The sequence below is a fragment of the Nonomuraea ferruginea genome (genome assembly GCF_039540635.1).
GTDB classification, from domain to species: Bacteria; Actinomycetota; Actinomycetes; order Streptosporangiales; family Streptosporangiaceae; genus Nonomuraea; species Nonomuraea ferruginea.
The window spans coordinates 1-113695 of the sequence record NZ_BAABFD010000005.1 but is presented as its reverse complement, the minus strand read 5'-3'; the positions used below and the strand labels follow the sequence as shown (position 1 = coordinate 113695).

Below are 113695 nucleotides of genomic sequence, written 5' to 3'. Positions count from 1 at the left end.
GGACCACCTGGACCCCGCGCTGGTCTCGGCGGTGGTCGCGTACCTGTGCCACGACTCCTGCGAGCCGTCCGGCGAGATCCTCAGCGCGGGAGGCGGGCGCGTGGCGCGCGTGTTCGTCGGCGTCACCCGCGGATACCTGAACGGCGACCTGACCGCCGAGGACGTCCGCGACAACCTGACCGAGATCTTCGACGACGCCGGCTACGTGGTGCCGGAGAACAGCATGGCCGAGATGACCCTGCTCGCCAAGATGCTGGGGAAGTGAGATGACCGCGCAGCGCCTCCGCCCGGCCTCCCTGACCGGGCGGCGCCTGTCGAGGACGCAGATCGGCGAGTGGATCGACATGGCGGCCAAGCGCTCGCCGCACCGGGACTGCTTCGTCACCCCGTCAGGCACGCGCACGTTCGCCGAGGTGCGCGACCGGGTGCACCGGCTCGCCTCCGGTCTGCAGGCGATGGGCCTGGCGCAGGGGGACCGGGTCGCCGTGCTCGACACCGACTCGCCGGAGTACGTGGAGACCTTCCTCGCCCTGTTCAAGCTCGGGGCGGTCGCGGTCCCGCTCAACTTCCGGCTGTCACCCGCGGAGATCACGACGCTGCTGCGCAGCTCCGAGGCGTCCTGGATCTTCGTCGGGGACCGGTACGCGCCGGACGTGCTGGCGGCCAGGGACGACCTGGAGCATCTCGACCACGTCGTGGGCTTCGGCGGGAGCGAGGGCACGACGCCCTTCGAGGAGGTGCTCCGGCGCGGGGCCGGAGGCGCGCCGCGGGAGGCGGTCGTCGACGACGAGGACATCGTCGCGCTCGCCTACACCAGCGGCACGACCGGCCTGCCCAAGGGCGTCATGCAGTCGCACCGCATGTGGAAGACGATGGTCTCCAACGCGGTCCTGGAGTACCGCTTCCTGCGGGACGAGTTCCGCTACTCGGCGTCCCCGCTCTACCACGTCGCCGGGCTCAGCCTCGTGCTCAACGCGATCTGCCGCAGCTCGGCGTCCCTGATCGTCCCCCAGTGGGATCCGGCGGAACTGCTGCGGTGGTGCCGCGAAGGGCTCACCGACGTGTTCCTCGTCCCCACCATGATCAGCGCCCTGCTCCGGCAGCCGGATGTGAGACCGGACGACTTCGCCACGCTGCGTTCCGTCTTCTACGGCGCCGCGCCGATGTCGCCCGGCCTGCTCACCCAGGCCATGTCGATCATGCGGTGCGACTTCTACAACGGCTTCGGCGCCGGCACCGAGGCGGGCATGCAGACCGTGCTCACCCCCGAGGACCACGTGCGCGCCCTCGACGGCCACCCGCACCTGCTCGGGTCGGTCGGCCGCCCCGGCTTCAACATCGACCTGCAGATCTGGGACGCCGCCGGCAACGAGGTGCCGGTGGGCGAGGTCGGCGAGATCGTCACCCGCAGCGACATGGTGATGAGCGGCTATCACGGGCAGCCGGAGAAGACCGCCCAGGTCGTCTCCGGCGGCTGGTTCAAGGGCGGCGACCTCGGCTACCTCGATGAGGACGGCTATCTCTACCTCGCCGGCCGCAAGGACGACATGATCATCCGGGGTGGCGAGAACGTCTACCCGCTGGAGATCGAGACCACCCTGTTCGCCTACCCCGGTGTGGTGGAGTGCGCCGTGGTCGGCGTCCCCGACCCGCACTGGGGCGAGACCGTGCGGGCCCACGTCGTGCTCGCCGAGGGGACCGAGGCCACGCCGGAGGAGCTCCAGCGGTTCTGCCGCGAGCGCCTGGCCAAGTACAAGGTGCCCGACCACATCCGCGTCCACACCGAGACCCTGCCCAAGAACGCCAGCGGCAAGGTGCTCCACCGCCTGCTTCGGGAGCAATCGTGAACGACCAGCGCCGGAACCCGGACGAGACCGCGTTCCAGGACGCCGTCCGGGCCTTCCTCGACACCCACGCCAAGCCCCTGCCGGAATGGGAGGAGGGCTGGGGCAACGGTCCCGACGAGCTCAGCGCGGGCGCGGAACCGACCCGCGAGGAGGAGCTGAGCATGGTCGCGGCCGCGGTGGCCTTCCGCCGCGAGCTGTTCGACGCCGGCTTCGGCTGGCTCACCGGCCCCGTGGCGTACGGCGGGGCCGGCCGGGACCAGCGCTACCAGGAGCTGTTCGACGAGGTCGCGGCCGACTACGAACTGCCGTCCGAGGCCTGCTTCATCGTCGGCCACCACATCGTCGCCCCGACGCTGCTCGCCTGGGGCACGCCGGAGGTGAAGGAGAGGTACCTGCGGGCGCTGTACCGGGCGGACCTCCTCGCCTGCCAGCTCTTCTCCGAGCCCGAGGCCGGCTCCGACCTCGCCGGCGTGAAGAGCAGGGGAGTCCGCGACGGCGACGGCTGGCGGGTCTCCGGGCAGAAGGTGTGGACCTCCGGCGGTCACTACAGCGACATCGGCGAGATGCTCGTCCGCACCGACCCGGACGCGCCCAAGCACGCCGGGCTCACCATGCTGATGGTCGACATGCACGATCCGGGGGTCGAGGTCCGCCCGCTGCGCCAGCTCACCGGCGGCGAGGCGTTCAACGAGGTGTTCGTCGACGACGTCTTCGTGCCCGACAGCCACGTGCTCGGCAAGCCGGGCGACGGCTGGAAGGTGGCGATGACCACGCTCGGCAACGAGCGGGCGTCGATGGGCTACCGCACCGCCTCGCCCGCCACCGACCCGGTCGAGCGGCTGCTCGGTCTCATCCAGCACTTCGGCCTCGACGGCGACCCGCACATCCGCCAGGAGTTCGCGCGGATCGCGATCCGGCGGGACGTGATCCGGTGGACCGCCGCCCGCGCCGCCGGCCGCGGCGAGCCGGGGGCCGAGGCCTCGATCATCAAGCTGATGGACTCGGAGAACGTCCGCGCCATCGGCGAGCTCGCCGGCCGCGTGCTCGGCCCGCGCATGACGGCCGACACCGGCGAGTGGGGCACCTACGTCTGGGCCGAGCTCGCGCTCAGCGCGCCGTCCCGGCGCATCGCCGGCGGCACCGACGAGATCATGCGCAACATCATGGCCGAGCGCATCCTGGGCCTGCCCCGCGAACCCCGCCCTTCGACCTGACACCGCGGGCGCGCCGCCCGCAGGCGGCGCGTCATCCCTTCGCGCATCCGAGGAGACAACACATCCATGGCTGACCGTACGCCAGTGATCGCCGGCATCGGCCTGAGCGATTACCCCAAGGCACCGCACCTCGACGCGGTCGGGCACCACGTGCTCGCCACCCAGCGGGCGCTCGCCGACAGCGGCCTGCGCAAGAGCGACATCGACGGGTTCATGTGCGCCCAGGGCGACTTCGCCCAGCCGGACAACGCCGGCACCATGGCGGAGATCCTGGGCATCAACCCCCGGTACTTCGACGGCACCGCCGTCGGCGGCTCCAGTTTCGAGTTGCACGTCCAGCACGCCAAGGCGGCGATCGAAGCCGGCCTGTGCGAGACCGTGCTCATCGTCTACGGCTCCGACCTGTACACCAAGTCGGGCACCAACCCCGGCTTCGGCGCGAAGAAGCCGGGCGAGCAGGTCGCGGGCGTGCTGCAGTACGAGGCGCCCTGGGGCAACACCCTGATCGGCGCGTACGCGATGGCCGCCCAGCGGCACATGCACGAGTACGGGACCACTTCCGAGCAGCTGGCCGCGATCGCCGTGGCCTGCCGCACGCACGCCGGGCTCAACCCCAACGCCCAGTACCGCAAGCCGTTGACGGTCGAGGACGTCGTCAACTCCCGCATGATCGCCGACCCGCTGCACCTGTTCGACTGCTGCGTCGTCTCCGACGGCGGCGGCGCGGTGATCGTCACCACCGCCGAGCGCGCCCGCGACCTGCGCCAGCCCCCGGTCCACATCCTCGGCGCGGCGTCGGCCCAGACCCACTGGAACATCAGCCAGATGCCCGACTACACCCGCACCGCGGCCGAGCGCAGCGGCAAGGAAGCGTTCGCGCAGGCCGGTCTCACCCCCGACGACGTCGACACCGTACAGCTCTACGACAGCTTCACCATCACCGCGCTGCTCATGCTGGAGGACCTGGGCTTCTGCAAGAAGGGCGAGGGCGGCCCGTTCGCCGCCTCCGGGGCGCTCCAGCTCGGCGGCAGCCTCCCGATGAACACCGACGGCGGCGCGCTCAGCTCCTGCCACCCCGGCATGCGCGGCATCTTCCTGCTCATCGAGGCCACCAGGCAGCTGCGCGGCCAGGCCGGCGACGCCCAGGTGGCGGGCGCCGAGGTGGCCCTCGCGTGCGGCTCGGGCGGCTGGCTGTCGGCGATGGGCACCGTGATACTCGGAAAGGACAAGGCATGACGAACGTGACCACCCCGCCGACGGAGGGCCGGCCGGTCCCGCTGCTCGACGCGGCCGGCCGCCCGTACTGGGAGGCCACCCTCCGCGGCGAGCTGCTCGTCCAGGAATGCCCGGGCTGCGGCCACCGCCAGTTCTACCCTCGCCAGATCTGCGTCGAGTGCGGTGACACGCCCGGCTGGCTCACCACGGAGGGCCGGGGCACCGTGCACACCTTCTCGGTGGTGCGCCAGCAGGGGGCCTACCCGTTCAACCAGTGGACCCCGTACGCGGTCGCCGTCGTCGAGCTCGACGAGGGCCCCCGCATCATGGGCAACGTGATCGGCTGCGAGGTCGACGAGGTGCGCATCGGGATGAGGGTCGAGGTCGAGTTCGTCCCGCTGAACGAGGAGGCGTCGCTGCCGTTCTGGCGGCCGGCGGCCACCTGAGCCGCTCCCCGGCAACGCGGAAGCCGGGAGGGGATTCCCCTCCCGGCTTCCTCGTGTCCGGGGCTCAGGCGAGCGCGGGCACCGGCGGCTCCGGCAGCACCGGCATGCGCAGGGAGAGCCACTCGGCGATCAGGTCGAGGGCGGGGGCGGGGTCGTCCGACTGGATGTGCTCGGCGCCCCCGTCGGCGGCGGCGAAGACGTGCAGCCGCTTGTCGGCGGAGCCCGCGGCCTCGAAGGCGCGGCGCGCGTCCGCGACCGGGATCTCCCTGTCGTTCTCGCCGTGCACGATCAGCAGCGGCTGGGTCACCCGAGGCCAGACGTCGGCCAGCGTCCACAGTTCCAGCCGCTCCAGCGCCTCCTCGATCGTGCCGGTGCCCGTCACCCAGGGCAGGAACCACGACGTCGGCTCGGCCTCGGCCTCGTCCCAGCGCCGCCGCCAGAGCGCGCCGCAGTCCCAGCTGCCCGCCCACGAGACGCAGGCCGAGACCCGCGGCTCGAACGCCGCCGAGCGGGCCGCGTAGTAGCCGCCGAAGCTGACGCCGAGCACGGCGACATGCCGCGCGTCCACGTCGTGGCGGGCCTGGAGGTGGTCGATGATGGCCGCGGTCGGCACCTCGTAGTCGGGGCGGGACGGCACGCCGCGCAGCCGGATCAGCTCCCCGGTGCCCGGGGTGTCGATGACCAGGCAGGTGATGCCGCGGCGGGCGAACGCGGCGCCCACGGTGGCGTAGAGCATCTCCTTGGTCAGGTCGAGCCCGCCGTACACGATGACCACCGGCCGCGGGTCGGCGGCGTCCGGCGCGATCAGGTAGCCGGGCAGCGTGCCGTCGGGGGAGTCGACGTGGACGCGCACCAGCGGCAGGGCCCCGCAGTCCATGGCGTTCCCGAAGGCCTGCAGGGACGCGGCGTAGCTCTCCGACTTCGTCGGCCCCGGCGGGATCTGCCGCTGGGCGGTCGCGTGGTACACCGACGCGCGCAGATACCGCCGGCCGGCCGCCGCCAGGTATCCGGCGCGGACGTCGCCCGCGGCGAGCGCCTCCTGCTGGTGGGCCATGCCCGCCCAGGCGGCCGCCCAGGCGTCCAGGCCCGCCTCCGGCGTGTCCCGGAGCGGGCCGAGCCAGCGCCCGATGTCGGCGAGCGAGCCGCCGGCCATCAGGGCCAGGTTCACGCTCGACGACCGGACGTGGTCGCCCGGGAAGAACTCGAACACGGCGACTCCTCATGGAACGGTATGACAACGCGCGGCCGGGGCCGTGCGGTTCTCTCTGGTCAGTACAGTACAAGCGGTTGCATTACGGATGGCGTTACCCGGCGCGCCCGCCGCCGCGCGGCAGGCGCGGGCCGGCGCGCCGGGCGGGTCAGGTGGTGGCCCACTGCGCCCGCGGACGCTCCTGCGGGCCGGACAGGCCGCCGATCTCCGGGTAGACCTTGGTGGCCATCAGCTCCATCTCGCGGATCAGGTCGTCGGTCGGCTGCTGCGCCCAGTGCCAGATCAGCACGGAGTACTCGTACGGGACCTGCTCCCACTCGGCGGCGAACTGCGCCTTCGCCTGGTCGACGGTGCCGCCGAGGAACAGGCCGGAGTCCTTGATGGCCTGCACGACGTCCCCGTTCACCGGCATCTTCTTCTTGAAGAACTTCGCGTAGAAGTTCTCGAACATGTCCGCGTCGTAGTCGCGCAGGGCCTGGTCGTACGCCGCCGCGGACTCGGTGACGTGCGGCCAGCGCACGGGCGCCTGGTTCGCGCCGAGCGGCACCGGGTGGCCCACCTTGGCGGCCTCGTCGGCGTAGATCTTCGCGAACTCCTCGGTCTTCGCCGCGGGGGAGAAGCTGGTGACGACGAAGCCGTTGCGCGCGCAGTACCGGATCGACTCCTCCGAGCTCGACGACGCCACGAACACCGGCGGGTGCGGCCGCTGGTACGGCGGCGGCGTGACCGAGATCTTCCGGATGACGCCGTTCTCGTCGACCTCGTCCACCGCGCCCATCAGCGACGCGGTGTCGGTGGCCGGATAGGTGGTGATGCCTGCGTCGTACGGGAACGGGACCTGGTACTTGGCGCCGTTGAAGTCGAAGGAGTCCTCGGTCCAAGCCTTGAGCATCAGCTCGACCTGCTCCTCGAAGATGACGCGGTTCTCCTTGTCGGCGGAGCCGCCGTCGGAGAGCGTCGCCGGGGTGCCCAGGTGCTGGCCCAGCACGTCGGTCCAGCGGGACTGGTAGCCGCGGCTGACCCCGGCCCAGAACCGGCCTTCGAGCATGTGGTCGAGCATCGCGCACTCCTCGGCGACGCGGATCGCGTCATGGGTGCCGAGCACGTAGCCGTTGGTGCCGACGTTGATCCGGCTCGTGTGCGCCGCGAGCCACGCGTTCACCACGCCGGGCGACGGGGCCACCTCGTAGCCCTCGGAGTGGAAATGATGCTCGATCCCGGCGATGCCCCAGTAACCCAGGTCCTCGGCGGCCTTGGCGATCCTCGCCCAGTCCCGCATCACCTTCTGGAACTCGTCCCGATCCCGCCCGAGCGGGCGCCGGGCGGCACGCCCCGCGGCACCGCCTTCGGCCGGAATGACCGGATAGAGCTGCACGATCGCCTTGACACTCAAAATCTCGCTCCTCAGCAGCTGGCTGACAGAATCCTTCGCCGTCATCCAACGGGCGCGCAGTTACCGGGCCGTTCCGCGCCGCCGTTAATGAGGGAGTAACGGCCTCGGAAATAGAACCTGCCGCACGACAAACCCGGCAGCCGGCCATGATCTACGGAGGGTTCCAGATGAGGATTTGCCGCTTCACGCCGCACGGCTGGCCGGACGCGGAGGTGCGCGCGGGGGCCGCGGTGGGGGCGCTCGACGCGCCGGTCATCGTCGACCTGGCCGCGCTGCTGGCCTCCGAGATCGTCGCCGACGGCGGCGAGCCCGGCCGCGCCGCGGAGCTCGCCCGCGCCACCTTCCCGGGGAGCACGGTCGCCCTGCTCGGCTCCGGCGGACGCGCCCAGCGTGAGGCGGAGCGGCTCCTCGGCGCGCTCGGCGACCCTGAGGCCGCGCGGCGGGAGACCGGCCCGCTCGGCCCGCACGCCCACGCGCGCGAGGCGGTCCGCCTGCTCGCCCCCGTCGACCGCCCGCCGGCGCTGCGCGACTTCTTCGCCTTCGAGGACCACATGGTCAACGCCCTGCGAAACCTGGGCAGGGAGGTCCCGCCGGCGTGGTACGAGGCGCCCTCCCACTACGTGACCCGCAGCGCGTCGGTGTTCGGCCCTGACGAGGTCGGACAGTGGCCGGCGTACACCGAGAAGCTCGACTACGAGCTGGAGTTCGCGATCGTCATCGGGAGGAGCGGCCGGGACATCCCGCCCGAGCGGGCCTGGGACCACATCGCCGGGCTCACCATCTTCAACGACCTGTCCTGCCGCGACGTCCAGCGCCGCGAGATGGGTACCGCGGTCGGCCCGGCCAAGACCAAGGGCTTCGACCGCGGCTGCGCCACCGGGCCTTACCTCGTCACCGCCGACGAGATCCCCCGCCCCTTCGAGGCCGGCATGCGGGCCTTCGTCAACGGCGAGCTGTGGTCGCGGGGCTCCGCCGGGTCGATCCACTGGTCCATCGAGCAGATCGTGGCGCACGCCTCGGCGGGGGAGACGCTGCTGCCCGGCGACATGCTCGGCTCCGGGACGGTCGGCACCGGCGCCGGGATCGAGATCGACCGCTGGATCAAGCCGGGCGACGTGATCCGGCTGGAGATCGACGGGCTCGGCGCGCTGGAGACCCGCGTGGAGCGCGCGGGGGAATCCTGATGCGCCCGGCGATCCTGCGCGAGCGGGACGTGCCGATCCCGCTCCCCGACGGCGTCGTGCTCCGGGCCGACGTGTACCGCGACCCGGCGGCGGGACCGCGGCCGGTGCTGCTCCAGTACACCGCCTACGACAAGGCGAACTGGGCCTCCGTCTACGGCGTGATCAACCCCGAGCGGGCGGTCGACCACGGCTTCGTGGTCGTCGTGGCGGACGCCCGCGGCCGGTTCCGCTCCGGCGGCGACGAGCCGTTCCGCCCGTTCGCCGGCTCAGGCGAGGACGCCGCCGCGTGCGTCGGCTGGGCCGCCGCGCAACCGTGGTCGAGCGGCCAGGTCGGCATGTACGGGGCGTCGAACAACGGCGTCCCGCAGTGGCAGGCGCTGCGCTGCCGGCCGCCGGCGCTGCGCACGATCGTGCCGCACTTCACCGCGTCCGAGTACGACAGCGGCTGGGTCTGGCGCGGCGGCGCGTTCCAGCTCGGCTTCAACCTGTGGTGGAGCCTGGCGAACCTCGCCCCCGACCAGCTCCGCCGCGCGACAGCCCGCGACGGCGCGGCCGCGCACCAGGACGCGGCGCGGGCGCTCGCCGGCGCCCTGCGCGACCCGGACGCGGCCTTCGGGAGGCTGCCGCTGACGGACGCGCCCGCCCTGGACGGCATCGCCCCGCACTACCGCGAATGGCTCGCCCACCCGCCCGGCGACCCGTACTGGCACGCGCTCAGCGCCCGTGACGCGCTCGCCGCGACCGACCTGCCCGTGCTGCACGTCGCCGGCTGGTACAACGTCCACCTCGACGGCAACCTGGCCGCGTACGAGACGATCAAGGCCGCGGGCGGCCCGGCGGCCGAACGGCAGCGCCTGATCATCGGCCCGTGGACGCAGTGGTCGCCCGCCCTGTTCGGCGACGCCTGCGGCCCCGAGCGGCGATTCCCCGCCGCGATCGACATGGAAGGACTGCAGCTCGCCTGGTTCGCCCAGCATCTGTCCGGCGCCGGCGGTCCCGAGCTGCCGCCGGTGCGCGTGTTCGTCATGGGCGTGGACGAGTGGCGCGACGAGCGGGAGTGGCCGCTCGCCCGCGCCCGCGCCACCCCTTGGTACCTGCACAGCGGGGGAGCCGCCAACTCCCGCCACGGCGACGGCCGCCTGTCCCGCACACCTCCCGAGGGGCCGCAGCCGCCCGACACGTTCCGGTACGACCCGCGCGACCCCGTGCCCACCCGCGGCGGCGCGACCTACCTGCCCAACCCGGCGGCGAACTCCGGCCCGATGGACCAGAGCGCGATCGAGGACCGCGACGACGTCCTCGTCTACAGCAGCGACCCGCTGACCGGCCCGGTCGAGGTGATCGGCCCCGTCCACGCCGTCCTGCACCTGGTCACCGACGCTCCCGCCACGGACGTGACGGCGAAGCTCGTCGACGTCCACCCCGACGGCCGGGCGTTCCTGCTCTGCGACGGCATCCGGCGGGTGACCGCGGCGGAGGTCGCCGCCGCCGGGTCCGGGCCGGTCCGCGTCGAAGTCGACCTGATCGCCACCGGCAACGTCTTCCTGCCGGGTCACCGGATCCGGCTGGAGGTCTCCAGCAGCTCGTTCCCCAAGTACGACCGCCACGCCGGCACCGAGGACGGCACCGCCACCGCGCCCGAGGACCTGCGCCCCGCGCGGCAGACCGTCGTCCACGACGACCGCCACCCGTCGGCGCTCGTCCTCCCTCTCGTCCCCGCCGAGGACCCGGCCGAGGAACGCCGAGGAACCCGCCCCGTGACCTGTCGCGGCGGCCCGGTAACGGAGTCGCCGCAGGCCACTCCGCCGTGGCCGCCCCGATCGTCCGCCCCCGCCCGCGCGCCGGTAACGATGCCGATAACGGCGTTCGGGTGAGGTCGAGCAACGCACGCGAATCCCGCCTAGGAGTTTCGATGCCCCCCACCTGTGCCGCCCGTGCCCTTCGGATCCTCGCCGCGACAGTCCTGTTGGTGACAGCCGGAGCGTGCGGCGCCGGCGAACCCCCCGCCGCCACTCCCGAGACGAGCACGGCGGGCGCCGCCGGGCCCGAGGTGGACAAGGTGACCTTCAGCGGCGTCACCGCCAACGCCGGCAACTGGGCCATCCAGGTCGGCGTCGAGTTCGGCATCTTCAGGGAGCACGGCCTGGACGTGTCGATGATCTACTCGCAGTCCAGCCCGAACGCGCTCGCCGCCATGATCGGCGGCTCGGTGCAGTTCACCTCCACCGTGTACGACGCCGTCGTCCTCGCCCACCAGAAGGACCCGCGCGTCATCGCCGTCGCCGAGGGCTACCGGTCGTACCCCGAGTATCTGGTCGTGCCCAAGGAGGTCCGGTCCTTCGAGGACCTCAGGGGCGCGACGTGCGGCGCGCAGAACCCGGAGGGGATCGGCGACGCCCTCTACCTGTCGAAGATGATGGAGCACGGCGGCAAGCTGAAGGTGGGCGCCGACTTCAAGCTCACGAACGTCAACCTCAACGCCGGCCCCGCCCTCGCCGCCCTGCAGTCCGGCCAGATCAAGTGCATCGCGGTGCTGCCGCCCACGTCCACGCTGCTGGAACGGCAGGGCTACAAGATCCTGTACGACCTGCAGCAGGTGCCCGAATACCAGGACCTGTCCTTCTTCGGCATCATAGCCCTGAAGAACTGGGTCGCCGAGCACCCCAACGCCACGCGCGCCTTCCTCAAGGGCTATCTCGCCTCCATCGCCTTCCTCTACGACCCGGCGAACAAGGACCGGGTGATCGACCTGCTGGCCAGGAACGCGCAGGTCGAGCCGGACGTCGCCGAAGCCTCCTACACCTGGGTGACCTCCGGGGCGTACCCGCGCGACGGCGTCATCGCCGACGAGGTGATCCCCCGGACGATCTCCTTGATGAAGTCCGGCGGCTCCCTGGACGCCTCCGTGCCGTCCGACATCGCGGGACTGATCGAGAACTCCCACGTCAAGGCCGCCTTCGACGAACTGCCCGACTCGGTCAAGAACGGCCCGGGCCCCAAGGGCCTGCTTCCCGAGGGCCAGACGGCGGCATGAGCGGCGTGACCTCCCGCGAGCGGCGGGCGCGGCACACCACCACGCCCCCCGCGCCGGGGCCGCGCCGGCGGAAGGGCTCCGGCCGCCGATGGCGCGGCTACCGGGCCGTCGTCAGCTTCGCCGGCTTCCTCGTGGTCTGGCATGTCGCGGCCGAGTATCTCGTCGCCAACCCGCTCTTCCTGGCCGGACCGATCAGCACCGTCCAGGCGGTCGGCACGATGTGGGCGGACGGGACGCTCCAGCAGGACCTGCTCGTCAGCGCGGACGAGTTCCTCAAGGGGTTCGGCGCCGGGCTCGTGGCCGGGGTGCTGCTCGGGCTGCTCCTCGGCACCAGCCGCCGCGCCAAGGACTACATCGACCCGCTCATCAACGGGCTGTACGCGACCCCGCTCGTCGCGCTCGCGCCGCTGTTCATCCTCTGGTTCGGCATCGGCGAGACCAAGACCGTGCTCCTGGTGTTCATGCTCGTCGTCCTGCCCATCGCGATCAACACCGACGCCGGGATCCGGGCGACGGACCCGCAGCACCTGGAGGCGGCCCGGTCGTTCGGCGCGAGCCGCCTGCAGCTGTTCACCATGGTCCGGTTCCCGACCTCCGTCTCGTTCCTGGTCGCCGGCATCCGCATGGGCATCGGGCGCGGGCTCATCGGCGTCGTCGTCGGCGAGCTCTTCGGCTCCCAGAGCGGCCTCGGCTACCGGATCCTCGTGTCCTCTCAGTACTTCCAGACCGACGTGCTGCTCGCCGGGGTGCTCATCTTCTCCGTCACCGGCGTGCTGCTCGTCAAGATCTTCGAATGGTTGGAACGGCGGGTCGCCCCCTGGCAGTCAGGCCAGGGATGACCCGCACCCACGACAGGGAGACCACGGCTATGCCGACCGACGAACCCCAGGGCCTGATCCCGATGCTCCCCGTCGAGGAGGCGGCGCGGATCGCCGTCGAGGCGGGCATGCGCGAGGAGATGTCGCGCATCTTCTTCTACCGGCTGCTGCTGAACTCGCCGCAGTCCGCCCGCGTCGAGAACGAGATCAACGACCGCATCCTCTGGGAAGGGAGACTGACCCGCAGGCCCGAGGCGACCCGGCTGCGCGAGCTCGCGATCATGCGCGTGGCCTGGGTGACCGGCTCCACGTACCTGTGGGCGCACCACTACGCGCCGACCGTCGACGTCGACCTGCCGGGCAAGCGGCCCGCCGACGTGCTCGGCGTGCGCGAGGGCGCGGCGTACGAAGGATTCGGGCCCGCAGAACGCGCCGTGATGCGCGCGGTCGACGAGATGGCCCGCGACGACCGGGTCTCCGAGAAGACCCTGGGCGACCTGAAGGAGGTGCTCGCGAACGACGGCGAGGTGGTCGAGATCTGCTACGTCATCGCGATCTGGCGGGCGCTGACCATGCTGATGGACACCTTCCAGGTACCGCTGGAACCCGGCTACCAGCCGTGGGCGCCCGACGGCCGGCGGCCCGGGGAGGAGGGGCGGTGAGCAGGTTCGAGGAGTACCGGGACCGCTTCGGCGACGTGCGGATGGCGCGGGAGGACGGCATCCTCCAGGTGACCCTGCACACCGACGGCGGATCGCTGAAGTGGTCGGAGCGGGCGCACCGCGAACTGCCCGAGGCGTTCCGGCAGATCGCCACCGACCCGGACAACCGCGTCGTCATCCTCACCGGCAGCGGCCCCGACTTCCTCACCGAGATGGCGTTCGAGAAGCGCAACACCACCCCGCAGGGCTGGGACCGGGTGGCGCACGAGGGGCGGCACATGCTCTTCGACCTGCTCGACATCGAGGTGCCGATCATCGCCGCGGTGAACGGCCCGGCCACCGAGCACGCCGAGCTCGCCCTCCTCTCCGACATCGTCCTCGCCTCGGAGACCGCCGTCTTCGCCGACCACCAGCACGTCGTCGCCGGGGTGGTGCCCGGCGACGGCGTCCACGTCGTCTGGCCGTGGCTCCTGGGCATGAACAGGGCCCGGCATTTCCTGCTCACCGGGCGCACCATCGGCGCCCGCGAAGCCCTGGAACTCGGCCTGGTGGCGGAGGTGCTGCCGCCGGACCGGCTGCTCGACCGGGCCTGGGAGCTCGCCCGCGAGCTCGCCGCCAACACCACGCTCATGCTCCGCTACACCCGCGCGTGCCTCACCATGCTGATCCGCCGCGAGCTGCAGTTCGGTCTCGCCCACGGACTCGCCCTGGAATCCCTCGCCGCCGTCGACGCCCGCTCTTTCTCCCAGGATGCCCGCGACTGACATCGGCCGTGCCCGGCCGCTCCGGGAGCCGAGTTCGAGAGAGGAAGCCGTATGCTCCGGTCCTTCCGCCGTCGCCCCGCCGGCGGCCAGAACCCCATCGAAGCTCCCCTCCCGCCGGGGGCGTCGCCGCTGCTGGAGATCGACGGGCTGTCGGTCGGCTACGAGGTCGGCGGCGCCTTCACCACGGTCCTCGACGGTGTCAGCCTCACCGTCGAGGACGGGGAGTTCGTCTGCGTCGTCGGCGCGAGCGGCTGCGGCAAGACCACGCTGCTCAAGACCATCGACGGGCTGATCGCGCCGTCGGCCGGCGAGGTGCGCGTGTCCGGGCGTACGGCGCATCCCCGCCACGGCGACATGGCGGTGGTATTCCAGCAGGACTCCCTCTACCCGTGGCGGACCGTGCTCGCGAACGTCCGCTTCGGCCTGGACGTCCGCGGCCGTCGCTCGGCGGAGACGGACGCGCGGAGCAGGGAGTGCATCGAGCTCGTCGGGCTGCGCGGGTTCGAGAACCACTACCCGCACCAGCTCTCCGGCGGCATGCGCCAGCGGGTCAACCTGGCCCGCGCCCTCGCGGTGGACCCGACCCTGCTGCTGATGGACGAGCCCTTCGCCGCCCTCGACGCGCAGACCCGCGAGGTGATGCAGACCGAGCTGCTCGACATCTGGACGAAGCAGCGCAAGACCGTGGTGTTCATCACGCACCAGCTCGACGAGGCCGTACTGCTCGCCGACCGGGTGATCGTGATGGCCGCCCACCCCGGGCGCATCCGTGAGGAGATCCGCATCGACATCCCCCGCCCCCGCGATCTGCACACCAAGCGCGGGGAGAGGTTCACCGGCTATGTCGACCACATCTGGAACCTCATCGAGGAAGAGGTCCGGCGGTCCCTCATCCCCGGCACGGCCCAGGACACGCGGACCGGTGCCTGATCACGTACGTCCGTCCCGGCCCCTCGCGCCGGCGGGCCTGGTGCGGCGGGCTCCGTCCCTCGCATCGGCGGGCCTGGTGCGGCGGGACCGGTCCCGCCGCACCAGGCCCGCCAAACCATCGCCGATCTCGGCGGCCGGTCCGCCGGGGCGCTACCCGGTGGCTTCGCCGGTGAACAGGGCGCTGATCGGAGCGGGCTCGTGACGTGTGGCGTCGCCGTCGAAGAGCTCCGCCAGGAAGCGCTTGCTCGTCTCGGGCGACCACTCCTCCGGCTGCCGGGCCGCGCGCACCGGCGACCAGGTGCGCATCCGCCGCACGGTGTCCCCGGCGACGACGAAGACCTGCCCGGTGACGTCCTCGCCGGACGGGCCGGCGAGCCAGGCGACCAGGGCCGCGACGCGGTCGGGCGGCAGCGCGCCGCCCGGCAGTGTGCCGAACGCGGCCTCGCTCATCGGGGTGCGTGCCCTGGGGGCGATCGCGTTGACGCGGACCCCGTAGCGGGAGAGCTCGGCGGCGAGGGTCAAGGTCAGGGTGGCGAGACCGGCCTTGGCCGCCGCGTAGTTGCTCTGCCCGGCGTTGCCGTAGAGCCCCGACTCGCTGCTCGTGTTGATGATCCGCCGTCCCGCGCGCCGCGGCTGCCCGCGCCAGTGCCGGGCCAGGGCACGGCACAGCCGGAAGGGCGCGGTCAGGTTCACCGCGAGCACCGCGTCCCAGTCGGCGTCGTCCAGGTTGAAGACCATCCGGTCACGGACGATGCCGGCGTTGTTGACCAGAACCGAGACCGGCCGCCCGGAACCCTCCGCGGCGGCCAAAACGTCCTCGGCCGCTCCCCGCTCGGTGAGGTCCCCCTGCCAGGAGAGGGCGATGCCGCCCTCGTCGCGGATCTCCGCCACCAACGGCCCGGTGTCCGCCAGGTCCGCGCACAGCACCGCCGCACCGCGCCGCGCGAGCAGCCGCGCCTCGGCGGCGCCGATGCCCTGCGCGGCCCCGGTGACGACGCACGCGTGTCCCGTCAGATCGAACTCGTCGTACGGGCCGGGTGAAATCATCATGCCGTTCTCCATGCGCTGTTCATCGAATCCCGCCTTTGTCTCCGATTATAGGAGCATTTAAGGCGATAAATTCAATGACATAGGTCACGATTAGAATGGACGGAGATTCTCGTGAATGACGAGAATCCGGCCTTCGACCTGCTGTTTTCTTTCTTTGTTCTCCTGGTCGAATTCATCTCTTGACGGCCTGGCCGGTCAGCACCGACTCCACGGATTTCGTCACCACTTCCGCGGCGTCGTGAGGAGCGAGGCGTCCCGCCCGTATTTCGGTCGCCGCCCCGTGCAGAATGTACTGGACGACGCTGACCAGCCATGTGGTGGGCAGGTCGGCGCGGAAGACGCCCTGCTCCTGGCCGCGGCTGACGAGCTCGGTCATGCGCCGGACCGGTCTCTCGTGCAGTTCCCTGATCCGTCCCGCGGGGAGGACCTCCTCGGCCGCGGCGAGCAGGGCCGCGGACTCGGCCACGATCTGCCAGCTCGACGCCAGCAGGCGGGTCATGGCCTCGCGGGCGTTCCCTGTCAGGTCGACGGCCGACAGGGTTTCGTCGCCGGCCTTCAACGCGTCCACGAGCGCCGCTTCGACGAGTTCGGCGCGGGTGCCGAAGTGCCCGTACAGGGTCATCCGCCCCACGCCCGCCGCCTTCGCGATGTCGTCCGTCTTCGCGTTCGGGTCGGAGCTCAGCAGGGCGCGTGCCGCGGACACGATGCGGGCGATGCTGCGCTCGGCATCGGCGCGGCGCTTGGGGCGCATGGACGGCTCAGCCATGTCGGCACTCTAACGCGTACGCGCACATACGAGTTATAGTCAGGGCAAAGCTCGTACATGGACGTACGAGTTCTTGCCATGGAGACCTCATGAACCAACAGATCGCCCAGCCAGGCGCACACCCGGCGCGCTGGCACGTTCTCGGCCTTCTCGGCGTGGCGCAGCTCATGCTGATCCTCGACGTCACCGTCGTCGCCATCGCCCTGCCCCACATCGAGACCGAACTCGGGCTCACCCGCGAGGCGCTGACCTGGACCGTCAGCGCCTACACGCTCACCTTCGGCGGACTCATGCTGCTCGGCGGGCGGATCTCGGACCTGGTGGGCGCCAAGCGCGTCATGCTCACCGGGCTCCTTCTCTTCACCGCGGCGTCACTGGTCACCGGACTGGCGGAATCCGCGGCCATGCTCGTGGGCGGCCGCATCGCCCAGGGGGTCGGCGCGGCCCTGCTGTCACCCTCGGCGCTGTCCCTGGTGGTGGCCCTGTTCGACGGCGACGAGCGGAACAAGGCCCTGGGCGTCTGGTCCGCGCTCGGCGGAGGCGGAGCCGCCCTCGGCGTCCTGGTCGGCGGCCTCCTCACGGCGGGCCCAGGATGGTCGTGGGTCTTCTACGTCAACGTGCCCATCGGGCTGGTGATCGCCGCGGTGCTCGCCGCCCTCGTGCCGCGGCTGCCGACCTGGGGGGCCGAACGGTCACGGCTGGACGTCCTCGGCGCGATCCTGGTGACGGCCTCCACCGCGTCGCTGATCTACGCTCTCATCGCCGCCGGTGAGCGGGGCTGGCTCACGCAGTTCACCGGCTGGCTCGTCCTGGCCGCCGCGGTGGGTTACGTCCTGTTCGTCGTGTGGCAGAGGCGGGCGCGGTCGCCGCTGATGGACGTCCGGTTGCTCGCGCGGCGGCCCGTGGCGGCGGGCGCGTTCCTCATCCTGATGGCGACGGCCCTGATGATCGCCGTGTTCTTCCTGGGCACCTTCTACTTCCAGCAGGCTCAGGGATACGGCGCGCTGCACACGGGCCTGTTGTTCCTCCCCGTCGCGGTGGCCACGATGCTCGGGGCCAACCTGACCGGCCGCGTGATCGGCCGCTGGGGCGGACGCGCGCCGGCCGTCGCCGGACTGGCGGTCGCGGCTCTCGGCCTGGCCGCACCGGCCGTGTCGATGCATCCCGCCGTCGTCGTGGTCGGCGTCTCCGTCGCCGCCGCGGGCACCGGCGCGCTGTTCGTCGTCGCCTCGGCGACCGCGCTTGGCCAGGTGGCGCCCCATGAGGCCGGGATCGCCTCCGGCATCGTGAGCACCTTCCACGAGTTCGGCGCCTCACTCGGCGCCGCGGTCGTCTCCAGCGTCGCCGCCGCGAGCCTGGCGGGAACCACGCTGAGCGGCTTCGCCGGCGGGTTCACCGTGGCCGCCGTCGCGGCGGGCGCCGGCGTCGTCGTCGCCGCCCTGGTGACGCCCGGCCGGTCGAGACAAGGGGATCCCATTCCCTCCACGCCGAACTAGGCACGTGATGACGCGGATCAGGCCGGGAAGACCGCTCGGCGCGTACCCGGCCTGCGCCGCGAGGGCGTCGGCGCGTACCTGGCCTGCGCGGCGAGGGCGCCGGCGTGTTCGACGCCTGTCAGGGCGTGTCGAGGCCGAGAGCGGTGCCGAGGTCGCGGCGGGAGGTGATGCCGAGCTTGCGGAAGACGTTGTACAGGTGGTTGCCGACCGTGCGGGGGCTGAGGAAGAGCTGGGCGGCGATGTCGCGGTTGCGGACGCCGCGCGAGGCGAGCCTGGCGATCTGACGTTCCTGCGCCGTGAGCAGGTTCCGGGGGACGTGCCCGGCCGCGCGGCCGTGACGCGGGTCGCCGGTGGCGCGGAGCTCGGCGGCGGCGCGGCGGGCCCAAGGACGGGCCCCGAGCTGGTCGAAACGTTCGCGGGAGGCTTCCAGCAACTCGCGCGCCGCGCGCTTGCGGCGGGTGCGGCGCAGCCACTGGCCGTAGACGAGTTCGGTCCTGGCCTGTTCGTACGGTTGCGGGTCGCGGTGATGAGCGCGCAGGGCGGCTTCGAAGCAGGCCTGGCGGTCGTCGTCCGGGGAGCCGGGAGGCATGAGGAGCGCCCGGCAGCGGTGGGCGAGCGCTTCGGGGGTGGGCCGGCCGGTCTGGGCGGCCCAGGCGTAGAAGCGGTGGAACGTCGCGCGGGCCCTCTCCGGCTGGGCGCAGCGCACCGCGGCCTCGACCTGGTCGGGGGCCGAGAGGTAGGCGGCGATGAGCGAGCTGCCCGACCAGCCGCCGGTCAGCCGGTCCAGGGCCGAGGCGTAGCGCGACAGCGTCGTCCGGACGGCGATGCTGCTCATGCCGAAGCGTCAGATGTACACCCAGCTGATGGCGTTCGGCGCCGACGGGCGGGCCTGGTGGTACGACTCCACGTTCAGCCGGGGCTACTACGCGTCCTACGAGGCTGTGAAGAAATACGGCGACTGACCGCCGGGCGGTGATGGAATCTCCTTGACGTGCGGAATGTTGAAGTGCGTATGAAGAAGATCGGGTTTCTGAGCTTCGGGCACTGGTCGTCCTCGCCGTACTCCAAGGCGCGCAGCGCGTCCGACACCCTGCTGCAGTCGATCGAGCTCGCGGTCGCCGCCGAGGAGCTCGGGGCCGACGGCGCCTACTTCCGCGTCCACCACTTCGCCCGGCAGCTCGCGAGCCCGTTCCCGCTGCTGGCGGCCGTCGGCGCGCGGACCAGCCGGATCGAGATCGGCACGGGCGTCATCGACATGCGGTACGAGAACGCCCTCTACATGGCAGAGGACGCCGGCGCTGCCGACCTCATCGCGGGCGGGCGGCTCCAGCTCGGCATCAGCCGCGGATCACCCGAGCAGGTGATCGACGGCTGGCGCTACTTCGGCTACGAGCCGGCCGAGGGCGAGACCGAGGCGGACATGGCGCGCAGGCACGCGGAGGTCTTCCTCAAGGTGCTGGAGGGCGAGGGGTTCGCCCAGCCGAACCCGCGGCCGATGTTTCCCAACCCGCCCGGACTGCTCCGCCTCGAACCGCACTCGGAAGGGCTGCGCCAGCGCGTCTGGTGGGGTTCCGGCTCGAACACCACCGCGAAGTGGGCCGCCGGGCTCGGCATGCACCTGATGAGCTCCACGCTCAAGGACGACGAGAACGGCAAGCCGTTCCACGTGCAGCAGGCCGAGCAGATCGCGGCCTACCGGGAGGCGTGGAAGGAGGCCGGCCACGAGGGCGAGCCGCGGGTGTCGGTGAGCCGCTCGATCATGCCGATCGTCAACGAGACCGACCGCGCGTACTTCGGTCACGAGCGCACCAGCTCCGACCAGGTCGGCTTCATCGACGCCACCACCAGGGCCGTCTTCGGGCGCACGTACGCCGCCGAGCCCGACGTGCTCGTCAAGGAGCTGGCCGCCGACGAGGCGATAGCCGCGGCCGACACGCTCCTGCTGACGGTGCCCAGCCAGCTCGGCGTGGACTACAACGCCCACCTGCTCTCATCGGTCCTGACCCACGTCGCCCCCGCACTCGGCTGGCGCTGACCGCGACGCCCGGGCGGTCCGATCACCGCGCCGGATCGCTCCGGCGATCGCCATGAGGGCGAAGGCCAGGAGCGCCAGCTCGGCCAGGGCCAGCAGTACGGTGAAGACCCATTCGGCGGAGCCGCCCGGACCGTAGACGCGGTTGGTCAGCCCCACGTCGACCGCCTCGACCCGCTGGCCCGCTCGATGGGTGCCCCGGTCGCTGCCCGCGAGGGTGACCTCCGTGCGCTGGACGAGGCCGTCGCGGGAGCGGAACGCGCCGGTCCAGGCGCAGCTCTCGTGCCCGGGATGGCGCAGGCAGTCCAGGCGCTGCGCGGTGAAGGTGCCCCGCAGGCCGTGGCCGGTGGCGAGCCGTAGCGCCGGGCCGATCCCGGGCAGCGTCCAGGACAGCGCGAGCGCGGCGACCAGCAGCAGGACGACGGCCATCGGCGGGGAGGGGCGGAACCTCATGCGGGCTGGAGCGCGCAGTCGCACCGCATGACGGCGCGTTCTTCCAGGCGCGGACGCCGGTGCAGCACCATGGCCACCACCATCGGCGCGAAGACCACGGCGTTGTAGAACAGATGCAGCTCGACGCGGGGGATCACGAGCTGGATGACGCTGGTGGGCGCGGCCCGCCCGGCCAGGTACGTCCCCGACAGCGCCTGGATCAGCAGGAGCAGGTGCTCGATGTGATGCCAGAACTGGATGGCCAGCGCGACGGTCCACCAGGTCCTGGAACGGCCCGTGAAGCCCGGGCGCAGCAGGATCAGCCCCACGAGCATGACCAGGGCGTAGCCGTAGTGCATCCATTCCGAGGTGACGAGCCAGGGGAACGGCAGCCCGAGCAGTCCGCGCGCCTCGGGGACCGGCCAGCCCAGCGCGTAGATCTGGATCGCCTGGACGACGTGTTCCGCCCAGTGCGCGAGGACGATCACGAGGAAGACACCGAGAGCCGTCTTGTGGTGTCGCTCGTTGAGCGTCGAACGGCTGATGGCGGGAGCGGACATGACGACTCCTGGGATCGGTTTCGTGGGGGGACGGCGCGGCCGCGGTCAGGGGAGGGCCGGCACGAGCTTCACGCCGATCGAGTCGGCGTCGAGGCACAGCAGCAGCTCGGTCAGGCTTTCGATGCACCGGCTGTTGGCCAGGGGCCCGGCGTCGGCGATGTCGAATCCCAGCTGCTTGCAGAACCGGGTGACGAGCAGCTTGGCATCGGGGTCGTCGCCCGCGATGGGGATCGTGACCAGGCCGGGCGCGCGGATGTAGGCGCTGATCCATCGTGCCGACAGGCAGTTGAACGCCTTCACCACGGCGCAACCGGGCAGCGCCGCGGCGATCCGCTGCGCCGCCGAGGCGTAGGGCGGCGCGGCCGGCTCACCGAAGCACGGGTTGGACACGTCGACGATGACGGACCGCGTCCGCCGCAGCTGGGGCGCCACGTCACGGCAGGTGGCGTCGATGGGCGTGGCCAGGATGGTCAGATCGGACTCGGCGGCGGCCTCCTGCGGCGGCACGGCCCGCGCGCACGACAGCTCGGCGGCGAGCGCGGCGGCCCGTCCGGGCGTCCGGTTGGCCAGCAGCAGCGGTATCCGGTGCAGGTCGATGAGCCGGGCCAGGGCCGTGCCCATCCGCCCGCACCCGATGATGCCGATCCGCGGATCCACGGGGCGGTCCTCCTAGGCTGCCGGGACGGGACGGTAAGGGTCGAGCGCCCGCCTGAGCGGGCCGGGGATCTCCGTCGGGTGGAGGGCGCCGCCGGAGCCGCGGCGCATGCACGCGATCGTCTGCCGTCCCCGGGCGACGAGCAGAGCCGGACCGGCGCCCAGCCGGTAGTAGTGGAACTCCATGGTCACCCGGTTGGCCTCGATGCCGCCCAGCGACATGCGGATCGACACCTCGTCGAGCGCGTACAGCTCGGCGAAGAACTCGCACGCGCAGTCGGCCGTCACCAGGGCGAGGTCGCGGGTGAGCTCCTGGAGGACCTCCGGCGCCTGGTCGGCGAGGAACCGTTCCCGGCAGCGGCCCTGCCACTCGAAGTAATGGGTGAAGTACACGTTCCCGACCACGTTGGTGTCCGCGAAGGTCACCACCTGGCGGTGTTCGTAGAAAGGATTCATCGCCTCTCCTGGGTGAGCACGGCGACGACCATGGGTCGTGGCGGGCCGCCGGAATCGTTCAGGGTGAGCAGGCCGGACAGGACGGCCGACCCGGAGGGGCCGCTGAGTTTGATCCAGCCGTGCTCGTACGCGGCCTCGACCTGGAGCGACCTGGCCTGGCCGGCTTCGGGCAGACACTTGAGCACCGCACTCAGCCGCGAGTTCAGAGAGGTGCGGGACTCGCCGGTCAGGCGCGCCAGCTGCTCGGCCTGATCCGTCCACTCGGGACCCAGCGGGAGCGGCGGGCCGTCCAGCTCCACCCACTCCTGGGTCACGGCGGCCGCCCCCGGGCACAGGTCCCCCACCACGCGTTCGAGGTACGGGCCGGTCAGCAGCGGCGGGACGGCGTCCAGGCGCAGCGGCCCGGTGTCGCGCAGCCGCAACCCCGACCAGCTGAACAGGGGACGCCCGTCCACGGACCGGGCCAGGACGTCGTAGGTGTAGTCGACGCCCTGGTGCTCCCGTTCGACCGCCTCGACGACCACGTCGGCGGACCGGGCGCCGTCGTGCACCTGGAAGCGATCGCACGCGACCGGCAGGAGGCGCCGGTGGGGCACGCACGCCTGCAGGACGTGGATGGCCGCGTCGTGCAGGGCGGCGTCCCCCAGGACCGGCTCGCCCAGCCCCAGGTCCTCGCCGGCCCCGGACAGCAGCGCCCGGCAGCCGGTGGGGAAGAGGGACTCGAAACGGGTCAGGCGCCGGAACGCCGGCCCGTGGAAGAACAGCGATCCGTACAGCTCGGCCGGTTCGTGGCCGGGCGGGTCACCGGCGGGGACCTCGACGTCCGGGGGATCGGCCGGCCCGGGGACGACCCGCCCGGCGAAGTGGTCGGCGGAGAAGTCGGTCTCCGCGCTGCGGACGGTGACCGCCACGCTGCCGTCGGGGTGGCGCAGGGCGTGGATCCGGATGGTCCGCGTCCCGTCGGCGGGCACGATGACCGGTCGTTCGAACCGGGCGTCCGTGATCGTGCGAGCCGGAGTGCCGAGCATCTCCGCGGCCTGGGCCATGGCCTCCAGGGCGCAGACGGCGGGCAGCAGCCGCACCCCGTGGAGCTGGTGGTCCGCCAGGAACGCGCGCGACGCGTCCAGCTCGCATTCGGCCGCCAGCTCGACCCCCGGGACGAACCTGAGCAGGCGGTGCAGGAGCGGATGCCGCGGCGGGGTGACCTGCGCGCGGTCGAGCTGGGGAAGCCGGCCGCTGATGACGACGGTCTCCCCGGCCGGACCTGCCGCTATGGCGTCCAGCAGCAGCTCGGCGCCCCGTTCCGCGGGCAGGGTGCCGATCCCGGCGCCGGCGAGGTGGTCGACCACGCCGAGCCGTTCGGCCATCCCCGCCCCGGACCACACGGTCCAGGCCAGCGTCGCGCTGACGCAGCCGTCGGGCAGCCGGGGCGCGAGGGCGCGCACCATGGCCTGGAGCCGTCCGTTAGCCAGGGCGTAGTGCGTCTCGCCGGCCAGCCCGAACCGCCCGATCACGGACCCGTACGCGAGGAGGAGCCGCAGCCCGCCGAGATCGACGGCGGCGAGCACGTTCTCCAGACCGGCACATTTCGTACGGGCGTGCTCGGCGAAGTCCTCGTCCGTGAGCTCGCCGAAGAGGGCGGGCCGGTTGATCCCGCTGGCGTGCACCACCCCGGCGATCGGGCCGAGCTCGGACAGCTCCGCCATGGCCCGCGTGACAGCGGCGGCGTCGGTGACGTCCGCCCTGCGGTAGGCGGCCACCACCCCGGCGGCCCGCAGCCTCTCCAGGCCGCCGGCCAGTTCGGGGTCCGTGCCGGGATCCGACCGGCCGATCAGCGCCAGCCGGACCCCGTACGCCTTCGCGAGGGTGAGCCCGGCTTCCAGCCCGATCCCCTTGCCTCCGCCGGTGATGACGACCACGTCGTCCCGCCGCAGCGGTGGATCGCTGCGCGGGCGGGCCATGGGCGAGTGCCGGACCTCGTAGGTCCGGCCCGCGCGGTCCACGCCGAGCCAATGGACGTCGGCGTCCGGATGCTCCTGGCGCAGGGCGGCGACGAACCCGGAGGCGCAGTCGGCCTCGTCGGTGACGACGAGGGGCAGCCCACCGGCGATCGCCCGGCGCGCCGTGGCGACCAAGGCGGCCAGGTCGGCGTCCGTGGGCACGGCGGGGACATGCGCGCGCAGCGCGCCTTCCGGCTCGGGCGGCTGGACGGGCTCCTGGTGCTCGGTGAACAGGCGGAACCAGTCGGGCAGGTCCAGCGTGTGCTCCTCGGCCCGGGGGAACGCCTCGACGGCGGCGATCAGGTCACCGACCGTGGCCTCGGCGATCGAGGGCAGGACCGGCGGCAGCGCCTTCCCGCAAGCCGACGCCGACTCGGCGGCGAGCTGGACGACCTGCAGAGAGTTCATGTGCAGGTCGGCCAGGAGGTGGTCGTCGTCCGCGATCGCGTCAGGCTCCAGCTCCAGGGCGGCCCCGACCAGCTCGCGCACGATCTCGGCCACGCCGCCGCCTTCCGGCCGCGGCCGTTCCGGCGCGGCGGACGGGGCGGGCTCCGGCGCCGTCTCGCAGGGATTCGTCAGGAACACGGGCTCCCGGTCCAGCTCGAAGGGCCGGTGGAAGCGCTGGTCGAACAGGGTGCGCAACGAGTCGGTCGCGCCTGCCGCGAACAGGGCGGCGGCGGTCTCCAGCGGGCCCCGCGCGCCGGCCGCGCCGGCGTCAACGGAGACGGCCGGAGGCGAGCCGCCGAGGTGGGCGGTGGCCAGGGTCGCCAGCGAATGTCCAGGACCGGCTTCGACCAGCAGGTCGCACTCGGCGGCGAGCAGATCCAGCGCCTCACGGAACCGCACCGGATCGGTGATCTGGGCGGCCAGGTGCCGGCGCAGATCGGTGCCCGCGCTCAGCTCCGTGCCGGTGACCGTCGAGTAGACCGGTCCCACCGGCACGGTGAACGGCGCCTTGTCCAGGCAGATGGTGAACGGCGCGACGGCCTGCCGCACGGCGGGGGAGTGGAAGGCGTGGCTCACCTCCAGTCGCGTCGCCGTGACGCCGTCCGCGCCGGCCCGCCGCACCAGGGTCTCGACCTCGGTCCACGGCCCGGCGACGACCGTGGAGGCGCCGTTGTCGGCCGCGACGACCAGGTCCAGCCCTTCGATCAGGGCGGCGGCCCGGCTCGCGGGGGCGGAGACGGAGGCCATGCCGGTGCCTGGCGCGCCCACCTCGCCCATGATCCGGCCGCGCTCGGTCACCAGTTCCAGCGCGGCTTCCTCGTCGATGGCCCCGGACCAGGTCAGCGCCGCTATCTCGCCGACGCTGTGGCCGAGCGCGGCGACGGCGGCCACCCCGAGGCTGTCCAGCCACCGCAGCGCGGCCATGGAGGCCCGGAAGACGGCCGGTTGCACGATCGCCGTGTCGATGCCTTCTTCCCCGGTGAAGTACGCCCGCGCCCCGTCGTACAGCCTGCCCAGGGCGCCGGCGTCGCCGCGGGCCGGTCCGCCTTGGCCGGTGAACAGCAGGCCGACCTTCCCGGGCGGGCCCACCCCGCTGAAGACGCCGGACTCGGCGGCGGCGCGGCCCGCCAGGGCGGCGGCCCGCTCGGCCCGGCGGGCGAGCTGGCCAGGATGGTGGGCCGTGAAGGCGACCCGGTGGCTCCCCTGCGGCTCGCCGGCCAGCCGGGCGGCCAGGTCGGTGAGTTCGGAGAAGGACAGGGTCTCCGCCAGCCGGGCGACGTGCCGGAGCTTCCCGGTGAGCGCGGCGGTGCTGTCCGCCGTCACGGCGAAGACCTCCGTGTCCGTCGGTGTGCGCGCCATCCGCTCCTGTACGGCGGACAACCGGGTTCGACGGGCCGATCCCGCCCTTTCCACCACCAGATGGGTGTTGATGCCGCCGAACCCCATCGCGCTGACCGCTGCCCGTACGGGGGCCGAGGGCCAGGGGACGGGCCCCTCCGCGACGGTGAGCCCGTCCCCGAGGAGTTCGTGCGGCGTGTGCGAACCGGTGGTCGGCGGGACGATCTGATGGTGCACGGCCAGCGTCGCCTTGATCAGTCCGGCCACGCCGGCCGCCGCCTTGGTGTGCCCGATGTTGGCCTTGATCGACCCGACGAAAGCCGGGCGGCGGCCCTGTCCGCGCACGGCCCGCATGGCCTGGAGCTCGGCGTGGTCGCCGACCGCCGTCCCGGTGCCGTGCCCCTCGAAGTAGCCGACCGTGTCCGCGCCGAACCCGGCGCGTTCGTAGGCGCGCCGCAGGGCGAGCAGCTGCCCGCCGGGTTCGGGCCTGCTGATCCCGCCGCGCCCGTCGGAGGACACCCCCCATCCGCGGATCAGGGCGAGCGGCCGCCGCCCCAGCGCCAGCGCGTCCTCGGCGCGCATCAGCGCGACCATGCCGCACCCCTCGCCCGGCCAGAAGCCGGTGGGAGAGGCGTCGTAGACCCGCATGTCCGTACGGGCGAGGGCCCCGGTCCTGGCGAACCCGACCAGCTCGAACGGGTCGAGGCTCAGGTCCACGCCTCCGGCGAGGGCGAAGTCCAGATCCCCGGTGGTCAGGGCCACGCAGGCGTGGATCACCGCGAGCAGCGACGAGGCGCACGCGCCGTCCACGGTGAAACCCCCGCCGTGCAGGTCGAAGTGATTGCAGACGCGCCCGGCGATGGTGTTGGACAGCGCTCCGGCGAGGCTCTCGTCCGTGGGCTCGGGGAACGGCGCCTTGAACAGCTCCTCGGCCCGCTTGACGAGCTGGTCGCGGACGGACTCGCCGAGGTCCTCGCCGGCCATGGCCTCTTGCAGGACGCGGCGCACGTACGGCCATCGCAGCCGCATGGCGGTTGCCCTGGTGAACTCGCCGGTCAGCGTGTTGCCCAGGACCACGCCGACCCTGTCGCGGTCGAGTCCGGAGGCGTCGGCGAAGCCCGCCGCCGCGAGGGTGTCGGCGGCCACGTCCAGGGCCAGCCAGTGCGCCGGATCGGTGACACGGTAGGTGGTTCCCGGGATGCGGTGCCGGGCCCGGTCGAACGACCAGCCCTCCAGGAGCGCCGCGTACCGGACATAGGTCGAGTCGGGGTCGCCGGTGTCGTAGTCGGCGAGGTTCAGCCGGGTCGCGGGGATGGGCCGGAACGCCCGCCTGCGGGCCATGACCAGCTCCCACAGGCGGTCCGGGCCGGTCGCGTCGGGATAGCGGCAGCCCATGCCGACGATGGCGACGTCTGTCATGGCGGTCACCTGGAACTGGGGACGGCCACCGAGGTGGCGGGGACCGGCACGGCGCTCTGCTGGAGGCGCGCCTCGCGGGCGGACAGCGCCGCGAGCAGCACGCCCCGGGCGACGCACACGATGACCAGCGCGAAGAACAGGCCGTACACGATGTGGAAGTGCACGAGCAGGCCGTAGACGACCGCCGTGGACGCTCCGAAGACGACCTGGTTACGCGGCTTGACCGGTGTCGTCCCGGGATCGGTGATCATGTAGTTGGTGAACAGGATGAAGGCGACGCCCGTCATGACCACCAGCGCGCTCGTCGTCGCGGTGCCGTCGACCCACGTGCGGATCACGGCCTGGGCGAGGAACGCCCCGGCCCAGCCCAGGATGAGCGGCATCTTCCCCGTGAGCTTGGCGTTGAGCATGGTCCCGGCGACGAGGATGAAGGCGGGGATGATCCAGTCGATCGGACCGCTGACCCACTCGGTGAAGTGGTATGGCGGCGCGATGCCGACCCAGGGGAACACCAGCAGGGTGATCGCGATGCCGGCGTTCGACGGGTTGAGTATGTGCCGCTTCTTCCCGGCGACGCGCACCCGGACGATGTACTTGCCGCCGATGGCGACGGCCACGGCGAACAGCACCGGCCAGAGCCGGTCGTTGGCGTACAGCAGCATGGCGCAGGCCAGGCCGGAGATGTGGGCGGGCAGGAGGAAGTCCAGCAGGCCTTCTTTCCGGTACTTGGGCGTCCGCTTCTCGGCGCTCGCCTCCGCGGTCTCCAGCGCGAGGTCGAGGGCGTAGGCGAACGCCACGGCCACGATCGGGGTGATGTACGCCTGCTCGAAGCCGAGCCAGAGGTGCCCGAGGAGGTTGAACACGGTGATGGACAGGGCGAATCTGCGAAGCGCCGCCGTTCTCGGATCGCGCTGGGCAGAGGTCATGGTGTTCCCTCCGTGACAGGGGTGATCGAGCGGTCGTCGCCGAGGCGGAGGCGATGCCAGCCGGGCGCCAGGTCGACGGCGGCGGTGCGGGTCCGGCCGCAGGTGTCGCGCCAGGTCACCTCGACCGGCACGGACGTGGTGCCCGCGCGGAGCGCGAACATCAGCTCCGCGGCGGCGACGCCGGCGTGTCCGTTCGCGGGGTAGACCTGGCCGGTGCGTGTGCCCTGGGCGCCCGAAGCCAGCCGGACGGTCGCGCCGATGGCGGGGGAGAGGGCTTCGGCGTTGCTGGAGCAGCCGCCCGCCGGGCGCATCAGCTGAAGTCCCAGGAAGGGCGGGCGTCCCGGTCCGGTGTTGCGATAGAAGTGGCTCTGCCGCCATTGGTTGGCGACGGCGAAGTCCAGCCGGCCGTCATGGTCGACGTCCGCCGTGGCGATGCCGCGCGACGCGCCCGGATCCGCCACGCCGACGGCCTGGCTGACGTCGGCGTAGCGCCCGCCGGGGAGGCGGACGAAGAAGGGGTTGGCGTTGTCCCCGGAGATGTCGGCGTCCGGATGGAAGTCGGGCCACATGGCGGGGTTCGCCAGGAGGTCGTCGTTGGTCATGGCGAGTTCCTGCAGGTCCGCCCAGCGGTTGACCGTGCCGCGCAGGAATCCGGTGGCCTGGAGGATCTCGTTGACGCCGTCGCCGTCGAAGTCGCCGGCCTTGATGTCCCAGCCCCAGCCGCTGCGCGACAGCCCGAGCGCCTCGCTCTCGTCGGTGTAGAAGGCGGTGCCTGCGTCGTCGAAGACGCGTCCCCGGCCGCTGACCCACGCGAAGTTGCTCTCCAGCAGGCCGTACTCCTGGGTGATGTTGCTGACCAGGATGTCGGAGAACTCGTCGCCGTTCAGGTCCGCGAAGGCGACGCCCATGCCCTTGAAGGAGTCCTGGCCCAGGACCTTGGACTTCGGGGTGGTGACGTGGCGGGGTCCTCGCGTGACCTCGAAGGAGACCTCGCCGGGACGGGACCGGTTGCGCAGCAGGTGGTCGGGGGCGAAGTCGTTGGCGATGTAGAGCTCCGGCAGCCCGTCGCCGTCGAGGTCCTGGGCGCCGATCGCCAGGGTCCAGCCGTCCGCCACCTCCTGCTCGAAGGCGCCGGCGGCCTCGGCGTACGTCCCGCCGCCGCGCGACAGCAGGACACGGTTCGAGCCGCCGTTGGTGGCGTTCGACATGGACGCCTGCATCCGCAGCTCGGGCCCGGAGCGGGCGGCCGGGTCCAGGACGCGCGCGCCGTCGGGGAAGTAGTTGCCGACGATCAGGTCCGTGCGGCCGTCGCCGTCCACGTCGGCCAGCGACAGGGCGTTGGTGTTCCACACCTGGAAGGGCTGGACCAGTTCCCGCGGGGTGAACGCGGCCGGGCCGGTGAGCGGCCCGTCGCCGCGCAGGAACAGCACGGGGGAGCGGCCCCAGTAGTAGACCAGGACGTCGGTGGCCCCGTCGTCGTCGTAGTCCGCGGGCACGCAGCCCATCGGCGCCATCGTCGGGTCGTAGGGCAGGCCCGAAGGGACCAGGGAGATCGGCGGATACCGGTCCTGCGTCTGGGGAGCCGGCTGGAGCGTGACGGTGTCGGTTCTCGGATCGACCAGGCACACGTCGTCGGAGCGGGAGTTGCCGTCCAGGTCGGAGAGCGCGACCGCGGCCCCGACCGAGGAGATCCAGTGCCGGATGTCCTGGTAGGCGGGGGCGACCTCGCGCACGCCGCGACCGCCGTCGGCGGCGTTGAGCGGCTGCCGGGCGAAGGAGAACGCGGCGGCGGCCCGCTCCACCTCGGCGGGGAGGTCGCCGGGCAGCGCGGCAGCCCAGCCTGTGGCGAGCATCGTGAGGAAGGCGCCGATCTTGACCGCGTGGGCCGACCAATTGATCATCACAGGACACCCTCGGTGTGTTGGTGGAAGGTCTTCCGGATCCCGGCGCGCCAGAGTTCGTAGTCCGCGGGGGAGCCGGGCCGGGGTGTCCGGGCGAGAGCCTGATCCGTCCACCCGGCGGCCACGTCGGGTGTGACCCCGGTCAGCGTCTCGACGGCTTTCGCCGACCCGGGCGGGACGTGCCCGCTGAGCACGTGCGCCTTGGCCGCGAAGGCGGCGCCCTGGGCCAGATGCTCCCGGTGGCCCGCGCCGACGGCGAGCAGGTCGTCCGTCCCGCCGGACACGCCGGTGTAGGCGGCGGCCAGGCCGATGCCCGCCCACAGATCGCTCCTGCGGTGCGGCGGATACGTGCCGATGAGCCGGGCGATCAGCTCGGGGTCGGAGCCGGTGTAGAACCATAGGGCACGGCCCGTTCCCTGGTCTCTGATCGGGCGGGTGGCGCCGCGCGCCCCCACCTCGATCCAGTGGTTGTGGAAGACCTTGCGGGGCATGAAGTACGCCTGGTGAAACCCCCAGCCGTCCCAGGCCAGCCAGCGGAGCATCTCGTCGCCCAGGCCCGGCCACCGGGTGCGGCGCAGGCGTGCCAGAGCCCAACCGGCGCCGACATGGATCAGGTGGGTGTACCGGCCTCCGGTGTTCTCCATGAGGGCGCGCAGGCGGTTTCCCCTGAAAGTGATCGTGTCCAGCAGAGTGCAGCTCATGGCCGCGCCCTCGATCGCGAATCCGTGCAGATGACGCGGTAAATCGGTGACATCGGGAACTTTGTCGAGCGCCCGGTTATACCCTTCTCCAAAGGCGGCGACAATCTCCAGGAGTTGCCTTTTCGCCGGGCTGGAGTTTGGTACGAACCCCGTCAGTCTGCGTTCGGGCAGGCGAAATAGCCGGGTGAGCGCCATGGCTGTCCCCCGTCTGATCTGGATGACCTTCCGGGGGAGACACTAAGCAATTTTCAAGCGAAGGGTCAAGGGTCGGCAGATACGCCAAAATCCAGACAATTGAAGATTCATGAATTCACGTACGGTTGGCATGTGAATCTTGAACTATAAATGCTGATGTCGGTAGATGACCTGGCATGTCGGGCGCCAGGTCCGGCGGATAGGAGCGTAGTTGACTTTGATAATCGGCTGTCCGTAATGCGACCAGTCATAGTCAATTGCCCACGTTTCCGAGTAGGGCGAAGTGGCTCAACTGTCTCCAGGTTCAGAGCCGCACGACGAAAGGGCTCGGCGATTGTCACTGATGAGACAGAGGCACATCCTGTTCAAGCTGTGTCACTGATGGTGAGGGTGTCTTCGATGTCCTAGGATCTGGTGGGTCGCTCTCCGATGCACAAGGAGCACCGTGCCCGACACCCGCCACGCGTCCATCTCGGTCGACCAGTTCATCCCCGCGCCGCCTGCCAAGGTGTGGGACGCGCTGACCAAACCCGAACTGCTGGCCCGCTGGTGGGCGCCCGGCGACGTCAGCGCGGTCGTCGGCCACCGGTTCCACCTGCAGATGCCCGGCTGGGGCTCGGTGCCGTGCGAGGTGCTGGAGGCGGAGCCGTACGAGCGGCTCGTCTACACCTTCAACACCACCTGGACCCTCACCTGGCGTCTGGTCGTCGAGGGCAAGGGCACCCGCCTGCTTCTCGAACATTCGGGCTTCGACCTCGACGACAAGCGCGACCGCGCGGCGTTCGAGCGGATGGGCAAGGGCTGGCAGGGCACGGTTCTGCCCCGGCTCGCGGAGGTCGCCGCGGCGGAGGGGTGAGCGACCCCCTACGCCCCGCCCGGCCGCATGAGCCCGCGCAGCACGAAGGGCAGCGCCTCCATCTGGAAATCCACCTCCGGACACGCTTCGCGCAACGTCCCCTCCATGACGATCAGCGACAGGAGCGGGAACACGAAGTGCGGATCGGCGTAATAGCCGTGCCTGCGCTGGATGGCGAAGAGCCGTACGGCGAAACCCACCAGATCGAACTCCGCGATCCGCGCGCCGGTGCTGCTGCGCACCAGCTCCTCCATGTCGGCGCGGAACCCCGAGGCGTCGTGGCCGGCGGCGCCGCCGAGCACCGTGGACAGGACGATCGAGGCGCACTCCGCCCCTTCCCCCCGGCTCATGCGGTAGAAGAACGCCGCGAACGCGAGCCGGTCCGAGTCGGCCAGCTGCCGATGGAACCCCGCGTCGACGATCACCACCGAGCCGTCCGGCATCGGGTGCAGATTGCCCGGATGCAGGTCGCAGTGGACGAACCCGTCGATGAACAGCATGTGGTAGATCGCCCGCAGCGCGTTCACCACGGCCACCCGCCTGCCCGGTCCCCGGCCGGACCGGTCGAGGCCCGGCATGTACTCCATCACCAGCACGTCCCGGCGGCAGAACTCGGTCAGCACCTCCGGCACCCGGACGGCCCGATGGTGCCGGAGGTCGGCCCGGAGCCTGCGCAACGCCGCCGCCTCGGCGAGGAAGTCGAGCTGCCCCGTCAGCGCGTCGCCCAGCTGGTCGACCACGGCCGCGAACGGCGCGCCCCGCAGCCCCGGCAGCCGCTGGAGCAGCCGGGCGCCGAGCCCGAACAGGGCCAGATCGCGGGCGATCACCCGGTCGACGCCCGGCCTGCGCACCTTGACGGCGATCCGCCGGCCGTCCTCCAGCCTGGCGCGGTAGACGCACGCCACCGCGCCGGCCGCGACCGGTGTGAGCGGCTCCGCGAGGCGCCCGGCGAGACCGGCGGGCAGGGCCGGAGCCGCCTCCGCGACCGGGAGCGGGGTGAGGCGGTCCCGTAGCCGGGCCAGCGCCCGGCACGCCGCCGGAGGGATCACGTCGACCCTGGTGCTCAGCAGTTGGCCGATCTTGACGAACGCCGGCCCGAGACGCTCGCAGGCCCAGGCCAGCCGATCCCCGGCGATCGCCGCCGGCGGGACCCCGGACAAAAGCCCGCGCACGTCGGTGACCGCCCGCAGGAGGGCCAGCCCCAGGATCCCGCCGATCCGCGCCGCCCGGACGACCAGCGGCAGCAGGTCACGTGGCGGCGCCCTCATCCATCCGCGGAAGGCATGTCGATGTAGTGGGTGAGGTGGCTGCCGCAGACGCTCTGGGAGGCCAGCGCCAGGCTGGGGGTCGCGTTCCCCGGCTCCCGCTGGGCGATCCCGCCGGGCAGGTCCGCCACGTCGTAGAAGAGCGTGGCCCCCTGCGACAGGAACGTGGTGCCGATCGGCGGGAACACGGTGATCTCCTTGGCCTCCATCACCAGCGGGTCGATGTTGATGTGGAGTCGGCCGCGCAGCGCGAGGATCAGGTACTGGTCGAAGGTGACGTCGGCGGGCAGCAGCCGCTCCGGCCCACCTGGCGCGATCCCGGTCAGCCGGCCCAGGTTGAGCCGGCTGGGGTTCTGCTGGATCAGCAGCCCGGTCACGTTGGAGTGGAAGTGGGTCATGAGCCTGGTCACCTCGACGGTCGGCCGCCCGTCCGGGGTCGTGGTGACCGTGTCCGAGCTTCGGACCGCGCTCATGCCCTGCACGTCGTCGCAGTCGAGGGTCTCCCCGTCGGCGAAGAAGAGCTTCAGCTCGCCTCGTATGGCCAGCCCCACGTGATGCGTGCTGCCCGGGATGATCAGCGGGTCGGCACGATCGAACCGGGCCGGCCGGGCGTCGACGGACATTCTCGCCACCTCGCTTTCGGCTTCACTTCAATAAACCATAGCTATTCACCTCGAACAATGGTCAGATCTAGACCTATATCGGGACATTTGGTATAGCTGTTTAAAGCTACGGAGGGAGGGCGGTCCGGATGACGGTCCCCATCGGCGCCGGGTTCGATCCCGTGGACCCCGCGGTCCTGCGCGATCCGTACCCCTACTACGCCTGGCTGCTGCGCCACGATCCGGTCCATCGCGGCGCGAACGGCATCTGGTACGTCACCCGGTACGACGACGTCCGCACCGTCCTGGGCGAGGCCCGGTTCGGCCGGGCCGGCATCCGCGACTTCTGGGCCTCGCTGGTCGGCCCCGGTCCGCTCAGCGAGGTGCTGCGCCACACGATCTTCTTCCAGGACGACCCCGACCACGAGCGGCTCCGCTCCCTGATCGGCCCGGCGTTCACTCCCCGGCTGATCCGGAGGATGGGCGCGGAGATCGAGCAGACCGCACGCGACCTGCTCCGGCCGCTGCGGAGGCGGGGCGAGATGGACCTGGTCGACGACTTCGCCTACCCGCTCGCGCTCGCCACGATCTCCACGCTGCTCGGCATGCCGGCCCGCGACCGTGACGCGCTGCGCGCCTGGTCGGTCGACATCGCCCCCACACTGGACCTCCTGGCCAGTCCGGAGGAGATCGCCCGGGGCCAGGCCGCCATGGGACAGTTCGCCGAGTACCTCACCGAGCTGATCGCCGAACGGCGCAGGAGCCCGGGGGACGACCTCATCAGCGCCATGATCGAGGCCACCGGCGGGCAGCGGCCCATTACCACCAACGCCCTGATCGGCACGGCCGTGGCGCTGGTCTTCGCCGGCCACGACACCGTGACCAACCAGATAGGCAACGGCGTCCTCGCCTTCCTGCGCCATCCTCGGCAGCTGGAACTGCTGCGCGCCGAACCGGACCGGCTGGCGGGCGCCGTCGAGGAGTGCCTGCGCTACGACTCGTCGGTCCAGTCCAACAGCCGGCAGATCTCGGCGGACCTCGACCTCTCCGGCACGAAGCTGCCCGAGGGCGCCTTCGTCGTCGCCCTCGCGGGGGCGGCGAACCGCGACCCGGCGCAGTTCACGGATCCGGACAGGTTCGACATCCGCCGCTCGGAGCGACCGCCCATGTCCTTCGGCGCCGGCATGCGCTTCTGCCTCGGGGCCCTGCTCGCCCGCATGGAGCTGAAGGCGGCACTGGGGCAGCTCGCCGGTCTGGCCGAGCTGCGGCAGGCCGTTCCCACCGGTGAGCTCGTCTACCGGCGCAGCACGATGTTCCGCGGGGTGGTCAGCCTGCCGATCACGTTCGCCGCCACACCCTAGCCAGCCGAGGAGGAGTCACGTGTCCCTGTCAGACGCGGTCGCCTGGTTCGAGATCCACGTCAACGACATAGGACGAATGCGTACGTTCTACACGGAAGTGTTCGGCTGGACCTACGAGGAGATCCCCGAGTTCCCTCTGGGCGCGTACTCCATGATCGTCACCGGGGCGGGCGGGCCGCCCGTCGGAGGGCTCGCCCAGTCGGCGCGCCGGACCCCGCCCACCGGCGAGTCCACCGTCGTCTACCTGCTCGTGGACGACATCGACGGCACGCTCGACGCCGTCCTGAAGGCCGGCGGCAAGGTGGACCGGCCGAAGATGGACATCGGCGGGAACCACGGCCACTGCGCTGTCTTCCGCGACCCGGAAGGCAACCACGTGGGCCTCTGGGCCGGCCGCTGAGCCCTGCCGCACACCGCTCCACCTCCCGGGAACCGTGATCGGCCGCTGCCCATGCGGGTCCCGGGGTTTCGCCGCGCCGCGCGGCAGCAGGCAGCACCTGCGGCGCAGCCGTGTCCAGCACCTCGAACGTCCATGATCCGACCGGCGCGCCGGTCGCGCCGGTACGAAGAGGAGACCCACATGGCACTCACCGAACAGCGCCCCGCCGAGCGGGCCGGGATCCGCCATCCCTGGCGGGCCGTCCTGATCAGCTCGCTGATCGGATTCCTGCTCACCGTCGTCTGGTCAGCGGAGTTCGTCGACTCGGTCATCGGGGAGAACGTCGCCGGCACCGTGCTCGGCCAGGAGCCGGAGGCCACGGTCCTCGACGGCATCCTGCCCGGCATCGTCTTCGCCTTCGCCACCGGGCTGGGCGGCACCTTCACCGCCTGCAACATCGCCGTCCTCGGCGCGCTCTGCCCGATCGTCGGACAGCCGCGCTCGCTGTCCGACCGCGTGGGGGCCGTCTTCAAGCCCCTCGCGTGGCTGACCGTGGGCATGCTCACGGTCTCCGGCGTGTACGGAGCCGTGGTCGGGATCGTCGGGACCGCCATGCCGCAGTTCTCGACCGCCCCCACCCTCCCGGGGGAGCTGTCGGCCAGGAGCGTCCAGTCGATGGTGGCGTTCGGCGTGATCGGGCTGGCGTTCGTCTGGCTCGGGCTGGCCGCGCTCGGCATCGTGCGCGACCCGCTCGCCCGGCTCACCCGGCGCTTCCCCAACGCGCCCATGGTGGTCATGGGAGCGCTCATCGGCGGCTTCCTCATCGGACGGCCGTACGGACTGTTCCGGCAGCTGTTCCGGGACGCCGCCGAGAGCCACAACCCGCTCTACGGGGCGCTGGCGTTCATGCTGCAGTCCGTGGGGAACATCGTGATCCTCACGGTGCTCTTCGTCCTGCTCGCGGTGGTCATGGGCGGCCGGGTGCAGGGCTGGTTCGCCGCCCGGCCCGGCCGGCTCGCCCTCATCACGGGAGCGGCCTTCATCGTCGTCGGGGTCTTCACCTTCCTGTACTGGGACGTACGGCTGCTGGCCAGACGCGAGCTCATCCCCTGGTACCCGGTGATCCCCTGGTGACGGGCCGCCCGGACGACGGGCGGGCCGGTAACCGGAGCTGATGAGGAGAAGCATGGCCAGGCGAACGCAGGCCGAGCGCTCGGACGTGACGACGGCCCGGCTGGTCGGCGCCGCGCACGAGCTGTTCGGCGGCAACGGCTATGCCGCGACCTCGATCGACACGATCTCCGCGGCGGCGGGGGTCACCAAGGGCGCCGTCTACCACCATTTCGGTAGCAAGATCGAGCTGTTCCGCGCCGTCTTCATCCGCGAGCAGCAGAAGATCGCGGCAAGACTGGAGTACGCCGCCGCCGAGGAGGACGACCCGTGGGAAGCCCTGCACAACGGCGTCCGCACCTTCCTGGAGCACTGCCTGGATCCGGGTTTCCGGCAGATCGTGCTGCTCGACGCCCCGTCGTTGATGGGCTGGGAGGCCGTGCGGGAGCTGGAGCACGGCCACACCCTGCGGGTCCTGCTGGCCGGTCTGCGCCTGGCCGGCGGGGGAGCGCCGGAGACGGTGGCCGCTCGCGCGCAGCTCGTCTTCTCGCTGATCTGCGAAGGCGGCATGCTGCTCGCCCGGTCGCCGAATCCGGCGGTCGACCTTCCCCCGCTGGCCGCGGACATAGACGCGTACCTGGAGACGCTCAGATCGCGGTCGGGCGGGGGCCGGGAAGCAGCCCCAGCAGACGGGAACAGCGGGTGAGGGCTTCCTGGTCGCCCTCCAGGCTCAGCCGTCTGGTCACCACGGCCTCGAAGGGCGAGAGCCGGCCGGAACCGATGTCCACGAACGTCTTGGCGTCGGTCGAGACCCGCAGGACCGCGTCCTCGGCGCCCTGCTGGACGACCGAGATCTGCCGGCCCCGCACCGCGATGTGGAACACCTGGTCGTCGACGAGGAACTCGTAGGACTCGTCGACGTCGGGGATCTGGTCCTTCCTGATCAGCGCCTCGACGGCCAGGACCCCCCACTGCGGCCGCACCTCGTCTTCCGCGCTGAAGGAGTGGGGGACGTTCAGCCCCCACCGGGCCAGGCCGAGCACCGGCTCGCGGAGCTCCTCACCGAAGGCCGTCAGCTCGTAGGTGTGCCCCCTGCCGCTCAGCCGCGGATGCTGCCGGACGACGCCCTGGCGGGTCAGCCAGCGGAGCCGCTCGGCGAGGAGGTTGGTGCCGATGCCTGGAAGATTGTGAAGCAGCTCGTTGTATCGCTGAGGGCCGACGAGGAGCTCTCGGATGATCAGCAGGGTCCATCGCTCGCCGATCACGTCGAGGCAAGCGGCCAGACCGCAGTATTGCCCGTAACGTCTGCGTTCGCCGGCGCGGGCCACCGACTCGTTCACCATACTAAGAAAGTGTATAGCGATGCTCCGGCGATGCCTCGGGAAGCCGTCGCCGGCGAGGTGAGCGCGCGGCAGGGCTCAGCGGACGCGCTCGGCGCGGGCCCGCGCGACGATGGAGCGCAACACGACGGGGCCCGCCAGAGATTGGAAGTTGATTCCCGGATCCAGCTGCTTGACCTGCCCTTCTATGGCCAGGAGGGCCATGAGCGGAAAGATGAACTCGGCGCGTGAGAACGCCTGATGCCGCCGCTGGACGGCGAAGAAGCGGGCGGCGAACCCGGCCAGGGAGAAGGCCCCCGCCGTCAGCCCCGTGACGGAGCCGATGAGGCCCTCCATGTCGCGGCGGAACGCCTTCTCGGCCTCGGGCGGCACCGGCCGGGCCGCGGCGGCCAGCGCGTGCGTGGCGCAGATCTCGGCGTTCCCGCTGGACATCCCGAGAAAGAACTCGGTGAAATGCGTCCGCATCTCCTCGTCCAGCTCGTAGGTGAACCCGGCGTCGACGATCGCCAGCCGGCCGTCGGGCAGCTCCCACCAGTTGCCCGGATGCAGATCGCAGTGGACGACGCCGGTGATGAAGAGCATCTCGTACACCGTCAGGACGAGCCGCTTGGCGGTGCGCCGGGGATCGCGGAACCGCCGGCCGCCGGCCTGCCCCGGTATCCACGTCATCGTCAGCACGTCCGGCCCGCTCTGCCCGGGCAGCACCCGGGGGAAGACCACCGGCAGGACGAGTTCGAGGTCTTCGAGCCGGCGGAGGGTGGCCGCCTCCGCCACCAGGTCGGTCTGCCCGCGGACCGACTCGCACATCTCGTGCACGACCCGTTCCAGCGTGGGCCCCGAGCGCCGGAGCAGGACGCCCGCGACCCGGGCCATGGCCGTGATGAGGCCGAGATCGATCCGCAGCTGTTCGGCGGCCGTGGGGTGAACCGTCTTCACCGCCACGTCGGCGCCGTTCACCTGGCGCCGCTCCACGGTGGCCACGGATCCGATCTCCACGTCCGCCCCGCCGGCGCCGGCCCGCCCGCGCGCCAGGCCCTCCTCCAGCTCCTCGCAGAACGCGGCGGGGAGGATGTCCCTGCGGCTCGACAGCATCTGCCCGACCTTGATGAACGCCGGGCCCAGCCGCCACAGGGCCGCGCTCACCACGGCGCCCGCCCTCCTGAGCGTCCCTTCCCGCCGGCCGTGCCGCACCACGGCCCAGGCCAGCGACGCCGTCGTGGCGCACACCACGACGGCGACCTGCGCGATCCGTACGGCCGACCGGGCCGCGGAGCTCATCTCCCGCCCTCCGGACGCCGGATCGCGTCCTGGCGGGAGGCCGCCAGGTGCCGCTCCAGGGAGTCCAGGTAGTCGGCCCAGCCTTGGGCGTACCCGTCGGCCAGCTCCGCGGGAGGATCGAGGTGCCGCAGCGTCAGGACCGCGCCGCCCGGCGCCCCGCTGACGCTCACCTCCACCACGCTGTCGTGATGACCCGGGTCCTCCAGCAGGAACCGATACTCGCCCGCGTCCTCCCGGCGGCGGTAGCGGAGCACCGTCGCGTGTTTGACATAGGACTCGCCGGAGTCCTCCGTGAACCGCAGCCGGTAGCGTCCGTCAGAGCCCCGGACGCACGGCGTGAACCAGGCGGAGATCGACTCGGGCGCGGTCACCGACAGCCATAACTCGGGGAAAGCGCAGTCGAAATGCCGGTGGATGGAAACGGCGGACGAATCTCTGTCCACGGACATGGCGTCACGTTAGCACGCGTAAATCATCGGCGGAACGGGCCGGTCGCCGAATTCCGCCGGAAAGCACACCGCAATTTCGAAGAAGCCGCCCCGGAAACGCCTGACTATAATTCGTACATTTGCTGTCGTGACAAAAGGGTGTCTTTCCATGGGTGAGACAATTGCCGAGACGACCCGACACGAGATCGGCGACGGGCCGGAGCTGCCGCGGCCGATGGCCGTCGTGGCCACCGCGATGGTCGCCACGATGCTGGAATTCGGCTCGCGGACCGGGCTGAGCGCCGCGCTGGCCGCAGGCCCCGCTCAGGCGGCCGGGCTCGCCCAGGCCACCGGCGGCGACGCGCGCCTCGCCGAGGAGTGGCTGCGCGGCCTGGCCGCCGCCGGGCTGGTCTCCCACGACGAGGCGGGCTACGCGTGGTCGCCCGAGGTCCAGCCGTTCATCGGCGGGATGATGGACGTGCAGCCGGGGGTGGCGTTGTTCGGCGCGCTGACCCGGTGCGTCCCCGCGATCGCCGAGGCCTACCACACCGGGGGAGCCCTCGACGACGCGAGCTATCCGCAGGAGCTCGCCGAGGCGATGCAGCGGATGAGCGCCCAGTGGACCGGGGTCATCCTTCCGGACATCTGGTTGCCCGCCGTCCCCGGGCTCACCGACACCCTGCGGGCCGGCGGCAGGGTGGCGGAGATCGGCTGCGCGTCCGGTGAGACGCTGGAGACCCTGGCGACGGCCTTCCCCCGGATCACGGCGCAGGGCTTCGACCTCGACGAACGGCTGACCAGCGCGGGCAACGCCCGGCTGGCGGCGCGCGGCCTGACCGGACGCGTCTCGCTGTGCCACCTGGACGCCACGACGGCGCTGAGCGGCGGATACGACCTGATACTCGCCCTTAGCGTGCTCCACGACGTGAGCGACCTGTCCGGCATGCTGCGCGCCGCGGCCTCCGCCCTGCGCCCCGGCGGCACCCTGCTGGTCGTGGAGTCTCCGCCGCTGACCGGACCGGCGGCGGCGATGCTGCTGGCGACCAGCGTGCTGTACTGCGTCCCGGCCACCGCCGCGCGGGGCGGCCGGCCGCTGGGCACCCTGGGGCTGACGCCCCAGACCCTGGTCGCCGCCGCCGCCGAGGCCGGGCTGTCGCCGGTCACGACGCTGCCCGCCGTGCACCCGATGGTGGCGGCGCACGCGTTCGGCAGGACGGCCGACCGGGCGCCCGGCGATGCCGGACCGGGCGAGCCCGCGCGGGAGAGCGCGGCCGGCCCGGACCACCTGCCGCGCGTGCGCGGGCTCCGCCTGGCCGGCCGCGCGGCGCGGCTGACCGGCCAGGTGGGCGCCGCGGCGCCGCACGTGGTGTCGGCGTGGCTGATCGACCGGCTGCTCCGCGGCAGGACACGGGCGCAGACGCGCGGCACCAGGCGGCTCGTACGGCATGTCGAACGCATGGGCCCCACCTACGTCAAGTTCGGGCAGATGCTGGCCAGCCGCGCCGACCTGTTCCCCGCCCACGTCACCGAGCAGCTGGCCGCCCTGCACGACGACGTCACCCCGATGGGCGCCGCGGAGTTCGGCCGTCAACTGGCCCTCGCCACGCGTCAGGAGCCGCGCCTGAGCCGGCTCAACGTGACGGATCGCTGCGTCGGCAGCGGCAGCATCGCCTGCGTGTACGAGGCCATCGACCCGGACGGCCGCCTGCTGGCCGTCAAGCTGCAGCGGGAGGGCGTCGCGGAGTCGATGTCGACCGACCTCACCCTGCTGACCGCGCTCACCCGGGTGGCCGAGAAGCTGCCCGCGGCGGGCGGCGCGCCCATGGCCGACCTCGTCGGCTACATGTCCCGGGCGCTCTACGGCCAGATCGACTTCTTCCGCGAGGCCGACCACCTGCGCCGGCTCGCCGCGAACCTGGCCCGGTACGAGGAGATCATCGTGCCGCGGGTGCACGAAGACTACACCTGCCCCGTGGCCCTGGTGACCGACCTCGTCCCGGGACTCGCCGACGACGTTCCGGCCGCGGACCTGGCCGGGCGCGACCGCGTCGCGTCGCGGGTGCTCGAAGCCGTCGGCTCGATGATCTTCAAGGACGGCTTCGTCCACTGCGACCTCCATCCGGGCAACATCTACATCCGGCCGGACGGCACCGTCGTGATCCTGGACGCCGGCTACTGCGTGGAGATGCCCGGGAGGGTCCGGGACTCACTCCGGGACTTCTTCATCAACCTGGCGCTCCGCAACGGGCAGCGGTGCGGGGAGATCATGTACGACTCGGCCTTCCCCACGGGACCGCCCGCCGGGCACACCCCGGCGCGCAGGCGCGCGTTCGCCCGCGAGATCGCCGGGCTCGTACGGGCGACGACGGAGCCGGGAGGGCGGTTCGACATGACCGACTTCGGCCCCCGCGTCTTCGAGCACCAGAACAGCTACGGCGTCCACCCGCCGGCCGACTTCGCGTTCCCCCTGATGTCCCTGATGATCGTGGAGGGGACGCTCCGGCGCTGGTGGCCCGGCCTGCAGATCCCCGCGGCCACCGGAGTCAGGTGAGCCCGGGCGGGCTCAGGCGTGGACCGCCCGCTGGAGGGTGTGCCGCCAGGTGGCCAGGAACCGGTCCCGCAGCACCTCCCGCGTCTCGGCGTCCAGGTCCAGCGCCGCCCATCCCGTGTGCCGCACCCGCAGCTCCAGCGCGGTCGCGGTGGCCGCGACGGCCACCTCGGCCTCCGTGGGCGGGCACCCGGGCACGGCTTCGATCCCGAGCGCGACCAGGTCGTCGAAGTGCGTGCGCCAGCGGACGACGGGAAACGGCCGGGGCCCCTCGGAGTCGATCACGTAGAACCAGCGCGGCGGCCACGCGGGACCGGAGAGCGGCAGCCACTCGCTCAGGACGGCCCGGTGCAGCGGGCGCCAGCCCGGCCTGTCGAGCGTCCGGCGCACGGTGATGTCGGCGAGGCCGTCGTCCGTCTCCCCAGGGGCCGGGGGAGCGCCCGGCAGCGACGCCACCAGGCGATCGAGCCGGTGCTGCCACAGCCGCCTGGCCTGGTGGACGGTCGCCGGGTCCGCCGACTCCAGCGTCTCACTGACGCGCAGCAGCACCGGCCCGGACCCGAGGACGTCGAACCGGACGGCGGTGACGGGGCTGACCCCGAGATAGGCGCTGGTGAACGCGAGGACCCGCTCCGGGAGGATCGTCTCGACCCAGAGGCGGTACACCGAGGACGTGCCCGTCGCGACGGTCAGCTCCTGGGCGACATGGGTGATGTCCGCCTCCAGCCGCCCCCACCAGGCCTGGGCGCGCCGGGCGTCCACGATCATCCGCCACGCGGCCGCGGCGTCGCACGGCAGCCGGACGGAGTGCTCGACGACGGAACCGTTCACCTCTGCCTCCCCGGCGCGCGGGTGTTCCAGTCACGGTGGCCGGAACCCCAGGTGTAGACGGTGTCGTCCGCGACCTGGGCGCGGACGATCCGATCCCGCGGACCGACCTCCCGATGCCGCGCGGTCCCGCCCGGGAGGCAGAGCCTCACCAGGCGCCGCACCGACGCGTCGTCCACCACGAGGGAGCTGCCGCCGATCCCGGAGATCGCCGCCACCGGACGCTCGGGCGTGGGCTGGGGCCCGCCGAGCACGATCTCCTCCGGCATCGGCCGCCGCCGGTCCAGCAGTCTCTCGGTGACCTGGACGCCCCACTCCGGCGGCACGACCGCGAACCCCGCCCGGCCCGCCATCCCGGCGCTGGCCGCCCCCATCCCCACCGCCGACCAGAGCGACCACTCGGCCGTGACGACGCGCACCTCCGGACGTTCCTCCCGCAGCCGCGCCGCCTCCCGCCGCAGCAGCTCGTTGGCCAGCGCGTACCCGCCGAACAGCCGATGCGGGTGGCGGGACTCGGTCGACCCGAACGCCACCACCGACCGCAGCCCGGCGGGCACCAGGGCCTCCACCAGGGTGCGCAGGGCCGTGGCCTTGCCGCCCGCCAGCCGTTCCAGGTCGTCGGCGGCCAGGTCGGCCAGCGGCGCCAGATCCAGCTCGCCCGCGGCGTGCACCAGGTGCGTGATCGGGAAGGGGGCCGCGGGAACGGCCGCGGTGACGTCCGCCTGATCGACGACCACGCGGGTGCGCGCGATCGTGGCGGCGAGCCGCCTCCGCCCGGCCGCCGGCAGGCCGCCCGCCGGGCGTCTGTCGAGCAGCCACAGCGGGTGCCCCGCGGCGGCGAGCCGCGCCGCCAGGGCCAGGCCGATCCCGCCGAGCCCGCCGCTGATCGCCACCCCGGCGGGCTCGCCGCCGCGACCGGTGCGCGCGGGCAGGCGGTACCGCATCCACCGTGGCGGACGCGTACGGAAGGACCCCCGGCCGTCGCGCACGATCTCGCGGTGACGCAGGTGCGGCCACTCGCGCGACGCCGCCCGGAGCAGGCTGCCGCCGCCGGCGCCGCGGTGGGCGAGCGTGAGCGGCAGGCCGCGATCCGCGGCTCGCCTGATCCCGCCGAGGAGCAGAGCGGCGTCACCCGGGCGCCAGCGAGCGCCGAGTTCGACGAGGATCCCGTCGTCGTCCGCGAGTACACGTGATCCGGAATGCCGCGTTTCCGGGAGCGCGCACGGCCGCGGCGGGCAGGGGCCGGGGACGAACGTCAAATCCGTGTTCGGTGCGATCAGATTGCCCATCGCGACCCTTCCATGGATCACCTCGACCGGCTGATCGGCTTTCTGAGGTCACGCCGACAGTATCCGATCACTTTTTCTCCTGCCAGGCGCGAACACCGTGCCCGGCCTCGGTAGGCAACGTGGGAGAAGTTTTGTCATCCGCTCCCTCCTAGCGTGACTGCTGTAGCCACAACTTCGCCCTTCGGAGGCAACAGATGGCAATCGATCTATGCAATAAGTCCCCGGAATCAGTGGGTAACCCCGGTCCTGAGTCATCGCTTCCGGTCGAGGCGCCGCCGCTCGAGTCGCTCCGCGACGAGCAGCGGGACGCGCTCAACTTCGCCTACCGCACGACGCTCAGCATGGACCCGCGCTTCGTGGCCGGCGACCCGGCCGCCTGGTGCAGCGATTTCGGCTACGCCCTGAACAGGGCCGCCGTCCGGGTCGACAACCGGACCGACGAGGAGCTCCAGCACGACGCGCTGCACCACCCCGACCCGGTCATGCGCGAGCAGGCCGTCTTCGAGTACGCCGACCGGGACCTGCCCGACGCGTTCGAGCTGCTCGCCGAGGTCATCCGGCACGACAAGAACCGCGAGGTCCGCTGGGACACCCTCTGGGCCATGGAGAAGCTCGGCGGCCCGCACGCCATCGCCGCGCTGCGCCGCTTCGCGAAGGACTCCGACCCGGAGATCGCCGAGTGGTCGAAGCTGTTCGCCAGCGAGCTCACCACCGGCGACCCCGCGTTCGACGGCCGCGGCGGCGTCTTCACCGAGGGCAGGACCTTCGACGAAACGATCTACCTGCTCATCCACTGCGACCTCTACGTCCGCCTCGACGGCACCAACCAGCACTGGGGCAAGGTCTCGCTGGGCCCGCTCGGCCTGGCGCGCGTCTACGGCCAGGCGCACGCGTGCCCGAACGTCGCGACCCGCGAGAAGCAACTGCTGATGGCCAAGACCATCAGCGGCCTGCACGTCGACGGCTCACCGCACATGGACAACTACCTGTTCCGCGGCTTCACCGAGCGCAGCAGGCGCGACCGCGGCAACTTCTTCTTCGAGTCGCAGGTCCCGCGGACGTTCTTCAAGTCCGGCCGCGCGGACGACCCCTCGCAGGGCACCCACGACACCCGCATCGGCTTCGCCCGCTACGGCACCTGGCACCTCGACCCCACGCTGAAGGTCCGCGGCGAGGACGCCATCAGGTACGTCCGCGGCCGGTTCCAGGGCTGGGGCTACACGAACGTCGAGAGCGTCGCCGGCAAGTCACTCGAGGAGATCCTGCAGCCGGGCAACGGCATCCTGTCGACCATGCACGACCCCGAGGTCAGGGACCTGACCAACGTGTTCATCCTCGGCACCTTCAAGGGGAAGCTGAACGACTGGGACGGCGACGGCCGCATCGACCTCAACTCCAGGGACGTCTACAGCACCGTCGACGGCGAGATCGACAGCAACCAGGACGGCATCGCCGACGAGCCCGGGCGCACCTGCTGCGACTACCGCGCCGTGGGCCTCTGATCCCGGCCACAGGCCGATCACACACCCCCTGAAAGGAAAAGCCATGATCACCAATCCCGAGAAGACCACCGTCTACGGCCGGCCGGTCCAGACGGACGGCGTGCCCAACCTGTACGAGGGCACGCAGGTCGTCCGCTGGGCCACCCCCGAGGCCGGCATCGACAACCTCGGCATCCACTCCTGGGACACCTTCGCCATCCCCGGAGTCGGCGAGTTCGACGTCGAGTTCGACGGTTACGTACGGGTGGTCCGGTCCGAGCCCACGGAGAACGAGTGGGCCGACGCCGAGGTGTACACCAACCTCATCGAGATGAAGATGACCGGCACGTCGGAGGAACTGGGGACCATCACCGTCACCCTCAACCCGACCTGCCTGTCCGCCGGCCAGATCCGCAACCCCTTCGACCCCTACGCGGGAGAGGGCCCTTCGGCCAAGGCGTGCCGGATGGCCGTCGGATGCCTGTTCGACATCCCCAAGCTGGGCAAGACGCTGTTCAACAAGGAACCCGTCATCCTGACGATCGACGACGTCCGCTCGATCCCGCCGGCGGGCGCCCCGGGCAAGGGCCAGATCTACCGGATGCTGCCGCTGCACGACCTCAAGAACCCCGACGCCGAGCCGGTCGGCTACCTGACCAGCCTGCGCTTCAACATGGGCGGCTACCTGGCCCCGGAGAAGATCGCCTGAACGGTTCCCAGCACCTCTGAACGAGCCGAGGACGCCATGACCACTGTCTCACCACTGCCCGACGAGCTCACCGTCCCGCTGACCGAGCCGTCACCCTTCCCTCCCTTCCGCGCGACGGCCCAGCCGGTCGCCCACGACCGGTGGGAAAGGCTGATCACGACGGTGACCGTACCGGCAGAGCTGGACGCGGTGTGGACGGCGCTGGCCGATCCCGGGCGGATCGGGCTCTGGCTGGCGCGCACGGGTGAGTCCTGGGCGCGCGAGGGCGAGCGGAGCATGCTCGACTTCCGCGACGGCGAGTTCTTCTGGTGCCACACCGACGAGGTGCGGCCGCCCGGCCCGGACGGTCACACGGCCACGCTGAGCTATCGCTGGCGCTGGGTCGGCGTGGGCCCGGCCACCCGCGTGACGTGGCAGCTCACCGCCATGGGCGCGGCCACCACCGTGACCGTCACGGAGATCAGCTCGAACGGGCCGTCGGACTGGCGGAGCTGGAACGGCACCGGCTGGCCGGGCATCCTCGACCAGCTCGCCGACCACGTGCAGACCGGACGGGACGTGCGCTGGACCTGGCGGCGCATGGGGCCGTACGTCCAGACCGAGCTGCCCCTGCCGGCCTACGAGGCGTGGGCGGCGCTCACCGCCGTCCCCGCGCTGCAGTACTGGACGGGACGCACCTCCGGCTCGCTGAACGTCGACGACCCGATGGCGTTCGTGATCGGCGACGCCAGCGGAAGCTGCGTGCTGACGGTCACCGAGCACCTGGAGGCCGGCCAGCGGTTCCCGTCCTACCTGCCGAGCCTGAACTTCAGGCTCGACCGCGGCGGATGGCCGGATCACCTCTCCGGCCATCTGTGGATCGAGCCGGCGCACCTGGGCGGCAGCCTGCTGCAGGTCTTCCACTACGGCTGGGAGATGTTCGGCTCGACGGAGACCGCCCCGCACGACCGCACCCTGCTCACGCGGTTCTGGGCTTCGGCCTTCGACCGTCTCGGCACTCTCATCCGGCGCGCGTCCGCGCCACCGGACATGCCGGACGGCATCCCCGGATGACGTGAGCCCGCGCAAGTCATCGCACGAACACACAACGGAAGGACCGGCGACATGGGACACGCCGAGGACGAGGTTCACCCGCTGTACCAGCCGCATCTTCGCAACAACCCCTTCCCGATCTACGCGAGCATGCGGGAGGAGGGACCCGTCCAGCTCGTCAAGGAGCCGCGCGGCATCGAGCACTGGGTGATCACCCGGTACGAGGAGGCGCGGGCCGCGCTCGCGGACCGGCGGCTCTCCCGCGATCCCCGGAACATGTGGGAGGTCATGCGGCAGACGGAACTCTACGACGAGGGCGAAGAGGACTCCGAGCCGCACATGCTCAACGCCGACCCGCCCGAGCACACCCGGCTCCGCCAGCTGGCCAACAAGGCGTTCACCGCCGAGCGGGTGGAGCGGCTCCGCCCGGGCATCCAGCAGATCACCGATGAGCTGCTCGCCGGGATCGACACCTCCAAGCAGGTCGACTTCATGCGCGAGTTCGCGGCGCCGATGCCGATCAAGGTCATCTGCACGCTGCTGGGCGTCCCGTACCAGGACGCCGTGAGCTTCACCAACTGGGTGCTCGCGGCCCTCACCCCCACCTACGTCACGGGCGAGCGGATCCGCCCGTACGAGGCCAACCGGCTGCTGCGCGACTACTTCGTCGACCTCGTCGCCCGCAAGCGCGCCGAGCTCAAGCCCGGCTCCGGGCGCGAGGAGGAGCAGCCCGACCTGCTCAGCGCGCTGGTCGTGGCGTCGGACTCGGGCAACACGTTCAGCGAGAAGGAGGTCGTGTCCACGGCGGGCCTGCTCCTGATCGCGGGCTACAAGACCACCGTGAACCTGATCGGCAACGGCATGCTGGCGTTGCTGCAGCACCCGGGCGAGATCGAGCGACTGCGCCGGGACCCGTCCCTGATGACGTCGGCGGTCGAGGAGCTGGCCCGCTACGACGGCCCCGTGGAGCGCGCGATGCTGCGCGTGGCCACCGAGCCCGTCACGATCGGCGACGTCACGATCCCGGCCGGCGGGCTGGTGACGATCGCCAACGCCGCGGCCAACCGCGACGAGAGCAGGTTCGAGGACGGCGAGCGGCTCGACGTGAGCCGCGGCGACCGCAACCACCTGGGGTTCGGCTACGGCATCCACTACTGCATCGGGGCGCCGCTGTCCCGGCTGGAGACCGAGATCGCGTTCACGTCGTTGCTGAACGAGTTCTCCGACATCACCCTCGCCTGCCCGGTCGAGAAGCTGGAGTACCGCGAGACCGGTGTGCTCCGCGGCCTCGCCGAGCTGCCGGTCTGGTTCACCCGGCGCGAGACCGCCTAGCCTCCCGACGGTCCGGGCCCGAACCGGCACGCCGATCCCGGCGTGCCGGTTTCCCTTTCCGCCCGTTCATCGCCTCGGCACGCGGCCGCAATCTGGAAGAAGCCGCCCGGCTGAGCCGATGCCTACGCTGACGGAACTGGACAGGAAACGACGACAGGTGGCGCATATGGGCGATCCCGGCGTTTTCGACCGTACATCCGACATCGAAGAGACCATGGCGGCCGGCGCGCGGTTCATGACGGATCTGAGCCGCGCCATGGTGGTGCTGTCGTGCGCCGTCGGGGACCAGCTGGGCCTGTTCGCGGCGCTGGCCGACGGCCAAGGCCGCAGCGCGGACGACATCGCGAAGCAGGCCGGCGCCGACGCCCGTTACGTGCGCGAATGGGCGCGTACGCTGGCCGCGGCCGGCTATCTGGAGCTGGACCGCTCCGGCGAGGAGTTCCGCCTCCCGCCCGCGTACGCGGCGCTCCTGGCCGACCCCGGCTCTCCCTACTACGTCGGCGGGATCGCCCGCCTGGTCCCTCCTCTGGCCGCGATGGTCGAGCGGGTGGCGGGCTGCTTCCACAGCGGCGAGGGACTGACGCCGGGCGACTATCCGCCGGCGATGTACCAGGCCACCTGGCGGATGAGCGCCAAGTGGCTCGAAGCGATGCTGCTCGACCAGTGGCTGCCGCTCGTCCCCGGCCTGGAGGAGAAGCTGACGGCCGGCGCCGAGGTCGCCCACCTGGCCTGCGGGTCGGGCACCGCGCTCGCCCTGCTCGCCCGGCGCTTCCCGGCCTCGCGCTGCACGGGGGTCGACCGGCACGAACTCAACGTCGAGCGGGCCCGCGGCGAGATCGCCGAGTACGGCGTCGCGGACCGGGTGACGCTCACCCAGGTGACGGGGTTCGCGGACGGCCTGTCCGGACCGTACGAGCTGGTCATGGCCTTCGACTCGCTGCACCTCGCGGCCGACCCCGGCGACGTCCTGCGCGACGTGGCCCGCGCGCTGACGGAGACCGGCGTCTTCCTGCTGCTGGAGACGGACTGCTCGACCGACCCGCACGAGAACGTGGGGGACGTCGCCGCCTTCCTCTACGGCACCAGCACCCTGTACTCGGTGCCGCTCTCCCGGACGGGGCCGGTGGTGGCGGGCATGCTGGGGCTCCCGCAGCCGGTGCTCACCCGCCTGTGCGCCGACGCCGGCCTGACGGCCCCCCGGCGGATCGCCGCCCCCACCCCCTTCAACGTCCTCTACGAGATCAGGAAGGCATCTTGACATCCTCCCCCTCGTGAACGAGGGGGATTCCCACGGTCGCCCGTGAGGCTTCCTGCTTCACCGCCGGTTGCCCGCCCGAGAGGACTCTCGTTGAGGTCTTACACCAGCTCCACAGGCGTTTCAGCTCTCCGCCAGCCCGGCGGCGAGCACGTTCTTGGCCGCGTTCACATCCCGGTCGTGGACCGCGCCGCAAGCGCACTCCCATACCCGGACGTTCAACGGCATCTTCTCCTGCAGCGCGCCGCACACGGAACACAACTTGCTGGAGGGGAACCAGCGGTCCACCGCCACCACGGTCCGCCCGTACCACTGCGCTTTGTACTCCAGCATGGAGCGGAGTTCCCGCCAAGCGGCGTCGGAGATAGCGCGGGCCAGGCAGTGGTTCTTGACCATGGTGCGGACGGTCAGGTCTTCCACGGCGATCACTTGGTTCTCGCGAACAAGCCGTGTCGTGACCTTGTGCAGGTGATCTCTTCTGCGGTCGGCGATCCGGGCGTACACCTTGGCGGTCCGCAGTTTCGCCTTGGCGCGGTTGTTCGACCCCTTCTCCTTGCGGGCGAGTGCCCGCTGGGCCTTGGCCAGCTTGCGCCGGTCGCGGCGCTCGTAGCCAGGATTGACGATCTTCTCGCCGGTGGAGAGTGCCACCAGTGCGGTGATTCCGGCGTCGATCCCCACGTTCGATGCGACAGGCGGGAGGGGACCGATCTTCTCTTCGGCCAGCAGGGACACGAACCAGCGCCCGGCCGCGTCCCGGCTCACGGTCACTGTGGACGGCTCCGCGCCTTCCGGCAGCGGGCGCGACCACACGATGTCCAGCGGCGCGTCCATCTTCGCCAGCGTCAACCGGCCGTCCCGCCAGCGGAACGCCGATCGGGTGTACTCCGCCGACGCCCGCGACTTCCTCTTGCTCTTGAACGTCGGGTACTTGGCGCGCTTGGCGAAGAAGTTCGCGAACCCAGCCTGAAGATGCCGCAGCGCCTGCTGGAGCGGCACAGACGACACCTCGGACAGGAAGTCGAACTCGCCGCTGCGCTTCCACCGCGTCAGCATCGCAGACGACTCCACGTAGGAGACGCGCTTGCCTTCCAGGGTGTAGGCGCGGGTGCGTTCCTCCAGTGCCTTGTTGTACACGAAGCGGACACAGCCGAAGGTCCGGTCAAGCTCGGAAGCTTGCTCGGGGGTCGGGTGGAAGCGGTACTTGTAGGCCCGCTTCACGGTCTGCGCCACGCCTCGCATGCTACGCGCGATCAGCCAAGCCTCGTGCGCGTGTTCGAGAAGCCGGTTGGCCTGGCGGCGAATCGGCTGCCCCTGTCCTGCTCCGCAGGGGTCCGATTCCTCCCCCGCCTGAAGGCGGGGGTTTCCCCGGGAGGTATCCGATGAGCGGAGCCCGCAGCGCCCGTACGGCCGGCGACGTCCCCGCACCGCCCGCGCCGATCCGCTGGTCCGAGGCGGGCGACGGCTCACAGCGGGCCCGCGTGCCCGTACCCGTCGACCACCGCGACCCGGATGGGCCGGCGATCGACCTGGCCCTGGTCCGCTACCCCGCCGCCGGGCCCGGAGCCCGGCGGGGCGTCCTGGTCGTCACCCCCGACGACCCGGGCAGCTCCGGCATCGCGATGGCCACGCAGGTGAGGGCGGCGCTGGCGCCGTCCGTCGCCGCCGTCTTCGACGTGATCGGGTTCGACCACCGCTTCAGCGGCGAGAGCGCGCCGCTGCGGTGGGGGCTGGACCAGCGCGAGATCTTCTGGGTGTTCCACGAGTCGGAGTCGTTCGCCGAAGAGGTCCGGTTCCAGGCCGAGCTCGCCGCCAAGGCCGCCGGCCACTCCGTCGACGTGCTGCCGCACATCACCACCCGCGCCATCGCCCGGGATATCGACGCCGTCCGGCGTGCCCTCGGCGAGGAGCGCGTCTGCCTGCTCGGGCACAACTACGGCTCCTACGTCGCCGCCGTCTACTGCGAGCTGTTCGGCGACCGCGCCGACCGGGTGATCCTCGACAGCGTCCTCAGCCCCGACTGGGTGTGGCAGGGCCTGTTCACGAACTTCGCGCGCAACTGCGAGGCCACGCTGCGGCACTGGTGCGCGGCGACCGCGCGCCCGCAGGGTCCCCTCGGTGACACCCCCCAGCAGGTGCGCGACGCCTTCGACGAGGTCCTCCGCAAGGCGGGGGCGGCGGGGGTCACGCTGCCGGGGGTGCCGGTGCCGCTGGACGAGCAGTTCCTGCGGGTGCTGACCATGATGCTGCTCAGCTCGCGGCGCTCACATCCGGCCCTGGAGGACGTCATCCGGTCGGCGAGGTCCGGCGCGCCACTCCAGCCGGGCACCCAGCAGCTCATCGGCTCGATGTTCGCGGTGCCCCGCGACGCGAGCACCGCCGCCGCGCAACTGGCGATCCTGTGCGGGGACGCGGCCTGGCCGCGGGCGCTGGAGGAGTACGAGGCGGCCGTTCAGGACGCGTCCGGGTTCATGGACCGGGCGCTGCTCGGCGTCAAGGCCGGCGCCTTCTGGCCGGTCCAGCCGCTGGAGCCGCCGACCGTGTTCGGCCCCCGCGAGACGGGCGGCGTGCTCCTGATCCAGGCGGAGCGTGACATGTTCACCTCCGACGCCGGGGCGAGACGGCTGCGCGGCCTGCTGGGTGACCGGTCCCGGCTGGTCATGCTGCGGGACGTGATCGAACACCGGATCTTCCCCTTCGCCGGCGACCCCCGGGTGGACGCGGTGGCGCAGGAGTTCCTGATGACCGGGCGGCTGCCGGAGGCCGACGTCGTCGTGGGCGACGACTCCTACGAGGATGGGGAGGCCCGTCGATGAACCAGCCGGCGTCCTATTACCGGCAGCAGGTCGCATGGGGCGAGCCGGACCCCGCGCTGGGCGGCGCCCGCCGGGCGGTGCTGCGGGTGCCCCTCGACTACCGGCGGCCGGGGGAACGCGACATCGAGATCGGCATCGCCAGGCACAGTGCGACGGGCCGCCGCCAGGGGGTGCTTCTCGTCGGCCCGGGCGACGACCTGGGCAACAGCGGCCTGGCTCTCCTGGCGGCGCTGCTCGGCAGCCTCCCCGAACGGCTGACCGAGGCGTTCGACATCGTGGGGTTCGACCACCGGTTCATGGGCGCCAGCACCCCCGTCTTCTGCGACCTCGAACCCGAGGAACGCTTCTGGGTCTTCCACCAGCCCGAGTCCTTCGACGCCGAGATGCGCTACCAGGCCACGGTGGCCGCCAAGTGCTCGGCCGGGACGCTCGACCTGCTCGCCCACGCCAACTCCCGCAACATCTGCCGCGACATGGACGTCATCCGCGGCGTGCTGGGCGCGGACCGGATCGACTACCTGGGGTACTCGTACGGGACCTATCTCGGCGCCGTCTACGGCGAGATGTTCGGCGCGCACCTGAACCGCGCGGTGCTGGACGCGATCTGCAGCCCCGACTGGGTGTGGCGCGGGCTGTTCACCGACTTCCCGGCGAACGGCGAACGGGCGCTGAACCGGTGGTGCAGGTGGGCCGCCACCCAGCACGCCACCTACCGGCTCGGCACCGCCGGCCCCGAGGTCCGGGCCGCCTACGACTCCGTCCTCGCCGCGGTGGACCGGGGGGAGCCCGTCACGCTGATGGGGTTCCCCCTCGACCGCACCCTGGCCAGGCTGATCCCCGTCGGGATACTCAACAGCGAGAAGGCCTATCCCGTCCTCGCCGACATCCTCCGCCACCTGCTCACCCAGGCGGACCTGGACGCGAGCAGCATGGAGTTCCTCGCCCGGATGTTCGGCGAGCCGAAGGAGGAGAGCGGCACGGTCGCCCAGCTGGCGATCCTGGCCGGCGACGCGCTCTGGCCCCGCAGCCCGGCGCTCTACGAGCAGGACATGCTGAAGGCGGCCGGGGAGTTCCCCTGGACCGGCGCGGCGCTCAACGGGATCAAGGCGCCGGCGTTCTGGCCCGTCCCGCCGGCGGAGCCCGCCACCCGGCTCGGCACGGAGTCCGGCGGCGGCAGCTACCTGCTGGTGGCGGCCGACGAGGACATGTCCACTCCCTGGGCGGCCGCCCGGCGGATGCACGAGGTGCTGGGGGAGCGCTCGACTTTCGTGACCGTGGCGGACACGGCGCACCACCGGGTCTTCCCGTTCTACGGCAACACCGGACTGAACGAGCTGGTCTGCGACTTCCTGCTGACGGGGAGCACGCCGGGCCCCGACCACGTCTGCCCCAACCCGGACCGGCTCCTGGAACCGGCTGCGTCCGGCCGGGGCTGACCGGCGCCGGGAAGTAGCCTTCCTCTCATGCTGATCGAGAAGGAACGGCACGACGGCATCCGGCGCGGCGCCATCACCGTCCTGTTCCGCCGCTGGCGGCAGCGGCAGGCGACCGCGGGCAACGTGTACCGCACCGCGCTGGGACAGGTGGCGGTCGACGCGGTCGACGTCGTGACCCCCGAGCAGATCACGGACGCCGACGCGGCGGCGGCCGGTTACCCGTCCGCCGCCGCCGTGGTCGGCGACCTTCGCGGGCGCACCGGCGACCCCGTGTACCGGCTCCGCATCCGGTTCGTCGACGAGCCGGATCCCCGTGACGAGCTCGCCGCCTCCGGCGAGCTCACCGCGGCGGACCTGGAGGACGTCGAGGCCAGGCTGGCCCGGCTGGACCGGGCGAGCAAGACCGGGCCGTGGACGGCGGCGACCCTGGAGATCATCAGCCGCCGGCCCGCCGAACGGGCCGCCGACCTGGCCGAAGAGCTGGGCCGCGATGCCGCCCAGTTCAAGCTGGACGTGCGGAAACTCAAGAATCTCGGCCTCACCGTCAGCCTGGGCACCGGCTACCGGATCTCTCCGCGCGGCGCGGCCTACCTGGCGGACCGGCGGCGATAGGTCACGGGGGCGCCCACCCGAACAGGTCGGAGCTCTGCCCGCCGGTATCGCCTCCCCGGGTCATCGCCCTCAGCATCGCGTCGCGGATGACGGCCAGCAGCGGCGAGCGCACGTGCGCGACGCGGCCCAGCATCCGCGACTGGCGCACGACCTTGCGCACCCGCGGCCCTCGTTCCGCCGCGTAGCGACGCAGCGCCGCCTCGACCGCCGCGGTCGTCGAGACGCCGCCGGCCAGCACGCCGGCCAGCACGACGGCGTCCTCCAGGGCCATCCCGGCACCCTGACCGAGGGTGTAGACCATGGGATGCGCGGCGTCACCGGCGAGCACGACGCGGCCCCGGGCCCACGTGCGCGGTGGCGGGCGGTCGAAGACGTCGTGCGCCACACACCCGGCCGGGTCCGCCGAGGTCGTCACCTTCCGCAGGTCCGGGTGCCAGCCGCCGACGCGCTCGTGCACCCGGGACAGGGCCTCGGCGACCGGCAGGGACGGCATGACGCCGCGCGGGGCGGTCATGGACGCGACCCAGTAGAGTTCGCCGCCGCCGATGGCCGCGGTGAACAGGACCAGGCCCCGCCCGTAGGCGATGAAGCCGTCCGGGTACGCGGCGGGCGCCGGCCCGATGCCTCTCACCGCGGTGAACCCCCGGTAGCGCGGTGGGCCGTCGCCCAGCAACTGGGCGCGGACGGCCGAGTGGATGCCGTCCGCGCCGACGAGGACGTCCCCGCTCAGGACCTCCTCGGTGCCGGTGACCAGTCCGACGCCCGAGTCACCGTGGAGGTAACGGGTGGCGGCGCGGCCCTCGACGAGTTCCGCCCCGGCCGCCTGAGCCTCGTCGCGGAGCAGCCGGTGCAGGTCGGCGCGCAGGACGGTGACCGAGGGCATGCCCCAGCGGTCCTCGTACCCGTCGAACGACACCCACCCGAGCACCCGCCCGCGATGGTCGAGGAACGCGCTGCGGTGCGGGGCCGAACCGCGGGCGCCCGCGGGGTGGCCCGCCTCCCGGACGCGACGGGCGAGATCGGGCGCGATCGCGGCCAGCGCCTTGACGGCGTTGGGGGCCAGCACCAGCCCGCCGCCGGCCCGCTCGGGTTCGGCCGAACGCTCCAGGACGACCGCGTCCAGCCCGCGGTGGCGCAGCGCGATGCCCAGGGCCAGCCCGGCGATGCCGCCGCCCGCCACGAGGATCCGGCCTCGTCTCGTCGCGTCCATCCTCCGAGCATGCCCGACAGGAGGGCGCGACTTTTCTCCCACATTGCGGCCCCTCGTACCGGGCGCGCGACGCCGACGCGTAGGAAGCAGCCGACCCTTGACGGGTAGGATCTTCCCTACCTACGATTGCCGCATGGAAATCACGCATCTTCAGAAACTCACCGTTCCCGTCACCGACCAGGACGCCGCCAAGGCCTTCTACGTCGACAAACTCGGCTTCGAGGTCCGCACCGAGCAGCCCATGCCGATGGGCGACAACCTGCGCTGGATCGAGGTGGCGCCCAAGGGCGGGCAGACCACGCTGGTGCTGTGCAACTGGATCCCGAACACGCCGCAGGTCCAGAACGCCATGCTCGAGACCAAGAACACCGACGAGGCCGTGGCCGCCCTCCGCGGGGCCGGTCTCTCCATCGACGACCCCACCCCGACGCCCTGGGGCAAGCAGGCGACGATCACCGACCCTGACGGCAACACGTTCATCATCACCGACGGCGGCGGCGCCTGACCCGACCGTCACCACCGCGCGGCCCGGCCCGCGTGGTGGCCCGCCCATCGTCTAGCGCCCGGTACGCGCCTCGCCCGAAGGGCGTACTGAGGTGGGAGAAACCATGACGCAACCACCCCGCGACGAAACGTGGTCACCATCCGATGCGGACGACCACGCGCCCGCAGGCACCGTCTCGACCCGGATGTGGATCACCCTGGTGCTGGTCTCTCTCGGAGCCATGATGGAGGCGCTGGACTCCACCGTGATGGCGATCGGGAACCCGATGATCGCCGTCGAACTCGGCACCCGGCTCACCCAGCTCCAATGGGTCAGCAACGGCTACATGTTCGCGGTGGTCGTCTTCCTGATCACGGCCGGGAAGATCGGTGACCGGTTCGGCCACCGCAACACCTTCCTCGTCGGCATGGTCGGCTTCGCCGCCAGCTCCGTCGCGGCCGGACTCGCCGGCTCCGTGGAAGTGCTCATCGCCGCCCGCGTCGCGCAGGGCCTGTTCGGCGCGGTGCTCGCGCCCAACTCCCTGGCGATCATCCGGAACCTGTTCCCGTACGATCGCATGAAGACCGCCATCGGGATCTGGGCCGGGTTCGGCGCGCTGGCCATGGCGGCGGGCCCCTTCGTCGGGGGCCTGGTGGTCGGTCAGTTCGGCTGGCGGGGGATCTTCTTCCTCAATGTGCCGATCTGCGTGGTCGTGGTGATCGCCGGCCTGCTGCTGATCGACAAGGGGCGCGAGCGGCGGCTCGTCGCACCGATCGACATCCCGGGCGTGATCCTGCTGTCGGGTGCGCTGCTGGCGCTGGTGTGGGGGATCGTCCGCATCCCCGTGGACGGCCTCGACCTGTTCACCGGGCTGCTCTTCGTGGCCTTCGCGCTGTTCGGCGGGCTGTTCCTGTGGCGGCAGCAGACCTCGGCGAACGCGGTGCTGCCGTTGCGCCTGTTCCACTCCACGTCGCTCTCGGCCGCCGTCGTGGTCATCGCGATGGCCGCCTTCGTCGCCTTCGGCAGCTACTTCTACTTCGGCCTCTACCTGGAACAGGTGCAGGGCCACGCGCCGTTGACCGCCGGATTGCTGCTGCTCCCGCAGACGGTCCTGTTCGGCGTCGGCGCCGCGGTCGGCGGCAAGCTGAGCAGCGACCGGGGCCCGCGCGTGCCGATGATGCTCGGCGCCGTCCTGGTCGCCCTCGGCTCGGTGGGGATCGCGCTGCTGCAGGCCGATTCCTCGTACGCGCTGCTCGGCCCGTCGCTGGGGCTGATGGGCGTCGGGATCGGCGCGATCGTGCCGGTGGCCGTCGGGGTGATCCTCGGGCACAGCCCCGCCAACCTCGCGGGGACGGCGTCGGGCATGCAGCAGACCGCGCTCATGCTGGGCGCGGTTCTCGGCACGGCCATCATCGGCACCGTCATCAGCCTGCGCGTCGCCGCCGACCTTCCCGGGCGCCTCACGGCGGCCGGGGTCCCGCAGGACGCCGCCGGCAAGGCGGTGGAGCAGACCTCGGTGGCGGCCCAGGGCGTTCTGCCGCAGGTCGGCGGGGTGACACCCGAGGTCGGCGCCCGGATCGAGATGGCGGTGGGGCAGAGCTTCACCAGCGGCCTGAACACCGCGCTGATCGTGGGCGCCGTCCTGATGGTGGTGGCCGCCGTGGTCGCGAGCCGCGTGCGGGCGCCCGAGCAGGACCCGGGCGGAGCCTGGGGCTGACTTCCGCAATCCAGTGAAAGGAAACCTGGCCATGGCGCTCTCAGGAGCGGAGATGCTGGTCCGCGTGGCGGCCTCTCTACCCGACAAGACCGGCAAGTCGCTTGAGGAGTGGGTCGCCTCGGTAGGCGAGTCCGGACTCGACCCGCTCGACCAGCGCGCCGTGCGGCAGTGGCTGAAGTCCGAGCACGGGCTGACCAAACCGCAGCAGGAGGCGGTCGCCACAGCCGCGGCCAAGGAAGCCGGCTGGTCCGAGCCCACCGCCGACGATCATCTCGCCGCGCAGTACGACGGATCCAGGCAGGCGCTGAAGCCGATCTACGAAGCGCTGGTGGAGGCGGCCACCGGGCTCGGCGGTGACGTGACCCTGGAGGTGCGCGCCGGCTTCGTCGCGGTGAACCGCAAGCGGCAGTTCGCCGCCATCCAGCCGGCCACCGCCAGCCGGATGGATCTCGGCCTGCGCTTCACCGACCCGCCGGCGGACCAGCGGCTCAAGCAGGCCACGGCGCCGGGCCAGTCCACCCACAAGCTGGGCTTGACCGCCGTCGAACAGGTCGACGACGAGGTCAGGGCGCTGCTGCGGCAGGCGTACGAGCAGAACGCCTGATTCGCGGCCCCGGCACGCCGGGTCACCGCAGATAGTGCCGAGCCGGGTTGGCCCGCGGATACCTGCGCAGGTACGCGAAGAAGTCGGCGAGCGCGGCGTCGCCGCGGGTCAGCAACCCGGGCGTGTAGTGAATCGTCATCAGCACCGGCGCGTCCTCCGCCAGCAGGTTGAACATGAAGGCCTGTGCCTTGGTGAGGAACTCCTCGGCCTTCTCCGCGGGCTCGCCGGGCAGCACGTGGGTGCCCCAGCTGAAGAACGAGGCGGTCGTCCGCGCCCGGGGCGCCGCCATGCCGGTGATCCAGTAGAACCAGCGGCCGTCGAGCGTGCCCTGCTGCCAGAAGATGTTGCTGCCGTGGATCGACGCCCACACGCGGTACTCCTCGCCGCCCGGCATCAGCGCGTGGTAGCGGTAGCCGACGGAGAACTCGTCCCAGGTGACCGACTCGTTGGGGTCCTCGACGAACTTCCCCTCGTGCGGGAGCGCGAAGTGCTGCAGATCCATGGTCTGGGCCGCGACCACCCACGGATCCACCGCGAGCTGCTGGTCGAAGGCCATGGCCCGGGTCGCGACGCGCGCCCCGGGCACGGGCGGGTCCGCACGGGGCAGCTCGAACAGCGGCGCGGAGCCGTTGAACGCCCACACGATGCCGTGGGCCTCGACCGTGGGGAAGCGGAACAACCGCGCCCGCGGATCGACCGGGGTGCCTCCGGCGGAGACGCACCGCCCGTCCATCCCGTACCGCCAGCCGTGGAAGGCGCAGCGGATGGCGTCGCTCTCAAGGCTGCCCACCGCGAGGTCGGCGCCCAGGTGGACGCAGTAGGAGCTGAACACCGCCACCTCACCGGAGGGCCAGCGCACGGCCACCACCCTGCCGCCCAGCAGGTCGGCGCCCACGATGCCGCCGGTCTCGGGCAGGGCGTCGCTCAGGCACACCGGGTGCCAGGTCTGGGTGAACAACCCGTCCTCGCCCTCGGAGGGGATCGGCTCGGAGCGGGGCCGGTGTCGTACGTCGTCCGTGATCGTCATGACGGGTTCCGACCTTCCTGGCGGGGGGAGCTGAATCGCGTTCAGTCTCACCGCCGCCTGACGGCGGGGTCAATCGAGCCCGTCAGAACGACAATCTCGAAGAAACCCGGCATACGTCGATGTGTTTGCCTAAGGAGGTGTCATCCGACTGGGAGGAACCGTGCACGTCGATACGGACCAGCTCGCCGCGAACAAGGCCGTCGTGGGGAAGCTCGTCGACGCGTGGAACGTCCGCGACGTCTCGCAGATGATGCAGTACTGGTCGCCCGACATGGTGCACCACGGGCGGGACGGGGCCATGCCCGCCAGTGAGGTGGGCGGGGAGATGCAGCGTTTCATCGCCGCGTTCCCGGACATCCACATCCACGTCGAGGAGATGATCGCCGAGCGTGACCTCGTCAGCACCCGGCTCACGGTCTCGGCCACCCATTCCGGCCCTTATCTGAACATCGAACCCACCGGCCGGGCCGTCCGCTGCGCCCTGATGGGCCAGCTGCGCATCGTCGGCGGCAAGGTGGTCGAGCACTGGGGGGTCGCCGACACCGTCCATCTCCTGGAGCAGCTCGGGCTCATCGACGGCGAGCTGCTGGAGGCGACCGCATGACCTGGGAGGGCGTGTGAACGACGAACTGGCGACAGTCAAGGCTGAACGGGAAGAGGTCGTCCGGCGTTTCCGCGGGGCCGTCCTCTTCTCCAGGGATCTGTCGGCGATAGAGGAGGTGCTGGCCCCGGAGTTCGTGGACCACTTCGCGCCTCCGTGGGATCCGCCCGGCCGCGACGGCGTCGCGCACCGGTTCGGCCAGGCCGCCGACGCCCTGACCACGACCAAGGTGGAGGTCCTGGTCTCGGTGTGCGAGGGGGAGTTCCTGTCCCAGGCCATCGAGCTGCATTTCGCGCACACCGGCGAGTTCATGGGCATCCCGGCCACGGGCCGGTCCTTCGCGATCGGCGGATCGAACACGTTCCGCTTCGACGGCAGGCAGATCGTGGAGCACTGGGGGGTCTTCGACGTCGCCAAGATCCCGGATCTGCTGCGGGAGACGCACGGCGCCCAGGGCGGCTGGGCGTCGATGTGGCCGGAGCCCTCCAGGCCGGCCTGAACGACGGCCGGGCGGCGTGGACAACCCCGACCCCGTCAGCGGATGCTACTGGGAGCTGGAGGTAAGCGTGCGGATCCGCGGAAGCAGCGCAACGGACAAGCCCGGCATGTCAGACGATCATCGGCTCCGGGCCGTCGAACAGGTCCTCAGCAAGATCCGGCGTGACCTGTCACGCACCCACTCGCTCGACGACCTGGCGCAGACCGCGTGCTTCAGCCCGTTCCACTTCCTGCGCGTGTTCCGCGGCATCACCGCCACCACCCCCGCGCGGTTCCTGGCGGCGCTGCGGATCGCCGAGGCGAAACGGCTGCTCGCCGTCACGAACCTGGACATCACCACGATCTGCATGCAGGTGGGGTACACGAGTCTCGGCACGTTCTCCCACCAGTTCGCGCGGCACGTCGGGGTGTCCCCGCGCAAGTTCCGGCGGCTGATCAGCGAGATGGCCGACCAGTCCTGGGAAGCGGTGCTCGACGCCGCGGCGCCCCCGCCACCGGAGCCCGAGCCGGCCCGGACGCTCCGGGTGCGGCTCAACAACCTGCGGCCGGGCGACTTCGCGCTGATCGGGCTCTTCGAGTCCGGCATCCCCCAGGGCTGGCCGGCGGCCTGCGCCATGGCGCGGGGCACCAGCGAGGCCGATCTGGCGGTCGGACCCGACGGCTCCTACATGGCGCTGGCGATGAGCTTCCCGCCGGACGTCGACGTCGAGGACCTGATGACCAGCGACGTGCCCGGCCTCTGCCTGGTCGGCTCGTACGGGCACATAAAGGTCAGAGGCGGGCACGTCACCCAGAGCAGCATCGTCATCGACCTGCGCCCGCGCCGGCCGAGCGATCCCCCCATCGTCTTCGTCTCCCCGCTGCTGGCGGCGCAGGAAAGCCTGCTGGACTCGACGGTCAGCACCTGACGGCCTTTGCGCAGGCTCGAAGAAGTACCGGCGATCGGCCTGACCTAGCGTTTGGGCCACCGCGTTATTCCCCCAGCGGAGGTGACCGTGACCAGTCTCGACGCCCCGGTGCCCCGGCCGACGAGCCCGCACCTTCCCCACGAAGGCGACGACGGACTCTACACACAGAGCTGGTATCCCATCTGTATGGCCGAGGATCTGACGCCGGGCGTGGTCGTCGGCGCGGAGTTCCTGGGCGGGCGCGTGGTGGCGTTCCGGGACCGGTCAGGGCGGCCGTCGGTGCTGTCCGCGTACTGCATGCACCTCGGGGCCGACCTCAGCGTGGGGACGGCCGCCGACGGGCTGCTGAGATGCCGCTTCCACGGCTGGACCTACGACGAGCAGGGGGTGTGCCGCCGGACCGGCAGCGGCGACGCGGTGCCCGAGGGCGCGCGGCTGTTCAGGTTCCCCACCGAGGAGAGGTTCGGCGTCGTGTGGGCCTTCAACGGCACCGAACCGATCTTCCGGATCCCCGGGCTGCCCTGCCCGGAGGAGGAGATCCGGGCCCGGCGCGGACGCTTCGGGCACCTGGCCATGGAACCCTGGATGGTCTCGGCCCACACCCTCGACCTGCAGCACCTGTCCCTGCCGCACGGGTTCGACCTGAAGGTGCCGCCCGCCGACACCGTGCGGCGCACCGAGCACAGCCACGGCTACGACCTCGTGGGCTCGCTGCCGGACGGCACCGCGTACGACGTCCGGATCGACATCCACGGCCCCAACCTGTTCCTGCAGACAGGGCTGCTCAACGGGCGCTGGTACTTCTGGATGACCTCGCCCAGCCTGCCCGCTCCCGGCCGGACGGACTCGTTCTTCGTGTACGGGATCCGCAAGGACGGGTCGGAGACCGAGGAGGCGGCGGAAGAAGCGCTGCAGCGGGTGTTCAAGGCGCAGATGCAGTTCTACTCCGATGACTCCGACATCTTCGACACCATCCACTTCCAGCCGGGCCTGCTCACCGCGCGTGACAAGACCCTGGCGATGTTCCTGGACTACATGCGCACCTATCCCCGTGCCAATCCGGCACGGGAGTTCCTCAACTGACCGCCGCGCGCTCCCGAACGGAGTAAAGGTGTCCGATGCCATGCCCGACATCCAGGCCGACGACGCGTTCGGCACCATGCTGGCCCTGACCGACACGGTCGCGCCCTGGGCCATCCGCGTGGCGGCGACGCTGCGCCTGGCCGACCTGGTCGCGCCCGGCGGCGCCCCTGCTGACGCGATACTCAAAGGACTCGAGGCCGCGGGCGAGAGGGTGGATCAGGAAGCGGTGCGCCGCCTGCTGCGCTACCTCGCGTCCCTGGGTGTCTTCGAGTACGACGCGGCTTCCGAGCTGTACCGCCCGACGCGGCTGTCGGAGCTGATGACGGAGGACAGCCCCGTCAGCATGCGCGACTGGTGGCGCATGGACAGCGCGATGTGCCGGCTCGACCAGACGCCCACCCTCATGATGGAGGCGATCCGGACCGGCGAGCCGGTGTACGAGCGGATCTTCGGCCGGGACGTCTGGGCGGACCTCGCCCAGCACCCGCCGCTGGCGGCGTCGTTCGAGCAGGCGATGGCCCACAAGACCCGCATATCCCTGGACAGCGTCATCGCGGCCGTCGACTGGCGGGCCCGCGGAGACGTGGTGGACGTGGGCGGCGGCCACGGGCTGCTGCTGCAGGCCATCCTGAAGATCTCCCCGCAAGCCCGCGGAACGGTGTTCGACACACCGGCGGGCGTCGCCACGGCACGGGCCCACCTGGCCGGCTCGCCGGTCGCCGGCCGCATCGCCTTCGCCGAGGGGGACTTCTTCGGCCGGTGGCCCGCCGGCGCCGACACCTATGTCCTGATGAACGTGCTGCACAACTGGCCCGACGACCAGGTGGTGCGGTTGCTGCGGCGCGGCGCCGAAGCCCTCGGGCCCACCGGCCGCCTCCTGGTCGTCGAGACGGTCGTCGGCGGCGCGGGCGACCAGCGGAGCCTGGCCCGGCTGGACATGATGATGCTGCTGTTCTGCGGAGGAAAGGAACGCAGCCGCCCCCAGTACGACGAGCTCGCCGCGCGGGCCGGGCTGACCATCACCGGTTCGCACCCGACCTCCTTCGGCCTGGCGATCCTGGAACTGGCCCCGGCCGGGACGACGCCCGCCGGGAGCGCGTGATGGACGAGCGCACCGTGCACCGATTCCCGTTCGGCCCCACCACCGGGCTGGAACTCGACGGGAAGTACCGCAAGCTGCAGGAATCCGAGCGCGTCGCCCGCGTCCGCATGCCGTTCGGCGGGGACGCGTGGCTGGTCACCGGGTACGAGGACACCAAGTTCGTGCTCTCCGACCCGAGGTTCAGCCGTGCGGTCACCCTGACGATGGATCTGCCCCGGCTGCAGCCGCACATCGTCCAGAACCCCGGCATGATCATGAGCATGGACCCGCCCGACCACACGCGGGTCCGCCAGGTGGCCGCCCGCGCGTTCACCCCCCGCAGGGTGGAGAAGCTGCGGCCGTGGATCGACGAGCAGGTCGACGGCCTGCTCGACCGGATGACCGGGCAGGGGCCGCCCGCGGACCTCATGCGGGATCTCGCGCTGCCGCTGCCCGTTTCGGTGATCTGCGAGATCCTGGGCGTTCCGTTCGCCGACCGGGAGAAGTTCCGCGACTGGTCGGACATCGTCATGTCGGTCACGGCGTTCACCCCGGACGAGATCCAGGCGGCGTTCCTGAGCCTCACCGAATACCTTCGGTGGCTGGTCGGGCAGCGCCGCGTCGCGCCGGCGGCCGACCTGTTCAGCGCCATGGTACGGGCGCGGGACGTCGAGGCGGTGATGAGCGAGGAGGAGCTGATCACGTTCGGCGTCACCCTGCTCGTGGTCGGTCACGAGACGACCGTCAACGAGATCGCCGACATGATGTTCGTCATGCTCCGCGACGGACTCTACGCCGAGCTGGCGCGGGGCGGCGGCCCGCCGCTGCCCCGCCTCGTCGAGGAGCTGCTGCGCTTCGTCCCGCTGGAGAGCCCGGGCGGATTCGCCCGCGTCGCCACCGAGGACGTCGTCGTCGGCGGAACCCTCATCGCCAAGGGCGAGGCCGTGTACACCCAGCTGTCGGCGGCCAACCGCGACCCGGAGGTCTTCACCGAGCCGGACGAGATCGACGCGGAGGCCGAGCGGGAGCCGCACCTGACGTTCGGGTTCGGCCCGCACCGGTGCATGGGCGCGGCGCTGGCGAAGATGGAGATCGAGGCGGCCGTCGGCGGTCTGCTGCGCAGGGTCCCGGGCCTGCGGCTCGCCGTCGAGCCCGAGGAGATCGTCTGGAAAGCCGACCGGCTGGTGCGAGGGCCCGAGGCGCTCCCGGTGACGTGGTGAGCGGTCCGGCGGGAGGATTCTCCTGGCACAGAGCGCCCGTCGTGTCCTCGCTCTCGCCGGCCGCATTGACAGGTAGGATAGCGCCTACTGATAATGTAGGCGGGTCGGCGCATACCGGGCCGCCGGCGACAGTGCGATCAAGGGTTGCTCATCATGCCGCGGAGCGGGAAGACGACGACGCCAGACGGCGTCCCCACCCTGCTCGACGACGTGTTCCCGGCGCTGGCCAACCCGGTCAGGCGCCGCATACTCCAGCTCCTGCTCGCCGGGCCGCATTCGGTCAACAACCTGGCGGCGCACTTCGACATGGCCCGCCCGAGTGTGTCGGAGCATCTGAAGGTGCTGCGCGACGCCGGCCTGGTGACCGAGCGGAGAGTGGGCAGGGAACGCCACTACTCGCTGTGCCGGGCGCCTCTGGAGGAGATCTCCAACTGGCTCCACCCGTACGAGGTCTACTGGCAGGACCGGCTGAGGCTCCTGCGCGACACGGTGGTGGAGGAGGAGGCCGATCAGGCGGGGCGGTAGGGGAGCCCTTCGCCGGTCGCGTCCCGCCCGGCGGTGTCGTCGGCGAGGACCGTTTCCAACCGGCTGAACAACCACGAGCGCCAGCCGCCGCCCATGATCCGGCGCGCTCGCTGCTGCAGTTCGTCGTCCGGATCGAAGCCCTCGTGGTCGAAGAACAGGCGGGTGCCGTGGCCCTCGGCGACCAGCCGCCAGGTCGCCGTGCACCGCGCTCCGCTCGGGCCGTGGTCGTCCCAGCTGATGCGCAGCATCCGCTCGGGCTCGATGGCCAGCACCTGGCAGTGGATCACGCCGTCGAACTTCGTCGTCGGCACGGCCTGCGTCACGATGGTGAACCGGTGGCCGACGACCGGCTGGAAATCCTCCGGCCCCAGCCATTTCGTCACCAGCCGGGGCTCCACGAACGCCCGCCACACGCGGTCGGGAGGGTAGGGCACGAACTCGTCCAGCCTGATCGCGCGGGGGTCGTCCGTCATGTGTGTCAGCTCTCGATCAGCGACTGAAGAACCAGAGCGAGTCTATCGCCGCAGATAAGAAGGCGCACTTGCGAAGGAGACACCGATGAAGATCGGAATAGGGTTGCCGGGTGACGAACCGGACCTCCTGCTCGACTGGGCCCGGCAGGCGGACGCGGGACCGTTCAGCACGCTGGGACTGCTCGACCGCTTCATCTGGCGCAACCCCGAGCCGCTGGTGATGCTGGCGGCCATCGCCGCCGTCACCCGCCGGATCCGCATCCAGACCGAAGTGCTGATCGGCCCGCTGCGTGACACCGCCCTGCTGGCCAAGCAGGTGGCCACCCTCGATCGGCTCGCTCAGGGCAGGTTCACGCTGGGAATGGGGGTCGGCAGCCGGACCGATGACTTCGCCGCGGCCGGAATGCCGCTCAAGGGGCGAGGACGACGACTCGACGACCAGCTGTCCGAGATGCGCCAGTTGTGGGCCGGCGAGCGCACGGCGGGCGGGCTCGGGCCGGTGGGGCCCGCGCCGCTGACCCCCGGAGGCCCGGAGATCCTGTTCGGCGCGTTCGCGCCGGCCGCGCTGGCCAGGGTGGCCCGGTTCGGCCACGGGCTGCTGTGCGCCGCTCCTCCGCCGTGGGCCGGCGACCTCTTCCGCGCCGTGGACAAGGAGTGGTCGCAGGCCGGCCGGGCCGGGCGCCCGCGCAACGTCGGCCAGCTCAACGTGGCCTTCGGCTCGGCGGAGACCGTGGCCACGGCCAAGGCGGCGATCAGCGAGTGCTACGCGATCGTGGGGGCCTCCCACTGGATGGTCGAGGGCATGCTCACCACCGAGGACCAGATCCGCACGGCGCTGCGCGGCTTCGAGGAACTCGGGGCGGACGAGGTCATCCTCTACTGCTGGTCGCCCGAGGCCGGACAGGTCGCCCGGCTGGCCGGTCTCGTCGACCGCTACGGCGCGGCTCTCACCTGACGGCCGGGCGGCGGCGGGCGGCGGTGGACATCGCCGGATATCCGTGTTTCGTACGTGCCAAGGGGTAGCGCGGCAGACCCGGCGTTCGGGCGCCGTCTCCAAGATCGGACGCTGACCGGGCCGGGACTCGCTATCGCCGTAGCTGATGAGGCTAGCTGGGATTGCGCGTTTCCATCGGTTCGCCGACCGCGTTGACTGGTCACAGACCAGACGGCGCAGCTTGCGTCGCTGTCATCGTGAGGGGGTCGTCATGACCCTGGACGCACGAGAAACGAGCACGCCCGGCCGCATGGGCCTGAACGGCCAGATCCCGCGCTGCGAGCACATCGATCGGTGTCCGGTCGTGGAGCACGGTCCACCCGAGTGCCGGGCGTGCCTGGCACTCGGACAGTCCTGGACATGGTTGCTGGTGTGCCTGAGCTGCGGATGGGTCGCCTGTTCCGACGACTCGCGGGGCGGCCACGCCAAGGCCCACTACCAGGAGACCGACCACCCGGTCGTCGCCGCCCTGGAACCGAGCTCGACCTGGCGTTGGTGCTACGTGCACCGCCGAAACGTATGAACGAGACGAGAGATCATGACGATTTCCGAGCAGGCGGCGGGATGCCGTCAGGACTACGACGGCACCTCGCCGTTCCCCGAGGCGAAAGAGCATGTTCCGGCCGGGTGGGTACATATCGGCCTCACGGCGGCGATCGTGGTCCTGCCGTTCGTCGCGCTGGCCGTCGCGATCTTCCTGGCATGGGGGCAGGGGGTCACGCTCACCGATCTGCTGCTGGCCGCGGTCCTGTACGTGCTGACCGGCCTAGGCGTAACGGTCGGGTTCCATCGGTTGCTCACCCATGCCTCCTTCATCGCCTCGCCGCGGCTGCGGGTGGTGCTGGCGGTCGCCGGGTCGATGGGCTTTCAGGGGAACGTGATCGACTGGGTGGCGGTGCATCGCCGCCATCACGCCTTCACCGACCGGCCGGGGGACCCGCACTCCCCTTACCGGTACGGCTCGGGCCTGCGCGGGCAGCTTCGGGGGCTTGCCCACGCCCACCTGGGCTGGCTGTTCGCCGAGGACCGGACCCCGGCCGAGCGGTACGCCCCGGACCTGCTGGCCGATCTGGCCATGCGACGGGTGGCCCGCGCCTTTCCCGCGCTGTGCGCGCTGTCGCTGGCGCTGCCGTTCCTGGCGGGATGGGCGATCACCGGCACCCTGTACGGTGCCCTGACCGCTTTCCTGTGGGCCGGCCTCATCCGCGTCGCGCTGCTCCAGCACGTCACCTGGAGCGTCAACTCCCTGTGCCACGTCATCGGCGCCAGGCCCTTCAAGACCCGCCGCCACGACCGCTCCTCCAACCTGTGGCCGCTGGCGCTGCTGTCCTTCGGCGAAAGCTGGCACAACGGCCACCACAGCGAGCCAAGCTGCGCCCGCCACGGCCTCGATCGTGGCCAGATCGACCCCTCCGCCACCGTGATCGGCCTGTTCGAGCGGCTCGGCTGGGCGAGCAACGTGCACTGGCCCGATCACGAGCGCACTGAACGCCGTCGCGTCGGCCGGCCGTCACACGGCCGATGATCGATGAATGTCCTAAGGGCGCGCCGGCTTCGCCACCGGTCACGGGCATCCCTCGATCGCTCCGGCACTCCTCACAGGGTTCCGCACCATCACGTGGAGCCTAGAGTGGGAGAGACGGCCCCGCATGGGCGCCGTCCGGACGGAAGGGGTGGCCGGCGTGGAGATGCGTCAGCTGCGCTATTTCGTGACACTGGCCGAAGAGCTGCATTTCGGCCGGGCCGCCGCGCGCGAGCACATCGTGCAGTCCGCGCTGAGCCAGCAGATCCAGCGGCTGGAACGCGAGCTCGGCGTGCGCCTCCTGGACCGCAGCACCCACCACGTCGACCTGACCCCGGCGGGCGCGGCCTTCCTCGTCGAGGCGCGCCAGATCCTCGATCACGTGGGCCGGGCCGGGCACGCCGCGCGCAACGCCGTCACGCCGGCGCCCACGCTGCGCGCCGGCATCATCGACGCCGGCTACGACACCATGCCGCAGGTCCTGCGCGAGCTCCAGCACACCCATCCCGACCTCACGATCCACCAGGTCGAGGCCGGCACCCCCGAGCAGTACCGACAACTGTCCGACGGCCGTCTCGACATCGGCATCGGACACGCCTCGCAGGTCCCGGCCGAGGTGACCTCCAAGCTGATCAGGCTCGACCCGCTCGGCGTGCTGGTGCCCGACGGCCATCGCTTCGCCGAGCTCGACGGTGTCCCCGTCGCCGCCCTCGCCGACGAACCCCTGCTGGTCGGCGAGGAATCACAGACCCCTGAGCTCAACCGGTTCGTCATCACGCTGTGCCGCTCGGCCGGGTTCGCGCCCACCATCTACGAGGGCACCGTGCAGAGCAGCCGCGCCGCCGCCGACCTCGTCCTGCAGCACCGCTGCCTGCACTGCGTCCCCTCCTCGTTCCGCACCTCCAACCGGCCGGGCACCACCTGGCGGCCCCTGACGGAACCCACCACGCACTACCCCTGGTCACTGCTGTGGCATCAGGACAACCCGTCCCCGCACATCGCCACCGTCATCGACAGCGCCCAGCACCTGGCCGAGCGGCTCGGCTGGCTCGAACCGGTCAGCCCCGCCATGTGACCTGAGCCCGGCGGAGAGAGCCCGCGCGCCTACGGAAGTGACTGCTGATGCCGGCAGGGTTCTTGCGCGACCTTGATGGCCTTCGTCAGTGCGGCGATCAGCGGGATGATCGCGGCGGGGCTTCAGGCGCGAGTCTCACACGGGCGCCGCCGCGTCCTGACGCAGGTCGCTGGGGGCGTCCTCGCTGGTGAAGACCAGCCCGAGGCCGTCGACGGAGACCTTGACGATCGGCCGGACGGAGCTCGCCGTAGAGGAGCCGAGTCTTCCAGCTCGCGCTGGATCGTACGGCGCAGCGGCCGGGCGCCCATGACCGGGTCGTAGCCGCGGCCGGCCATCAGCGCGCCGTCGGTGATCGAGACGGCGTGGTGGGCGTCTGCGGCTCGCCGCGGGCCGGCATCGGCTTGAGGATGCCGGCGCGTCGATCGCCCCCTATTCAGCCACCGGCCGAACGTGTCAGCGCGGTGGACGCATCGCCCCGATGAGAGAGGCGACCGGCACGCGAGCGAATCCGATGCGCGTGTCGCTCGCTCCGTAGGCCAGCCACACGGCGTCGTCATGCAGCAGGCCGCCGCAGGAATATACGACGTTGGGCACGTAGCCGTCACGTTCGCCGTCGGCGGAGGCGAGAAGCGCGCCGGGGAGCTCGGCGATGACCCGATGCGGCTCGTCGGAGTCGAGCAGGAAGGCGCCCATGGCGTAGTCGCGCATGGGGCCGACGCCATGCATCAGAACGAGCCAGCCGAACCCGGTCTCGATGGGGGATCCGCAGTTGCCCACCTGGATCAGTTCCCAGCCGCGGCGGGGTACGTACAGAGGTACCGGCCGTTGCCATCTGTTGTGCCCGTCGAGGGTCGTGAGACCGATGGTCTCGCCGTCCGAACGGCACAGCGCCAGGCTGCGCCCCCCGACCGATCGCGGGAACAACGCCATGCCCTTGTTGACGGCGGCGGGGCCGCGCATGGGGGTGAATGTGAAATGCCGCAGATCATCGCTTTCGATCAGGTGGGAACGGATGTGCCGCCCGTCGTACGCGGTGTAGGTCGCGCGATACGACGGCCGGCCGTCATCGCCGACGACCTGGACGAACCTGGCGTCCTCCATGCCGTTGCTCTCGGCCGCGGTCCCCGGCCAGAGCACCCGCCGGTGGAGGGGGAGATCGGCGGGGAAAGCCACGGCGGAGTCGGGGCGCGTCGCGCGGCGCATCTCCTCCACGGTCCGCTGGGTGGTGGTACGAGTGAGCAGGTCGACCGGCAACTGGCCGAGCACCTGCTCGAAATCGTCGTCGTCGAAGCGTTCCGGCAGGGACGCCAGCATGGTGGCGGTCACCTCGTTGTCCCAGGCTTCGTCGGAGAGCCCCGCGGCGAGCAGGTCCCGCCGATGGTGGGTCCGGTGCCGGCGCCCGATGGACAGGGTCCCGGAGCGATCGGAGACGATCAGGTCCGAGCCGGGGCCGAGCAGCGCCGTGGTGAAGCCGATGGAGGACAGGTGGCCTTCGCCGATCTGCCGCAGACTGATCACCACGCGGAGCTGTCCAGGGCGCAGACCGGACTGGTCGGGATGGGGGACCATCGAGGGATTGCACACCGCCGCGGCCTCGACGGCGTACTCGTGGCTGAAGTAGGCGCCCACGAGGAGGCGGGCCCGCGGGGACAGGTCGACGTCGCGCGGGACGCGATGGCGGACCAGGTCGTGGTGATGGGCGAACGTCGCTTCGAGGTCGTGGTGCCGACCGCCGAATCGCCGCAGTGTCATCTGAAGCATCTCGGTCGTCTCGTCGTCGTCAAGAAGCATGACGCGGTCGATCAGGGCTGCGGCCCGGGTACGGGTGAGCGCGGCGTCCTCGCCGGGCACGAAGAATTTGATGATCACTCTTCGCGGGTCGGGAGTGAGCGTCGGGCCGAGCCGTGTGGCGAGGTCTCCGCTGGTCATGGGAGCCGCCTGGCATGCTGCATGGTGGAGATCAGCGCGATGGTCGACTCCGCGCCCTGGTTGAGGTTCGGGCCGTGCTCGGTCAGGCCGTCGTAGCCTCCGCCGGTCGCCGGATCCCACATGAGAGCATCGGCGTCGTTGGCGCCCTGGAACCACGCCACCGACCGCCGTACCCTCTCCTGCCACGCCTGGTCGCCGCTCACGCGGGCAGCGGTGGCACAGGCGTCGGCGAGTGCCGCCACCTCGATCGGCTGCTGGTCGAAGCGGGGTCGCGGCGCGTCCAGGCGCCAGCCGGCGGCGGGCACGACCGCGAGCCGGCCGTGCCTCGTCTGGACATCCCACAGCCAGGTGAGCATGCGCAGGCCGGTGGCGAGCCGTAGCCGGTCGTCGCTCAGCTCGCCGACGGCGATGAGCACCTCGGCGAGAGCGGCGTTGGCGTAGGTCAGGCGCGGCTGCGGCCACGGCCAGGAGGGGTTCTCCGAGGGAGCGCCGATCGCCTCCGCGGCGTCCATCAGCAGGCCGGCGGCCACGCTGCTGTCCGAGTCGGCCCGCAGGACCTCGGCAGCGCCGAGCCCGGCGAAGGCCATCGCGCGCGGATGCGGGGAGCGCTGTTCGGCGCCGGCAGTGAAGGCGAGCAGCGCTTCGTCCCGGATCCACGGGACAGGGCTGCGGGCCGCCGCGGTGCCCAGACCCCACATCGCCCGTCCCCACCAGTCGCCGACGCCCGGCTGGTCGTCCCAGCGCCGGTCGAAGGAGAGCCGGTTGTGGAACGCCCCGGAACGGTCCTGAGCGTGCGTGAGGAAGGCCAGGTAGCTCTCCGCCAGCCGGGTCAGCCGGTGGGCGGGGCGCGGTTCGCGGGTGGCGACGACCAGCCCGCGGGCGACGTCGTCGGTGCAGTAGCCATGTTGGCGGCGGACGAGGGCGTGCCGGGCATGCTCGAACAGACCGGTGTCGTCGCTGAGCCGGATCAGGTGCCTGAAGCCGGGGGTGGCGGTGCTCACGGCAGCACCGCGACCGCTGTGGGCGGCCGCTCGGCGACGAGCGAGCGGACGAGGTCGTCGTACCGGGCCGCGACCGCGGGCCACAGCAGGGTCGGGATCAGGGCGCGGGTACGCCTGGTGAGACTGTCGGCCAGCCCCGGCTGGATGAGGACCCTGCGTATGGCGGAGGCGAGCCCGGTGGGGTCACCGTGTGGGACGAGGAGTCCTGGGCCGCCGGTGAGCAGTTCCACGGCATGCGGGAAAGAGGTGGCGACGACCGGCACGCCCGCGGCCACGGCCTCGATGAGGACACCGGAGGTGACCTGCTCCGCGGAGTCGTAGGGCAGGACGACCACGTCCGCTGAGCGGACCAGCCGGCTCAGCGAGTCCTGATCTCGATAGAGAGCATCATGTCGGACGTCCGAAGACACCCCGAGCCGGGCGGCGAGCTCATGGAGCTCGTCACGATAGGCCTCGCCCTGCTGCTCCAGCACTTTGGGGTGGGTCTTCCCGGCGATAGTGTAGATCGGCGACGGGTCGAGGCCCCTCAGAAGCGCGAGCGCGCGCAACGCCCACTCGATGCCTTTGCCCGGCCCGAGCAGTCCCCAGGTGAGCAGGTGCGGACGGGGTCGGAACTGGGCCGGGACCCGCATGTGGTCGGCGGCTCCGTGCGGGATGACGAACACCTTGCCGGTGTCGACCCGGTAGCCGGCGGCCAACCGGTCACGCGCGGTGCCGGTCATGGTCACGATCGCGCCGGCGGCGGCTCCGATCTCCTCGAGCAGGGCCTTCTGCCGCGGAGTGGGTCTGGTCAGGACGGTGTGCAGGACCACGATGCTCGGCACGGTGAGGCGACGGAGCAGCGGCAGGACGTCCTGGCCGTCCGGACCGGGGTAGATGCCGTACTCGTGTTGGACGATGGCCACGTCGAATCTCTCCAGAGCGGTGGCCGCCGCCTTCCAGCCGCCGGGTCCGCCCGGGGTCCAGGTGTGCACGACCCCGGGCTGCGGTCGTTCGTCGTCGCCTGCCGCGGTGACACGGACGATGCCGCCGAGCAGCTCACCGCCGCTGGTGAGATGGGCGGCCAGGGCGGAGTTGAAGGTCGCCAGCCCGCACTGGGTGGGCGGATGGGTGCTGAGAAAGCCGTATGTGAAGGCCAACTGCCATGCCTTTCGGTCACTCGGCCCGCACCAGAGCGGACGCCGATGCGGCTCGATCGGTGAAGACGGCTACCCCCGTCTGCCTGTGTGGTGGAACCTTGGAGCCTTCACCGGGGGCCCGCCCACATACGGGGGCCCGGCTGCCGAGACCCTCAGCCGATGGCCTGGTCTTCGTACACCTGACAATGTTCTTCGCTCAACCTTCCCCCAGCATCTCGCGGTAGACACCCAAGTAGCCCGCCACCATCCGATCGGCGCTGAACCTGAGTTCGGCCCGCGCGCGGCAGCCCGCGCGATCGACCGTGGTGACGCGGGTCAGGGCGGTGACCGCCTCGTCGAGGGAGTCCACCAGGAAACCCGTCACCCCCTGGTCCACGACTTCGGTCATCGATCCGCGCCGGTAGGCGACGACGGGCGTGCCGCAGGCCATCGACTCGACCACCGACAGGCCGAAGGGCTCGTCGAACGCGATGGGATGCAGCAGGGCGGCGGCGCCGCCGAGGATCTCGCCACGCTGCGCGGGTCCCACCGATCCGAGGAACCTGACCTGCCTTCCGTCGACCTCCGGAGCGACCCGCTTCTCGAAGTACTGCTCGTCCTGGACGATCCCGCAGATGGTCAGCGGCATGCCGGCCCGCCGGGCGATTTCGATGGCGGTGTGCGTCCCCTTGTCGGGATGGATGCGGCCGAACGCGATCAGCCGCCGGCCGCCCACCGGATCGAAGGGAAACGCGTCGAAATCGATGCCGTGGTGCACCGTGGCGACGTAGTCCAGTTCGGGGGCACGGTCCGCGTCCGAGATGGACACGTAGGTGGACCGGGCATGGGCGTAGGCCGGGAGTATCCCCTTTCCGGAGAATCCGTGAACCGTGGTGAGCAACGGAGCCCGGCAATGATCGGCGAAGGCCAGCGGCAGCCAGTCGAGATGGTTGTGGACGAGATCGAACTCATGCGAACGGCTCAACGCGTGCGCGACATGCATCGCCTCCCACACCCGCCCGTCGAGCGATCGATCGTCGGCGTACCCGCGCGGGCAGACCCCGTCCAGGGATCCAGAAGTGACGGAGTCCAGCGTGGCGAAGAGCGTCACGTCGACACCGGCGGCGGCGAGGCCCTCGGCGAGCAGGCTCGTGACCTGCTCCCACGGGCCGTAAAGACGCGGAGGCGTACGCCAGGCGACCGGTCCCAGCAGCGCCACTCTCACGAGACGGTGGCTGGGGTCCGCCGCACCGGAACACGATCGTCTGACATGGACGCCATCACTCCTTCGGGTTCACATTCAAGTCCGGTCCTCCCTTCCGGACAATCGTGAAAGAGAGAAGAGCTCATCTCGTACCGTGATCACCAGAAGGTGGTCACCGGCACATCGGCGAGGCGTCTATCGGGCCCGTGCCCGGCGCGGGCGGGCCGGGCAGCGGCGCGACGGCACCTGCAGGCGAAAGCCGGTCGTCCGGGGCCGGCCGGTGAGCTCGAGCAGGCGTCGTACCTGCGGGGAGGGCGACCGCAAGGTCAGGGTGTGGCCGCTCCGGAGACCGGCCGCGGCGGTGACCAGGGCGCGTAACCCGCCGACGTCGCAGAACACCAGGCCACTGAGATCGACCGAGAAGCTGCCGCGGCTCGCCATCGAGTCCAGCGCGGAGGACAGGGCGGGCAGCGTGGCGCGGTCGAGTTCGCCCTCGATCCGCAGGCCCACGTGATCGGCGAGCGGCGTGATCCGTAAAAGTCGGCCGACAGCCGTGCTGGGTGAGAGCTCGCCGGCCGGGTCTGCGGTGTTCATGCTGGCTCCTGCCGGCGGGGGTACGGGAAACCTGGCTGAGAGAACGGTCAGGTGTGGTGATGTGATCGTCCAACAGCCCCGGCCAGGCGGAAAGCAGCAATCCGCGCCCTGCTCATCTCCAGGTGAGAACACCGGCCGAGCGGACGATCGCCCTCAGTCCTTCCCGGGAGGCACGGGTTGGGTCGGTGGTTTCGGAGACGGCGGGAGGGGGATCGGATCTTCCTTGAAGAGCTCGGGCACGGCCCTGTAGAGGATGGCCGTGATCGGCACGGCCACGACCGCGCCCGCGATCCCGGCCAGGATGCCGCCGACGGCCAGCACGATGATGATCGCCAGCGGGTGGAAGTGCAGCACCCGGCCGACGATCAGCGGCTGGAGCACGTGGTTCTCCAGTTGCTGCTCGACGATCAGGATGCCGATGAAGATCAGCGCGTAGATCGGGCCTTTGGCGCCGAGCGTGACCAGCGTCGCGACCGCGCCGGCGAAGAGGATGCCGACGATCGGGATGAAGCTGGCCAGGAAGATCAGCACGGCGAGCGCCGCCCAGAGCGGGACGCCCATGATGGCCAGCACCAGGCCCATGAGCACGCCGTGCACCGCGGCCACGGCCACCGTGCCCTGCACGTAGTGGGACAGCGTGGCCCAGGCGGTCCGCCCGGCGCGGTCGACCCGCGGCGCCATCCGGCCGAACCCCTTGAGGAACCAGGACCAGATCTGGTCACCGTCCTTGAGCAGGAAGAACGTCACGAACAGCAGGAGCACGATCGAGGCCAGCACTTCCACCACCACCACGGTGCCGGCGAGAACCGTCGTGGTGATCTGCTGCTGCCGCTCGCTGATCAGCTTGGCGATCTCGTCCACCAAGCCGCTGAGCTGGATGGGCTCCAGTCCCAGAGGGCCGGTGTAGAGCCACTCCTCCACCGACTTCGCCGTCTGCCTGACCTGTGTCACCAGCCCGGGGAACTCCTGGTTGGCCCGGACGCCGATGATCCAGCCCGTCCCGCTCAGCACCGCGAACGCGACGATCATGGTGATCCAGGTGGCGTAGATCGACCGCAGGCCCGACATCCGCAGTTGCCGGGTGAGCGGGAAGAGCAGCGCGGTCAGGAGCAGCGCGATCGCCACGGGCAGGGCGATGAGGCGCATCGTCGCCACGAAGCCGAACACATAGTTGGCCACGATGCCGATGACGATCAGACACGCGCACCACGCGGCCATCCTGGCCAAGGTCGGAGGGACTAACCGCAGCAGGCGTTCCTGGCGTGAATCCATGCATGGAGACTTCCCCACCGGGGGGAGACAGGCGCGCTTCCCAGCTTCGATCCGGGAATTTTGCAGAGTGAATAGCTCCACCCGGCCGCCTGAAGATCGCAATGCTTGTCGTCCTGGCTGGGTCTCTACGCCGAAGGCGTGTCACGATGTCGACTGATCCGGCTGCGATCGAGTGGCCGCATCTGTGGGCTCGGCTGCCGTGGATGGGGGCACGCCGTGTGAGGGGCCGCTGCGCCTGCCCCGCCCCGCTGAAGAGGTCATGAGGTAGTGTGGAGACACCGAGGACATTTCGAGCGTCGGCATTCAGGTCTGCGTCGCCCCCGGCGAACCAATACCGGCCCCTTCACCAGGGCCTGGACAGGTCAGCCGACCATGATGCCGACACTGACTCCTCAATCCGCACCCCTCAGCACCGCCTCCTCCGCGATCCCTCGCTTCGATTCCGCGCTACGACTCAGCCTTCACCCCGTGCTGGATCGCCGAGCCGTCGTGGACGGAGCCTGGTGGCCCCACTCCCGCGACGCCGCCGCCGAACTGCCCGAACTCATCGCCGCCGCCGACCAGCGACTGGGCCGGACCACGCTGAGGATAGGCCTGCACCATGACGCCTGGCAGGGCATTCCACGCCGCATCCTCGCCCGTGGGCGGCAGGTCCGCGTCGGCTGGTTCCGCCACACCGACCCGCGGGTGATCACTCTTGTCCTCGCCGCCGGCGAGCCGATCGTCCTGCTGATCATCCCGCCCGACACCGCCCCCGACGCCGCCGAGACCACGCTCAAGCTCACCGCCCGGGACATCGCCGGCCTGACCACCGACGACATTCTCACCCGGGCGGGCCCGCCACCCGATCCCGCGTTCCGCGCGGGGACCGGCGACAGCCCCGCTCGCTGGGAGAACGAGGGCGGATCGGTCATCGCACAGTAGGCGACAGCCGCAGACGATCGAGCCTCAGCCCTGGCGTGAGGTCACCCACGTGCCGCCTGCCGGCCGGATTGAGCGGCTCAGGCACCGCCCCTCGTGGCGGCGGGCCGATCTCCGGCCGGCAGGCATCTCATCGCATCGCGGCTTCTCCGGCAAGGAGACTCTCCATGACCACCCCCCGCACCGGCTCTCCTGCACGTCCGCCCACGCTCCTCTCGTCCGGCAGGAGAAGATCCGTCCGCCCTGGAGCAAGGGACAGAGTGGTGGCGACCCCGCCGATCCGGGAGGTCCACCCGAACAATCGCACGGCGTCCCATGTCTCACCGCAGTCCGACTGAGAGGGGGGATCGACCGGTTCGACGTGTTCGCGGGGGCGAGGGGTGTCCGTGAGAGACCTGACGGCGCGGGCCGTTGCCCTTCCGATCGTCCACCGATCCTCGGCCGTGATCCGCCCGCGGCAAGATCACCGATCGTGAAGAAGACCACGATCACCGCACTGGTGGCCTGCGGCTGCCTGCTGGCGGCGGGCGCGCCCGCTCAGGCCGCCCCCAAGGACCCCGTACGCGCGCTCAAGAGCAAGCTCACCGCCGGCCACGGCGTGCGGTTCACCGAGACGACCACGCTCTCCGGCGGCGGCAAGAAGAAGATCCAGAGCCGCAAGGGGACCTTCCAGTTCAACGCCAAGGGCGTGGCGGCCTCCGACATCACCGCGACCTCCCCGACCCGGCCCCGCGAGCGTACGATCAGCGTCGGCAAGGTCAGCTACACCTCGGGCGGCATGTGGGAAGGCCGCTTCCCGGAGGGCAAGACCTGGCTCAAGGGCAACGCCATCCTCGGCGGCGGCAGCGGCTTCTACGGGCAGGTCATCAACCCGGCCGAGCCGAAGACCCTCGCGGCGCTGGTCAAGAAGGGCAGACTGCGCGGGAGCAGCCTCACCGGGAAGATCACCTTCAAGGAGCTGGAGAAGGTGTCACGCTGGTTCGACGCGTCGATCCCGCTGCGCATGCACAACGACACGAAGGTCTCCTACACGCTCACGCTGACCTCGGCCGGGCTCGTGAGCAGGGTGAAGTCGTCGTACGCGGCCACGGGCGTGTTCGACACCAACCAGCACGAAGGCAAGACGATCGTGATCGACAGCCGCTTCACCGGGTGGGGCGCCAAGGTGTCCATCAAGGCGCCCGATCCCGGGAAGGTGACCACCGACATCGGAGACTGACCGTCCGCGTGCGCCGGGCCTCAGCTCGCCGCCTGCTTCACCAGTGCGCTGATCCGCGCCTCGACCTCGGGCGTCACCTCGGTCAGGGCGAACGCGACCGGCCACATGGGGCCGTCGTCCAGGTTCGCCCGGTCGCTGAACCCGAGCGTCGCGTAGCGGGTCTTGAACTTCCCCGAGGGCTGGAAGTGGCAGACGATCTTGCCGTCCAGCGCGTAGGCGGGCATGCCGTACCAGAGCCTCGGCGCCAGGGCCGGAGCGCCGGCCATGACGGCGGCGTGCACGCGCTCGGCCATGATCCGGTCCTGGTCCGGCATCTCGGCGATCTTGGCGAGCACGTCTCGCGCCGCTTCCGCCGCCTTGTCCGCGTGCGTGCCGCGCCGTGCCGCCTTCTTCCGTTCGGTGGCGTGCTCCTTCATCGCGGCCCGCTCCTCGGCCGTGAATCCCTCGTACGTGCTGCTCATGACAGGACATCTCTTTCGAATCTTTCGAAGATGTGCGGAACGGCTCAGACGGACGCGGGCTCCCAGACGAACCCGTCCGGGTCGGTGAAGGGCCCGGCGTCGCCGCCGATCACGAGCCGGTGCGACCCGGCGCCCTCCTGGGCGACTCCGGTGTCCTTGGCCAGCGCGCGGCGCGGGTAGAGCGCCAGCGTGACGGCCGACGACGGGGTGTCGAACTCGACGTACTTGCCGCCGAAGCTCTTGGCCACGGCCAGGCCGCGCTCGACGTAGAACCGCTTGCTCGCCTTGACGTCCGCCACTCCCAGCAGGAGGGCGACCTGCTCGATGCGCCGGGCGGCGGGGCCGGTGTCCTTCTTCTTCGAGGTAGCGATCTTGCAGATCGTCCCGTCCGGGGCGCGTACGACGCCGCCGTAGCCCCAGAACCCCTTCGCGGCCGGCTTGAGCGTCGTGGCGCCGGCGTCGAGCGCGGCGCCGATGAGGGCGTCGACGTCACCCGGCTGGGCCGCCACGAGTGACAGCGCGAAGCCGCGGAAGCCGGTCGCCGGCGCGTCGGAGGCACGGACGTGCACGTACGGGTCCAGGCCGAAGGCCCGGTAGAAGGCGTCCGCGGCGGCGGGGTCGGGGACTTCCAGGGTGACGGATGCGAAGGAGGTCATGGCGGTTCCTTTGGGAGAGTCGGGGTCGTGGTCGATCAGGGGGCTCATCGGTCCTGGATCAGTCCGAGGACGTTGCCGTCGGGGTCGGTGACGGTGGCCACCAGGCGGCCGGCGCCGACCTCGTGCGCGGCCTCCCGCACGGTGGCCCCCGCGGCCGTCATCTCGGCCACCTTCGCCTCGATGTCGGGCACGTGCCAGTACGCCACCGGCGAGGTCATGCCCTGCGGCCCGCCGCCGGGCACCAGCCCGATGTGCTGGCCCCCGGCCTCGAAGCCGACGTAGTAGGACGAGTCGGTCTGCGGCTCGACACCGAGCAGGGCCGCGTACACGGCCTTGGCCTTGGCCAGGTCGGTCACCGGGTGCAGCACGGTCTTGATGGAGATGGTCATGGTCGCTCCTCGTGGTTCGTCGCTGGGTAAAGCCTGCCGCCCGGCCCGTCCGGTCCACATCCGTGCTCACCACGGAATCCGGCCACGGATCGACGGCACGGACCACGTACGGAGCGGATGCGCCAAACTGGGACAGTGGCGACAGAAGTGGATATCTCGGCTCGGGAAGCCGAGGTGCTGAACCTGGTCGGGGCCCATCTCAGCAACGCCGAGATCGCGGCACGGCTGTGCATCTCGGTGCGCACGGTGGAGAGTCACGTCTCCTCGCTGCTGCGCAAGCTGGAGGTGCCGGACCGCCGGGCGCTGGCTCGGCGCGCGCCCGAGCCGGCCGGCGCCGCCCCGTCGCCGGCGCCGGTCCTGCCGGCCCCGCTGACCTCGTTCGTCGGACGGGCGAGCGAGCGGGCCGAGCTGGCCGAGCTGATCAAGGCGAACCGCCAGGTGACCGCGGTCGGTCCAGGCGGAGTCGGCAAGACCCGGCTGTCGCTGGCCGTGGCCGCGCGGGCGGCCGGCGAGTACGCCGACGGCGTGTGGTTCGCCGACCTGGTCCCGGTCACCGATCCCGGCCTGGTCGCCACCGCCGTCGCCGGGGCCGTCGGCCTCGGTGAGGAGCCCGGCCGCGACCTGACCGAGTCGGTGGCCGCCGCGCTGGCCGACCGCCACGCGCTGCTGGTGCTGGACAACTGCGAGCACGTGCTGGACGGGGTGGCGCTGTTCACCGAGCGGCTGCTGGCGGCGTGCCCGCGCGTGACGGTGCTGGCGACCAGCCGGGCACGGCTCATGGTGCCGTTCGAACGCGTGTACACGGTTCCGCCGCTGTCGCTGTCCGCCGACAGCGGGTCCGACGCGGTCGCGCTGTTCATGGAGCGGGCCGCGGCGGCGGGCCGGCCGCTGGATCCCGCGCTGCGCGACCAGGTCGCCTCCGTCTGCGAGCGGCTGGACGGGATGGCGCTGGCGATCGAGCTGGCCGCCGCCCGGTGTTCCACGCTCGGGCTGGACGGCATCGCCGCCGCCCTGTCCCACCCGCTGCGGATGCTGACGGGCGGCTCCCGCGCCGACGAGCGGCATCGTTCGGTGCGGGGGGCGCTGGACTGGAGCCACGCGCTGCTGGAGCCGGCCGACCGGGCGCTGCTGCGCCGGGTGTCGGTGTTCGTCGCGCCGTTCACCGCCGCCGCGGCGGCGGAGGTGGCCGGGGACGAAGAGGGCATCGTCGCCGAAGGGCTGGCCCGGCTGGCCGAACAGAGCCTGCTCGTGGTGACGGCCGCCCCGGGCGGGACCGGGTACCGGGCGCTGGAGACCATCCGCCAGTACGGGATGGAACGGCTGTCCGAGGCCGATGAGCTGGCCGTCACCCGATCCCGCCACGTCCGCTGGTGCCTGGAGCGGGCCGACGGGCTGGCGGTGGCGCGGGAGGGCTGGCGGGCCGGGTTCGACGCGGTGGCGGACGACCTGCGCGCGGCCCTGACGTGGGCGGCCGACCGGCCGGAACGGCGCGCGGAGGCGTACCGCCTCGCCCGGTGCCTGGCGGAGCTGACCTTCACCCGCAACCTGATCGGCGAGTCCCAGGAGCGCTACGAGCAGGCCGCGGCGCTCGCCGGCGACGACGCCGCCGCGCCGATGCTCCGGCAGGCCGCCGCCGTGGCCGGGTGCAGGATGCGCGGCGACGACATGTACCGCCTGCAGCGCGCCGCCGCGGACGCCGCCCGCCGGTCGGGCGACCTCACCGGCGCCGCCTGTGACCTGGCGACCGCCGCCGCCAACGCCTGCCGGTTCTCCGGCAAGTTCGTACGGGAACTGCCACCGGAGGAGACGGACGCGCTCATCACCCGGGCACGGGAGCTGGCCGGCGGCGACGCGGCCGCCGAGGCCGCCGTGGCGCTGGCCGAGGCCGGGCGGGCGCTCACCGAGGTCGGTGCGGAGGAGGGCCTGGACGACGCGGTCCAGGCGACGATCGCCCGCGCGGAACGAGCGGTCGAGCTCGCCCGCCGCACGGGCGACCCGCTCGCCGAGTCCGCCGCGCTCGACACGCTCACCTGCGCCCGGAGCTGGGCCGGTGACACGTTCGCCGCCGCGGGCACGGCCCGGCGGCGGATCACGCTGCTCTCGTCCGCGCCGGAGACCCCGGCCGGCACCCACGAGCTGATCGAGGCGCTGGGGGAGGCGGCCGAGGCCGGCATCGGCACCGGCGACCTGCCGGGTGCCCGCCGGTGGGCGCGGCGGCTCGCGGAGCATCCGTTGCTGGCGGAGGTCGGCCACCGCGCCACGGGCTGGCTCCTGGTGGCCGACGCGCTGGCGGGCGACGTCGAGGACGTGCTCAGCGGCGGCGTGCGGTTCCTCGACGCGTGGCAGCGGGCCGGCCGGCCCGCCAGGTCGGTCCTCGGCCCGCCGGCGGCCGCGGTGGCGATGACGCACGCCCTGCGCGGCGACCTGGACGCCTCGCGCGAGTGGAGCGCGGTGCTGGGCCGGCTCGACGACTCCCCGGGGAACACCCGCGGCTACGGGGCGGTCTTCGACGCGCTGCCGCTCCTCCACCGCGGGCAGGCGGCGGAGGCGCTGGAGCGGCTGGCGCCCGAGCCGGGCGAGGTGTGGCAGTGGGTCACCTGGATCTGGCTCCACTGGTACGTGGCGCTGCGCGCCGAAGCCGCCGTGCTGGCCGGGAGCCCCGACGCCCGCGACCGCGTGGCCGGGGCGCGGGCCGTCGTGGCCGGCAACCCGGTCGCCGGCGCCATCGTGGAGCGAGCCGGAGCCCTGCTCGACGGCGACCGGGAGGCGCTGCCCGCCCTGGCGGCCGCCTTCGACGCCGCCGGCTGCCGCTACCAGTCCGCGCGAACCCTGGTGCTCGCCGGCGGCGCCCACGCCTCACGCGGCGCCGCCACGCTACGCGACCTCGGACTCGCCCCGATGGCCCCAGCTCCGGCGCCGCCCGAGGGCTAGAACCGGACGGGGGCCTCCGCGTCGATCGTGGATGGTCTGTATTCGCGCAGAAACAGCAGGGCGGCACGGGCCGCGTCCTGGTCCGGTGCCGTGTCCTGGCGTCGCATTTCCGCGGCCGCGTACGACCTGACCAGGCGGTGCAGCTCATAGCGGTGGGGGCCGGTCTGCTCGGCGAGGTGGTTCGCCACCAGGTGGTCGAGGTGGGCCCGTACCCGGTCGACCGGCATGCCGACGAGTGCGGCGACCGGGCGCGGGTCGAGCACCGGGCCCGGATGGAGACCGCCGGTGAGGCGCAGGACGCGCTTCGTCGTCGTGTCGAGCCGCTCGTAGGAGGAGGACAGCATGGCGTGCACCGCGTCGTCACCGGAGGCGACGGCGTCCGGATCGGCGTCGATGTCCCGTACGAGGTCCGTGAGCGGCAGCTCGGGCTGACGCGCGAGTCTCTCGCCGATGACGCGCAGGGCCAGGGGCAATCCCTCGGCCAGGGCCGCGAGGCGGCGTGCCTGGTCCGTCTCCCGCCAGGCCGGGTCCTTGGCGAGCAGGGCCGCGAGCAGGGCGGCCGACTCGTCGTCTGACAGGGGGCGCAGGACGACCCGTGTGGCGGCGCCGCTCGCGACGAGCCCTCGTAGCTGGTTGCGGCTGGTGACGACGACCACCGGCCCGCGGCCCGGCAGGAGAGGCCGCACCTGCCGGGTGTCGAGAGCGTTGTCGAGCAGGACGAGCAGGCGGCGGCCGGTGGTGCGCGTCCGGAAGAGGGCGGACGCCGCCGTCTCGTCGGCCGGTATGTCGCCGGGGGCGACGCCGAGGCCGCGGAGCAGGGCGCGCAGCGCGTCGGCGGGTTCGAGCGCCGGCCGCGCGTCGAAGCCTTGCAGATCGAGATACAGCTGCCCGTCCGGGAAGTCCCCGGCCACGGAGGCGCACCACCGTATCGCCATGGCCGTCTTGCCGACGCCGCCACGACCGACGACGACGGCGGTCCTGGCCGCGGAACCCTCCTCGGCCAGGGCTTCGTCCAGGAGCCGGAGTTCCCTGGCACGGCCCACGAAGTGCCTGACGTCAGGAGGGAGCTCCCGTGGCGGCGTCACACCCGGGAAGGCGACGTCGTCGCCGGACAGGATCGCCTCGTGCAGCTCGCGCAGTTCGCGGCCCGGCTCGATCCCCAGCTCGTCACGTAACGTACGGAACACCGAGCTGTAGACGTCCAGCGCTTCCGCCCTGCGCCCGCACCCGCGCAGCGCCGTCATCAGCTGGGCCCAGTGGCGCTCACGCAGCGGATGCTCCCGGGTGAGAGCCCGCAGCTCCGCGATCAGCTCACCTGGCGGACCTGCCCGGAGTTCCAGGTCGACGCGCCGCTCGACGGCGTGCTGATACTGCTCGGTGAGGATGGGCACATCCAGGTGGTGCAGCACGTCCGACTCCACGTTCTCGCACGCCGGGCCGCGCCAGAGGCCCACCGCCCGGCGCAGGAGCGCCACCTCGTCCTCCGGGCGGCCGGCCCTAGCCGCGAGACGCAGCAGCCGCCGGAACTCGAGCAGGTCCAGCCGCTCGTGGTCGAGCTCCATGGTGTAGCCGCCGTCCCGCGTCCGGATCAGGCCGCCGTCGCCGAGCCATCGACGCAGGCGGACGACGTACGTCTGCACCACGCGGCGCGGGTCACGCGGGAGGCCGTCACCCCAGAGGCGCCTGGCCAGCTGGTCCACGGAGACGCACTGGTCGGCGTGCAGGAGCAGCGTGGCGAGCAGGACCCGGTTCTTCTGGCCCGGCACGGACGTCCGGATGCCCTCCTCGGTCGTGACGGACAGTGACCCCAAGATCGAGAAACGCGACGCCACCATGACGATCACCTTCGTGCGAGTGCCGGAGAACAGCCGCGGCACACGCTAGAGCGGACGGCGAGCCCGCTCGAACCTTTCGAACAGGGACTAACAGTCGCCCATGAGGCGTCACCCCCGGAAAAGCGGACCGCCGCGCGGACGAGGCCGGCGGCGGTGGCGAAGCGACGCGCGTCAGGACGGGCAGGTGCCCCCGTCGATGACCGTCATCCCCCCAGGCGCTATATAGCCGTTGCGCGACGGGACGGACAACCGGGAGTATTTCGTGTAATAAAAAATGATCACCGTGCCGCTGGGAATCGACCCCTTGGGGGTCCATCCCGTCGCCGTGCGATACAACGTCTTGCTGACGTTGAGCTTCGCCTGGGTCCAGTTGCACTTCGCGACCGTGGCTGTCGCGGCGGCGCTGCCGGTGAAGAGCGCGAGACCGACCGCGAGCGCGGTGCCGATAATGGCGATACGCACCTATATCCTCCGTTTCAAATCTGCTGGGGAACAGCGGGCAGGCTATTCCCGCGCACATTCATGCGGCCTTCGCGCCGCCTTCACGGGGTGTAGTGGGTCTCCTTGACGTACGTGCTGCCCCACACCTCGGCCAGCAGGTAGCGCTGGGGGATGAGCTTGCCGGGGTCGCGCAGCAGGATCTCCAGGATGTGCCACTCGGTGGGCGTCAGCCGCAGGCCGCCTGACACGGTCTTGCGCACCAGGTCCACGGTGTGGTCGCCGAGGTGGACGGCGGCGAGCTCGGTGTCCCGCGTGGCGGCGCGGCGGGAGACGGTGCGGATCTCGTCTCAGGCGCCGGCCGTGTCGAGGCGGGCGAACTGCTCGTCGGTGAGCTTGACGTCGAGCGCCGGCAGGGCCGCCTCGTACTGCTGGAGCGTGCGCGGCCCGATCAGCGGCACGACCGTGGGCGAGGTCTGGCGCAGCAGCCACGCGAGGACCAGCGCGTTCGGCGTCACGCCCGCCTCGGCGGCCACCTCGGCGACGGCGGCGAGCCGGGCCTCGGCGTCCGGGCCGCCGTACGGCTCCATCGCCCCGTGGCCCTCGCGCTTGGCCGGGTCGTCGTAGATGCCCTTGAGGATGGGGGAGTACGCCACCAGGGTCAGGTCGTCATGCGCCTCCAGGTAGTCCAGCTGCTCGTCGTCCACGATCGACGCGTGCCGGAGCCCGGCGCGGCGGCGCAGGTACGAGTGCTGCTGCTGGAGCGCGACCGGCGCCGGCCAGCCATGCCGGGCGCACAGCTGCCGGATGCGCTCCAGCCGCCAGGTCCGCGCGTTGGACCAGCCGATGTGGCGGGCCTTGCCGGCCCTGACGATCCCGGCGAGCGCCTCCAGCGTCTCCTCCAGAGGCGTGGCCCGGTCGTCGACGTGGACGTAGTACAGGTCGACGTGGTCGGTGCCGAGCCGGCGCAGGCTGCCGTCGATCGCCTCCCGCAGGGTCTTCGCCCCGGCCCCGGAGAACGTCCTGTAGGCCACCTCCCAGTCCGGCCGGCCGCCGGCCCAGACCGCGTCCAGGTCACGGGGGACGGCGCTGCCCTTGGTGGCCAGGAACACGTCCTCGCGCCGTCCGGTCCTGGCCAGCCAGCGGCCGATCAGCTCCTCGCTCTCGCCGCCGCGGCTGCCCCGGCGCTCCCACCAGGCGTAGCAGTCGGCGGTGTCCAGGAAGCCGCCGCCCGCCTCGGCGTACCGGTCCAGGATCGCGACGGCCTCGTCCTCCGGCGTGACGGTGCCCATGATCATGCAACCCAGGGCGAGTTGGCTGACCTGTTCACCGGTACGGCCGAGCTGCACGGTCTTCATGTGATTCGCGTCCTTCCTCGATCTCGTGGCGATGACGCCCGCGATCCCGGCGGCCCCCGTGGCGCGCCCGTGTCATGACGCTAGAAGCTCGAGTGCGCTCCAGGTCAAGTGCCCGGCCGGTGGGCCACCGGGTTCGACGCCGAGTCCGGTGCAGCCGGTAAATAGACGTGGATCGATGCCGGGCCGGAGGCGATCATCAGGGAGTCAGTTGCCATGTCCCCCTGAAGATCGGGAATGTACGCGCGATCCCACCGGTCGGAAGGGGCTCTATGGGGGTCCCGATGGCCATGAAGCACGCTCCGGCGGACTCGACGGGCACGATACCGGCCGGGCCGCCGGTGGAGTTCCGGCTGCTCGGCGAGGTCGAGGCGGCGGCCGGCGGCCGGCTCGTGGATCTCGGCCACGCACGGCAACGCCGCGTCCTGGCGGTGCTCCTGATCGAGGCCAATCGTGTCGTGTCGGCCGACCAGATACTGGATCGGGTATGGGGTGAGGCCCCTCCGCAACGCGCCCGCGCGGCCGTCCACGGCTATCTGTGCAGGCTGCGGCGGGTGCTGACCGAGATGGACGGTGTCGGCCTCGTGCGCCGGCCCGGCGGGTACGCCCTCACCGCCGACCCCATGACCGTGGACCTGCTCAAGTTCCGGAAGCTGGTCGCCGAAGCCCGCGAGGCGGAGGAGGGCGGAACCGCCCTGGCCCTGTTCGACAGGGCGCTGCGTCTATGGCGCGGCGACCTGGTGGCGGGGCATGACTCCGCGTGGCTGAACGACGTCCGTCATGGCGTGGCCCTGGAGCGTCTGGCCGCCGAACTGGACCGCAACGATCTCGTCCTCGACCGCGGCGGGCACGCCGGGCTGCTGGCGGAGCTGACCGCCTCCGCCTCCGCGCATCCGCTGGACGAACGGATCGCGGGTCAGCTGATGCTCGCCCTCTACCGCTGCGGCCGCCAGGCCGGCGCGCTCGACGTCTACGAACGGCTTCGGCGACTGCTCGCCGAGGAACTCGGCGCCGGCCCCACCCGGGCACTGCGAGATCTGCACGTGCGGATCCTGACCACGGATCCGGCCCTGGTCGTACGCGAGCCCGTGAAGGCGGCCGAACGGCCCGTCCAGCCGCTGATCCCGCGTCAGCTGCCCGCGCCACCGCGGTCGTTCACCGGGCGGGCCCGCCAGCTCGCCGCGCTCGGCGAGGCCATGCGCGCGCCGTCCGGCCTGGGGGGCACCGTGACGATCAGCGGTGCCGGCGGCCTCGGCAAGACGTGGCTGGCTCTGCGGTGGGCCCATGAGAACGCGGACCGGTTCCCCGACGGCCAGTTGCACGTCAATCTCCGGGGTTTCGACCCGGCGGCGGATCCTCTGCACCCGGCGGTCGCGGTGCGCTCCTTCCTCGACGCTCTCGGCGTGCCGCCCGCCGTGATCCCGCCGGATCCGGAAGCGCAGGCGGCGATGTACCGGCACCTGACCGCCGGCAGACGCATGCTGATCGTGCTGGACAACGCCCGCGACTCCGCCCACGTGGCGCCGCTGCTGCCCGCCACTCCCACCTGCGCCGTGCTCGTCACCAGCCGCCGCAGGCTGACCGGGCTGATCACCGCGCACGGCGCCCGGCCGCTGGTCCTGGACGTGCTGACCGAGGCCGAGTCAGGCCGGCTGCTCACCCGCGAGTTCGGCGCGAGCCGGACGGCGGCCGAGCCCGAGGCCGTCGCCGCCGTGATCCGCCACTGCGGGGGCCTGCCGCTGGCGCTCGGCGTCATCGCCGCCCGCGCCGCTGTCCGCCCCGGGCTCTCCCTCGGCGTGCTCGCCGGTGAGCTGCGGCAGGCCACCACCCGGCTGGACGCCCTGGACGGCGGTGAACTGGCGGTCAACCTGCGGGCGGTCCTGTCCTGCTCGTACGATGCCCTGTCCTCCGGTGCGGCCCGCGTCTTCGCCCTCCTGGGCCGCGCCCCGGGACCGGAGATCAGCCTGCCGGCGGTGGCCAGCCTCACGGCGCTGACCGTCACCCGTACCCGGGCCCTCCTCCGCGAGCTGGTCAACGCGCATCTGCTGGACGAGCCGGTTCCTGACCGCTACCGGGCGCATGACCTGGTGCTGCTCTACGCGGCCGAGCTGTCCGGCCGTCTCGACGCCGGGGGAGCCGGGCTGAGGCGGCTGCTCGACCACTACCTGCACACCGCCCATCGCGCGGATCGGGCGCTCAGCCCGCACCGCGAGCCGCTGACGCTGCCCCCGCCCCGGCCCGGCGTCGTCGTGGCGGACATCGCCGACCATCGCGCGGCTCGGGCCTGGTTCGGCGCCGAGTACCCGGCGCTGCTGGCCACCGTCGACGACGCCGGGTCCGACGCGTACGTCTGCCGGCTGGGGTGGGCGCTCATGACCTTCTGCGACAGGCGAGGGCTGTGGCATGATCAGGCCGCGACGCAGCGCGCCGCCCTGGAGGCCGCCCGGCGTCTGGCGGACCGCCCCGCCGAGGCCCACGCCCACTGCGGCCTCGCGCTCGCGTACATCTCCGTGCGGCGGTACGGTGATGCCGGCGAGCACCTCCGGCAGGCCCTGCGACTGTTTCGTGCGCTCGGTGACCGCGCCGGGCAGGCCCACGCCCACCGCTGCATGGCCCGGCTGTTCGCACAGCAGGGCCACCACCGGGAGGCGCTGCCCCACGACGAGCAGGCATTCGACCTGTTCCGGACTCTGAAGAACCGGCGCGGCCAGGCCGCCGGGCTCAACGCCATCGGCTGGCACCACGCCCACCTGGGCCACCATCACCGAGCCCTCGCCCACTGCCGGCAGGCCCTGTCGCTCTACCAGGAGATCGCCGATCGTCAGGGCGAGGCGGCGACCTGGGACAGCCTCGGCTTCATCCGGCGCCGCCTCGGCCATCTCCGCCAGGCCGTCACCTGCTACGCGCGGGCGCTGGCGCTGTTCCGCGAGCTCGGCGCCAGGTACTCCGAAGGCCTGGCGCTGAGCTCGCTCGGTGACATCCTTCACGACGCCGGCGATCCCGCCGCCGCCCACCGTCACTGGCAGGACGCGTTCGACATCCTCGACCAGCTCGGCCACCACCGCGCCGAGGAGGTCCGGGTCAAGCTCGGCGGGGCGCGAAGCTCCGGTCCCTCGCGGCCGGTCGCGCCGCGAGGGACCGGATCGTGAGCCGCCGAGGTCACGGGGCCAGCCACACCTGGACGCCGAGCGCCTCGTCGTAGTAGTCGGCCGCGCTGAACACCTCGCCGTTGTCGCAGTTCCCCACGTGCGATCCGTACGCCGTGTCGTTGAAGGACCAGCCGCCCCCGCTGTCGCCGCTGATGCCGACGTCGTTGTCGGTTCCGACCAGCCGCTCCGTCGGGAAGGGGAAGGGGGCGAACGTGCAGGTCACCGAGACGCTGTCGACGTCGGGAGTGCAGTGCCTGACGTTGGAGGACCGGCCGTACTGGCAGACGGACTCGCCCAGGCTGATAGCGGCCACCGGCTCCACCGACCTCGCCTCCCGCACGTCGGCGCTGCTGGCGTAGAAGATCCCCGCCAGTACGGGAACGCCGAAGTGGTACTCCACGTCGCCCCAGGCCCGGCGATGCTGGAACTGGGGCGTGATCGGGAACGACAGGCCCGCGTCGGTCCAGTCGATCTCGTTCATGCCGTCGCAGTGGCCCGCGGTGGTGATGCCGGGAAGCACGCCGTTGGCGAGGATCGGCCAGCCGCTGGTGCACTGGGAGCCGCCGCCGCGCACCCGTTCCCCGCCGAAGCCGAACTCCAGGCTCGTGACCGGCTCGTCCCGCACGGCGAGATCGATGTGCGGGCGCAGGCCCTGCGGCATCGCGGACAGCACGGTCTCCGGCCGCGAGTCGACCCCCGGCGTTTCGGTGACCTGGGCCGGGATCCGCCCCGCGCCCACGATGTCGACGGACGTGGCCACGGAGGTGAAACCGTAGGCCACGAGCGCCTTGTGCACGGTGAGCTGGCGCTCCTCCAGCTCACCGAACGAGTACGGTTGCCCGTCCACGACGTCGATGTCCACGTCCGCGCCGGCCACCAGCCGGTCGACGAACGCATCGGCCGGCCCTTTGACGTAGAGCGTCGGCGCACCGCCGGGAAGGGGGTTGACGGCCGAGCCGACGAAGATCTCCGGCCTCTCGCGCGCGACCTTCGCGGCGACGTCACCGACGGCCTCCGCCGCCTTGCGGTCCGCCGCGGCCTGCGCCAGGGTCCAGCCCTTGCCCTCCGCGACCAGCTTCAGATCTTGACGCAGGGCTTCCGCCGGCGACTGAACGGGCGGCGGGTCCGGTAAGCCGGTACGAGCCGCGGCCGAGGCCGGCGTCCCGGCTGACAGCAGCAGCGCCGCGACGACGAGGGCGACCGGCCCATGAATGCGTTGTCTCACTGACATACCTCCACCGTCGATGTGTAGGCGCCAGCCTGCGGGCCGCTCCTTCCGCAAATCTTCGGCAACCCTTGAATCCGCAGGTCAAAGGCCCGTGGGTCGCCCCCTTCGGATCCCCGAAGAGGGCACGCGGGTCCGCGGCCGGCCGCACGGGGGTCAAGGGGTGTAGCGGTAGCCCATGCCCGGTTCGGTGATGAGGTGCCGGGGGTGGGCGGGGTCGCGTTCGAGCTTCTTGCGGAGCTGGGCCATGTACTGCCGCAGGTAGTGGGTCTCCTTGACGTACGTGCTGCCCCACACCTCGGCCAGCAGGTAGCGCTGGGGGATGAGCTTGCCGGGGTTGCGCAGCAGGATCTCCAGGATGTGCCACTCGGTGGGCGTCAGCCGCAGGCCGCCTGACACGGTCTTGCGCACCAGGTCCACGGTGTGGTCGCCGAGGTGGACGGCGGCGAGCTCGGTGTCCCGGGTGGCGGCGCGGCGGGAGACGGCGCGGATGCGGGCCAGGAACTCCTCGATGCTGAACGGCTTGGTCACGTAGTCGTCGGCGCCGGCGTCCAGAGCCTCGATCTTGTCCTGGTTGCCGGCCCGCCCGGACAGCACGACGATGGGGACCCGCGTCCAGCCGCGCAGTCCGTGGATGACCTCCACGCCGTCGACGTCGGGCAGGCCGAGGTCGAGCACGACCAGATCGGGATGCCATTCGGCGGCCTGGCGCAGCGCGGAGGCGCCGTCGGTGGCGACGGCGACCTCGTAGTCGCGTGCCGTCAGGTTGATGCGCAGCGCGCGCAGGATCTGCGGCTCGTCGTCGACGACCAGGATCCTGGTCATGAGGTCGACGTCTCGAAGTGGACCGGCATGCTGACGATCATCGTGAGACCTCCTCCTGGAGTCTCCTCGGGGGTGAGGGTGCCGCCCATGGCCTCGGTCAGCCCGCGCGCGAGGGCCAGGCCGAGCCCCACGCCGGTGCCGTTGTCGCGGTCGCCGAGCCGCTGGAACGGCAGGAGGACCCGCTCGCGGTCCTCCGGCGGGATGCCGGGGCCGTGGTCGACCACCCGGATCTCGACCATGTCGTCCTGCCGGCTGCCGGTCACCAGCACCTGGTGAGCGGGCGGGCTGTAGCGGACGGCGTTGCTGATCAGGTTGACCAGCACGCGTTCCAGCAGGGCCGCGTCGGCGACGATCTCCGGCAGCTCGATGGAGACGTCGCTCCTGACACGCCCGCGCAGCGGGCCCAGGTCGTCGATCGCGCGGGGCACGACCTCTTCCAGGGCGATGGGCTGGAGCGACAGGCCGAGGACGCCCGCCTGCAGGCGGCTCATGTCGAGCAGGTTCTCCACCAGCCGGCCCAGCCGGGCCAGGGACTCGTCGGCGGTCGCGAGCAGCTCCTCACGGTCCTCGTCGGTCCAGGTGATCTCGCGGTTGCGCAGGCTCTCGACGGAGGCCCTGGCGGCCGACAGGGGGGTGCGCAGGTCGTGGCTGACGGCGGCGAGCAGCGCGGTGCGCATGCGGTCCGCCTCGGCCAGCGGCCTGGCCCGTTCGGCCTCCTCCTCCAGGCGCTCCTGCCGCAGCGCGACGGCGGCCTCGGCGGCGAACGCCTCCAGGACGCGCCGGTCGCCGGCGTCCAGCAGCCGCCCGCGCGCGGCGAGCACCAGCTCGTCGCCGATCACCACGTCGGTGTCGGCCGCGGCGGGCGCGGTGCAGGGGGCGGAGCCGGAGACGGCGACGATGCGCCAGGCTCCGGGTTCGGACTTGTCGTCGGGCGTGGGCTCGCCGACGCGTTCGAGCAGGGTGACCGAGTCCAGGCCGAACGTCTCGCGCAGCCGGGCGAGCAGCGAGGGCAGCGCGGCCTCGCCCCGCAGCACGTGCCCGGCCAGCGTGGACAGCACCTCGGCGTCCGCCCCGGCGCGGGCCGCCTGTCGGGTACGCCGGGCGGCCACGTCCACGATCGTGCTGACCGCCACCGCGACCAGGACGAACACGATGAGCGCGAGCAGGTTGTCGGGATCGGCGATCGTCAGCCTTCCCGTGGGCCGGGTGAAGAACCAGTTGAGCAGCAGCGACCCGCCCACCGCCGTGGCGATCGCCGGCAGCATGCCGCCGATCAGCGCCACCACGACGACCAGGCACAGGAACAGCAGGATCTCGCTGGGCAGCGAGATCACGTCGCGGAACGGCCAGAGCGCGGCGGTCAGCGCCGGCATGCCCGCCACCGCCACGATCCACCCGGCCACCCGCCGCTTGCGGGTCAGCGCCGCCCGCGCGCGTTCGGGCCGCCGGCGGCCCCGCTTGACCTCCTCGTGGGTGACGAGGTGGACGTCGATCGAACCGGACAGCGCGGTGGTCTCCAGGCCGACGCCGCGGGAGAGGATCTGCGCGAACCTGCCGCGCCGGGAAGCGCCCAGGACGAGCTGGGTGGCGTTGACGCCCCGGGCGAAGTCCAGCAGGGCGCGGGGGATGTCGTCGCCGACCACCTGGTGGTAGCTGCCGCCCAGGCTCTCCACCAGCGCGCGCTGCCGGGCCAGGCTCGCCGGGTCGCTGGCGACCAGGCCGTCGGAGCTGGTGACGTGGACGGCCAGCAGGTCGGCGCCTTTGGTGCGGGCGGCGATGCGCGAGGCGCGGCGCACCAGGGTGTCGCCTTCCGGGCCTCCGGTCAGGGCGACGACGACGCGTTCGCGGGTCTCCCAGGTGGTGGTGATGCCGTGCTCGGCGCGGTAGCGGTCGAGCTGGTCGTCCACCTTGCCGGTGACCCAGAGCAGAGCGAGTTCACGCAGCGCGGTGAGGTTGCCGACCCGGAAGTAGTTCGACAGCGCGGCGCTGACCTTCTCCGGGGCGTAGACGTTGCCGTGGACCATCCGGCGGCGCAGCGCCTCCGGCGACATGTCGACCAGCTCGATCTGGTCGGCCCGCCGTACCACCTCGTCGGGCACGGTCTCGCGCTGCGGGACGCCGGTGATCTCCTGGACGACGTCGTTGACCGACTCCAGGTGCTGGATGTTCACCGTCGTCACGACGTTGATGCCGGCGTCAAGGATCTCGTCGATGTCCTGCCAGCGCTTGACGCGTTCGGAGCCGGGCACGTTGGTGTGGGCCAGCTCGTCGATCAGCGCCACCTTCGGCCTGCGCGCGATGACGGCCGCCACGTCCAGCTCGGTGAAGGCGGCGCCCCGGTGCACGATGGTCTTGCGGGGGACGATCTCCATGCCCTCCAGCAGGGCGGCGGTGCGGGGGCGGCCGTGGGTCTCGACGAAGCCCACGACCACGTCCCGGCCGCGCTCCCGGGCGCGGCGGCCCTCGGCGAGCATCGCGTACGTCTTGCCGACCCCGGGCGCCGCCCCGAGGTAGACCCGCAGCCGCCCCCGCACGTCACGCCCCGTCGAGGGCGAGGTTGAGTTCGAGCACGTTGACCGCCGGCTCGCCCATGAAGCCCAGCGCGCGTCCGGTGGTGTGCTCCTCGACCAGGGCCTTGACCCGTGCGGGCGGCAGGCCGCGTTCGCGCGCCACCCGGGGCGCCTGGAGCTCGGCGTAGGCGACGGAGATGTGCGGGTCCAGCCCGGAGGCGCTGGCGGTCACCGCGTCCGCCGGCACGGCCGGCGGCCCGGCGTCGCCGCGCACCGCGACCGTACGGCCCGCCGCGTAGTCCTCGCCCGGTTTCGCGCACTCCACTCTCTTGCCCTGGTACGAGGCGATGAACGGGGTGGCGGGACAGGCCTGGTTGACGCTGACCGCGTGGCCGGCGAAGACCTTCAGCACCGCGCCGGTCCCGTCGGGGGTGCAGTACGGTCGGGCGCCGCTCACGCCCTCCAGCTCACCGGCCGCCTTCGAGCGGGCGCAGACCCGGGTCAGCAGCGACTGCCTGCCCTCGTCCCCGGCGCCGGGCACCGGCAGGACGTCCACGATGTCCTCCGGGCCGAGGTTGCTCGCGCCCGTGGAGGTCGGGTCGTAGCCTTCGCCGGACGCCGCCGGGCGGGACTGGAAGTACTTCTTGACCGGATCGCCGCCGGCGTCGGTGAAGGACTGGCCGATCAGCGAGCTGCCGCGGCCGCCCTCGACGATCGAGCCGTTGGCCCGGTGGTTGAACAGGATCTGGGCGACGCCTGTGGTGACCAGGGGATAGATCAGGCCGAGCAGCACCGTCAGGACGGCGACCGCCCGGACCGCGGCCGCGTACCGGCGCACCCAGCTTGGCAGGCGTTTCATCATGACATCCCCGGAAGAAACTGGATCAGCAGATCTATGATCTTGATGCCGATGAACGGCGCGATGATGCCGCCCAGGCCGTAAACGTACAGGTTGCGCGACAACAGCTTGGAAGCGCTGGACGGCCGGTAGCGGACCCCGCGGAGCGCCAGCGGGATCAGCGCGACGATGACGAGCGCGTTGAAGACGACGGCGGACAGGATGGCGGACTGCGGGCTGGCCAGGCGCATGACGTTGAGCGCGTCCAGGCCGGGATAGACGGCCGCGAACATGGCCGGGATGATCGCGAAGTACTTGGCGACGTCGTTGGCCATGGAGAACGTGGTCAGCGCGCCGCGCGTGATGAGGAGCTGCTTGCCGATGTCGACGATCTCGATGAGCTTGGTCGGGTTGGAGTCCAGGTCGACCATGTTCCCGGCTTCCTTGGCGGCGCTCGTGCCGGTGTTCATGGCCACGCCGACGTCCGACTGGGCCAGGGCCGGGGCGTCGTTGGTGCCGTCGCCGGTCATGGCCACCAGCCGGCCGCCCTCCTGTTCCTTCTTGATGAGCGCGAGCTTGTCCTCGGGGGTGGCCTCGGCCAGGAAGTCGTCCACTCCCGCCTCGTCCGCGATGGCCTTGGCGGTCAGCGGGTTGTCGCCGGTGATCATGACGGTACGGATGCCCATCCGGCGCATGTCGTCGAAGCGCTCCCGGATGCCCTCCTTGACCACGTCCTTGAGGTGGATCACGCCCAGGACGCGGCCCTTCTCGGCGACCACCAGCGGGGTGCCGCCGGAGGCGGCGATGCCGTCCACGAGACCGCCGGCCTCGTCGGCGGGGTGGCCGCCGGCGTCGCGCACCCACTTCATGACCGCGGTGGCGGCGCCCTTGCGGACCTGGCGCCCGGCCTGGTCCGGCGCGCCGGGTTCAGGCGGGAGATCGACCCCGGACATGCGGGTCTGGGCCGTGAACGGCACCCACTCCGCATGGGCCAGCTCGCCCGGCCGGCGCTCGCGCAGGCCGTAGCGCTGCTTGGCGAGGACCACGATCGAGCGGCCCTCGGGGGTCTCGTCCGCGAGGCTGGACAGCTGCGCCGCCTCGGCCAGGTACGCCTCGGCGACCCCGTCCACCGGGACGAACTCGGTGGCCTGCCGGTTGCCCAGGGTGATCGTGCCGGTCTTGTCCAGCAGCAGCGTGGACACGTCGCCGGCGGCCTCGACCGCGCGGCCGGACAGCGCCAGGACGTTGCGCTGGACGAGGCGGTCCATGCCGGCGATGCCGATGGCCGACAGCAGCGCCCCGATCGTGGTGGGGATGAGGCAGACCAGCAGGGAGACCAGCACGATGCCGGTGACGCCGTCCGCGCCGAGGGCGAGCGAGTCCGGCACGCCGGGGTTGACGAGCTTGGTGTAGATGGCCAGGGGCTGCATGGTGACGGTGGCGGTCAGGAAGATGATCGTCAGCGCGGCCAGCAGGATGTTGAGCGCGATCTCGTTCGGCGTCTTCTGCCGGTTCGCGCCCTCGACCAGGGCGATCATCCGGTCGATGAAGCTCTCGCCGGGCTTCTGCGTGATCTCGACGATGATCCGGTCGGACAGCACCTTGGTGCCGCCGGTGACAGCGGAGCGGTCGCCGCCGGACTCGCGGATGACCGGGGCGGACTCGCCGGTGATGGCGGACTCGTCCACGCTGGCGATGCCTTCGACGACGTCTCCGTCGCCGGGGATGACCTCACCCGCCTCGACGATCACCCGGTCGCCCTGCCGCAGTTCGGGCGCCCGGACGACGTCCCAGTGGCCGGGGTCGTCCGGGCTCCTGAGCCTGCGGGCCTCGGTGCCGGTCTTGGCCGCGCGCAGCGTGGCGGCCCGCGCCTTGCCGCGGCCCTCGGCCACGGCCTCGGCCAGGTTCGCGAAGATCACGGTGAGCCACAGCCACACCACGACGGCCCAGGCGAAGAACGTCGGCTCCACGACGGCCAGCACGGTGGCGAACACGGCGCCGGCCTCCACGATGAACATCACCGGGTTGCGCCACGCCGTGACCGGGTTGAGCTTTCTCAACGCGTCCGGCAGCGAGCGGATCATCGGGACAGTCCTTCCGCGAGGGGGCCGAGCGAGAGGGCCGGAAGAAAGGTGAGGGCGACCAGGATGATCGTCACGCCGGCGACCATGCCGACGAACTGCGGCCGGTGGGTGGGCAGCGTGCCGGCGCCCTCGGGGACGGGTGACTGCGCGGCCAGCGAGCCGGCCAGCGCGAGCACCAGGATGATCGGCAGGAACCGGCCGAAGGCCATGCACAGGCCGAGCGCCACGTCGTACCAGGGGGTGTTGACGGTCAGGCCCGCGAAGGCGGAGCCGTTGTTGTTGGAGGCGCTGGTGAAGGCGTACAGGACCTCGGAGAGGCCGTGCGGGCCGGTGTTGAGCATGGCCGCGCGCCGCTCTTCCGATCCCATCGCGGACGCGGTCCCGGCCAGCACCAGGACCGGGGTCACCAGGAAGTACAGCGAGGCGAGCTTGATCTCGCGGGCGCCGATCCTCTTGCCGAGGTACTCCGGCGTGCGGCCGACCATCAGCCCGGCCACGAACACCGTGATGACGGCCAGGATCAGCATGCCGTACAGGCCGGAGCCGACCCCGCCGGGGGCGACCTCGCCGAGCATCATGTTGACCAGCGTCATCATGCCGCCGAAGGGCGTGTAGGAGTCGTGGGCGGAGTTCACCGCGCCGGTGCTGGTCAGGGTGGTGGAGGCGGCGAAGGTGGCGGAGTTGGACACGCCGAAACGCATCTCCTTGCCCTCCATGGCGGCGCCGGCCGCCTGTGGCACGGTCGCGTTCCCGGAGAGCTCGAAGACGTTGGTGAGCAGGACGCTCGCCAGCGCGAGCACGCCCATCACGGCGACGATCGCGTAGCCCTGCCTGACCTGGCCGACCATCCTGCCGAAGGTGCGCGGCAACGCGAACGGGATCAGCAGGATCAGGAAGATCTCGACCCAGTTCGTCCAGGCGGTGGCGTTCTCGAAGGGGTGGGAGGAGTTGGCGTTGTAGAAGCCGCCGCCGTTCGTGCCCAGCTCCTTGATGGCCTCCTGGGAAGCCACCGGGCCGCCGGTGATCGCCTGGGTGCCGCCGGTCAGCGTGGTGACCTCGTGGACGCCGGAGAGGTTCTGGATCACCCCGCCTGCGACCAGCACCAGCGCGCCGGTGAACGCGATCGGCAGCAGGACGCGGACGGTGCCGCGGACCAGGTCCACCCAGAAGTTGCCGATCGTGCCGGCGGCACGCCGGGCGAACCCGCGCACCAGGGCGATCGCCACGGCCATGCCGACCGAGGCCGAGACGAAGTTCTGCACGGCCAGCGCGGCCATCTGGGTCAGATGGCCCATCGTGGACTCGCCGGAGTAGGCCTGCCAGTTGGTGTTGGTCACGAAGCTGACCGCGGTGTTCCAGGCGATGTGGTCGGTGACCGGCGCCATGCCCAGGCTCAGCGGCAGCTTGTCCTGCAGCCGCTGCAGCCCGTACACCACCAGGACCGAGACGACGGAGAACGCGAGCAGGGCGCGCGCGTAGACGCCCCAGCGCTGCTCGGCGTCGGCGCGCACCCCGAGCAGCCGGTAGATGCCGCGTTCGACGAGGTTGTGCCGGTCGGTCGAGTAGACGCGGTACATGTAGTCGCCGAACGGCTTGTGCACCAGGGCCAGCGCCGCGATCAGCGAGGTGACGAGGACGAGGCCCGCCACGGTGGTGCTCATCAGAAGCGCTCCGGGAACAGCAGGGCCGCGACCAACAGGATCACCAGGGCCACGGCGACCACGAGACCGGTCGCGTTGACGGCGTTCACAGCCGCTCCACCGCCCTGACGACCAGCCCGAGGACCGCGAAGACCGCGATCGTCAGGGCGACGAAGATGACGTCTGCCATTCCACTCCTCAGTTCGATGTCCGAGAGCGCCGCCGCCTTCACCGCGGTGGCCGCAGAACAAGCGAACGCTGAGGTATGGAGGGTTTTGCCGTTCTTGACGGGTTTCATACGGCTACGAACCGAATCTTGACGGCTTCTCTACGCGTGCCATCGAAAGCGACGCGCGCCGCCGGTCACTCCGGTTCGACGCGTACCGTGCCCGCCGTGCCGTCGACCGTGATCAGCTGACCGGTCGTGATCTCGCGGGTGGCGTCGCGGACGCAGATGACGGCCGGGATCCCGTACTCGCGGGCCACGGTGGGGCCGTGCGCGACCGGCGAGCCGGTCTCGGTCACCAGGCCGGCCGCGGTCATGAACAGCGGCGTCCACCCCGGGTCGGTGGTCGGCGCCACCAGGATCTCGCCCGGGTCGATGTGCGCCCCGACCGGGTCGCGGATCACCCGCGCCCGGCCCGTCGCCTGCCCGGCGGCACCCGACATCCCGGTCAGCACGCCGTCCTCGACCGGCCGCGCGGGGGCGAGCGCCTCCACGTCGGTCCCGTCGGACAGCAGGGCGCCGGGAACGGTGGGCCGCCGCAGCTCCCGCTCGTGCTCCGCGCGCCGCCTCGCGGCCAGCCCTCGCTGGTCGGTTCCGTCGTGCACGGCGGCGCGCGCCTCGTCGAGAGTCAGGAACATGATGTCGCCGGCGTCCGCCAGCCGGTCACGGGCGGCCAGGTCCGCGCCGACCAGGAGGAGTTGCCGCCGGGCCGCCTGGATCGCGGGCAGCCAGGCGAACTTCCCGATCTCCCGCAGCCCGGTGAGCCGGCGCGAGCGGCGCATGAAGAACACCGCCAGCCGGCCGCGCACCGGCCTCCTGCGCCGCGCCCGCCGCGACAGCGTCGCGATCATCCGCTCGGCCTTCGCCGCTGCCGCCCTGAACCGCACGTCGGGCGCCTGCCCGGGGTCGTCGACGCGGAGATAGTTGGCGATCGTCGCGAACAGCGGTGCGGGGTCCTCGTCCCAGTGGGGCACGCCGACGTCGATCTCGGCCGCGGCGCGCATCCCGTACTTCTCCAGGAAGCCCGCCATCCCGATGTCCGGGAGGTCACCGGCGAAGTATCCGGCGGCGAGCTCCTCCGGCGGGGTGCCGAGGAACAGCTCGCGGTGCTCACGGGCCCGCACCGCGAGGTCCCAGAGCTCGAGGTCCATCTCCGTGGTCACGTTGTACGGCATGCCGCCGAGCACGGTGTCGAGCTCCTCGTCCGAGGCGAAGCCCTTGAGCAGCGCGGCCGGGATCGTCCCGGCGATCATGCCGGCCGTCAGCGGCCAGAGGATCCCGTGCATGTCGATGTTCATGATCGGCTTGTGGGAGTCCTCGATCACCCACCGCAGCCGTTCCGCGGCGGTGGCGGACTCGCCCGGCGGGGTGGTGAGGCGCTTGATCTCCGCGACGCCACGGTAGGCGCGGGCGCGGGCGAGATCCGGGTTGACCAGGCTCGACACGACTCCGGCGACCCCGCCGGGCAACATCCGCAGCGCGCCCTTGACCAGGCTGCCGACGCGGAACGGCAGACCGGGCCGCGGCGCGAACCGCGGATCGTCCAGCATGCTCAGCACGGCGCCCTGCACCCTCGGCCCGTAGATCTCCAGCGAGGTCCCCAGGCGCCCGCGCATGACCCCGCTGCGCAGGAAGTCGGTCACGTCGAAGAACAGCCGGCCGCCGATCGACACCAGCCGGGGCATCGGGTCGCGCCGGTCGACCCGGGCCCCCGCGGCCTCGAACCACAGGCTCGAGCCCGACTTGAGCAGCGAGAACCCCATCGGGGTGCACGGGCGCAGCATGCCCTGCATGTGGCCGAACTCCAGGTAGAGCCGCGTGTCACCGGTGTCGGGCGGTGGCGGGAAGAGCGTGGTGATCGGCCGGGACTGCAGCAGCCACAGCGTCCCCCCGGCGTCGATCGCCCACTCGACGTCCTGCGGCGAGCCGAAATGCTCCTGCAGCCGCGCCCCCGCAGCCCGCAGCTCTTCGAGCCGCGCCGCGTCGAGACACCCGTCCGGGTCCGGCACGGCCGGCGCTCCCCGGCGGAGGACATGATGGTCGGGTACGACGGTGCCCTCGACGATCGCGGTGCCCAGACCGGGAGCGGCGTCGACGACCATGTCCGTACGGCAGCCGGTGATCGGGTTCGCGGTGAACATCACCCCCGCCACGACGGGGTCGATCATGCGCTGCACCACCATGGCCATGGCGGGCTCGTCCTCGACGTGCACGGCTGCGCGGTAGGCGACGGCGCGCTCGGTGAACAGGGAGTCCCAGCAGCGGCGGACCGCGTCGATCAGCTCCGCGTGACCCTCGACGCCGAGGTACGTGTCCTGCTGCCCGGCGAAGCTGGCCTCCGGCAGGTCCTCCGCGATGGCGCTGGACCGGACCGCCACCCGCCCACCGCCGAGCCGCTCGTACGCCTCGACCAGTTCCCGCTCCGGCAGCTCTCCTGACCGGTAGCACTCGACGGTGAGGCAGAAGCCGTCGGGGACGCGCTCACCCGCCCTGATCATCTCTCCGAGCCCGGCGCCCTTGCCGCCCACCAGGTCGATCATGGAGGCGTCGATCTCGGACAACCCGATCAGCTTCATCGCGCCATCTCCTCATGGCCGGCGCCATGCGCGACATGGCCGCCCCCGGTTTCCCGGCGCTCCGCCCCCGACGCTAACACCGCGGCGGAATCCAGACCAGGCGGTCACCCCCGTGTCACGAGGGTGACCGCCGTGCGGGTCAGGTCGCCGCCGCGAACGTGTACGAGCCGGAGGCGACCTCGTAGACCGCATGGCCGCCGTCCATGCGCAGGAAGGCCGCGCGGTGGGGCGCCGCCACGAGGCGCCTGTCCCCGGCGGGCACCCAGACCTCGGCGGCGGTGTTCGGGGGCACCTCCACCGTCAGCGTGAACCGGCCTGCCTTCTTGGTCCAATCAGACCGTACGGTGCCGTGCGGGGTGTCGTAGCCGCCCTTGACGAAGGTGAGGTCGCCGACCGGTTTGGGGTGGATGACCAGCCGGCGGTAGGCGGTCGAGCCGTCGGCCGCGCGGATGCCGGCCAGCCCGGTGTGGAACCACTCCTCGATCTGGGCGAGGATCATGTGGTTCTTGGAGTCGCCGCGGTTCCAGCGCTCGCCCATGGTGGTCATGCCGCCCGGGTTGGCGCTGGTGGACTCCATGAAGAAGCCGTAACCGGGCTGGTCGTCCTCCTGGAGCAGGTCCCACAGCACGTCGTCCCTGCCGCCGTCGGCGAGCGCCCGGACGGTCGGCCCCATCCCGATGGTGCCGCCGCTGAAGTGCGGGCCGTCGCCGTTGGGGTGGAAGGCGTACACCAGCTCGACGAGCGCGTCGAGCACGGCCTGCCGCTCGCCGTCGGGGACCAGCCCGGCGTCGAGGGCGAGCGCCTGGGCCGTCTGGGTCGCGCCCGCCATGCCCGCGTCGCCGTCGGAGGTGTAGCGGCGGAGCTGATGGTTGTAGAAGCGGGCGTTGAAGGCGTCCTTGATGTCGGCGGCCAGCGCCCGGTAACGGGCGGCGTCGCCGGCGTGGCCGGTCAGCCCGGCCATCGTGGCCAACTTGCTGATCATGACGTAGTAGCCCCAGGTGCCGGTGATCCGGCCGGAGGTCTGGTCGGCGGCCACCCAGTCGCCCAGGGCGGCGTCCACGATGTGGGCGTCGGCCTTCTCCCGCTCGATGTAGCCGGCGAAATCGGTCATCCGGTCGTAGTGGCGGGCCATCGTCTCGGTGTCGCCGTAGAGCTCGTACAGCAGGGACGGGACGAGGATGATGGCGTTGCCCCAGTTGATCTCGTCGCCGAAGCGCCCGCTGTAGCCCCAGTCGTAGACCGGGGTCTTCAGCGCCACGTTCCCGCGCATCGGGGTGTCGGCGACCGACTGCCCCTCGACGAGGTGCCGCATGGTGGTCTTCAGGTACGCGCTGAGGTCGTGGTCGCGGTGGATGGCGCCCATCGGCATCGTGTAGTCGGCCGGGTAGGACAGCTTCTCGCGGCCGGGGCAGTCGGTGAACACCGACATGATGTTCGAGGCGAAGGAGTATCTCGCCATCTTGTGGATCCGGTCGACGCGGGCGCTGGAGGTCGTCACCCGGCCCGCGACCGGCGTGTCCGCCTGGAGCCGGATCCCGGTGACGAGGTCCTTCGCGGGCCTGTAGCCCTCCGGCAGGCCGGTGACCTGGATCCACTGCATCCCGAAGTAGGTGAAGTCGGGGTGCCAGGTCTCTCCGCCGCGGAGCCCGGCCGTGGTGTAGGTGGAGAACAGATCGCGGCCCCGGCTGCCGCCGCCACCCATCAGGGAGGACTGGTCGACGGTGCCGTCAGGGGCGAGGGACTCGGCGGGCGACATGCGGACGGTGACTCCGGCGGGCACCCTGCCCCTGAGGTGCAGCAGCGGCCATCCGGTGATGTTCTGGCCCAGGTCGAACACCCAGACGCCCGGCTTCGGGTTGGTCATCGAGACCGGGGTGAGCTTCTCCACGGCCCTCACCGGCTCGGCCGTACGGCCGACGAGCTCGGTCGCGAGGTTCGGGGGAGGGGCGATGCCGGCGGCCCGCCACTCCATCGCCGAGCCGTCGCGCCGCGTGGCGGCGGGGGACAGGTCGGCGCCCGGCGCGTCCCAGCCGGGCTGCTCGCGGCGTGCGTCGTGGTCCGAGCCGGAGTACCACGCGTCGGTGACCAGCGGGCCGAGCGCGGTGCGCCAGTCGCGGTCGGAGACGACGGCGTCCGCCGAGCCGTCGGCGTAGCGGATCTCCAGGCGGGCGATCAGGCGCGGCGTCACCGCGGCGCCGGCGCTCGGGTCGCTCGCGGCGATGTTGTTGCCGGACCCGGTGACGGCCGCCCCGGCACGGTGCGGCTTCTCCAGCCCGGGGGTGAAGGTGATGCCCGTGCCGCCGGGGCCCGGCGTGCCGATCGCGGTGATCGTACGGGATTCGAGGGTGTCGCCGCCGTCGCCGGTGTCGATGTTGACGGTGCCGCCGAGGTGGTAGCCGGTGACGTCGTCCAGTCTCACCGTGGTGGCGCCGGGCGCGGCGTCGGCGGCCAGAGTGCCGCTGCCCTTCAGCCGGCTCTGCCACCAGGAGTAGGGCGCGGTCCGGCCGGCGGCGGGGTTGGTGACGCTGCGCCGCACGTAGGCGGGGCCGTTGCCGAGCCGGACGCCGAGCGTGTTCGGTCCGCCGCGCAGGTGCCGGGTGACGTCGTAGGCGCGGTACTCGCTGGAGAGCTGGTAGTTGGAGTTGCCGGGGGCGAGGACCTCGTCGCCGAGCTCGCGGCCGTTGAGCGTCGGCAGGTGGAGCCCGACGCCGGAGAGGTAGAGGCGGGCTTCGGCCACCCGCTTGCCGCGGTCGAGGTCGAACGCGCGGGCGAAGATCGGCATCGGCTGGTTCTCGGTGCGGCCGGGATACTCGATCCAGCGGGCGCCTCCCCAGTCGCTCCGCTCCAGCAGGCCGATCTCCCAGGAGGAGGGCCTGCTCCAGGAGGACGGCGTGCCGCCGGCGTCCCAGACGCGGACCTGCCAGCTGACCTTCTCGCGCGAGCGCGGGGGCCGCCCGCCGTAGCGGACGCCGGACTGGACGGCGGAGCTCACCTTGCCGGAGTCCCAGATCAGCCGCCCGTGCCTGAGGTCGGCCTCGCTCGCGGCGGCCTGGATCTGGTACGCGGTCTGCGCGTCCGCGGGGCAGACGGCGGGGGAGGGGCGCCGGTGGCACGGGTGGGCGGCGCCCTGCCGGGTCTCCGTCATCCGCCAGCTCAGTAAGTGCGCGGTGGCGTCGATGCCGAGCGGCTGGTCACGCCGGCCGTCGACGCGCAGGTCGACGGCCTCGACGTGGGGCTGTCCGCCGGCGGCGGACGCCGGGGGGACGAGGGGCTGCGAGAGGACGAGGGTGAGAGACACCCCCGCCCCGGCGAGCACGCGGGTCCGGCGAGGTGCGGTGAACACGAGGTCACTCCCTTCCGGCGGCATGGCCGCTCTTCCGTGGTGAGCCCCCCTGGAGAGTGAAACGATTTAACACCCGCGGACGTCGTCACCGTAAGCGCTCCCTCATGTGCCGTCAAGAGGCAACGGTTCCCGCTCCCGCCGCACCTCGACCGGCCGCGTGTGTGGATGCGTGGGTAACGTTACCCACGCGCGTCAGGACGCGGGCGGGGCCGTGGAGCCGCGGACGACCAGGCTGGGGGTGACCGAGAAGCGGACCGCGGACGTGCGGCCTTCGATGCGCTCCAGCAGCAGCTTGCCGGCGGCGCCGCCCATGACGGAGCCCTCCTGGTCGACGCTGGTCAGGGTGATGTTGGGCAGGGCGGCCAGGTGGGTGTTGTCGTAGCCGGCGACCGAGACGTCCGCCGGGACGCGGAGCCCGGCCTCGTAGACCGCGGCGAGCGCGCCGAACGCCGCCTGGTCGGCCCCCGCGAAGATGGCCGTCGGGCGGGGATCGCGGTCCAGCAGCTCCCGCGCTCCCTCGTAGCCGCCCTTCTCGTGGTAGAAGCTGGTCGCGACGGCGATCTCGTCTGCCAGCCCGTGCTCGCGCATGACGCGCTCGTAGGTCGCGGCCCGGATGTTGTGGAGCAGGTCGGCCGGCTGCGCCTGGCTGTCGTCCTGGTGCGTGATGTGCGCGATCCGGCGGTGGCCGAGCTCGATGAGGTGCTTCACGACCAGCTCGGCGCCCGCCTCGTCGTCGTCGTAGACGGAGTCGTAGAAGGACGACCGCTCGTGGCGGGCCAGCACCACGGTGGGCTTCTCCTGGGCCACCTCCTCCAGTCGCGCCTTCGAGGCGAGCGGGGCGACCATGATGATGCCGTCGACCTGGCGGTCGATGAGGGCGTCGACCGCCAGTCTCTCCACCTTGCGGGTGGCGCCCCCCTGGATCATGAACGCCCGGTAGTCGGTGCCGGCGAGCTGCTCGGTGAGGCCGTCGAGGATGTCGGCGAAGAACGGGTTCCTGATGTGCGGCAGCATCAGGCCGATCGTGAAGGTGCGCCCGCGCATGCCCCGCGCCACGGCCTGGGGCCGGTAGCCCAGCTCCTCGATGGCCGTCTTGACCCGGTCTCTCATGGCGGGGCTGACGCCGTAGGCGTTGCGGATCACCTTGGACACCGCGGTGACGGAGACCTGGGCGTGGCTGGCCACGTCGTTGATCGTCACTCGTCGGCGTCGGCTGGGCGCGACCATGAGGCTCCAATTCCCGTGGGGTGATCCCAGTGTACGAGCTGGACGCGAGCCGGTCCGACGGGGGAAACATTACCTGCATTACTCGTACGTACAGCGATCTCAACTGCGAGAAGAGTGGGTACCGTTACCCAAATCATGTCTTGACACCTCTTCGGGCAACGCCTACGTTAACCGCATCGGGGAGCCGCTTAAAACGATTCAAAACCCCTGGAGGGTGTGTGAAGACCTCCCACCGCATGCTGGCATCGGCCGTGGCCGTGCTCGCGACGGCGGCCCTTGCCTCGTGCGGATCCGGCTCGGAGCCCGCCGCCGACGGCACCGTGACCCTGTCCTTCATGACGGGCAGCGACCAGTCGACCGTGGACACCTCCAAGGCGCTGGCCGACGCGTTCATGAAGGCCGACCCCACGATCAAGATCGACATGGAGCACCAGCCGGGCGGCAGCGAGGGTGACAACGTCGTCAAGACCCGGCTGTCCACCGGCGAGATGACCGACGTGTTCTGGTACAACTCCGGTTCGCTGCTGCAGGCGCTGAACCCGGCCCAGACCCTGGTCGACCTGACCGGGGATCCCGTCCTGGCCCAGGTCCAGCCCGACTACCTGCCCGTCGTCTCGCACGACGGCAAGGCGTACGGGGTCCCGGCCACCACGATGGGCGGCGGCGGCATCCTGTACAACCGCAAGGTCTACGAGCGGCTCGGCCTGGAGGTCCCCAGGACCTGGGCCGACTTCATGGCCAACAACGACACGATCAAGGCCGCCGGGGTCACCCCGGTGATCAGCACGTTCAAGGACACCTGGACGTCCCAGATCTTCGTGCTCGCCGACTACCACAACGTCCAGGCCGCCGTGCCGGGCTTCGCCGCCGACTACACCGCTGGCAAGGCCAAGTTCGCCACCACGCCGGCCGCGACGGGCGGCTTCCAGCACCTCGCCGACGTGCACGCCAAGGGCCACCTCAACAAGGGCTTCGGCTCGGCGACCCTCGACCAGGGACTGAAGATGCTGGTCGAGGGCGAGGGCGCGCACTACGCGATGCTCAGTCAGCTGCTCCCGCCGCTGCTGGAGACCTACCCCCAGACCGCGACCGACGTCGGCTACTTCGGCATCCCGGGCGACGACCCGGCCGCCGGCGGCGCCACCGTCTGGGAGCCCGCCGCCCTCTACATCGCCAGGACCACCGAGCACCTGGACGCGGCCAAGAAGTTCCTGGCCTTCGTCGCCTCCCCGGCGGGCACCGAAGCCGTGACCGCCGCCGTCCAGCCGTCCGGACCGTACCGGATCAAGGGGTCGAAGCTGCCGGAGGACGCCATCCAGGTGGCCAAGGACCTCCAGGCCTACATCGACCGGGGCGCCACGACGCCCGCGCTGGAGTTCCTGTCGCCCATCAAGGGCCCGTCGCTGGAGCAGATCACCGTCGCCGTCGGCTCGGGGCTGACGCAGCCCGCCGAGGGCGCCGCCCAGTACGACAAGGACGTGGAGAAGCAGGCCAGGCAACTGGGGCTGGCAGGGTGGTGACCGAGCAGCGTGCCGGGCTCCGCGCGGGGCCCGGCGGGCCGCCGGCCAGGCGCAGGTCGCCCTACCCGTACGCCCTCTACCTGCCGGCCGCCGTCGTCTACCTGGTGATCTTCCTGGTGCCGACGGTGATGGCGTTCTACTTCGCGCTGACCCGGTGGACGCTGTTCGACAGCGAGTTCGTCGGCCTGGACAACTTCCGCGACTTCCTCTCCGAGCAGAACCTGCGCGTCGGCTTCCGGAACACGATCGTCTACGCCGTGGTCACCAGCGGGCTGAAGGTGGTGCTCGGCCTGCTGCTGGGCGTGCTGCTCACGTCCAGGCTGCGGCTGCGCGGCTTCCTGCGCGCGGTGGTGTTCTTCCCGGTCCTGGTCTCCACCGTGGCGGTCGGCATCACCTTCAGCGCGCTGCTCCGCCCGGACACCGGCCTGGTGAACAAGGCCCTCGCGCTGGCCGGCGTCGACGGCGCCGACTGGCTCGGCGACGCCACGACCGCGCTGCTGTCGGTCGCGCTGGTCGACGTCTGGAAGGGCGTGGGCCTGGCCACCGTCATCTACATCGCCGGGATCATGTCGATCCCGCGCGACTACTACCAGGCGGTCGAGGTCGACGGGGGCGGCGCCTGGCACCGGTTCCGGCACGTGACGCTGCCGCTGTCCTGGCCCGCCACCTACTCGGTGATCATCCTGTCGTTCATCGGCGGGCTGCGGTCGTTCGACCTCATCTGGACGATGACGCGGGGCGGTCCCGGCTTCACCAGCGACGTCATCGCCTCGATCATCTACAAGCAGTATCAGGCGGGCTTCTTCGGCCTGTCGACCGCCGGCAACGTGCTGCTGTTCCTCATCGTCACCGCCATCGTCGTCCCGCTCACCTACGTCCTGGGCAAGAGGCAGGTCGCCGTATGAGGACCTTCAGGAGGTTCGGCGCCGACACGATCGCGCTGGTCCTGGCTACCGTGATCTTCCTGGTGCCGTTCTCGTTCATGCTGATGACCGCGGTCAAGGACCCGGCGCAGGCCGCCGATCTGGACTTCGCCTGGCCGGTCGACTGGCGGGTGGTGGACAACCTCGTCGAGGTCGTCCAGGCACGTGACTACGTGCTGCTGCGCGCCTTCGTCAACTCCACCGTCCTCACCGTCGCCTCGGTCGCGCTGATCGTGTTCTTCGCCGCCATGGCCGCGTTCGTGCTGCAGCGCCGCGCCGGCAAGGTCGGGACGCTGGTCGACTTCCTGGTGCTGTCCGGGCTGATCATCCCGCCCGCGATCGTGCCCACCATCTGGCTGCTGCAGGCACTGGGCCTGTTCAAGACCCTGCCGGGGCTGATCCTGGTCGAGGTCGCCTACGGGCTGTCGTTCGCGATGCTGCTGTTCAGGGCGTTCATCGCGGCGATCCCGCGCGAGCTGGACGAGGCGGCCCAGATCGACGGCTGCCACGGGGCGCGGCTGTTCTTCCGGGTGATCTTCCCGCTGCTCCGGCCGGTCACCATCACGGTCGTGCTGACCTCGTCCGTGGCCGTCTTCAACGACTTCGTCAACCCGCTCTACTTCCTGCCCGGCGACGAGAACGCCACCGTGCAGGTCACCCTCTACAACTTCCAGAGCCAGTACAGCACCCAATGGAACCTGCTGTTCATGGACATCGTCCTGATCAAGATCCCGCCGCTGCTGGCCTTCGTCTTCTTCAACCGCAAGATCGTGGCCGGCATGACCGCCGGCGCCATCAAGGGCTGACATGACCTCTCTGCGGCGACGGCACCCGCACCGGCGTCGTCGCGTCGGGGGAGTCGGTGCTCGTGCCGTGGCCAGGACCGGAGCTGGGCTCGCGCGAGCGGTGCGGTCCCGTCGAGCGGGCCCGCCTGTACGTCACCGCGCACGGCACGTACGAAGTCGAGATGAACGGCCGGGTCGTGGGCGACGACGTGCTCGCCCCCGGCTGGAGCAGCTACCACCACCGGCTGCGCTACCGCACCCACGACGTGACCGGCCTGCTGGAGGAGGGCGCCAACACGATCGGCGCCACCCTCGCCGACGGCTGGTACCGGGGCCGCGTCGGCTTCGCCGGGGGCAGGTCCGCCGTCTACGGCGACCGGACCGCCCAGCTGGAGATCACCTACTCCGACGGCACCACGGACACCGTCGCCACCGACGGCGCCTGGCGGTGCGCGCCGGGCCCGGTCACCGCCGCGAGCCTCTACGACGGCGAGTCCCACGACGCGCGCCTGCTTCCCGGCGGCGGCCTCACCCGCGCCCGCGCCACGCTCGACACCCCGTACGGCCGGGCCGAGGCCGGCTGGGAACGGACCGGGGACCAGACGGAACTCGTCGTGGTGGTGCCGGCGAACACCACCGCCGCCGTCCACCTGCCCCTGACCCGGACACCGCCGTCGAGGTGGGAGCCGGACGGCACGTCTTCCGCTGGGCGTGATCAGCTGGGCTCCGGACCGAGCGCCCGGCGCAGGAAGTCCAGCTCCAGCAGGAGAAGGTTCTCGGCGACCTGCTCCTGGGCGGTCATGTGGGAGACGCCCGACAGCGGCAGGACGGTGTGCGGGCGGCCCGCGGCCAGCAGCGCGGCGGACAGCCGCAGGGTGTGCGCGGCGAAGACGTTGTCGTCGGCCAGACCGTGCACGAGCATGAGCGGGCGGCGCAGGTTCGGGGCGTCGGCGATCAGGGAGCTGCGGTCGTACGCCTCGGGGTTCCGGTCGGGATGGCCGAGGTAGCGTTCCTGCCAGTGGGTGTCGTAGAGGCGGGCGTCGGTGACCGGCGCGCCCGCGACGGCGGCGTGGAAGACGTCGGGGTGGCGCAGCACGGCCGCGGCGGCCAGATAACCGCCGTACGACCAGCCGCGGATCGCCACCCGGTCCAGGTCCAGGTCGGGGAAGCGGCCGGCGGCGGCCCGCAGCGCGTCGGCCTGGTCCTCTAGCGCCGCGCTCAGCTTGTCGAGGTGCACGGCCCGCTCCCAGGCCGGTCCGCGGCCCGGCGTGCCGCGCCCGTCCACGACCAGCACGGCGAAGCCCTGGTCGGCGAACCACTGCGCGACCGCGTAGTCGTCCAGCCCGCGCAGCACCAGGGCGCCGCCCGGCCCGGCGTACGGGCTGAGCAGGACCGGCAGCCGCCGCGAGCCCGGCACGTGCCCGGACGGGAACACGATCGCGCCGCGCAGTTCCCGTTCGCCCAGCGACACCAGGTCCGCCCGCGGGCGCACGACCGGGGTCGCGCCGTTCGAGACGATCGGCGTGGCCGCCCCTCCGCCGGTCACCGTGACGCGGGTCCCGTGCTCCTCCAGAGTGCGGCTGACGACCAGGGTGACGCCGCCGGCGCGCGTTCCGGTGTGCACCCCCGGCTCGGAGGTGACCCTGGTCAGCCCCGCGGCCCTGGAGTAGCTGTAAAGGTGGCGTTCCGTCGGCTCGTCGCAGCACTGCGCGAGCACGGTGTCGCCGTCCACCGCCAGGATCCGCAGCACCTGCAGGCCCGGCGGCGTGACCAGGTCGTCCCCGACCATCAGCCGGCGGGTGTCGTCGCGGTCCACCGTCCAGACCAGCTCCCCGGCCGCCGTACGGGCGGGGGTGCCGGGCACCAGCGTCAGCCAGGCGTCGTCGGCGTCCTCGCGCACCAGCGTGGTCGCGCCCGTCGCGGGGTCGGCCTCCAGGAGGCGGGTGGTGCGCTGGTCGCGGCTCTGCACCAGGATCAGCAGCCCCTGCCCGGTCCACGACACCGCCGCGACGTACTCGAACGCCGCCCTGTCCCAGACCACTTCGGTACGCTCCCCGGCCGGCGTGGTCAGCCAGAGCGTCACGTCGGCGTTGTCCGTGCCGGCCGCCGGATAGGCCATGGTCCTGGAGGGCCTGCCCGGATCGGCGGGCTCGGACAGGTGCCACCTGCTCACCCGGGCGTTGTCCACCCGCGCCACCAGCAGGCGGGTGCCGTCGGGCGACCACCAGTAGCCCCGGTGGCGGGCCATCGACTCGGCCGCCACGTGCTCGGGCAGCCCCCAGGTCACCTCGGGACCGTCGGGCGTCAGCAGCGGCTTGCCGTCGAGGTGCAGGGCGCCGTCGGACACGTGGGCGACGCGCTGCCCGGCCGGGTCGAGCCGCGGGTCGGATCCGGTCGTGCCGAGCGGGGTGACCTCGCCGGTCAGCAGGTCGACGGTGTGGAGCGCGCCGTCGAGCGCGTAGACGGCCTTGGTGACGGCGGCGTCGGTGGCGTAGGCGACGATGCCGCTCGCGCGCTCGCGGGTGCGTTCCCTGCGGGCGCGCTCCGCCTCCGGCAACGTCCCGCCCGGCGTGCCGGGGTCCACGAGCAGCCGCTCCTGCCCGGTGGCCACGGTCAGCGTCCACAGCCGGTTGACCGGGTCGTCACCGCCCGAGGACCTGAGGAACACCACCCGGGCGCCGTCCGGCGAGATCGTGAAGTCCCTGGGGACGCCGAGCTTGAACCGGGCCGTACGGGCATGCTGACGAGGAAGCGTGAGGGGAGGCATGGGGGATCATAGGCACGCCCGCCAAGCCGGACGCAACCGCATAAACCAGCGCCGATCGCCTCTCCCGCCACCCTGCGGTTACGTCGTCACGGCGCGGCCTCGTCGTTACGGTGCGACCCCTCTTTACGGCACGATCCCGTCGTTACGGGCGCGACCCCTCGTTACGGCGCGGCCCTCGTTACGGCGCGGCCACGTCGTCACGGCGCGTCCGAGGCGGCCCGGATCGGGCCGCGGAAGGAACCTCGGGGGTTCTCGCCCGGCATCGGTGCTCAGCTTCTCGAACCGGACTTGATCGACGAGATCGACCCGCACCTCGCGCCGACCCCTGCTCGCGGAGGTCCGGCTGTACGACAAGCCGGTCCGCCTCCACAACCCCAGCTCGGAAGCTCACGTACGGTGCCGGACCCTCACGGCGCCCGGCAGTCTCCGCCTAGGGCGGGGGTTCGCGTACGGACCGGACCCTCACGGCGCCGGGCGGCCTCCCCACGAACCCGGGGGGAGTTCGCGTACGGTACCGGACCTTCACGGTGGCGGGCGGCCTTGTGGACGGTCAGGAATTTCTCCAGGTGGGCGGCCAGCCTGATCCAGGCTGGCGGCCATGAAATCTCCAGGTAGACGGACACGTAAAGTCCAGGTGGACGGTCAGGTGAGAGGGACGACACCCTTTC

At 71.7% G+C, this 113695-nt stretch carries 99 protein-coding genes and 3 pseudogenes (1 of these 102 cut by a window edge); 52 read left to right on the top strand and 50 right to left on the bottom strand.

Translation table 11 applies throughout. From position 1 onward, the window contains the following. From ABD999_RS11455 to ABD999_RS11435, 5 genes are all read left to right on the top strand, one after another. Positions 1-265: the 3' end of an SDR family NAD(P)-dependent oxidoreductase gene (locus tag ABD999_RS11455; RefSeq protein WP_271279431.1), read on the top strand. Its footprint begins 629 nt before the window's first position; the window shows 265 of its 894 coding nt (coding positions 630-894); the start codon falls outside the window, past its left edge; the stop codon is at positions 263-265. Between the two features lies 1 nt (position 266). Next, complete coding sequence (locus ABD999_RS11450) at positions 267-1847, top strand: class I adenylate-forming enzyme family protein (RefSeq protein ID WP_271279432.1); 1581 nt, start codon at positions 267-269, stop codon at positions 1845-1847. Beyond that, positions 1844-3061 carry an acyl-CoA dehydrogenase family protein gene (locus ABD999_RS11445; protein WP_187281100.1) on the top strand — a complete coding sequence of 406 codons (1218 nt, stop codon included), beginning with the start codon at positions 1844-1846 and terminating at the stop codon, positions 3059-3061. The genes ABD999_RS11450 and ABD999_RS11445 overlap by 4 nt, the downstream gene beginning before the upstream one ends. Before the next feature lie 66 nt (positions 3062-3127). Next, on the top strand, positions 3128-4297 hold the full coding sequence (locus ABD999_RS11440) for an acetyl-CoA acetyltransferase (RefSeq protein WP_148030965.1): 1170 nt from the start codon (positions 3128-3130) through the stop codon (positions 4295-4297). After that, on the top strand, positions 4294-4722 hold the full coding sequence (locus ABD999_RS11435) for a Zn-ribbon domain-containing OB-fold protein (protein WP_148030966.1): 429 nt from the start codon (positions 4294-4296) through the stop codon (positions 4720-4722). The genes ABD999_RS11440 and ABD999_RS11435 overlap by 4 nt, the downstream gene beginning before the upstream one ends. Positions 4723-4786: 64 nt before the next feature. Here the strand turns inward: ABD999_RS11435 and ABD999_RS11430 are convergent, their stop codons facing one another. Together ABD999_RS11430 and ABD999_RS11425 are read right to left on the bottom strand one after the other, a co-directional pair. Further along, complete coding sequence (locus ABD999_RS11430; RefSeq protein ID WP_148030967.1) at positions 4787-5932, bottom strand: alpha/beta hydrolase family protein; 1146 nt, start codon at positions 5930-5932, stop codon at positions 4787-4789. A 148-nt stretch (positions 5933-6080) separates the two neighbouring features. After that, on the bottom strand, positions 6081-7325 hold the full coding sequence (locus ABD999_RS11425) for an LLM class flavin-dependent oxidoreductase (protein ID WP_271279433.1): 1245 nt from the start codon (positions 7323-7325) through the stop codon (positions 6081-6083). 167 nt (positions 7326-7492) lie between these two features. Here ABD999_RS11425 and ABD999_RS11420 point away from each other — a divergent pair, with 167 nt between their 5' ends. From ABD999_RS11420 to ABD999_RS11390, 7 genes are all read left to right on the top strand, one after another. Then, positions 7493-8509 carry a fumarylacetoacetate hydrolase family protein gene (locus ABD999_RS11420; protein WP_271279434.1) on the top strand — a complete coding sequence of 339 codons (1017 nt, stop codon included), beginning with the start codon at positions 7493-7495 and terminating at the stop codon, positions 8507-8509. Beyond that, on the top strand, positions 8509-10383 hold the full coding sequence (locus ABD999_RS11415) for a CocE/NonD family hydrolase (RefSeq protein ID WP_271279435.1): 1875 nt from the start codon (positions 8509-8511) through the stop codon (positions 10381-10383). The genes ABD999_RS11420 and ABD999_RS11415 overlap by 1 nt, the downstream gene beginning before the upstream one ends. A gap of 95 nt (positions 10384-10478) precedes the next feature. Further along, positions 10479-11543: an ABC transporter substrate-binding protein gene (locus ABD999_RS11410; protein WP_271279436.1), complete on the top strand. Its 1065-nt coding sequence runs from the start codon at positions 10479-10481 to the stop codon at positions 11541-11543. Beyond that, positions 11540-12382: an ABC transporter permease gene (locus tag ABD999_RS11405; protein ID WP_271279437.1), complete on the top strand. Its 843-nt coding sequence runs from the start codon at positions 11540-11542 to the stop codon at positions 12380-12382. Before ABD999_RS11410 ends, ABD999_RS11405 begins: the two co-directional genes overlap by 4 nt. Positions 12383-12411: 29 nt before the next feature. Continuing rightward, positions 12412-13023: a carboxymuconolactone decarboxylase family protein gene (locus ABD999_RS11400; protein WP_219548122.1), complete on the top strand. Its 612-nt coding sequence runs from the start codon at positions 12412-12414 to the stop codon at positions 13021-13023. After that, positions 13020-13787 carry an enoyl-CoA hydratase/isomerase family protein gene (locus tag ABD999_RS11395; RefSeq protein WP_345482680.1) on the top strand — a complete coding sequence of 256 codons (768 nt, stop codon included), beginning with the start codon at positions 13020-13022 and terminating at the stop codon, positions 13785-13787. The genes ABD999_RS11400 and ABD999_RS11395 overlap by 4 nt, the downstream gene beginning before the upstream one ends. A gap of 51 nt (positions 13788-13838) precedes the next feature. Beyond that, positions 13839-14717 (top strand): ABC transporter ATP-binding protein, encoded by an 879-nt coding sequence (locus tag ABD999_RS11390; protein WP_345482679.1) that lies wholly within the window; start codon positions 13839-13841, stop codon positions 14715-14717. 150 nt (positions 14718-14867) lie between these two features. Here ABD999_RS11390 and ABD999_RS11385 read toward each other — a convergent pair whose 3' ends face one another. Together ABD999_RS11385 and ABD999_RS11380 are read right to left on the bottom strand one after the other, a co-directional pair. Further along, a complete protein-coding gene (locus ABD999_RS11385) occupies positions 14868-15767 on the bottom strand; it encodes an SDR family NAD(P)-dependent oxidoreductase (protein ID WP_271278809.1) in 900 nt (299 codons plus the stop codon). Positions 15768-15939: 172 nt separating this feature from the next. Further along, the gene (locus ABD999_RS11380; protein WP_271278810.1) at positions 15940-16533 is read right to left on the bottom strand and encodes a TetR/AcrR family transcriptional regulator; all 594 of its coding nucleotides are present in this window, start codon (positions 16531-16533) and stop codon (positions 15940-15942) included. Positions 16534-16622: 89 nt separating this feature from the next. On the opposite strand from ABD999_RS11380, the gene ABD999_RS11375 reads away from it, so the two are divergent. Continuing rightward, the gene (locus ABD999_RS11375) at positions 16623-18029 is read left to right on the top strand and encodes an MFS transporter (protein WP_271278811.1); all 1407 of its coding nucleotides are present in this window, start codon (positions 16623-16625) and stop codon (positions 18027-18029) included. 118 nt (positions 18030-18147) lie between these two features. On the opposite strand, the gene ABD999_RS11370 is transcribed toward ABD999_RS11375, so the two are convergent. Then, on the bottom strand, positions 18148-18864 hold the full coding sequence (locus ABD999_RS11370; RefSeq protein WP_271278812.1) for a helix-turn-helix transcriptional regulator: 717 nt from the start codon (positions 18862-18864) through the stop codon (positions 18148-18150). Between ABD999_RS11370 and ABD999_RS11365 the strand changes: the two genes are divergently transcribed. Together ABD999_RS11365 and ABD999_RS11360 are read left to right on the top strand one after the other, a co-directional pair. Further along, a complete protein-coding gene (locus ABD999_RS11365) occupies positions 18863-18991 on the top strand; it encodes a hypothetical protein (protein WP_271278813.1) in 129 nt (42 codons plus the stop codon). The two genes, ABD999_RS11370 and ABD999_RS11365, sit on opposite strands and share 2 nt — an antisense overlap. Positions 18992-19041: 50 nt before the next feature. Next, positions 19042-20064, top strand: coding sequence for an LLM class flavin-dependent oxidoreductase (locus tag ABD999_RS11360; protein WP_271278814.1), 1023 nt, complete (start codon positions 19042-19044; stop codon positions 20062-20064). On the opposite strand, the gene ABD999_RS11355 is transcribed toward ABD999_RS11360, so the two are convergent. From ABD999_RS11355 to ABD999_RS11320, 8 genes are read right to left on the bottom strand one after another with little or no spacing between them, the layout of a single operon-like run. Beyond that, positions 20020-20514, bottom strand: coding sequence for a hypothetical protein (locus ABD999_RS11355; protein WP_271278815.1), 495 nt, complete (start codon positions 20512-20514; stop codon positions 20020-20022). The two genes, ABD999_RS11360 and ABD999_RS11355, sit on opposite strands and share 45 nt — an antisense overlap. Next, positions 20511-21053: a hypothetical protein gene (locus ABD999_RS11350; protein ID WP_148030981.1), complete on the bottom strand. Its 543-nt coding sequence runs from the start codon at positions 21051-21053 to the stop codon at positions 20511-20513. The genes ABD999_RS11355 and ABD999_RS11350 overlap by 4 nt, the downstream gene beginning before the upstream one ends. 45 nt (positions 21054-21098) lie before the next feature. After that, the gene (locus ABD999_RS11345; RefSeq protein WP_271278816.1) at positions 21099-21710 is read right to left on the bottom strand and encodes an NADPH-dependent F420 reductase; all 612 of its coding nucleotides are present in this window, start codon (positions 21708-21710) and stop codon (positions 21099-21101) included. A gap of 12 nt (positions 21711-21722) precedes the next feature. After that, on the bottom strand, positions 21723-22163 hold the full coding sequence (locus tag ABD999_RS11340) for an acyl-CoA thioesterase (RefSeq protein WP_148030983.1): 441 nt from the start codon (positions 22161-22163) through the stop codon (positions 21723-21725). After that, the gene (locus ABD999_RS11335) at positions 22160-27367 is read right to left on the bottom strand and encodes a type I polyketide synthase (RefSeq protein WP_271278817.1); all 5208 of its coding nucleotides are present in this window, start codon (positions 27365-27367) and stop codon (positions 22160-22162) included. Before ABD999_RS11335 ends, ABD999_RS11340 begins: the two co-directional genes overlap by 4 nt. A 5-nt stretch (positions 27368-27372) precedes the next feature. After that, positions 27373-28293, bottom strand: a complete 921-nt coding sequence (locus ABD999_RS11330; RefSeq protein ID WP_148030985.1) for an RnfABCDGE type electron transport complex subunit D — start codon at positions 28291-28293, stop codon at positions 27373-27375. After that, complete coding sequence (locus ABD999_RS11325) at positions 28290-30194, bottom strand: CRTAC1 family protein (RefSeq protein WP_271278818.1); 1905 nt, start codon at positions 30192-30194, stop codon at positions 28290-28292. The genes ABD999_RS11330 and ABD999_RS11325 overlap by 4 nt, the downstream gene beginning before the upstream one ends. Next, positions 30194-31090, bottom strand: coding sequence for a DUF1702 family protein (locus tag ABD999_RS11320; protein WP_271278819.1), 897 nt, complete (start codon positions 31088-31090; stop codon positions 30194-30196). The genes ABD999_RS11325 and ABD999_RS11320 overlap by 1 nt, the downstream gene beginning before the upstream one ends. A 445-nt stretch (positions 31091-31535) precedes the next feature. Here ABD999_RS11320 and ABD999_RS11315 point away from each other — a divergent pair, with 445 nt between their 5' ends. Then, the gene (locus tag ABD999_RS11315; protein WP_148030988.1) at positions 31536-31946 is read left to right on the top strand and encodes an SRPBCC family protein; all 411 of its coding nucleotides are present in this window, start codon (positions 31536-31538) and stop codon (positions 31944-31946) included. A gap of 8 nt (positions 31947-31954) precedes the next feature. Here ABD999_RS11315 and ABD999_RS11310 read toward each other — a convergent pair whose 3' ends face one another. Both ABD999_RS11310 and ABD999_RS11305 read right to left on the bottom strand, forming a co-directional pair. Continuing rightward, a complete protein-coding gene (locus ABD999_RS11310; protein WP_271278820.1) occupies positions 31955-33214 on the bottom strand; it encodes an ABC1 kinase family protein in 1260 nt (419 codons plus the stop codon). Further along, positions 33211-33834, bottom strand: a complete 624-nt coding sequence (locus ABD999_RS11305) for a hypothetical protein (protein ID WP_148030990.1) — start codon at positions 33832-33834, stop codon at positions 33211-33213. Before ABD999_RS11305 ends, ABD999_RS11310 begins: the two co-directional genes overlap by 4 nt. 128 nt (positions 33835-33962) lie before the next feature. Here ABD999_RS11305 and ABD999_RS11300 point away from each other — a divergent pair, with 128 nt between their 5' ends. From ABD999_RS11300 to ABD999_RS11285, 4 genes are all read left to right on the top strand, one after another. Continuing rightward, positions 33963-35174, top strand: coding sequence for a cytochrome P450 (locus ABD999_RS11300; RefSeq protein ID WP_271278821.1), 1212 nt, complete (start codon positions 33963-33965; stop codon positions 35172-35174). A 19-nt stretch (positions 35175-35193) separates the two neighbouring features. Next, on the top strand, positions 35194-35574 hold the full coding sequence (locus ABD999_RS11295; protein WP_271278822.1) for a VOC family protein: 381 nt from the start codon (positions 35194-35196) through the stop codon (positions 35572-35574). A gap of 180 nt (positions 35575-35754) precedes the next feature. Continuing rightward, entirely contained in the window at positions 35755-36687 is a 933-nt protein-coding gene (locus ABD999_RS11290) for a hypothetical protein (protein ID WP_148030993.1), read from the top strand. Positions 36688-36739: 52 nt separating this feature from the next. Continuing rightward, positions 36740-37369 carry a TetR/AcrR family transcriptional regulator gene (locus ABD999_RS11285; RefSeq protein ID WP_187281103.1) on the top strand — a complete coding sequence of 210 codons (630 nt, stop codon included), beginning with the start codon at positions 36740-36742 and terminating at the stop codon, positions 37367-37369. Here ABD999_RS11285 and ABD999_RS11280 read toward each other — a convergent pair. The 3 genes from ABD999_RS11280 to ABD999_RS11270 all read right to left on the bottom strand — a co-directional run bounded on the left by ABD999_RS11280 (position 37311) and on the right by ABD999_RS11270 (position 39730). Further along, positions 37311-38006: a winged helix-turn-helix transcriptional regulator gene (locus ABD999_RS11280; protein WP_271278823.1), complete on the bottom strand. Its 696-nt coding sequence runs from the start codon at positions 38004-38006 to the stop codon at positions 37311-37313. The genes ABD999_RS11285 and ABD999_RS11280 overlap by 59 nt on opposite strands. Positions 38007-38081: 75 nt before the next feature. After that, entirely contained in the window at positions 38082-39281 is a 1200-nt protein-coding gene (locus ABD999_RS11275) for an AarF/UbiB family protein (RefSeq protein WP_271278824.1), read from the bottom strand. After that, positions 39278-39730: an SRPBCC family protein gene (locus ABD999_RS11270; RefSeq protein ID WP_271278825.1), complete on the bottom strand. Its 453-nt coding sequence runs from the start codon at positions 39728-39730 to the stop codon at positions 39278-39280. The genes ABD999_RS11275 and ABD999_RS11270 overlap by 4 nt, the downstream gene beginning before the upstream one ends. 148 nt (positions 39731-39878) lie before the next feature. Here ABD999_RS11270 and ABD999_RS11265 point away from each other — a divergent pair, with 148 nt between their 5' ends. Beyond that, the gene (locus ABD999_RS11265; RefSeq protein ID WP_345482678.1) at positions 39879-42260 is read left to right on the top strand and encodes an AarF/UbiB family protein; all 2382 of its coding nucleotides are present in this window, start codon (positions 39879-39881) and stop codon (positions 42258-42260) included. A gap of 12 nt (positions 42261-42272) precedes the next feature. Here the strand turns inward: ABD999_RS11265 and ABD999_RS11260 are convergent, their stop codons facing one another. Together ABD999_RS11260 and ABD999_RS11255 are read right to left on the bottom strand one after the other, a co-directional pair. Then, entirely contained in the window at positions 42273-43088 is an 816-nt protein-coding gene (locus tag ABD999_RS11260) for a hypothetical protein (protein ID WP_271280530.1), read from the bottom strand. After that, on the bottom strand, positions 43085-44029 hold the full coding sequence (locus ABD999_RS11255; protein WP_345482677.1) for a KR domain-containing protein: 945 nt from the start codon (positions 44027-44029) through the stop codon (positions 43085-43087). Before ABD999_RS11255 ends, ABD999_RS11260 begins: the two co-directional genes overlap by 4 nt. 54 nt (positions 44030-44083) lie before the next feature. On the opposite strand from ABD999_RS11255, the gene ABD999_RS11250 reads away from it, so the two are divergent. The 6 genes from ABD999_RS11250 (at position 44084) to ABD999_RS11225 (ending at position 50186) form a co-directional block, all read left to right on the top strand. After that, positions 44084-44278: a hypothetical protein gene (locus tag ABD999_RS11250; protein WP_345482676.1), complete on the top strand. Its 195-nt coding sequence runs from the start codon at positions 44084-44086 to the stop codon at positions 44276-44278. A gap of 326 nt (positions 44279-44604) precedes the next feature. Continuing rightward, positions 44605-45876, top strand: coding sequence for a HEAT repeat domain-containing protein (locus ABD999_RS11245; RefSeq protein ID WP_219548083.1), 1272 nt, complete (start codon positions 44605-44607; stop codon positions 45874-45876). Between the two features lie 43 nt (positions 45877-45919). Then, positions 45920-46564 (top strand): DUF6073 family protein, encoded by a 645-nt coding sequence (locus ABD999_RS11240; RefSeq protein WP_148031002.1) that lies wholly within the window; start codon positions 45920-45922, stop codon positions 46562-46564. A gap of 36 nt (positions 46565-46600) precedes the next feature. After that, complete coding sequence (locus ABD999_RS11235; RefSeq protein WP_271277980.1) at positions 46601-47617, top strand: SRPBCC family protein; 1017 nt, start codon at positions 46601-46603, stop codon at positions 47615-47617. 51 nt (positions 47618-47668) lie between these two features. Next, a complete protein-coding gene (locus ABD999_RS11230; RefSeq protein ID WP_271277981.1) occupies positions 47669-48928 on the top strand; it encodes a cytochrome P450 family protein in 1260 nt (419 codons plus the stop codon). 166 nt (positions 48929-49094) lie between these two features. Then, positions 49095-50186, top strand: a complete 1092-nt coding sequence (locus tag ABD999_RS11225; protein WP_271277982.1) for a class I SAM-dependent methyltransferase — start codon at positions 49095-49097, stop codon at positions 50184-50186. Here ABD999_RS11225 and ABD999_RS11220 read toward each other — a convergent pair. After that, a pseudogene (locus tag ABD999_RS11220) lies at positions 50170-51413 on the bottom strand (RNA-guided endonuclease InsQ/TnpB family protein). The gene ABD999_RS11225 and the pseudogene ABD999_RS11220 sit on opposite strands and share 17 nt — an antisense overlap. 149 nt (positions 51414-51562) lie before the next feature. Between ABD999_RS11220 and ABD999_RS11215 the strand changes: the two are divergent. From ABD999_RS11215 to ABD999_RS11205, 3 genes are read left to right on the top strand one after another with little or no spacing between them, the layout of a single operon-like run. Further along, complete coding sequence (locus ABD999_RS11215; protein ID WP_271277984.1) at positions 51563-52996, top strand: alpha/beta fold hydrolase; 1434 nt, start codon at positions 51563-51565, stop codon at positions 52994-52996. Continuing rightward, positions 52993-54432, top strand: a complete 1440-nt coding sequence (locus ABD999_RS11210; protein WP_271277985.1) for an alpha/beta fold hydrolase — start codon at positions 52993-52995, stop codon at positions 54430-54432. The genes ABD999_RS11215 and ABD999_RS11210 overlap by 4 nt, the downstream gene beginning before the upstream one ends. A 27-nt stretch (positions 54433-54459) precedes the next feature. Beyond that, on the top strand, positions 54460-55044 hold the full coding sequence (locus tag ABD999_RS11205) for a hypothetical protein (RefSeq protein WP_271277986.1): 585 nt from the start codon (positions 54460-54462) through the stop codon (positions 55042-55044). 1 nt (position 55045) lies between these two features. Here the strand turns inward: ABD999_RS11205 and ABD999_RS11200 are convergent, their stop codons facing one another. Further along, a complete protein-coding gene (locus ABD999_RS11200; RefSeq protein ID WP_271277987.1) occupies positions 55046-56254 on the bottom strand; it encodes an FAD-dependent monooxygenase in 1209 nt (402 codons plus the stop codon). Positions 56255-56387: 133 nt separating this feature from the next. Here ABD999_RS11200 and ABD999_RS11195 point away from each other — a divergent pair, with 133 nt between their 5' ends. The 3 genes from ABD999_RS11195 to ABD999_RS11185 all read left to right on the top strand — a co-directional run bounded on the left by ABD999_RS11195 (position 56388) and on the right by ABD999_RS11185 (position 59059). Further along, entirely contained in the window at positions 56388-56759 is a 372-nt protein-coding gene (locus ABD999_RS11195) for a VOC family protein (protein ID WP_187281106.1), read from the top strand. 103 nt (positions 56760-56862) lie between these two features. Continuing rightward, positions 56863-58455: an MFS transporter gene (locus ABD999_RS11190; RefSeq protein ID WP_345482673.1), complete on the top strand. Its 1593-nt coding sequence runs from the start codon at positions 56863-56865 to the stop codon at positions 58453-58455. 31 nt (positions 58456-58486) lie between these two features. Continuing rightward, positions 58487-59059, top strand: coding sequence for a DUF5655 domain-containing protein (locus tag ABD999_RS11185; protein ID WP_271277989.1), 573 nt, complete (start codon positions 58487-58489; stop codon positions 59057-59059). A gap of 22 nt (positions 59060-59081) precedes the next feature. Here the strand turns inward: ABD999_RS11185 and ABD999_RS11180 are convergent, their stop codons facing one another. Then, complete coding sequence (locus ABD999_RS11180; protein WP_148031012.1) at positions 59082-60086, bottom strand: aromatic ring-hydroxylating oxygenase subunit alpha; 1005 nt, start codon at positions 60084-60086, stop codon at positions 59082-59084. Between the two features lie 160 nt (positions 60087-60246). On the opposite strand from ABD999_RS11180, the gene ABD999_RS11175 reads away from it, so the two are divergent. The 7 genes from ABD999_RS11175 (at position 60247) to ABD999_RS11145 (ending at position 66002) form a co-directional block, all read left to right on the top strand. Beyond that, positions 60247-60690, top strand: coding sequence for an ester cyclase (locus ABD999_RS11175; protein ID WP_271277990.1), 444 nt, complete (start codon positions 60247-60249; stop codon positions 60688-60690). A gap of 13 nt (positions 60691-60703) precedes the next feature. Beyond that, a complete protein-coding gene (locus ABD999_RS11170; protein ID WP_187281108.1) occupies positions 60704-61186 on the top strand; it encodes an ester cyclase in 483 nt (160 codons plus the stop codon). 106 nt (positions 61187-61292) lie between these two features. Continuing rightward, the gene (locus ABD999_RS11165) at positions 61293-62093 is read left to right on the top strand and encodes a helix-turn-helix domain-containing protein (RefSeq protein ID WP_271277991.1); all 801 of its coding nucleotides are present in this window, start codon (positions 61293-61295) and stop codon (positions 62091-62093) included. Between the two features lie 81 nt (positions 62094-62174). Continuing rightward, the gene (locus ABD999_RS11160; protein WP_345482672.1) at positions 62175-63176 is read left to right on the top strand and encodes an aromatic ring-hydroxylating oxygenase subunit alpha; all 1002 of its coding nucleotides are present in this window, start codon (positions 62175-62177) and stop codon (positions 63174-63176) included. A gap of 40 nt (positions 63177-63216) precedes the next feature. Next, positions 63217-64278, top strand: coding sequence for a methyltransferase (locus tag ABD999_RS11155; RefSeq protein ID WP_271277992.1), 1062 nt, complete (start codon positions 63217-63219; stop codon positions 64276-64278). Continuing rightward, positions 64278-65477: a cytochrome P450 gene (locus tag ABD999_RS11150; RefSeq protein ID WP_271277993.1), complete on the top strand. Its 1200-nt coding sequence runs from the start codon at positions 64278-64280 to the stop codon at positions 65475-65477. The genes ABD999_RS11155 and ABD999_RS11150 overlap by 1 nt, the downstream gene beginning before the upstream one ends. Positions 65478-65630: 153 nt before the next feature. Next, complete coding sequence (locus ABD999_RS11145; protein WP_271277994.1) at positions 65631-66002, top strand: ArsR/SmtB family transcription factor; 372 nt, start codon at positions 65631-65633, stop codon at positions 66000-66002. Here the strand turns inward: ABD999_RS11145 and ABD999_RS11140 are convergent. After that, a complete protein-coding gene (locus tag ABD999_RS11140) occupies positions 65987-66475 on the bottom strand; it encodes an SRPBCC family protein (RefSeq protein ID WP_271277995.1) in 489 nt (162 codons plus the stop codon). The two genes, ABD999_RS11145 and ABD999_RS11140, sit on opposite strands and share 16 nt — an antisense overlap. Positions 66476-66560: 85 nt before the next feature. Here ABD999_RS11140 and ABD999_RS11135 point away from each other — a divergent pair, with 85 nt between their 5' ends. The 4 genes from ABD999_RS11135 (at position 66561) to ABD999_RS11120 (ending at position 70066) form a co-directional block, all read left to right on the top strand. Then, positions 66561-67430, top strand: coding sequence for an LLM class flavin-dependent oxidoreductase (locus ABD999_RS11135; protein ID WP_271277996.1), 870 nt, complete (start codon positions 66561-66563; stop codon positions 67428-67430). Between the two features lie 145 nt (positions 67431-67575). Further along, on the top strand, positions 67576-67992 hold the full coding sequence (locus ABD999_RS11130) for a UBP-type zinc finger domain-containing protein (RefSeq protein ID WP_345482671.1): 417 nt from the start codon (positions 67576-67578) through the stop codon (positions 67990-67992). A 15-nt stretch (positions 67993-68007) separates the two neighbouring features. Beyond that, the gene (locus ABD999_RS11125) at positions 68008-68994 is read left to right on the top strand and encodes an acyl-CoA desaturase (RefSeq protein WP_271277997.1); all 987 of its coding nucleotides are present in this window, start codon (positions 68008-68010) and stop codon (positions 68992-68994) included. A 163-nt stretch (positions 68995-69157) separates the two neighbouring features. Then, on the top strand, positions 69158-70066 hold the full coding sequence (locus ABD999_RS11120; protein WP_271278008.1) for a LysR family transcriptional regulator: 909 nt from the start codon (positions 69158-69160) through the stop codon (positions 70064-70066). A 257-nt stretch (positions 70067-70323) separates the two neighbouring features. Here ABD999_RS11120 and ABD999_RS43900 read toward each other — a convergent pair. From ABD999_RS43900 to ABD999_RS11085, 7 genes and pseudogenes are all read right to left on the bottom strand, one after another. Next, a pseudogene (locus tag ABD999_RS43900) lies at positions 70324-70404 on the bottom strand (hypothetical protein); the annotation flags it as partial. 115 nt (positions 70405-70519) lie between these two features. Then, complete coding sequence (locus ABD999_RS11110; RefSeq protein WP_271277999.1) at positions 70520-71995, bottom strand: glycoside hydrolase family 130 protein; 1476 nt, start codon at positions 71993-71995, stop codon at positions 70520-70522. Further along, the gene (locus ABD999_RS11105) at positions 71992-72996 is read right to left on the bottom strand and encodes a glycosyltransferase (RefSeq protein WP_271278000.1); all 1005 of its coding nucleotides are present in this window, start codon (positions 72994-72996) and stop codon (positions 71992-71994) included. Before ABD999_RS11105 ends, ABD999_RS11110 begins: the two co-directional genes overlap by 4 nt. After that, the gene (locus tag ABD999_RS11100; RefSeq protein ID WP_271278001.1) at positions 72993-74135 is read right to left on the bottom strand and encodes a glycosyltransferase; all 1143 of its coding nucleotides are present in this window, start codon (positions 74133-74135) and stop codon (positions 72993-72995) included. Before ABD999_RS11100 ends, ABD999_RS11105 begins: the two co-directional genes overlap by 4 nt. 196 nt (positions 74136-74331) lie before the next feature. Next, positions 74332-75333, bottom strand: a complete 1002-nt coding sequence (locus ABD999_RS11095) for a glycosyltransferase family 4 protein (protein ID WP_271278002.1) — start codon at positions 75331-75333, stop codon at positions 74332-74334. 180 nt (positions 75334-75513) lie between these two features. Further along, positions 75514-75912 (bottom strand): STAS domain-containing protein, encoded by a 399-nt coding sequence (locus ABD999_RS11090; RefSeq protein WP_271278003.1) that lies wholly within the window; start codon positions 75910-75912, stop codon positions 75514-75516. Between the two features lie 153 nt (positions 75913-76065). After that, positions 76066-77184, bottom strand: a complete 1119-nt coding sequence (locus ABD999_RS11085) for an AI-2E family transporter (protein ID WP_271278004.1) — start codon at positions 77182-77184, stop codon at positions 76066-76068. A 372-nt stretch (positions 77185-77556) separates the two neighbouring features. On the opposite strand from ABD999_RS11085, the gene ABD999_RS11080 reads away from it, so the two are divergent. Together ABD999_RS11080 and ABD999_RS11075 are read left to right on the top strand one after the other, a co-directional pair. After that, positions 77557-78108, top strand: a complete 552-nt coding sequence (locus ABD999_RS11080; RefSeq protein WP_345482667.1) for a DUF5994 family protein — start codon at positions 77557-77559, stop codon at positions 78106-78108. A 469-nt stretch (positions 78109-78577) separates the two neighbouring features. After that, positions 78578-79324 carry a hypothetical protein gene (locus ABD999_RS11075; RefSeq protein ID WP_271278005.1) on the top strand — a complete coding sequence of 249 codons (747 nt, stop codon included), beginning with the start codon at positions 78578-78580 and terminating at the stop codon, positions 79322-79324. Between the two features lie 20 nt (positions 79325-79344). Here ABD999_RS11075 and ABD999_RS11070 read toward each other — a convergent pair whose 3' ends face one another. The 3 genes from ABD999_RS11070 to ABD999_RS11060 are packed head-to-tail and all read right to left on the bottom strand — an operon-like array spanning position 79345 to position 80830. Next, positions 79345-79785 (bottom strand): iron chaperone, encoded by a 441-nt coding sequence (locus ABD999_RS11070; protein ID WP_148031029.1) that lies wholly within the window; start codon positions 79783-79785, stop codon positions 79345-79347. Between the two features lie 44 nt (positions 79786-79829). Next, complete coding sequence (locus tag ABD999_RS11065) at positions 79830-80441, bottom strand: VOC family protein (RefSeq protein ID WP_148031030.1); 612 nt, start codon at positions 80439-80441, stop codon at positions 79830-79832. Positions 80442-80485: 44 nt separating this feature from the next. Further along, positions 80486-80830 (bottom strand): VOC family protein, encoded by a 345-nt coding sequence (locus tag ABD999_RS11060; protein ID WP_148031031.1) that lies wholly within the window; start codon positions 80828-80830, stop codon positions 80486-80488. Between the two features lie 117 nt (positions 80831-80947). On the opposite strand from ABD999_RS11060, the gene ABD999_RS11055 reads away from it, so the two are divergent. Continuing rightward, positions 80948-83761: an ATP-binding protein gene (locus ABD999_RS11055; protein WP_345482665.1), complete on the top strand. Its 2814-nt coding sequence runs from the start codon at positions 80948-80950 to the stop codon at positions 83759-83761. Here the strand turns inward: ABD999_RS11055 and ABD999_RS11050 are convergent. From ABD999_RS11050 to ABD999_RS11035, 4 genes are all read right to left on the bottom strand, one after another. Next, a complete protein-coding gene (locus tag ABD999_RS11050) occupies positions 83758-85596 on the bottom strand; it encodes an AfsR/SARP family transcriptional regulator (protein ID WP_271278211.1) in 1839 nt (612 codons plus the stop codon). The two genes, ABD999_RS11055 and ABD999_RS11050, sit on opposite strands and share 4 nt — an antisense overlap. Before the next feature lie 171 nt (positions 85597-85767). Continuing rightward, complete coding sequence (locus tag ABD999_RS11045) at positions 85768-86058, bottom strand: hypothetical protein (RefSeq protein WP_271278212.1); 291 nt, start codon at positions 86056-86058, stop codon at positions 85768-85770. A gap of 80 nt (positions 86059-86138) precedes the next feature. Then, a complete protein-coding gene (locus ABD999_RS11040; protein ID WP_271278213.1) occupies positions 86139-86297 on the bottom strand; it encodes a winged helix-turn-helix domain-containing protein in 159 nt (52 codons plus the stop codon). Between the two features lie 87 nt (positions 86298-86384). After that, on the bottom strand, positions 86385-87392 hold the full coding sequence (locus tag ABD999_RS11035; protein WP_271278214.1) for an aldo/keto reductase: 1008 nt from the start codon (positions 87390-87392) through the stop codon (positions 86385-86387). 281 nt (positions 87393-87673) lie between these two features. On the opposite strand from ABD999_RS11035, the gene ABD999_RS11030 reads away from it, so the two are divergent. Then, positions 87674-90538, top strand: coding sequence for an AfsR/SARP family transcriptional regulator (locus ABD999_RS11030; RefSeq protein ID WP_271278215.1), 2865 nt, complete (start codon positions 87674-87676; stop codon positions 90536-90538). A 10-nt stretch (positions 90539-90548) separates the two neighbouring features. Here ABD999_RS11030 and ABD999_RS11025 read toward each other — a convergent pair whose 3' ends face one another. The 11 genes from ABD999_RS11025 to ABD999_RS10975 all read right to left on the bottom strand — a co-directional run bounded on the left by ABD999_RS11025 (position 90549) and on the right by ABD999_RS10975 (position 106990). Next, entirely contained in the window at positions 90549-91763 is a 1215-nt protein-coding gene (locus tag ABD999_RS11025) for a chymotrypsin family serine protease (protein ID WP_271278216.1), read from the bottom strand. Positions 91764-91919: 156 nt separating this feature from the next. Beyond that, positions 91920-92588, bottom strand: a complete 669-nt coding sequence (locus ABD999_RS11020; RefSeq protein ID WP_148031035.1) for a response regulator — start codon at positions 92586-92588, stop codon at positions 91920-91922. After that, positions 92585-95122: a DUF4118 domain-containing protein gene (locus ABD999_RS11015; protein WP_271278217.1), complete on the bottom strand. Its 2538-nt coding sequence runs from the start codon at positions 95120-95122 to the stop codon at positions 92585-92587. Before ABD999_RS11015 ends, ABD999_RS11020 begins: the two co-directional genes overlap by 4 nt. Position 95123: 1 nt before the next feature. Beyond that, entirely contained in the window at positions 95124-95957 is an 834-nt protein-coding gene (locus ABD999_RS11010) for a potassium-transporting ATPase subunit C (protein WP_333485730.1), read from the bottom strand. Further along, positions 95957-98020, bottom strand: a complete 2064-nt coding sequence (gene kdpB, locus ABD999_RS11005; RefSeq protein WP_271278219.1) for a potassium-transporting ATPase subunit KdpB — start codon at positions 98018-98020, stop codon at positions 95957-95959. The genes ABD999_RS11010 and kdpB overlap by 1 nt, the downstream gene beginning before the upstream one ends. Further along, a complete protein-coding gene (gene kdpA / locus ABD999_RS11000; RefSeq protein ID WP_271278220.1) occupies positions 98017-99681 on the bottom strand; it encodes a potassium-transporting ATPase subunit KdpA in 1665 nt (554 codons plus the stop codon). Before kdpA ends, kdpB begins: the two co-directional genes overlap by 4 nt. Next, complete coding sequence (gene kdpF, locus ABD999_RS10995) at positions 99681-99770, bottom strand: K(+)-transporting ATPase subunit F (RefSeq protein ID WP_271278221.1); 90 nt, start codon at positions 99768-99770, stop codon at positions 99681-99683. Before kdpF ends, kdpA begins: the two co-directional genes overlap by 1 nt. After that, positions 99767-99958, bottom strand: coding sequence for a hypothetical protein (locus ABD999_RS10990; protein WP_271278222.1), 192 nt, complete (start codon positions 99956-99958; stop codon positions 99767-99769). Before ABD999_RS10990 ends, kdpF begins: the two co-directional genes overlap by 4 nt. Before the next feature lie 65 nt (positions 99959-100023). Further along, complete coding sequence (locus ABD999_RS10985) at positions 100024-102462, bottom strand: PEP/pyruvate-binding domain-containing protein (protein WP_271278223.1); 2439 nt, start codon at positions 102460-102462, stop codon at positions 100024-100026. Between the two features lie 139 nt (positions 102463-102601). Further along, complete coding sequence (locus ABD999_RS10980) at positions 102602-105805, bottom strand: family 78 glycoside hydrolase catalytic domain (protein WP_271278224.1); 3204 nt, start codon at positions 105803-105805, stop codon at positions 102602-102604. A 192-nt stretch (positions 105806-105997) separates the two neighbouring features. Next, positions 105998-106990, bottom strand: coding sequence for a LacI family DNA-binding transcriptional regulator (locus ABD999_RS10975; RefSeq protein WP_271278225.1), 993 nt, complete (start codon positions 106988-106990; stop codon positions 105998-106000). A 260-nt stretch (positions 106991-107250) separates the two neighbouring features. On the opposite strand from ABD999_RS10975, the gene ABD999_RS10970 reads away from it, so the two are divergent. The 4 genes and pseudogenes from ABD999_RS10970 to ABD999_RS10955 all read left to right on the top strand — a co-directional run. Beyond that, on the top strand, positions 107251-108552 hold the full coding sequence (locus ABD999_RS10970) for an ABC transporter substrate-binding protein (RefSeq protein ID WP_271278226.1): 1302 nt from the start codon (positions 107251-107253) through the stop codon (positions 108550-108552). Beyond that, a complete protein-coding gene (locus ABD999_RS10965) occupies positions 108549-109457 on the top strand; it encodes a carbohydrate ABC transporter permease (RefSeq protein WP_271278227.1) in 909 nt (302 codons plus the stop codon). The genes ABD999_RS10970 and ABD999_RS10965 overlap by 4 nt, the downstream gene beginning before the upstream one ends. After that, positions 109454-110281: a carbohydrate ABC transporter permease gene (locus ABD999_RS10960; RefSeq protein ID WP_271278228.1), complete on the top strand. Its 828-nt coding sequence runs from the start codon at positions 109454-109456 to the stop codon at positions 110279-110281. Before ABD999_RS10965 ends, ABD999_RS10960 begins: the two co-directional genes overlap by 4 nt. A 56-nt stretch (positions 110282-110337) precedes the next feature. Beyond that, positions 110338-110913: pseudogene (locus ABD999_RS10955) on the top strand (alpha-L-rhamnosidase N-terminal domain-containing protein); the annotation flags it as partial. A gap of 62 nt (positions 110914-110975) precedes the next feature. On the opposite strand, the gene ABD999_RS10950 reads toward ABD999_RS10955, so the two are convergent. Next, the gene (locus ABD999_RS10950) at positions 110976-113027 is read right to left on the bottom strand and encodes a S9 family peptidase (RefSeq protein ID WP_271278229.1); all 2052 of its coding nucleotides are present in this window, start codon (positions 113025-113027) and stop codon (positions 110976-110978) included. Between the last annotated feature and the right edge of the window lie 668 nt (positions 113028-113695).

What these genes read in the sequence shown, in the direction of transcription:
- ABD999_RS11230 (WP_271277981.1), top strand. Translation starts at nt 47,669, where the DNA reads ATGGGACACGCCGAGGACGAGGTTCACCCGCTGTACCAGCCGCATCTT.
- ABD999_RS11275 (WP_271278824.1), bottom strand. Translation starts at nt 39,281, where the DNA reads ATGAGCTCCGCGGCCCGGTCGGCCGTACGGATCGCGCAGGTCGCCGTC.
- ABD999_RS11125 (WP_271277997.1), top strand. Translation starts at nt 68,008, where the DNA reads ATGACGATTTCCGAGCAGGCGGCGGGATGCCGTCAGGACTACGACGGC.
- ABD999_RS11405 (WP_271279437.1), top strand. Translation starts at nt 11,540, where the DNA reads ATGAGCGGCGTGACCTCCCGCGAGCGGCGGGCGCGGCACACCACCACG.
- ABD999_RS11020 (WP_148031035.1), bottom strand. Translation starts at nt 92,588, where the DNA reads ATGACCAGGATCCTGGTCGTCGACGACGAGCCGCAGATCCTGCGCGCG.
- ABD999_RS11380 (WP_271278810.1), bottom strand. Translation starts at nt 16,533, where the DNA reads ATGGCTGAGCCGTCCATGCGCCCCAAGCGCCGCGCCGATGCCGAGCGC.
- ABD999_RS11450 (WP_271279432.1), top strand. Translation starts at nt 267, where the DNA reads ATGACCGCGCAGCGCCTCCGCCCGGCCTCCCTGACCGGGCGGCGCCTG.
- ABD999_RS11205 (WP_271277986.1), top strand. Translation starts at nt 54,460, where the DNA reads ATGCTGATCGAGAAGGAACGGCACGACGGCATCCGGCGCGGCGCCATC.
- ABD999_RS11200 (WP_271277987.1), bottom strand. Translation starts at nt 56,254, where the DNA reads ATGGACGCGACGAGACGAGGCCGGATCCTCGTGGCGGGCGGCGGCATC.
- ABD999_RS11330 (WP_148030985.1), bottom strand. Translation starts at nt 28,293, where the DNA reads ATGACCTCTGCCCAGCGCGATCCGAGAACGGCGGCGCTTCGCAGATTC.
- ABD999_RS11335 (WP_271278817.1), bottom strand. Translation starts at nt 27,367, where the DNA reads ATGACAGACGTCGCCATCGTCGGCATGGGCTGCCGCTATCCCGACGCG.
- ABD999_RS11255 (WP_345482677.1), bottom strand. Translation starts at nt 44,029, where the DNA reads ATGCGGTACCGCCTGCCCGCGCGCACCGGTCGCGGCGGCGAGCCCGCC.
- ABD999_RS11210 (WP_271277985.1), top strand. Translation starts at nt 52,993, where the DNA reads ATGAACCAGCCGGCGTCCTATTACCGGCAGCAGGTCGCATGGGGCGAG.
- ABD999_RS11010 (WP_333485730.1), bottom strand. Translation starts at nt 95,957, where the DNA reads ATGAAACGCCTGCCAAGCTGGGTGCGCCGGTACGCGGCCGCGGTCCGG.
- ABD999_RS11155 (WP_271277992.1), top strand. Translation starts at nt 63,217, where the DNA reads ATGCCCGACATCCAGGCCGACGACGCGTTCGGCACCATGCTGGCCCTG.
- ABD999_RS10960 (WP_271278228.1), top strand. Translation starts at nt 109,454, where the DNA reads ATGAGGACCTTCAGGAGGTTCGGCGCCGACACGATCGCGCTGGTCCTG.
- ABD999_RS11150 (WP_271277993.1), top strand. Translation starts at nt 64,278, where the DNA reads ATGGACGAGCGCACCGTGCACCGATTCCCGTTCGGCCCCACCACCGGG.
- ABD999_RS10950 (WP_271278229.1), bottom strand. Translation starts at nt 113,027, where the DNA reads ATGCCTCCCCTCACGCTTCCTCGTCAGCATGCCCGTACGGCCCGGTTC.
- ABD999_RS11110 (WP_271277999.1), bottom strand. Translation starts at nt 71,995, where the DNA reads ATGACCAGCGGAGACCTCGCCACACGGCTCGGCCCGACGCTCACTCCC.
- ABD999_RS11350 (WP_148030981.1), bottom strand. Translation starts at nt 21,053, where the DNA reads ATGTCCGCTCCCGCCATCAGCCGTTCGACGCTCAACGAGCGACACCAC.
- ABD999_RS11190 (WP_345482673.1), top strand. Translation starts at nt 56,863, where the DNA reads ATGACGCAACCACCCCGCGACGAAACGTGGTCACCATCCGATGCGGAC.
- ABD999_RS11180 (WP_148031012.1), bottom strand. Translation starts at nt 60,086, where the DNA reads ATGACGATCACGGACGACGTACGACACCGGCCCCGCTCCGAGCCGATC.
- ABD999_RS11165 (WP_271277991.1), top strand. Translation starts at nt 61,293, where the DNA reads ATGTCAGACGATCATCGGCTCCGGGCCGTCGAACAGGTCCTCAGCAAG.
- ABD999_RS11300 (WP_271278821.1), top strand. Translation starts at nt 33,963, where the DNA reads ATGACGGTCCCCATCGGCGCCGGGTTCGATCCCGTGGACCCCGCGGTC.
- ABD999_RS11375 (WP_271278811.1), top strand. Translation starts at nt 16,623, where the DNA reads ATGAACCAACAGATCGCCCAGCCAGGCGCACACCCGGCGCGCTGGCAC.
- ABD999_RS11390 (WP_345482679.1), top strand. Translation starts at nt 13,839, where the DNA reads ATGCTCCGGTCCTTCCGCCGTCGCCCCGCCGGCGGCCAGAACCCCATC.
- ABD999_RS11235 (WP_271277980.1), top strand. Translation starts at nt 46,601, where the DNA reads ATGACCACTGTCTCACCACTGCCCGACGAGCTCACCGTCCCGCTGACC.
- ABD999_RS11285 (WP_187281103.1), top strand. Translation starts at nt 36,740, where the DNA reads ATGGCCAGGCGAACGCAGGCCGAGCGCTCGGACGTGACGACGGCCCGG.
- ABD999_RS11340 (WP_148030983.1), bottom strand. Translation starts at nt 22,163, where the DNA reads ATGAATCCTTTCTACGAACACCGCCAGGTGGTGACCTTCGCGGACACC.
- ABD999_RS11185 (WP_271277989.1), top strand. Translation starts at nt 58,487, where the DNA reads ATGGCGCTCTCAGGAGCGGAGATGCTGGTCCGCGTGGCGGCCTCTCTA.
- ABD999_RS11195 (WP_187281106.1), top strand. Translation starts at nt 56,388, where the DNA reads ATGGAAATCACGCATCTTCAGAAACTCACCGTTCCCGTCACCGACCAG.
- ABD999_RS11090 (WP_271278003.1), bottom strand. Translation starts at nt 75,912, where the DNA reads ATGAACACCGCAGACCCGGCCGGCGAGCTCTCACCCAGCACGGCTGTC.
- ABD999_RS11310 (WP_271278820.1), bottom strand. Translation starts at nt 33,214, where the DNA reads ATGAGGGCGCCGCCACGTGACCTGCTGCCGCTGGTCGTCCGGGCGGCG.
- ABD999_RS11290 (WP_148030993.1), top strand. Translation starts at nt 35,755, where the DNA reads ATGGCACTCACCGAACAGCGCCCCGCCGAGCGGGCCGGGATCCGCCAT.
- ABD999_RS11240 (WP_148031002.1), top strand. Translation starts at nt 45,920, where the DNA reads ATGATCACCAATCCCGAGAAGACCACCGTCTACGGCCGGCCGGTCCAG.
- ABD999_RS11055 (WP_345482665.1), top strand. Translation starts at nt 80,948, where the DNA reads ATGCGCCAAACTGGGACAGTGGCGACAGAAGTGGATATCTCGGCTCGG.
- ABD999_RS11080 (WP_345482667.1), top strand. Translation starts at nt 77,557, where the DNA reads ATGATGCCGACACTGACTCCTCAATCCGCACCCCTCAGCACCGCCTCC.
- ABD999_RS11280 (WP_271278823.1), bottom strand. Translation starts at nt 38,006, where the DNA reads ATGGTGAACGAGTCGGTGGCCCGCGCCGGCGAACGCAGACGTTACGGG.
- ABD999_RS11135 (WP_271277996.1), top strand. Translation starts at nt 66,561, where the DNA reads ATGAAGATCGGAATAGGGTTGCCGGGTGACGAACCGGACCTCCTGCTC.
- ABD999_RS11415 (WP_271279435.1), top strand. Translation starts at nt 8,509, where the DNA reads ATGCGCCCGGCGATCCTGCGCGAGCGGGACGTGCCGATCCCGCTCCCC.
- ABD999_RS11360 (WP_271278814.1), top strand. Translation starts at nt 19,042, where the DNA reads ATGAAGAAGATCGGGTTTCTGAGCTTCGGGCACTGGTCGTCCTCGCCG.
- ABD999_RS11400 (WP_219548122.1), top strand. Translation starts at nt 12,412, where the DNA reads ATGCCGACCGACGAACCCCAGGGCCTGATCCCGATGCTCCCCGTCGAG.
- ABD999_RS11320 (WP_271278819.1), bottom strand. Translation starts at nt 31,090, where the DNA reads ATGGCGCTCACCCGGCTATTTCGCCTGCCCGAACGCAGACTGACGGGG.
- ABD999_RS11130 (WP_345482671.1), top strand. Translation starts at nt 67,576, where the DNA reads ATGAGGCTAGCTGGGATTGCGCGTTTCCATCGGTTCGCCGACCGCGTT.
- ABD999_RS11120 (WP_271278008.1), top strand. Translation starts at nt 69,158, where the DNA reads ATGCGTCAGCTGCGCTATTTCGTGACACTGGCCGAAGAGCTGCATTTC.
- ABD999_RS11060 (WP_148031031.1), bottom strand. Translation starts at nt 80,830, where the DNA reads ATGACCATCTCCATCAAGACCGTGCTGCACCCGGTGACCGACCTGGCC.
- ABD999_RS10990 (WP_271278222.1), bottom strand. Translation starts at nt 99,958, where the DNA reads ATGAAACCCGTCAAGAACGGCAAAACCCTCCATACCTCAGCGTTCGCT.
- ABD999_RS11440 (WP_148030965.1), top strand. Translation starts at nt 3,128, where the DNA reads ATGGCTGACCGTACGCCAGTGATCGCCGGCATCGGCCTGAGCGATTAC.
- ABD999_RS11035 (WP_271278214.1), bottom strand. Translation starts at nt 87,392, where the DNA reads ATGAAGACCGTGCAGCTCGGCCGTACCGGTGAACAGGTCAGCCAACTC.
- ABD999_RS11420 (WP_271279434.1), top strand. Translation starts at nt 7,493, where the DNA reads ATGAGGATTTGCCGCTTCACGCCGCACGGCTGGCCGGACGCGGAGGTG.
- ABD999_RS10985 (WP_271278223.1), bottom strand. Translation starts at nt 102,462, where the DNA reads ATGAAGCTGATCGGGTTGTCCGAGATCGACGCCTCCATGATCGACCTG.
- kdpB (WP_271278219.1), bottom strand. Translation starts at nt 98,020, where the DNA reads ATGATCCGCTCGCTGCCGGACGCGTTGAGAAAGCTCAACCCGGTCACG.
- ABD999_RS11085 (WP_271278004.1), bottom strand. Translation starts at nt 77,184, where the DNA reads ATGGATTCACGCCAGGAACGCCTGCTGCGGTTAGTCCCTCCGACCTTG.
- ABD999_RS11050 (WP_271278211.1), bottom strand. Translation starts at nt 85,596, where the DNA reads ATGGTGGCGTCGCGTTTCTCGATCTTGGGGTCACTGTCCGTCACGACC.
- ABD999_RS11225 (WP_271277982.1), top strand. Translation starts at nt 49,095, where the DNA reads ATGGGCGATCCCGGCGTTTTCGACCGTACATCCGACATCGAAGAGACC.
- ABD999_RS11325 (WP_271278818.1), bottom strand. Translation starts at nt 30,194, where the DNA reads ATGATCAATTGGTCGGCCCACGCGGTCAAGATCGGCGCCTTCCTCACG.
- kdpA (WP_271278220.1), bottom strand. Translation starts at nt 99,681, where the DNA reads ATGAGCACCACCGTGGCGGGCCTCGTCCTCGTCACCTCGCTGATCGCG.
- ABD999_RS11065 (WP_148031030.1), bottom strand. Translation starts at nt 80,441, where the DNA reads ATGACCTCCTTCGCATCCGTCACCCTGGAAGTCCCCGACCCCGCCGCC.
- ABD999_RS11270 (WP_271278825.1), bottom strand. Translation starts at nt 39,730, where the DNA reads ATGTCCGTGGACAGAGATTCGTCCGCCGTTTCCATCCACCGGCATTTC.
- ABD999_RS11030 (WP_271278215.1), top strand. Translation starts at nt 87,674, where the DNA reads ATGGCCATGAAGCACGCTCCGGCGGACTCGACGGGCACGATACCGGCC.
- ABD999_RS11305 (WP_148030990.1), bottom strand. Translation starts at nt 33,834, where the DNA reads ATGTCCGTCGACGCCCGGCCGGCCCGGTTCGATCGTGCCGACCCGCTG.
- ABD999_RS11355 (WP_271278815.1), bottom strand. Translation starts at nt 20,514, where the DNA reads ATGAGGTTCCGCCCCTCCCCGCCGATGGCCGTCGTCCTGCTGCTGGTC.
- ABD999_RS11385 (WP_271278809.1), bottom strand. Translation starts at nt 15,767, where the DNA reads ATGATGATTTCACCCGGCCCGTACGACGAGTTCGATCTGACGGGACAC.
- ABD999_RS11435 (WP_148030966.1), top strand. Translation starts at nt 4,294, where the DNA reads ATGACGAACGTGACCACCCCGCCGACGGAGGGCCGGCCGGTCCCGCTG.
- ABD999_RS11145 (WP_271277994.1), top strand. Translation starts at nt 65,631, where the DNA reads ATGCCGCGGAGCGGGAAGACGACGACGCCAGACGGCGTCCCCACCCTG.
- ABD999_RS11265 (WP_345482678.1), top strand. Translation starts at nt 39,879, where the DNA reads ATGGGTGAGACAATTGCCGAGACGACCCGACACGAGATCGGCGACGGG.
- ABD999_RS11365 (WP_271278813.1), top strand. Translation starts at nt 18,863, where the DNA reads ATGCCGAAGCGTCAGATGTACACCCAGCTGATGGCGTTCGGCGCCGAC.
- ABD999_RS11215 (WP_271277984.1), top strand. Translation starts at nt 51,563, where the DNA reads ATGAGCGGAGCCCGCAGCGCCCGTACGGCCGGCGACGTCCCCGCACCG.
- ABD999_RS11070 (WP_148031029.1), bottom strand. Translation starts at nt 79,785, where the DNA reads ATGAGCAGCACGTACGAGGGATTCACGGCCGAGGAGCGGGCCGCGATG.
- ABD999_RS11370 (WP_271278812.1), bottom strand. Translation starts at nt 18,864, where the DNA reads ATGAGCAGCATCGCCGTCCGGACGACGCTGTCGCGCTACGCCTCGGCC.
- ABD999_RS11140 (WP_271277995.1), bottom strand. Translation starts at nt 66,475, where the DNA reads ATGACGGACGACCCCCGCGCGATCAGGCTGGACGAGTTCGTGCCCTAC.